This window comes from Klebsiella sp. BIGb0138, from assembly GCF_004342285.1.
Lineage (GTDB): Bacteria > Pseudomonadota > Gammaproteobacteria > Enterobacterales > Enterobacteriaceae > Klebsiella.
The window spans coordinates 57,672-173,014 of sequence record NZ_SMCV01000006.1 but is presented as its reverse complement, the minus strand read 5'-3'; the positions used below and the strand labels follow the sequence as shown (position 1 = coordinate 173,014).

The 115,343-nt window shown below is 57.0% G+C and carries 97 protein-coding genes and 1 riboswitch (1 of these 98 only partly in view); of the genes, 51 read left to right on the top strand and 46 right to left on the bottom strand.

Going from position 1 to position 115,343, the window contains the following annotated elements; all coding sequences use genetic code 11:
• The 3 genes from pdxA to lptD form a co-directional block, all read right to left on the bottom strand.
• Window positions 1-964: the 5' portion of a 4-hydroxythreonine-4-phosphate dehydrogenase PdxA gene (gene pdxA / locus EDF73_RS15250; RefSeq protein WP_165905724.1), read on the bottom strand. Its footprint begins 26 nt before the window's first position; only the first 964 of its 990 coding nucleotides appear in the window; it begins with the start codon at window positions 962-964; its stop codon lies beyond the left edge, outside the window.
• 125 nt (window positions 965-1,089) lie between these two features.
• Window positions 1,090-2,376, bottom strand: a complete 1,287-nt coding sequence (surA, locus tag EDF73_RS15245; protein ID WP_132729943.1) for a peptidylprolyl isomerase SurA — start codon at window positions 2,374-2,376, stop codon at window positions 1,090-1,092.
• Between the two features lie 54 nt (window positions 2,377-2,430).
• The gene (gene lptD / locus EDF73_RS15240) at window positions 2,431-4,776 is read right to left on the bottom strand and encodes an LPS assembly protein LptD (protein WP_132729942.1); all 2,346 of its coding nucleotides are present in this window, start codon (window positions 4,774-4,776) and stop codon (window positions 2,431-2,433) included.
• A gap of 244 nt (window positions 4,777-5,020) precedes the next feature.
• Between lptD and djlA the strand changes: the two genes are divergently transcribed.
• Complete coding sequence (djlA, locus tag EDF73_RS15235; RefSeq protein WP_132729941.1) at window positions 5,021-5,851, top strand: co-chaperone DjlA; 831 nt, start codon at window positions 5,021-5,023, stop codon at window positions 5,849-5,851.
• Between the two features lie 30 nt (window positions 5,852-5,881).
• Here the strand turns inward: djlA and EDF73_RS15230 are convergent, their stop codons facing one another.
• On the bottom strand, window positions 5,882-6,580 hold the full coding sequence (locus EDF73_RS15230) for a response regulator (RefSeq protein WP_132729940.1): 699 nt from the start codon (window positions 6,578-6,580) through the stop codon (window positions 5,882-5,884).
• Entirely contained in the window at window positions 6,570-8,195 is a 1,626-nt protein-coding gene (locus EDF73_RS15225; protein WP_132729939.1) for a sensor histidine kinase, read from the bottom strand. Before EDF73_RS15225 ends, EDF73_RS15230 begins: the two co-directional genes overlap by 11 nt.
• Before the next feature lie 463 nt (window positions 8,196-8,658).
• Here EDF73_RS15225 and EDF73_RS15220 point away from each other — a divergent pair, with 463 nt between their 5' ends.
• Together EDF73_RS15220 and citX are read left to right on the top strand one after the other, a co-directional pair.
• On the top strand, window positions 8,659-10,023 hold the full coding sequence (locus tag EDF73_RS15220; RefSeq protein ID WP_132729938.1) for a 2-hydroxycarboxylate transporter family protein: 1,365 nt from the start codon (window positions 8,659-8,661) through the stop codon (window positions 10,021-10,023).
• A gap of 170 nt (window positions 10,024-10,193) precedes the next feature.
• On the top strand, window positions 10,194-10,724 hold the full coding sequence (gene citX, locus EDF73_RS15210; protein ID WP_132729937.1) for a citrate lyase holo-[acyl-carrier protein] synthase: 531 nt from the start codon (window positions 10,194-10,196) through the stop codon (window positions 10,722-10,724).
• Between the two features lie 115 nt (window positions 10,725-10,839).
• Here the strand turns inward: citX and rluA are convergent, their stop codons facing one another.
• The 6 genes from rluA to araB form a co-directional block, all read right to left on the bottom strand.
• Window positions 10,840-11,499: a bifunctional tRNA pseudouridine(32) synthase/23S rRNA pseudouridine(746) synthase RluA gene (gene rluA, locus EDF73_RS15205; RefSeq protein ID WP_132729936.1), complete on the bottom strand. Its 660-nt coding sequence runs from the start codon at window positions 11,497-11,499 to the stop codon at window positions 10,840-10,842.
• A 12-nt stretch (window positions 11,500-11,511) separates the two neighbouring features.
• Window positions 11,512-14,418, bottom strand: coding sequence for an RNA polymerase-associated protein RapA (rapA, locus tag EDF73_RS15200; protein WP_132729935.1), 2,907 nt, complete (start codon window positions 14,416-14,418; stop codon window positions 11,512-11,514).
• Window positions 14,419-14,606: 188 nt separating this feature from the next.
• The gene (gene polB / locus EDF73_RS15195) at window positions 14,607-16,964 is read right to left on the bottom strand and encodes a DNA polymerase II (RefSeq protein ID WP_132729934.1); all 2,358 of its coding nucleotides are present in this window, start codon (window positions 16,962-16,964) and stop codon (window positions 14,607-14,609) included.
• 98 nt (window positions 16,965-17,062) lie between these two features.
• A complete protein-coding gene (araD, locus tag EDF73_RS15190; RefSeq protein WP_132729933.1) occupies window positions 17,063-17,758 on the bottom strand; it encodes an L-ribulose-5-phosphate 4-epimerase in 696 nt (231 codons plus the stop codon).
• Between the two features lie 85 nt (window positions 17,759-17,843).
• Window positions 17,844-19,346, bottom strand: coding sequence for an L-arabinose isomerase (araA, locus tag EDF73_RS15185; protein ID WP_132729932.1), 1,503 nt, complete (start codon window positions 19,344-19,346; stop codon window positions 17,844-17,846).
• 10 nt (window positions 19,347-19,356) lie between these two features.
• Entirely contained in the window at window positions 19,357-21,066 is a 1,710-nt protein-coding gene (gene araB / locus EDF73_RS15180) for a ribulokinase (RefSeq protein ID WP_132729931.1), read from the bottom strand.
• 337 nt (window positions 21,067-21,403) lie between these two features.
• Between araB and araC the strand changes: the two genes are divergently transcribed.
• Entirely contained in the window at window positions 21,404-22,249 is an 846-nt protein-coding gene (gene araC / locus EDF73_RS15175) for an arabinose operon transcriptional regulator AraC (RefSeq protein WP_132729930.1), read from the top strand.
• A gap of 128 nt (window positions 22,250-22,377) precedes the next feature.
• Window positions 22,378-23,142 (top strand): DedA family protein, encoded by a 765-nt coding sequence (locus tag EDF73_RS15170; RefSeq protein ID WP_132730088.1) that lies wholly within the window; start codon window positions 22,378-22,380, stop codon window positions 23,140-23,142.
• Here EDF73_RS15170 and thiQ read toward each other — a convergent pair.
• From thiQ to sgrR, 4 genes are all read right to left on the bottom strand, one after another.
• On the bottom strand, window positions 23,129-23,830 hold the full coding sequence (gene thiQ, locus EDF73_RS15165; RefSeq protein ID WP_132729929.1) for a thiamine ABC transporter ATP-binding protein ThiQ: 702 nt from the start codon (window positions 23,828-23,830) through the stop codon (window positions 23,129-23,131). The two genes, EDF73_RS15170 and thiQ, sit on opposite strands and share 14 nt — an antisense overlap.
• Complete coding sequence (thiP, locus tag EDF73_RS15160) at window positions 23,814-25,424, bottom strand: thiamine/thiamine pyrophosphate ABC transporter permease ThiP (protein WP_132729928.1); 1,611 nt, start codon at window positions 25,422-25,424, stop codon at window positions 23,814-23,816. Before thiP ends, thiQ begins: the two co-directional genes overlap by 17 nt.
• Complete coding sequence (gene thiB / locus EDF73_RS15155) at window positions 25,400-26,383, bottom strand: thiamine ABC transporter substrate binding subunit (RefSeq protein WP_165905723.1); 984 nt, start codon at window positions 26,381-26,383, stop codon at window positions 25,400-25,402. Before thiB ends, thiP begins: the two co-directional genes overlap by 25 nt.
• Window positions 26,384-26,415: 32 nt before the next feature.
• Window positions 26,416-26,538: riboswitch (TPP riboswitch) on the bottom strand.
• Window positions 26,539-26,687: 149 nt separating this feature from the next.
• Window positions 26,688-28,343 (bottom strand): HTH-type transcriptional regulator SgrR, encoded by a 1,656-nt coding sequence (gene sgrR, locus EDF73_RS15150; protein ID WP_132729926.1) that lies wholly within the window; start codon window positions 28,341-28,343, stop codon window positions 26,688-26,690.
• Window positions 28,344-28,430: 87 nt separating this feature from the next.
• Here sgrR and sgrT point away from each other — a divergent pair, with 87 nt between their 5' ends.
• Both sgrT and EDF73_RS15140 read left to right on the top strand, forming a co-directional pair.
• Window positions 28,431-28,583, top strand: coding sequence for a glucose uptake inhibitor SgrT (sgrT, locus tag EDF73_RS15145; RefSeq protein ID WP_132729925.1), 153 nt, complete (start codon window positions 28,431-28,433; stop codon window positions 28,581-28,583).
• A 188-nt stretch (window positions 28,584-28,771) separates the two neighbouring features.
• Complete coding sequence (locus tag EDF73_RS15140; RefSeq protein WP_132729924.1) at window positions 28,772-29,956, top strand: sugar efflux transporter; 1,185 nt, start codon at window positions 28,772-28,774, stop codon at window positions 29,954-29,956.
• A 40-nt stretch (window positions 29,957-29,996) separates the two neighbouring features.
• On the opposite strand, the gene aroD is transcribed toward EDF73_RS15140, so the two are convergent.
• From aroD to leuL, 6 genes are all read right to left on the bottom strand, one after another.
• Window positions 29,997-30,752 carry a type I 3-dehydroquinate dehydratase gene (gene aroD, locus EDF73_RS15135; RefSeq protein WP_132729923.1) on the bottom strand — a complete coding sequence of 252 codons (756 nt, stop codon included), beginning with the start codon at window positions 30,750-30,752 and terminating at the stop codon, window positions 29,997-29,999.
• A gap of 111 nt (window positions 30,753-30,863) precedes the next feature.
• A complete protein-coding gene (gene leuD / locus EDF73_RS15130) occupies window positions 30,864-31,469 on the bottom strand; it encodes a 3-isopropylmalate dehydratase small subunit (RefSeq protein WP_132729922.1) in 606 nt (201 codons plus the stop codon).
• Window positions 31,470-31,479: 10 nt separating this feature from the next.
• Window positions 31,480-32,880 (bottom strand): 3-isopropylmalate dehydratase large subunit, encoded by a 1,401-nt coding sequence (leuC, locus tag EDF73_RS15125; protein WP_132729921.1) that lies wholly within the window; start codon window positions 32,878-32,880, stop codon window positions 31,480-31,482.
• Between the two features lie 2 nt (window positions 32,881-32,882).
• Window positions 32,883-33,974: a 3-isopropylmalate dehydrogenase gene (gene leuB, locus EDF73_RS15120; RefSeq protein ID WP_132729920.1), complete on the bottom strand. Its 1,092-nt coding sequence runs from the start codon at window positions 33,972-33,974 to the stop codon at window positions 32,883-32,885.
• A complete protein-coding gene (gene leuA / locus EDF73_RS15115) occupies window positions 33,974-35,545 on the bottom strand; it encodes a 2-isopropylmalate synthase (RefSeq protein ID WP_132729919.1) in 1,572 nt (523 codons plus the stop codon). Before leuA ends, leuB begins: the two co-directional genes overlap by 1 nt.
• Before the next feature lie 96 nt (window positions 35,546-35,641).
• Window positions 35,642-35,728: a leu operon leader peptide gene (leuL, locus tag EDF73_RS15110; RefSeq protein WP_132730087.1), complete on the bottom strand. Its 87-nt coding sequence runs from the start codon at window positions 35,726-35,728 to the stop codon at window positions 35,642-35,644.
• A gap of 606 nt (window positions 35,729-36,334) precedes the next feature.
• Between leuL and leuO the strand changes: the two genes are divergently transcribed.
• From leuO to mutT, 23 genes are all read left to right on the top strand, one after another.
• Complete coding sequence (leuO, locus tag EDF73_RS15105) at window positions 36,335-37,306, top strand: transcriptional regulator LeuO (protein WP_132729918.1); 972 nt, start codon at window positions 36,335-36,337, stop codon at window positions 37,304-37,306.
• Between the two features lie 393 nt (window positions 37,307-37,699).
• Window positions 37,700-39,424, top strand: a complete 1,725-nt coding sequence (gene ilvI, locus EDF73_RS15100) for an acetolactate synthase 3 large subunit (RefSeq protein ID WP_132729917.1) — start codon at window positions 37,700-37,702, stop codon at window positions 39,422-39,424.
• Window positions 39,425-39,426: 2 nt separating this feature from the next.
• Complete coding sequence (gene ilvN / locus EDF73_RS15095) at window positions 39,427-39,918, top strand: acetolactate synthase small subunit (protein WP_132730086.1); 492 nt, start codon at window positions 39,427-39,429, stop codon at window positions 39,916-39,918.
• 180 nt (window positions 39,919-40,098) lie between these two features.
• The gene (cra, locus tag EDF73_RS15090; RefSeq protein WP_132729916.1) at window positions 40,099-41,103 is read left to right on the top strand and encodes a catabolite repressor/activator; all 1,005 of its coding nucleotides are present in this window, start codon (window positions 40,099-40,101) and stop codon (window positions 41,101-41,103) included.
• A 646-nt stretch (window positions 41,104-41,749) separates the two neighbouring features.
• On the top strand, window positions 41,750-42,208 hold the full coding sequence (gene mraZ / locus EDF73_RS15085; RefSeq protein WP_132729915.1) for a division/cell wall cluster transcriptional repressor MraZ: 459 nt from the start codon (window positions 41,750-41,752) through the stop codon (window positions 42,206-42,208).
• A 1-nt stretch (window position 42,209) separates the two neighbouring features.
• Complete coding sequence (gene rsmH / locus EDF73_RS15080) at window positions 42,210-43,151, top strand: 16S rRNA (cytosine(1402)-N(4))-methyltransferase RsmH (RefSeq protein WP_132729914.1); 942 nt, start codon at window positions 42,210-42,212, stop codon at window positions 43,149-43,151.
• Window positions 43,148-43,513, top strand: a complete 366-nt coding sequence (gene ftsL, locus EDF73_RS15075; RefSeq protein ID WP_004857854.1) for a cell division protein FtsL — start codon at window positions 43,148-43,150, stop codon at window positions 43,511-43,513. The genes rsmH and ftsL overlap by 4 nt, the downstream gene beginning before the upstream one ends.
• Before the next feature lie 15 nt (window positions 43,514-43,528).
• Window positions 43,529-45,295 (top strand): peptidoglycan glycosyltransferase FtsI, encoded by a 1,767-nt coding sequence (locus EDF73_RS15070; RefSeq protein WP_132729913.1) that lies wholly within the window; start codon window positions 43,529-43,531, stop codon window positions 45,293-45,295.
• A complete protein-coding gene (gene murE, locus EDF73_RS15065; RefSeq protein ID WP_132729912.1) occupies window positions 45,282-46,769 on the top strand; it encodes a UDP-N-acetylmuramoyl-L-alanyl-D-glutamate--2,6-diaminopimelate ligase in 1,488 nt (495 codons plus the stop codon). Before EDF73_RS15070 ends, murE begins: the two co-directional genes overlap by 14 nt.
• Window positions 46,766-48,124: a UDP-N-acetylmuramoyl-tripeptide--D-alanyl-D-alanine ligase gene (gene murF / locus EDF73_RS15060; protein WP_132729911.1), complete on the top strand. Its 1,359-nt coding sequence runs from the start codon at window positions 46,766-46,768 to the stop codon at window positions 48,122-48,124. Before murE ends, murF begins: the two co-directional genes overlap by 4 nt.
• Entirely contained in the window at window positions 48,118-49,200 is a 1,083-nt protein-coding gene (mraY, locus tag EDF73_RS15055) for a phospho-N-acetylmuramoyl-pentapeptide-transferase (RefSeq protein ID WP_132729910.1), read from the top strand. Before murF ends, mraY begins: the two co-directional genes overlap by 7 nt.
• A gap of 2 nt (window positions 49,201-49,202) precedes the next feature.
• A complete protein-coding gene (gene murD / locus EDF73_RS15050) occupies window positions 49,203-50,519 on the top strand; it encodes a UDP-N-acetylmuramoyl-L-alanine--D-glutamate ligase (RefSeq protein WP_132729909.1) in 1,317 nt (438 codons plus the stop codon).
• The gene (gene ftsW, locus EDF73_RS15045; RefSeq protein WP_132729908.1) at window positions 50,519-51,769 is read left to right on the top strand and encodes a cell division protein FtsW; all 1,251 of its coding nucleotides are present in this window, start codon (window positions 50,519-50,521) and stop codon (window positions 51,767-51,769) included. The genes murD and ftsW overlap by 1 nt, the downstream gene beginning before the upstream one ends.
• Window positions 51,766-52,836: an undecaprenyldiphospho-muramoylpentapeptide beta-N-acetylglucosaminyltransferase gene (gene murG / locus EDF73_RS15040; protein ID WP_132729907.1), complete on the top strand. Its 1,071-nt coding sequence runs from the start codon at window positions 51,766-51,768 to the stop codon at window positions 52,834-52,836. Before ftsW ends, murG begins: the two co-directional genes overlap by 4 nt.
• 47 nt (window positions 52,837-52,883) lie before the next feature.
• Window positions 52,884-54,359, top strand: coding sequence for a UDP-N-acetylmuramate--L-alanine ligase (murC, locus tag EDF73_RS15035; RefSeq protein WP_132729906.1), 1,476 nt, complete (start codon window positions 52,884-52,886; stop codon window positions 54,357-54,359).
• Entirely contained in the window at window positions 54,352-55,272 is a 921-nt protein-coding gene (locus EDF73_RS15030; RefSeq protein ID WP_132729905.1) for a D-alanine--D-alanine ligase, read from the top strand. Before murC ends, EDF73_RS15030 begins: the two co-directional genes overlap by 8 nt.
• A 1-nt stretch (window position 55,273) precedes the next feature.
• On the top strand, window positions 55,274-56,107 hold the full coding sequence (ftsQ, locus tag EDF73_RS15025; RefSeq protein ID WP_132729904.1) for a cell division protein FtsQ: 834 nt from the start codon (window positions 55,274-55,276) through the stop codon (window positions 56,105-56,107).
• Entirely contained in the window at window positions 56,104-57,366 is a 1,263-nt protein-coding gene (gene ftsA / locus EDF73_RS15020) for a cell division protein FtsA (protein ID WP_004857881.1), read from the top strand. Before ftsQ ends, ftsA begins: the two co-directional genes overlap by 4 nt.
• 62 nt (window positions 57,367-57,428) lie before the next feature.
• Complete coding sequence (ftsZ, locus tag EDF73_RS15015) at window positions 57,429-58,580, top strand: cell division protein FtsZ (RefSeq protein ID WP_004857884.1); 1,152 nt, start codon at window positions 57,429-57,431, stop codon at window positions 58,578-58,580.
• A 100-nt stretch (window positions 58,581-58,680) separates the two neighbouring features.
• Complete coding sequence (gene lpxC, locus EDF73_RS15010; protein WP_132729903.1) at window positions 58,681-59,598, top strand: UDP-3-O-acyl-N-acetylglucosamine deacetylase; 918 nt, start codon at window positions 58,681-58,683, stop codon at window positions 59,596-59,598.
• Between the two features lie 250 nt (window positions 59,599-59,848).
• Window positions 59,849-60,343, top strand: coding sequence for a secA translation cis-regulator SecM (secM, locus tag EDF73_RS15005; RefSeq protein ID WP_165905722.1), 495 nt, complete (start codon window positions 59,849-59,851; stop codon window positions 60,341-60,343).
• 59 nt (window positions 60,344-60,402) lie between these two features.
• The gene (gene secA, locus EDF73_RS15000; protein ID WP_132729902.1) at window positions 60,403-63,108 is read left to right on the top strand and encodes a preprotein translocase subunit SecA; all 2,706 of its coding nucleotides are present in this window, start codon (window positions 60,403-60,405) and stop codon (window positions 63,106-63,108) included.
• Window positions 63,109-63,166: 58 nt separating this feature from the next.
• Window positions 63,167-63,562: an 8-oxo-dGTP diphosphatase MutT gene (gene mutT, locus EDF73_RS14995; RefSeq protein ID WP_132729901.1), complete on the top strand. Its 396-nt coding sequence runs from the start codon at window positions 63,167-63,169 to the stop codon at window positions 63,560-63,562.
• An 84-nt stretch (window positions 63,563-63,646) separates the two neighbouring features.
• On the opposite strand, the gene yacG is transcribed toward mutT, so the two are convergent.
• The 3 genes from yacG to coaE are packed head-to-tail and all read right to left on the bottom strand — an operon-like array spanning window position 63,647 to window position 65,214.
• Window positions 63,647-63,841, bottom strand: a complete 195-nt coding sequence (gene yacG, locus EDF73_RS14990) for a DNA gyrase inhibitor YacG (protein ID WP_132729900.1) — start codon at window positions 63,839-63,841, stop codon at window positions 63,647-63,649.
• 9 nt (window positions 63,842-63,850) lie between these two features.
• Window positions 63,851-64,594: a cell division protein ZapD gene (gene zapD, locus EDF73_RS14985; RefSeq protein ID WP_132729899.1), complete on the bottom strand. Its 744-nt coding sequence runs from the start codon at window positions 64,592-64,594 to the stop codon at window positions 63,851-63,853.
• On the bottom strand, window positions 64,594-65,214 hold the full coding sequence (gene coaE / locus EDF73_RS14980) for a dephospho-CoA kinase (protein WP_132729898.1): 621 nt from the start codon (window positions 65,212-65,214) through the stop codon (window positions 64,594-64,596). The genes zapD and coaE overlap by 1 nt, the downstream gene beginning before the upstream one ends.
• A gap of 347 nt (window positions 65,215-65,561) precedes the next feature.
• Here coaE and EDF73_RS14975 point away from each other — a divergent pair, with 347 nt between their 5' ends.
• Entirely contained in the window at window positions 65,562-66,605 is a 1,044-nt protein-coding gene (locus EDF73_RS14975; protein ID WP_132729897.1) for a GMP reductase, read from the top strand.
• 33 nt (window positions 66,606-66,638) lie between these two features.
• Here the strand turns inward: EDF73_RS14975 and hofC are convergent, their stop codons facing one another.
• The 4 genes from hofC to nadC all read right to left on the bottom strand — a co-directional run bounded on the left by hofC (window position 66,639) and on the right by nadC (window position 70,734).
• On the bottom strand, window positions 66,639-67,844 hold the full coding sequence (gene hofC, locus EDF73_RS14970; protein WP_132729896.1) for a protein transport protein HofC: 1,206 nt from the start codon (window positions 67,842-67,844) through the stop codon (window positions 66,639-66,641).
• Complete coding sequence (gene gspE / locus EDF73_RS14965) at window positions 67,834-69,219, bottom strand: type II secretion system protein GspE (RefSeq protein WP_132729895.1); 1,386 nt, start codon at window positions 69,217-69,219, stop codon at window positions 67,834-67,836. Before gspE ends, hofC begins: the two co-directional genes overlap by 11 nt.
• 10 nt (window positions 69,220-69,229) lie before the next feature.
• Window positions 69,230-69,661, bottom strand: a complete 432-nt coding sequence (gene ppdD / locus EDF73_RS14960) for a prepilin peptidase-dependent pilin (RefSeq protein ID WP_132729894.1) — start codon at window positions 69,659-69,661, stop codon at window positions 69,230-69,232.
• A gap of 179 nt (window positions 69,662-69,840) precedes the next feature.
• Window positions 69,841-70,734 carry a carboxylating nicotinate-nucleotide diphosphorylase gene (gene nadC / locus EDF73_RS14955; protein WP_132729893.1) on the bottom strand — a complete coding sequence of 298 codons (894 nt, stop codon included), beginning with the start codon at window positions 70,732-70,734 and terminating at the stop codon, window positions 69,841-69,843.
• Window positions 70,735-70,966: 232 nt separating this feature from the next.
• Here nadC and ampD point away from each other — a divergent pair, with 232 nt between their 5' ends.
• Both ampD and ampE read left to right on the top strand, forming a co-directional pair.
• Window positions 70,967-71,530 carry a 1,6-anhydro-N-acetylmuramyl-L-alanine amidase AmpD gene (gene ampD, locus EDF73_RS14950; RefSeq protein WP_132729892.1) on the top strand — a complete coding sequence of 188 codons (564 nt, stop codon included), beginning with the start codon at window positions 70,967-70,969 and terminating at the stop codon, window positions 71,528-71,530.
• Window positions 71,527-72,381, top strand: coding sequence for a beta-lactamase regulator AmpE (ampE, locus tag EDF73_RS14945; RefSeq protein ID WP_132729891.1), 855 nt, complete (start codon window positions 71,527-71,529; stop codon window positions 72,379-72,381). Before ampD ends, ampE begins: the two co-directional genes overlap by 4 nt.
• Window positions 72,382-72,482: 101 nt before the next feature.
• On the opposite strand, the gene EDF73_RS14940 is transcribed toward ampE, so the two are convergent.
• The 4 genes from EDF73_RS14940 to aroP form a co-directional block, all read right to left on the bottom strand.
• Window positions 72,483-73,850, bottom strand: a complete 1,368-nt coding sequence (locus EDF73_RS14940) for a PTS transporter subunit EIIC (RefSeq protein WP_132729890.1) — start codon at window positions 73,848-73,850, stop codon at window positions 72,483-72,485.
• A 42-nt stretch (window positions 73,851-73,892) separates the two neighbouring features.
• Window positions 73,893-74,963, bottom strand: coding sequence for an SIS domain-containing protein (locus EDF73_RS14935; RefSeq protein ID WP_132729889.1), 1,071 nt, complete (start codon window positions 74,961-74,963; stop codon window positions 73,893-73,895).
• 152 nt (window positions 74,964-75,115) lie between these two features.
• Window positions 75,116-76,156, bottom strand: a complete 1,041-nt coding sequence (locus tag EDF73_RS14930) for a LacI family DNA-binding transcriptional regulator (RefSeq protein WP_132729888.1) — start codon at window positions 76,154-76,156, stop codon at window positions 75,116-75,118.
• A 104-nt stretch (window positions 76,157-76,260) separates the two neighbouring features.
• Entirely contained in the window at window positions 76,261-77,634 is a 1,374-nt protein-coding gene (aroP, locus tag EDF73_RS14925) for an aromatic amino acid transporter AroP (protein WP_165905721.1), read from the bottom strand.
• A gap of 646 nt (window positions 77,635-78,280) precedes the next feature.
• Here aroP and pdhR point away from each other — a divergent pair.
• The 11 genes from pdhR to EDF73_RS14860 all read left to right on the top strand — a co-directional run bounded on the left by pdhR (window position 78,281) and on the right by EDF73_RS14860 (window position 93,913).
• A complete protein-coding gene (gene pdhR, locus EDF73_RS14915; protein ID WP_004857919.1) occupies window positions 78,281-79,060 on the top strand; it encodes a pyruvate dehydrogenase complex transcriptional repressor PdhR in 780 nt (259 codons plus the stop codon).
• A gap of 248 nt (window positions 79,061-79,308) precedes the next feature.
• Window positions 79,309-81,972 carry a pyruvate dehydrogenase (acetyl-transferring), homodimeric type gene (aceE, locus tag EDF73_RS14910; RefSeq protein ID WP_132729886.1) on the top strand — a complete coding sequence of 888 codons (2,664 nt, stop codon included), beginning with the start codon at window positions 79,309-79,311 and terminating at the stop codon, window positions 81,970-81,972.
• Window positions 81,973-81,986: 14 nt separating this feature from the next.
• A complete protein-coding gene (gene aceF, locus EDF73_RS14905; protein WP_132729885.1) occupies window positions 81,987-83,879 on the top strand; it encodes a pyruvate dehydrogenase complex dihydrolipoyllysine-residue acetyltransferase in 1,893 nt (630 codons plus the stop codon).
• Window positions 83,880-84,212: 333 nt separating this feature from the next.
• On the top strand, window positions 84,213-85,637 hold the full coding sequence (lpdA, locus tag EDF73_RS14895; RefSeq protein WP_132730083.1) for a dihydrolipoyl dehydrogenase: 1,425 nt from the start codon (window positions 84,213-84,215) through the stop codon (window positions 85,635-85,637).
• A gap of 164 nt (window positions 85,638-85,801) precedes the next feature.
• Window positions 85,802-86,086, top strand: coding sequence for a hypothetical protein (locus EDF73_RS14890; protein ID WP_132729883.1), 285 nt, complete (start codon window positions 85,802-85,804; stop codon window positions 86,084-86,086).
• A 404-nt stretch (window positions 86,087-86,490) separates the two neighbouring features.
• Window positions 86,491-89,088: a bifunctional aconitate hydratase 2/2-methylisocitrate dehydratase gene (gene acnB, locus EDF73_RS14885; protein ID WP_132729882.1), complete on the top strand. Its 2,598-nt coding sequence runs from the start codon at window positions 86,491-86,493 to the stop codon at window positions 89,086-89,088.
• Between the two features lie 186 nt (window positions 89,089-89,274).
• Window positions 89,275-89,637 (top strand): protein YacL, encoded by a 363-nt coding sequence (gene yacL, locus EDF73_RS14880; protein WP_132729881.1) that lies wholly within the window; start codon window positions 89,275-89,277, stop codon window positions 89,635-89,637.
• A 179-nt stretch (window positions 89,638-89,816) separates the two neighbouring features.
• A complete protein-coding gene (locus EDF73_RS14875) occupies window positions 89,817-90,776 on the top strand; it encodes a 2-keto-3-deoxygluconate permease (protein WP_132729880.1) in 960 nt (319 codons plus the stop codon).
• Window positions 90,776-92,050 (top strand): four-carbon acid sugar kinase family protein, encoded by a 1,275-nt coding sequence (locus EDF73_RS14870; RefSeq protein WP_132729879.1) that lies wholly within the window; start codon window positions 90,776-90,778, stop codon window positions 92,048-92,050. The genes EDF73_RS14875 and EDF73_RS14870 overlap by 1 nt, the downstream gene beginning before the upstream one ends.
• A 16-nt stretch (window positions 92,051-92,066) precedes the next feature.
• Window positions 92,067-93,023 (top strand): D-threonate 4-phosphate dehydrogenase, encoded by a 957-nt coding sequence (locus EDF73_RS14865; RefSeq protein ID WP_243655223.1) that lies wholly within the window; start codon window positions 92,067-92,069, stop codon window positions 93,021-93,023.
• Window positions 93,024-93,154: 131 nt separating this feature from the next.
• A complete protein-coding gene (locus EDF73_RS14860) occupies window positions 93,155-93,913 on the top strand; it encodes a DeoR/GlpR family DNA-binding transcription regulator (RefSeq protein WP_132729878.1) in 759 nt (252 codons plus the stop codon).
• A 45-nt stretch (window positions 93,914-93,958) separates the two neighbouring features.
• Here the strand turns inward: EDF73_RS14860 and speD are convergent, their stop codons facing one another.
• From speD to EDF73_RS14845, 3 genes are all read right to left on the bottom strand, one after another.
• Complete coding sequence (gene speD, locus EDF73_RS14855; RefSeq protein ID WP_132729877.1) at window positions 93,959-94,753, bottom strand: adenosylmethionine decarboxylase; 795 nt, start codon at window positions 94,751-94,753, stop codon at window positions 93,959-93,961.
• Between the two features lie 14 nt (window positions 94,754-94,767).
• Complete coding sequence (gene speE / locus EDF73_RS14850; RefSeq protein ID WP_132729876.1) at window positions 94,768-95,637, bottom strand: polyamine aminopropyltransferase; 870 nt, start codon at window positions 95,635-95,637, stop codon at window positions 94,768-94,770.
• A 211-nt stretch (window positions 95,638-95,848) separates the two neighbouring features.
• Complete coding sequence (locus tag EDF73_RS14845; RefSeq protein ID WP_015585138.1) at window positions 95,849-96,196, bottom strand: YacC family pilotin-like protein; 348 nt, start codon at window positions 96,194-96,196, stop codon at window positions 95,849-95,851.
• Window positions 96,197-96,341: 145 nt separating this feature from the next.
• On the opposite strand from EDF73_RS14845, the gene cueO reads away from it, so the two are divergent.
• On the top strand, window positions 96,342-97,943 hold the full coding sequence (gene cueO, locus EDF73_RS14840; protein WP_132729875.1) for a multicopper oxidase CueO: 1,602 nt from the start codon (window positions 96,342-96,344) through the stop codon (window positions 97,941-97,943).
• Window positions 97,944-98,056: 113 nt separating this feature from the next.
• On the opposite strand, the gene EDF73_RS14835 is transcribed toward cueO, so the two are convergent.
• Complete coding sequence (locus tag EDF73_RS14835; RefSeq protein ID WP_132729874.1) at window positions 98,057-100,447, bottom strand: glucose/quinate/shikimate family membrane-bound PQQ-dependent dehydrogenase; 2,391 nt, start codon at window positions 100,445-100,447, stop codon at window positions 98,057-98,059.
• 203 nt (window positions 100,448-100,650) lie between these two features.
• Here EDF73_RS14835 and hpt point away from each other — a divergent pair, with 203 nt between their 5' ends.
• Window positions 100,651-101,187, top strand: a complete 537-nt coding sequence (hpt, locus tag EDF73_RS14830) for a hypoxanthine phosphoribosyltransferase (RefSeq protein WP_015585135.1) — start codon at window positions 100,651-100,653, stop codon at window positions 101,185-101,187.
• A 59-nt stretch (window positions 101,188-101,246) separates the two neighbouring features.
• On the opposite strand, the gene can is transcribed toward hpt, so the two are convergent.
• On the bottom strand, window positions 101,247-101,909 hold the full coding sequence (gene can / locus EDF73_RS14825) for a carbonate dehydratase (RefSeq protein WP_132729873.1): 663 nt from the start codon (window positions 101,907-101,909) through the stop codon (window positions 101,247-101,249).
• Between the two features lie 105 nt (window positions 101,910-102,014).
• Between can and EDF73_RS14820 the strand changes: the two genes are divergently transcribed.
• The 4 genes from EDF73_RS14820 to EDF73_RS14805 all read left to right on the top strand — a co-directional run bounded on the left by EDF73_RS14820 (window position 102,015) and on the right by EDF73_RS14805 (window position 105,576).
• The gene (locus EDF73_RS14820) at window positions 102,015-102,941 is read left to right on the top strand and encodes an ABC transporter ATP-binding protein (RefSeq protein WP_132729872.1); all 927 of its coding nucleotides are present in this window, start codon (window positions 102,015-102,017) and stop codon (window positions 102,939-102,941) included.
• Window positions 102,938-103,708 carry an ABC transporter permease gene (locus EDF73_RS14815; RefSeq protein ID WP_132729871.1) on the top strand — a complete coding sequence of 257 codons (771 nt, stop codon included), beginning with the start codon at window positions 102,938-102,940 and terminating at the stop codon, window positions 103,706-103,708. The genes EDF73_RS14820 and EDF73_RS14815 overlap by 4 nt, the downstream gene beginning before the upstream one ends.
• A 117-nt stretch (window positions 103,709-103,825) precedes the next feature.
• Window positions 103,826-104,266, top strand: a complete 441-nt coding sequence (locus tag EDF73_RS14810) for a PTS sugar transporter subunit IIA (protein WP_132729870.1) — start codon at window positions 103,826-103,828, stop codon at window positions 104,264-104,266.
• Window positions 104,267-104,328: 62 nt separating this feature from the next.
• Window positions 104,329-105,576 carry a polysaccharide deacetylase family protein gene (locus tag EDF73_RS14805; protein WP_132729869.1) on the top strand — a complete coding sequence of 416 codons (1,248 nt, stop codon included), beginning with the start codon at window positions 104,329-104,331 and terminating at the stop codon, window positions 105,574-105,576.
• Between the two features lie 34 nt (window positions 105,577-105,610).
• Here the strand turns inward: EDF73_RS14805 and panD are convergent, their stop codons facing one another.
• The 9 genes from panD to thpR all read right to left on the bottom strand — a co-directional run bounded on the left by panD (window position 105,611) and on the right by thpR (window position 112,731).
• Window positions 105,611-105,991, bottom strand: a complete 381-nt coding sequence (panD, locus tag EDF73_RS14800; RefSeq protein ID WP_004858002.1) for an aspartate 1-decarboxylase — start codon at window positions 105,989-105,991, stop codon at window positions 105,611-105,613.
• Between the two features lie 223 nt (window positions 105,992-106,214).
• Entirely contained in the window at window positions 106,215-107,069 is an 855-nt protein-coding gene (gene panC / locus EDF73_RS14795; RefSeq protein WP_132729868.1) for a pantoate--beta-alanine ligase, read from the bottom strand.
• 11 nt (window positions 107,070-107,080) lie between these two features.
• On the bottom strand, window positions 107,081-107,872 hold the full coding sequence (panB, locus tag EDF73_RS14790) for a 3-methyl-2-oxobutanoate hydroxymethyltransferase (protein ID WP_132729867.1): 792 nt from the start codon (window positions 107,870-107,872) through the stop codon (window positions 107,081-107,083).
• Between the two features lie 121 nt (window positions 107,873-107,993).
• Window positions 107,994-108,473: a 2-amino-4-hydroxy-6-hydroxymethyldihydropteridine diphosphokinase gene (gene folK, locus EDF73_RS14785; protein ID WP_132729866.1), complete on the bottom strand. Its 480-nt coding sequence runs from the start codon at window positions 108,471-108,473 to the stop codon at window positions 107,994-107,996.
• Complete coding sequence (gene pcnB / locus EDF73_RS14780; protein ID WP_132729865.1) at window positions 108,470-109,864, bottom strand: polynucleotide adenylyltransferase PcnB; 1,395 nt, start codon at window positions 109,862-109,864, stop codon at window positions 108,470-108,472. The genes folK and pcnB overlap by 4 nt, the downstream gene beginning before the upstream one ends.
• Window positions 109,865-109,914: 50 nt before the next feature.
• Window positions 109,915-110,796: a tRNA glutamyl-Q(34) synthetase GluQRS gene (gene gluQRS, locus EDF73_RS14775; protein ID WP_132729864.1), complete on the bottom strand. Its 882-nt coding sequence runs from the start codon at window positions 110,794-110,796 to the stop codon at window positions 109,915-109,917.
• A gap of 62 nt (window positions 110,797-110,858) precedes the next feature.
• Window positions 110,859-111,314 carry an RNA polymerase-binding protein DksA gene (dksA, locus tag EDF73_RS14770; protein WP_004858018.1) on the bottom strand — a complete coding sequence of 152 codons (456 nt, stop codon included), beginning with the start codon at window positions 111,312-111,314 and terminating at the stop codon, window positions 110,859-110,861.
• Window positions 111,315-111,478: 164 nt separating this feature from the next.
• A complete protein-coding gene (sfsA, locus tag EDF73_RS14765; RefSeq protein WP_132729863.1) occupies window positions 111,479-112,195 on the bottom strand; it encodes a DNA/RNA nuclease SfsA in 717 nt (238 codons plus the stop codon).
• Complete coding sequence (thpR, locus tag EDF73_RS14760; RefSeq protein ID WP_132729862.1) at window positions 112,195-112,731, bottom strand: RNA 2',3'-cyclic phosphodiesterase; 537 nt, start codon at window positions 112,729-112,731, stop codon at window positions 112,195-112,197. The genes sfsA and thpR overlap by 1 nt, the downstream gene beginning before the upstream one ends.
• A 72-nt stretch (window positions 112,732-112,803) precedes the next feature.
• On the opposite strand from thpR, the gene hrpB reads away from it, so the two are divergent.
• Window positions 112,804-115,233 (top strand): ATP-dependent helicase HrpB, encoded by a 2,430-nt coding sequence (gene hrpB, locus EDF73_RS14755; RefSeq protein ID WP_132729861.1) that lies wholly within the window; start codon window positions 112,804-112,806, stop codon window positions 115,231-115,233.
• Window positions 115,234-115,343: the final 110 nt, after the last annotated feature.

Below are 115,343 nucleotides of genomic sequence, written 5' to 3'. Positions count from 1 at the left end.
TGGCGAGATTAAGCGCCGTGATAAAACTGCCGACATCCGCTTTTCCCTGGCCCGCCAGTTCAAGCGCGGTACCGTGGTCAACGGAGGTTCGAATAAAAGGTAAACCGAGCGTAATATTCACGCCACGGCCAAAGCCCTGGTATTTTAGCACGGGAAGGCCCTGATCGTGGTACATCGCGAGTACCGCATCGGCATTGTCGAGATATTTGGGCTGAAACAGGGTATCGGCCGGTAGCGGGCCGCTCAGATTGATGCCCTGAGCGCGCATCTCTTCCAGCACCGGAATAATGGTATCGATCTCTTCCGTCCCCATGTGACCCCCTTCGCCCGCATGCGGGTTCAGGCCGCACACCAGCACGTGCGGCCGGGCGATACCGAATTTATGCCGCAGGTCGTGGTCCAGAATGGCGATCACTTCGCGCAGCAAATCGGGGGTGATCGCCTCGCTGATCGCCTTCAGCGGCAGATGGGTGGTCGCCAGCGCGACGCGCAGCTCTTCCGTCGCCAGCATCATCACCACTTTGCTGGCATGGGAGCGCTCTTCGAAGAACTCGGTATGGCCGGTAAAGGCGATGCCGGCGTCATTGATATTGCCTTTATGTACCGGCCCGGTAATCAATGCCGCAAATTCGCCGTGCAGGCAGCCGTCGCAGGCGCGAGCCAGCGTCTCTACCACATAGCTGCCGTTCTCCACGTTCAGGACGCCCGCTTCGACAGGAGCGTTCAGGGCGACGGGGAGAAGCGTCAGGGTGCCGGCGCGCTGTGCGGCGGCGGGGAGAGAAGGATCATAGGGCAGGAGAGATAAAGGAAGACCGAGCCGTTGGGCTCGGTCGGATAACAGGGCGCCGTCAGCGCACACCACCAGCTCTACCGGCCAGTCGCGCTGCGCAAGCTCTACCACGAGGTCGGGGCCAATTCCGGCGGGCTCGCCAGGGGTGATAACAACTCGGTTCATACACTTCATCCTTCAGGACGGGCTTTGTGTTGGCAGAGCCAGCGAGCCCGGCAACCTGGTGGGTTGCGCCCCGGAACCGGCTGGCTTGCCGCCTCAATACACCCTGAATACCGTTGTGTATGAGGCCGTTCTTTTTAGTTGCTCAGAATTTTGACGTAAGCGCTGGCGCGCTGTTCCTGCATCCAGGTCGCCGCTTCTTCAGAGAATTTACGGTTCATCAGCATCCGGTATGCGCGGTCTTTCTGCGCCGCGTCGGTTCTGTCGACCTGACGGCTGTCCAGCAGTTCAATCAGGTGCCAGCCGAAGGAGGAGTGAACCGGAGCGCTGGTCTGGCCTTTGTTCAGGCGCATCAGCGCATCGCGGAAGGCAGGGTCGAAGATATCCGGCGTCGCCCAGCCTAAGTCACCGCCCTGGTTGGCTGAGCCCGGATCTTCGGAGAAATCTTTCGCCGCTTTAGCGAAGGTGGTTTTGCCGCTCTTAATATCTGCCGCGATCTGCTCCAGTTTGGCCCGCGCCTGATCGTCGTTCATGATCGGCGAGGGTTTGAGCAGAATGTGTCGCGCGTGAACTTCGGTCACCGAGATATTCTTGCTGCCGCCGCGCATATCGTTAATTTTCAGGATGTGGAAGCCAACGCCAGAACGAATCGGGCCGACGATATCGCCTTTCTTCGCGGTGCTCAGCGCCTGTGCGAAGATCCCCGGCAGCTCCTGAATGCGGCCCCAGCCCATCTGGCCGCCTTTCAGCGCCTGCTGGTCGGCAGAGTAGGTGATCGCCAGTTTACCGAAGTCAGCGCCGCCGCGCGCCTGTTCAACGATGGAGTTAGCCTGTTCCTGAGCGGCGGCAACTTCGTCGGAGGTCGGGTTTTCCGACAGCGGAATCAGGATGTGGCTCAGGTTCAGTTCGGTGCTGGCATCGTTCTGATCGCCAATCTGTTTGGCCAGAGATTCCACTTCCTGCGGCAGGACGGTGATACGACGACGAACTTCGTTGTTGCGCACTTCCGCAATCAGCATCTCTTTACGGATCTGATTGCGGTAGGTGTTGTAGTTCAGGCCGTCATAGGCCAGACGGCTACGCATCTGATCCAACGTCATGTTGTTCTGTTTGGCGATGTTGGCAATGGCCTGATCGACCTGATCGTCAGTGACTTTCACGCCCATCTTCTGGCCCATCTGCAACACAATCTGGTCCATGATCAGTCTTTCGAGGATCTGATGACGTAGGGTCGCGTCATCCGGCAGCTGTTGACCGGCCTGGCCAGCGTTGAGCTTAACCGATTGCATCAAACCATCGACGTCGCTTTCAAGCACAACGCCATTATTGACGACAGCCGCTACTTTATCGACAACCTGTGGGGCAGCGAAACTGGTATTCGCGATCATGGCGATACCGAGAAGCAGCGTTTTCCAGTTCTTCATACTTTTTCCATTTCAATTAACCGCAAAGGCGGATTACGTTTTAAACCAGCCACATCACAGGGAGTTCTGGTACGGTAAAATGTTCGAACGCAGCATCTGCTGAGTGCCGAGACCGTAGTTGGAGCTCAGGCCACGCAGCTCAATGTTGATGCCAAAGGTGTTATCGTATTTGCTCTCGCCGTTGCCGTTACTATCCCAGCCGTTGATCTTACGTTCGTAGCCGAGGCGAATTGCGTAGCAGCAAGAGTTATACTGGACCCCTAACATCTGGTCGGCGCTCTTTTTGGTATTGGTGTCAAAGTAGTATGCACCCACCACGGACCAGCGATCGACGATCGGCCAGCTGGCGGTCATGCCCACCTGAGAAATACCATTTTTGTACTGCTCAGCGGTAGAATACGACGGCAGCGTGGCCTGAATGTATTCCGGGCTGGCATAACGATAGTTAAGTTGGACTAAGCGGTTTTCATCGCGACGGTATTCCACGGTGCCGTTACCGGTTGCGACGTTATCCAGACGCGTATCGTACTGAATCCCCCCGCGTAAACCCCAGTTATCGGCGATGCGCCAGTAAGTATCGCCAGCCCATACCAGTGAACCCGTTGTGTCGTTGTTCTCCCAGTTGATGTTGTCATCACCGGTCCGGGACTCGGTGAAATAATAGATTTGACCAACGGAAATATTAAAACGTTCAACGGCGGCGGAATCATATACGCGAGAAGTGACGCCGGTGGTGAGCTGGTTCGCTGAAGCAATACGGTCCAGGCCGCTGTAGGTGCGGTCGCGGAACAGGCCGCTGTAGTCAGACTGCAGCAGCGTGGAGTCGTAGGTACCGATATGGCTCTGGTCGCGATACGGGATATACAGATACTGCATGCGCGGTTCCAGCGTCTGGGTGAACCCCTCCTGCATGTCGCGCTCGAAGACCATTTTCCCGTCGACTTTAAACTGCGGCATCACGCGGTTAACGGACTCTTTATAGTCGGCGTTATTGGCGGCGTTGTAGTCATCAAGGTTGCTCTGCTGATAGTGCGTCGCCAGCAGCTTGGCTTCGGTATTAATACTGCCCCAGCCGTTAGACAGCGGCAGGTTGATCGTCGGCTCGAAGTGAACACGCGTGGCTTCCGGCATGTTGCCGTTGGTGTTGACGAAGTGCACCGCCTGACCATAGAGATGGGTATCAAACGGACCGACGTCGTTCTGGTAATAGTTGACATCCAGCTGCGGCTGAGCGGCGTAGGAGTTGCTCGACTCACGGTTGAAGACCTGGAACTGTTTGGTCGACACGGTGGCGTCGAAGTTCTGGTTTACGTAGCCCGCGCTGAATTTCTGCGTGGCGTAGCCGTCGGTGCTGGAGCCGTATTTGGAGCTGAAATCGTTAAAGTAGTCCGGATCGCTGACCTTGGTGTAGTCGGCGTTAAGACGCCATACCTGGTCAATCACCCCAGAGTGGTTCCAGTAGAACAACCAGCGGCGGCTGTTGCTGTCGCTGGAGTGATCGTCCTGGTAGACTTTATCAGACGGCAGGTAGTCAAACTCGAACAGGCCCATACCGGCTTTGGTCAGATAGCGGAATTCGTTTTCCCACATCACGCCGCCGCGCTCGCTCATATAGTGCGGCGTCAGGGTGGCGTCAAAGTTAGGCGCGATATTCCAGTAGTACGGCAGAGAAAACTCAACGCCGTTCTTGGTACTGTATTTGGCGTTCGGAATCAGGAAGCCCGAACGACGTTTATCGCCCACCGGCAGCTGCAGGTAGGGGCTATAGAAAATCGGCACCGAACCCAGCTTGAAGCGGGCGTTCCAGATTTCCGCCACCTGTTCTTCGCGGTCGTGGATGACTTCGCTACCGACCACGCTCCAGGTGTCAGACCCCGGCAGACAGGAGGTAAAGCTGCCGTTTTCCAGAATGGTGTAGCGGTTTTCGCCACGCTGTTTCATCAGGTCGGCGGTACCGCGGCCCTGACGACCGACCATCTGGTAATCGCCCTGCCAGACGTTGGTATCTTTGGTGTTGAGGTTGGCCCAGCCTTTCGGGCCTTTCAGAATGACCTGGTTATCGTCATAGTGAACGTTGCCGAGCGCATCAACCGTGCGCACAGGTTGAGGCTGGCCCGCCGCCTGTTGTTGATGGAGCTGGACCTCGTCCGCCTGCAGACGGCTATTCCCCTGGTTAATATCGACATTACCCGTAAAGACCGCGTTGTCAGGGTAATTGCCCTTCGCATGATCGGCATCGATCGTCACCGGCAGCTCGTTTGTTTGACCTTCAACGAGGGGACGATTATAGCTTGGAACGCCAAGCATACATTGCGTGGCGAGATCGGCGGCGAGGCCTTGTTGGCTATACAAGGCGCTGGCGATCATGGTGGCCAGGAGGCTGGGAATACGTTTTTTCATACGTTGTATTTGTTGTTCCGTCATCTTGTGGCAGCGGCTTGCAAACGGTCAGAGCCTAACGTACTCATCTTCATCGCGCTAGTGTTAATCCTGCCCGTTTGGATCCCGAGCGTTAGGCACCGTGTAGAATGACGAGTATGATAAAGCAAATTATAGGCTATGTCCCACAATTGACCGAAGCGTCAGTGCTTTGTAACGTGCGGTCATATATAGCTTAACTGCCGGCATAAAGATTGGGGAGTCTATGCAGTATTTGGGAAAAATAATTGGGGTTGCGGTAGCGCTGATGATGGGCGCGGGATTTTGGGGCGTGGTGCTGGGTTTATTAGTCGGCCATATATTTGACCGCGCGCGAAGCCGACGGATCAATGTTTTTGCCAACCAGCAGGAGCGGCAGGCGCTGTTTTTTTCCACCACCTTCGAGGTGATGGGGCATTTGACCAAATCGAAAGGTCGCGTAACCGAAGCCGACATCCACGTCGCCAACGCCCTGATGGATCGGATGAATCTGCACGGAGAGTCGCGTACGGCGGCACAGCAGGCGTTTCGTACCGGTAAAGCAGACAATTACCCGCTGCGTGAGAAAATGCGTCAGCTGCGTAGCGTCTGTTTCGGGCGTTTCGATTTGATTCGGATGTTTCTGGAAATTCAGCTGCAGGCGGCCTTCGCCGATGGTGAGCTGCATCCCAATGAACGTGAGGTGCTGTTTGTTATTGCCGATGAGCTGGGCATCTCCCGCGCGCAGTTTGAACAGTTCCTGCGCATGATGCAGGGCGGCGCCCAGTTTGGCGGCGGCGGTTCTCAGCAGGGCGCTTACGGCCAGGGCGGCGGCAATGGCGGCTGGCAGCAGGCGCAGCGCGGTCCGACCCTTGAGGATGCCTGTAATGTGCTGGGCGTGAAGCCCACTGATGATGCCGCGACCGTGAAGCGCGCCTACCGCAAGCTGATGAGCGAGCACCACCCGGATAAGCTGGTGGCGAAAGGTCTGCCGCCGGAGATGATGGAGATGGCCAAGCAGAAAGCGCAGGATATTCAGAAGGCGTGGGAACTGGTTAAAGAACAGCGCGGATTTTAAGCCCGCGGCCTCTCCCTGCCGGGAGAGGCTTCAGGAGGCGCTTTTCACGCGGCGGTACATCCGCCGCGGATGGCCAATTTTACCGTACAGCATATCCACTTCCAGATAACCTATCTCCACGCAGTGCTCCAGGTAGCGGCGGGCGGTGGTTTTACTTAACCCGGCCTCGTTCACCACCTCATCGACGGAAAAGCAGCCGTCTTCCCGGCCGTTGAACAGGTTCTGCACCAGCGCCAGCGTTTTCTCCTCAATCCCTTTGCTGCCGCTATCGGCGCGATAGTTTTTCGCCTGCAGTTGGTAGAGCGAATCGACGTTCTGCTGATCGACAATTTTCCATTCGCGCTGCTGATCGTAAAACTGGACGAACCGCTCCAGCGACTGGCTCAGACGCTTCCACGACACCGGTTTCAGAATGTAATCGAAGGCGCCGTTGCGAATCGCCTGGCTACAGGTTTCCATATCGCTGGCAGCGGTAATGAAAATCACCGAACAGTTGGCTCCCGCCAGCACGGGATCGGTCATCAACGTTACCCCTTTGCCGTCGGGTAAATAGTTGTCGAGCAGCACCAGCTGCGGCGGTTGATGATTTAACATCTGCCGCGCCTGGGAGAGGGAGGCGGCCATCCCCGCCAGCCGCATACGCGGATGTTTCTGAATCAGCTCGGCATGCAGCCGCGCCAGTTCGCTTTCATCTTCGATGATCAACACATCGACCAGATCATGATGCATAGTTCGCCTCGTGTTGGGGATGGACGGGGCCGTCAGCGGGGATAAACAGCGTAAAGATCGCCCCGTGCGGCGAGTTGTCGGCGACCTCAATGGTGCCGCCTGCCTGCGTCACATAATGTTCAATAAGATACAGGCCAATGCCGTGATCGCCACGGGTTTTGGTGGTGATGCCGCGTTCAAAAATATGGTCGCGGATGTCCGGGTGGATACCGACGCCGCGGTCGGCGACTTCAATCATCAGCTCCCGGGCGTTGAGCTGAATCAGCACCTCGACCGGTTCGTGCGGCAGCTCGGCGCGCTGGGTGGCCTCAATCGCGTTATCCAGCAGATTGCCAATAATCGAAATCAGCTCTGACTCCATTAAGGAAGGCAGCGGGCGATCGATATGGCAGGCGGGGTCGAAACTGAGTACGACCCCTTTTTCCCGGGCGCGGGCGGCTTTGCCCAGCAGCAGGCCGCAGAGTGTCGGCGAGCGGAAACGCGAGGAGATAAAGTCCAGCAGCTCCTGCGCATGTTCCGACTGCGCCTGAATGTAGCGAATCGCTTCGTCATAGTGGCCCATGTGCAGCAGGCCGGAGAGCGTCGTCATGCGGTTCAACTGCTCATGACGCATGATGCGCAGGTTATCGACATAGCGTTTGACCTGGCTGAGCTGGGCGCTGAGGGAGTTGATTTCATCCCGGTCTCGGAAGGTGATCACCCAGCCCTGCAGCGAATCCTCCAGCATAATGCGCACCCGGCTGGCGAGCACCGTCAGCTGATTGAAGCGGCACAGTTCATCGTGGGTGTCGTTTTCCAGCATTTCCTCGCTGGCGAAAAACGGTTGGGGGGCAATGACGCTATCGATGGATTGGCCGCGTAGCAGACGCGTGGGCTGACTCAGCCCCAGCAGGCCGCGCGCCGCATGGTTGATCACCTCGATGTGCCGGTGGCGATCGATGACGATCACGCCTTCATAGATGGATTCCATTACCGCCTTCTGCTGGCGTACCAGCAGGCCGATTTCACGCGGTTCGAGGGAAAAGATCTGTTTCTTGATGCTGCGGGTAAAATACCAGGAGAAGATAAATAGCGCGATCAGCAGCAGCACGGCGGCGACGAAGATGTTGATGACCTTTTCCAGGGTGATGCTGTCGAGATAGCTGGTCAGGTAGCCCACCGAGACGATCCCCACGACCTGGCCGGTATCATTGAATATCGGCGCTTTGCTGCGCAGGGAGACTCCCAGCCCGCCTTTGCGGATGGTGGTGATGGATTTGCCGTCCAGCACCGCCTGATTATCGCCGCCGACCAGCTGAGTGCCGACCCATTCCGGGTGAACGGAGTGAAACAGGTGCACGCCCCGGGCGTCGCCAATCACGATAAAGCTCGCGTCGCTATGGGCGGCGATCTTTTGCATAAAGGGGTTGAGCGTCTGCGGATCGTCCTCGAGGACCTGCTGGCGTAAATTCGGCATCAGCGCGATCTCTTCAGCCTGTATTTTCGCGCGGGTGCTCATTTCCTGATACAGCTGATGGCTGGCATCAATATAATAATAAACCCCCAGTAAGGCGAACAAGACCGAGAAAAAGGCGACCAGCGAAATAAATAGCTTAAATTGAAAGGAAACCTTCATAAGTCGTATACAGCGTCTCTACGATACCGGCACTGTCACATTTTCCCGGTGCAGGCAGGGGTTATGCGGGAAACTTGCGCGGGCTGACGCAAGCGATAAACCACAAGAATCATCTACTGGCGATGATTTATCAAGATCGGGCGGGGCGGCGAAGGCCTCGACGCGGTGGACGATCTATCGGGCGTCGGCAGGCGAGTGAATCCTCTGAAACCCGCGCGGGTCAACGGCTGCACGAAACGAAAGCCGCCTGCGCGGCGGCGGCCGGAATGATGATGGCGATAAAAACCATAAAAACCACGCTAATAAATCAGAGGGATATCACGCCCGTTAATAAAAACCATAAAAACCATAGTGACCATTAAAACTTCATTTCTAATCTGTCGGTCCTCACATTAAGTCTGTTTAAGGCCCCCTAACCTGAAAATGAATTCAGAAGGTGAATAATAACTAAAGGGCCAAACCTATGAGCACGACAGACAATGCATTCTCTGCGACCCACGATCCCATCGACACCCCGAAAGCGACGCTGAAACAACGCTGGTGGCACGTGATGGATAATCTGAAAGTCGGGATTATCCCGCTGCCTCTGTTTTTGCTGGCTGGCGGATTAATTGCCCTCGATTGCCTGGGCGGAAAACTGCCGAGCGATATCGTGGTGATGGTCGCGACGCTGGCATTTTTCGGTTTTGCCTGCGGTGAGTTTGGCAAGCGCCTGCCGATCCTCGGTAAACTGGGCGCGGCGGCGATCTGCGCCACCTTTATTCCCTCCGCGCTGGTGCATTACGGCCTGCTGCCGGATGTGGTGGTAGAGTCCACCACCAAATTCTACAAGTCGACCAATATTCTCTATCTCTACATCTGCTGCATTATCGTCGGCAGCATCATGAGTATGAACCGTACCACGCTGATTCAGGGCTTCCTGCGTATCTTCTTCCCGATGGTATGCGGTGAAATCGTCGGCATGCTGGTGGGCGTTGGCGTCGGTACGGCGCTGGGGCTGGATCCGTTCCAGGTGTTCTTCTTTATCGTTCTGCCGATCATGGCCGGCGGCGTAGGGGAGGGGGCGATTCCGCTGTCAATCGGCTATGCCGCGCTGATGCATATGGATCAGGGAGTGGCGTTAGGCCGCGTGCTGCCGATGGTGATGCTGGGCAGCCTGACGGCGATTGTCATCTCCGGCGGCCTGAATCAGCTGGGCAAGCGCTTCCCGCACCTGACCGGCGAAGGTCAACTGATGCCGAATCGCAGCAATGAAACGCATCACGAAACCAGCAGCGACGTCTCCGCCGGCAAGACCGACGTGACCACTCTGGCCTCGGGGGCTCTGCTGGCGGTGCTGCTGTATATGCTGGGGATGCTGGGACAGAAGATGATGGGTTTACCTGCGCCGGTGGGGATGCTGTTTCTGGCGGTGCTGCTGAAACTGGCGAACGGCGTCTCTCCGCGCCTGCAGGAAGGTTCGCAGATGGTATACAAGTTCTTCCGTACCGCGGTGACCTACCCGATTCTGTTTGCCGTGGGCGTGGCGATCACCCCGTGGCAGGAGCTGGTGAACGCTTTTACCCTGACCAATTTGCTGGTGATTATCAGCACCGTCTCCGCGCTGGTGGCGACCGGGTTTTTTGTCGGCAAAAAGATCGGCATGCACCCGATTGATGTGGCGATTGTCTCCTGCTGTCAGAGCGGCCAGGGCGGGACCGGCGATGTGGCGATTCTGACTTCCGGCAACCGCATGAACCTGATGCCGTTCGCCCAAATCGCCACCCGCATCGGCGGCGCGATTAATGTTTCATTGGGGCTGCTGTTCCTCAGTCACTTCCTGGCATGATTTAGCTCTGTGCTAACAGGAAAATCTGCGATTTTCCTCCACAGGACGAAGAAAATTTCTCTGTCCTGTGTCCTAAATTCTGTCCATTTAGCGCTACAATCAGCGCCGTGAACCGCTATCGCGACGGGGGCTTTGCCGCCGTTATTTTATCAAGTGAAGGAGAGGAATGAATGTCCGTGGATACCCCCGCCCCTGCGGGCGTCAGCGAGGAAGCTCTGCTGGCGGCGAAAGAGCAGCGCGCAGCCCGTCAGGCCGACTGGCTTAGTCATTATCAGCAACCGGTGATTTCACTCACCCTGGTGACGCCGGGCGCGGAAAAAGACAGCATTCGCTATCGCAATATGATGGGCGTCGCGCTGCAGGCCTGCGATCAGCTGCTGTGGAAGCATCGCTGGAAAACGCGCGATCGCCAGGTGCTGTGGCTGCCCACCGGGCCGGAGGCGTTGTGGTGCGTTGAGCACTCCGCCAGTGAAATAAAAGCGCTATGCACGGAGCTGGAGCAGACTCATCCGCTGGGGCGTTTGTGGCATATCGAGGTGATTTGTCCGCAGCAGGGGCTGCAAACGCAGGGGGAGAACGCGCGGCGTTGCCTGCTGTGCGACGAGCCGGCACCGGCGTGTGAGAGCCAGCATCGCCACGATGCCGAGCAGGCTGTCGCGCGCGTCGAGCAGATGATTGATGCGTGGTTTGCCCGCGATTAACCGCCGGTATTAAGAACCAGTAGTCCGGATAAGCCGCTGACGGCGCTGTCCGGGGGAACGCCCCCGGCGCGCCAGCTTACCGGGGTGACAGAGAGTCCCCCGGGTTAACGCGCTATCAGAAATCGACGGGCGCGCGGAAGGTCATGGCATTGCCGAAAGCCGGGTGGGTGATGGTCAGGGTTTCGGCATGTAGCAGCAGCCGTGGCGCCATCGCCAGCGCTTCCGGCGTGGCGTAAAAGCGGTCGCCAAGAATCGGGTGACCCAGCGCCAGCATATGCACCCGCAGCTGGTGCGACCGTCCGGTAATCGGCTTCAGGCGTACGCGCGCGCTGTTATCGTCCGCATATTCCACTACTTCATACCCGGTCTGCGCCGCTTTACCCGTTTCGTAGCACACCTTCTGCTTTGGCCGGTTCGGCCAGTCGCAGATCAGCGGCAAATCCACCAGCCCTTCCGCAGGCTGCGGATGCCCCCACACGCGGGCGACGTACTGCTTCTTCGGCTCACGTTCGCGAAACTGACGCTTCAGCTCGCGCTCCGCCGCTTTGGTCAGCGCCACCACAATCACGCCGCTGGTGGCCATGTCGAGGCGGTGCACCGACTCGGCCTGCGGGAAGTCGCGCTGTACGCGCGTCATCACGCTGTCTTTATGCTCCTCCAGTCGCCCCGGCACGGACAACAAGCCGCTCGGCTTGTTGACCACCATAATGTGCTCATCCTGATAGAGGATAACCAGCCAGGGATCCTGTGGCGGATTGTAGTTTTCCATCGCCATATTCGCGTTCCGTTACTGGTGGGTGACCACGATTAAGCGCAGCGCGTCAAGACGCCAGCCCGCCTGCGCCAGCGCGTCCATCACCTGCTGACGGTTGCTCTCAATCGCAGCAAGTTCATCGTCGCGGATGTTCGGGTTAACCGCTTTCAGCGCTTCCAGACGGGACAGCTCCGCCGACAGCTTGTCGTTGGCTTCATCGCGGGCCGCGTCGATCAGCGCCTGCGCGGCTTTAGCGACCTGGGCTTCGCCGAGCTGCAGGATGGCATGAACGTCCTGCTGCACCGCGTTGACCAGCTTGCTGCCGGTATGACGGTTGACGGCGCTCAGCTGGCGGTTGAAGTTCTCAAATTCCACCTGGCCGGCGAGGTTATTGCCGTTTTTATCCAGCAGCATGCGCACCGGCGTGGCGGGCAGGAAGCGGTTAAGCTGCAGCTGCTTCGGCGCCTGAGCCTCCACGACGTAAATCAGTTCCAGCAGCAGCGTGCCGACCGGCAGCGCCTTGTTCTTCAGCAGGGAGATGGTGCTGCTGCCGGTATCGCCGGAGAGGATCAGATCCAGGCCGTTGATAATCAGCGGGTGCTCCCAGGTGACGAACTGCGCATCTTCGCGGGACAGCGCGACATCGCGCTCAAAGGTGATGGTGCAGCCGTCTTCCGGCAGGCCCGGGAAATCCGGTACCAGCATATGGTCGGATGGCGTCAGCACGATCAGGTTTTCGCCGCGATCGTCCTGGTTGATGCCGACAATATCGAACAGATTCATGGCGAAGGCGATCAGGCTGGTATCGTCATCCTGCTCTTCAATGCTTTCGGCTAACGCCTGGGCCTGCTCGCCGCCGTTGGAGTGGATTTCCAGCAGCCGGTCGCGCCCCTGTTCCAGCTGCGCCTTCAGCGCATCGTGCTGCTGGCGGCAGGATTTGATTAGCTCATCGAAGCCATCGGTGGTTTCCGGCGCGGCAAGATAGTTAATCAGTTCGTTATGCACGCTATCGTAAACGGTGCGCCCGGTCGGACAGGTGTGCTCAAACGCATCCAGCCCTTCGTGATACCAGCGAACCAGTACGGATTGCGCGGTTCTTTCCAGATACGGCACGTGGATCTGGATATCGTGCGCCTGGCCGATACGGTCGAGACGGCCGATACGCTGCTCCAGCAGATCCGGGTTGAACGGCAGGTCAAACATCACCAGGTTGCTGGCAAACTGGAAGTTGCGACCTTCGGAACCAATTTCAGAACACAGCAGCACCTGCGCGCCGGTATCTTCTTCGGCAAACCATGCGGCGGCGCGGTCGCGTTCGATGATCGACATACCTTCATGGAATACCGCCGCGCGGATGCCTTCGCGCTCGCGCAGTACCTGCTCCAGCTGAAGCGCGGTGGCGGCTTTCGCACAGATCACCAGCACCTTCTGCGAGCGGTGGCTGGTCAGGTAGCCCATCAACCACTCCACGCGCGGGTCGAAGTTCCACCAGGTACCGCTATCGCCTTCAAATTCCTGATAAATCTGCTCCGGATAGAGCATGTCGCGCGCGCGCTCTTCCGCGGTTTTACGCGCGCCCATAATACCGGAGACTTTAATCGCCGTCTGGTACTGGGTTGGCAGCGGCAGACGAATGGTATGCAGCTCGCGTTTCGGGAAGCCTTTGACGCCGTTGCGGGTATTACGGAACAGAACGCGGCTGGTGCCGTGGCGGTCCATCAGCATGGAGACCAGCTCCTGGCGGGCGGCCTGCGCGTCGTCGCGGTCGCTGTTAGCGGCCTGCAGCAGCGGCTCGATATCCTGCTCGCCGATCAGATCGCCCAGGGTGTTGAGTTCGGCGTCGCTCAGCTTGTTGCCTGCCAGCAGCAGGGCGACGGCATCGGCCACCGGACGGTAGTTTTGTTGCTCTTCGACGAACAGCTCAAAGTCGTGGAACCGGTTAGGATCCAGCAGGCGCAGGCGGGCGAAGTGGCTTTCCATACCCAGCTGTTCCGGCGTGGCGGTCAACAGCAGAACGCCCGGCACGCGCTCGGCCAGCTGTTCAATGGCCTGGTATTCGCGGCTCGGCGCCTCTTCGCTCCACACCAGGTGATGCGCTTCATCGACGATCATCAGGTCCCATTCGGCATCGCACAGGTGCTCAAGACGCTGCTTGCTGCGGCGTACGAAATCCAGCGAGCAGATCACCAGCTGCTCGGTTTCGAACGGGTTATAGGCGTCGTGCTGGGCTTCGGCATAGCGCTCGTCGTCGAACAGGGAGAAACGCAGGTTGAAGCGGCGCAGCATTTCGACCAGCCACTGGTGTTGCAGGGTTTCCGGCACGATGATCAGCACGCGCTCGGCGGCGCCGGCGAGCAGCTGTTGATGGAGGATCATCCCGGCTTCAATTGTTTTACCGAGGCCGACCTCATCCGCCAGCAGGACGCGCGGCGCGTGGCGACGGCCGACGTCATGGGCGATGTGCAGCTGATGCGGGATCAGGCTGGTACGCTGCCCGCGCAGGCCGCTCCACGGCATGCGGTACTGTTCGCTCTGATATTTACGCGCGCGATAGCGCAGCGCAAAGCGGTCCATACGGTCAATCTGCCCGGCAAACAGGCGGTCCTGCGGTTTGCTGAACACCAGTTTGCTGTCGAGCAGCACTTCGCGCAGCGTGACGTTGGTTTCTTCGGTGTCGAGACGGGTACCGGTGTAGGCCAGCAGGCCGTTTTCTTCATTAACTTCGTCAACCTGGAGCTGCCAGCCTTCGTGGCTGGTGATGGTATCACCCGGGTTAAACATCACGCGGGTGATAGGTGAATCGTTACGCGCGTACAGACGGTTTTCGCCGATGGCGGGGAAAAGCAGGGTCACCATGCGCGCATCCAGCGCGACTACCGTCCCTAATCCCAGTTCGCTCTCTGTGTCGCTAATCCAGCGTTGACCAAGTGTAAAAGGCATATATGTTCAGCTCTTGAGTTCTTAAATTGCAGGCAATAGTTGATCATCTCCGGAATGGTCGGAGAGAGATCAAGATTGGGTCCAGGAATGGAAAGGGCGCTATATTACTGGATGGCAGGTCGTTCGTCACGTCCTCGTCACCCTTCAATTTGCAGATGTGTTGGCTGGAAATTGAAATTGCGAGGAAATCAAAATAGCCCCAGTTGCCCTGTCACTATTGTAGCAAAATCATCGTCGACAAAGGGAAGTATTCCTTCCGCCACCGGCTGTAATTGTTTTGACAAATAGTGCTCATAATCCAGCGGCGATAGTTGATAATCCACCGGTTCCGGTCCGCTGGTGGTCCAGACGTACTTGATGCTGCCGCGCTGCTGGTACTGCTGCGGCCGGCCCAGCCTGACGTTTTGCTCGTCCGCCAGTCTGGCCGCGCGGACGTGCGGCGGCACGTTGCGTTGATACTCCGCCAGCGGACGGCGCAGGCGCTTACGATAGATCAGCCGGTCGTCGAGTTCCCCGCTCATCAGCTTATCAATGGTCTCCAGGATGTAGTCGCGGTATGGCTGGTGACGGAAAATGCGCAGATATAACTCCTGCTGAAACTGCTGCGCCAGCGGCGTCCAGTCGGTTCGTACCGTTTCCAGCCCTTTAAACACCATCCGCTGCGCGTCACCCTCCTGAATCATCCCGGCATAGCGTTTTTTGCTGCCGGTATCGGCGCCGCGAATGGTCGGCATCAAAAAACGGCTGAAATGGGTTTCAAACTCCAGCTCCAGGGTGCTGGTAAGCCGATCTTTGCGCAGTTCTCTGGCCCACCAGTCGTTGACGAACGCTACCAGCGAGCGCCCGATTTGTGCCGCTTCCTCTTCATCATGGGGGCGTTTGAGCCAGACAAAGGTGGAGTCGGTATCGCCATAAATCACCTCATAGCCCTGCGACTCAATCAGCGCTTTGGTCTGGCGCATAATGGCATGCCCGCGCATGGTGATCGAGGAGGCCAGGCGAGGATCGAAAAAACGGCAGGCGCTGGTGCCGAGTACGCCATAGAAGGCGTTCATGATGATCTTCAGCGCCTGTGAAAGCGGTTTATTTTTTTGCTGTTTCGCCTCGTCGCGGCCGTGCCAGATTTGGCCGACAATTCCCGGCAGACAGTGATTGCGGCGCGAAAAGCGAGCGCCGAGAAACCCCTCGGTGCTATGTTCGTTGTCCGGCTGCGCCATCCCTTCGATAAGCCCCACCGGGTCGATCAAAAAGGTGCGGATAATGGAGGGGTAGAGGCTTTTGTAATCCAGCACCAGCACCGAATCATAGAGGCCGGGACGCGAATCCATCACATAGCCGCCGGGGCTGGCCTGCGGCGGGACCTCGCCGAGATTGGGAGCGACGTAGCCCAGCCGGTGCATGCGCGGAAAATAGAGATGGCTGAAAGCGGCGACGGATCCGCCGTGGCGGTCTACCGGCAGGCCGTTCACCGTGGCGCGCTCCAGCAGAAACGGCATGATCTCCGTTTTATGGAAGATGCGGGTCACCAGCTCGCAGTCCTGCAGATTGTAGGTCGCCAGCGCGGGCTTATCTTCGTGGAAGCGGCGGTCGATTTCGTCCATCCGATCCCACGGGTTATCAATGGCTTTCCCTTCGCCGAGCAGTTCGCGGGCCACCGCTTCAAGGGAAAAAGAGGAGAAATTCCAGAAGGCGGACTTCAGCGCTTCGATGCCGTCAACGATCGGGCGGCCGTTGGCCTGGGCGAAGAAGACGCCGTTTTTAAACCCGTGCTCGCGCCACTCCAGCTCGCTGTTGCCGCGGCCGAGGAGTAGCGGAATGCGGTAGCGCTCGGCATGCTTTTGCAGGACGCGCAAATCGAACTGGATGACGTTCCAGCCAATCAGCACGTCCGGATCGTGCTCGGCAAACCAGGCGTTGAGTTTTTCCAGCAGCTGCGGGCGGCTGGAGACGTACTCCAGCTGGAAATCGACGGCGGGAGAGATCGCCGGTTCCGGCCCGAGCATGTAGACCACCCGTTGCCCGCAGCCTTCCAGCCCGATGCAGTACAGCTCGCCGTGGCGGCTGGTTTCAATATCCAGCGAAACCCACTTCAGCGGCGGCCGATAGCGCGGATTGGGCTTCATGCGGGCGTTGACCAGCTGCGATCCGCGCGCGTCACCTTCGACCCAAACCGGAGCGGTAATAAAGCGCTCCATCAGGTAGCGTTCCGGCGGGCGGATATCGGCTTCATAAACGGTGATGCCGTTTTCACGCAGCTTCTTTTCCAGACGCATCAGCTGACGATGAGCGCGGCAATAGAGGCCAAAAACCGGCTGACGGTGAAAGTCTTTTAAGCTGAGCGGGGCAAGCCGTTGGCCGTTTTCGTCCTGCAGCAGACGTTCTACCTGGGCGCGCTGCGCCTCGGGAATAAACGCCACCGACTCCTGCGGCGGGAGGGTGATCTGAAGCGGGCCGTCGTCTGTCGCCAGCCAGAAGGACAGCTCGGTGCCCTGCGGGGTATCCCGCCAGTGACGGGTCAGTAAGAAACCTTCTCGTGGCTGGGTCACGCCGTGTTCTCATAAAATAAACCAGGCCTGATTATAGCCTGGTTCAACTGATAATGCTGGGGTTTTATACAGGTGTGACGCGACCGGGGAGACGAGGCTTACTGGCCGTAATAGGCTTTGGCTCCGTGCTTGCGCAGGTAATGTTTATCCAGCAGCGTTTGCTGCATCTCCGGGAGCTGCGGCACCAGCTGGCGGCAGAAGATGCCCATATAGGCGATCTCTTCCAGCACGATGGCGTTATGCAGCGCATCTTCGGCGTTTTTCCCCCAGGCGAACGGGCCATGCGAATGGACCAGCACGCCGGGCATCTGCGCCGCATCGATCCCCTGGTCGCGGAACGTCTCGACGATGACGCGCCCGGTTTCCCACTCATACTCACCGTTGATTTCTTCATCGGTCATCAGACGGGTGCAGGGCACCGGACCATAAAAATAGTCGGCATGGGTGGTGCCGGTCGCCGGAATGGATTGCCCGGCCTGCGCCCAGATGGTGGCGTGGCGCGAATGGGTATGGACAATACCGCCCAGGCTCGGAAATGCCTGATACAACAAACGGTGGGTGGGCGTATCTGACGAGGGTTTCTTTGTCCCTTCAACCACTTCGCCGGTTTGCAGGCTCACCACCACCATATCGTCGGCGCGCATCGCGCGATAATCGACGCCGGAGGGTTTAATCACCAGCACCCCCCGCTCGCGGTCGACGGCGCTGACGTTGCCCCAGGTTAAGGTCACCAGATTGTGTTCTGGCAACGCTAAGTTGGCTTCCAGCACCTGACGTTTTAGCTCTTCTAACATTGTGTGCTCCGAATAGCAGCAGAGTTCGAACTTCCCTCGTTCAGCTCACCCGATGGCGCGGCGAACGGAACGAGGAGCGGCGCGCTTAACGTCTGGCAGCGTAATAGACTTCGTTCCAGCGCAGGGCGTCCTTGAAGGACGGCAGACGGGTTTCGTTGTCGATCACGCTCAGCTCGATATCCTGCAGCTCGGCAAACTGGCGCATATCGTCGAGCGTCAGCGCGTGGCTGAAGACCGTATGGTGCGCGCCGCCGGCGATGATCCAGGCTTCAGACGCGGTGCGCAGATCCGGCTGCGCTTTCCACAGGGCGTTGGCCACCGGCAGCTTCGGCAGATCGTGCGGCGTCGCGACCGTTTCCACGGTGTTAACCAGCAGGCGGAAACGATCGCCAAGATCGATCAGGCTGGCGACGAGCGCCGGGCCGCTTTGGGTGTTAAAGATCAGGCGCGCCGGATCGGCTTTACCGCCGATGCCCAGAGGCTGGACGTCGAGGAGCGGTTTGTCGGCGGTGGCGATCGTCGGGCACACTTCCAGCATGTGCGAGCCCAGCACCAGATCGTTGCCGTTGTCGAAGTGGTAGGTGTAATCCTCCATAAAGGAGGTGCCGCCCTGCAGACCGGTTGACATCACCTTCATAATGCGCAGCAGAGCGGCGGTTTTCCAGTCGCCTTCACCGGCAAAGCCGTAGCCCTGCTGCATCAGACGCTGTACGGCGAGACCCGGGAGCTGTTGCAGGCCGTGTAAATCTTCAAAAGTGGTGGTGAAGGCGTGGAATCCCCCCTGTTCGAGGAAGCGTTTCATTCCCAGCTCAATCCGCGCGGCATCGAGCACGTTCTGGCGCTTGTCACCGTGAACCTGCGCCGCCGGGGTCAGACGGTAGCTGCTTTCATACTCATCAACCAGCGCGCTGATATCGCCGTCGCTGATGCTGTTGACCACCTGCACAAGGTCGCCGACCGCCCAGGTATTCACCGAGAAGCCGAATTTAATCTGCGCGGCGACTTTATCGCCATCGGTCACCGCCACTTCACGCATGTTGTCGCCGAAGCGGCAGACTTTCAGATGGCGGGTATCCTGTTTAGATACCGCCTGGCGCATCCATGAACCGATCCGCTGATGAGCCTGTCGATCCTGCCAGTGGCCGGTCACCACGCTGTGCTGCTGGCGCATACGCGCGCCGATGAAGCCGAACTCGCGGCCGCCGTGCGCGGTCTGGTTCAGGTTCATAAAGTCCATATCGATGCTGTCCCACGGCAGCGAGGCGTTGTACTGGGTGTGAAACTGCAGCAGCGGCTTGTTGAGGAGCGTCAGGCCATTAATCCACATTTTGGCCGGGGAGAAGGTATGCAGCCATACCACCAGGCCTGCGCATTTATCGTCATAGTTTGCATCGCGGCAGACGTGGGTTATCTCGTCCGGGGTGGTAGCCAGCGGTTTTAATACCAGTTTGCACGGCAGTTTGGCTTCCGCATTCAGGCTGTTCACCACATGTTCGGCATGTTTTGTCACCTGACGCAGCGCTTCCGCACCGTACAGATGCTGGCTGCCAATCACGAACCATACTTCGTAGTTATCAAAAATCGTCATTTGGGTGTCCTTAATGGGTGAGTGCTGCCTGAGCGTGCGGGGTCTTTTCCGCCGGCGCAGCCGAAGGGAGATACAGCTGCCCGGCGCTGACCGACCACTGCTGGTAGCGCTGATAAAGTTGTTCAAAGCGTTGGGCCTGAGCCGGTCGCGGCTGCAGAGTGCTTTCGACCTGGCTTGCCATGTTGTGCTGAGCCGTCGGGATATCCTGATACACGCCGGCGGCGACGGCGGCGAAGATCGCCGCGCCGAGCGCGCAGCATTGATCGGAAGCGACAATTTGCAGCGGTCGGTTCAGGACATCGCAGCAGGCCTGCATGATGACCGGGTTTTTGCGCGCGATTCCGCCCAGCGCCATCACGTTGTTGACCGGGATACCCTGTTCGGTGAAGCACTCCATAATCGCGCGCGCGCCGAAGGCGGTGGCCGCGACCAGGCCGCCAAATAATGCCGGCGCATCGGTGGCGAGGTTCAGGTCGGTGATGACCCCTTTCAGACGCTGGTTGGCGTTTGGCGTGCGGCGGCCGTTGAACCAGTCCAGCACCACCGGCAAATGTTCAAGCGATGGGTTGGCCGCCCAGGCCTCGGTGAGCGAAGGCAGCAGCTGTTTCTGCTGAGCGCTAATCTGCGCTTTCAGTTCCGGATGCTGTCGGGCCAGCTGTTCCAGCGGCCAGCCGAGAATACGGCCAAACCAGGCGTAGATATCGCCAAAGGCGGACTGCCCGGCTTCCATACCGATAAAGTCCGGGACCACGCTGCCGTCGACCTGGCCACAGATCCCTTTCACCGTGCGATCGCCCACGCTTTGTTTGTCGGCGATCAGGATGTCGCAGGTGGAGGTGCCGATCACTTTGACCAGCGCGTTGGGCTGTGCGCCGGCCCCCACCGCGCCCATATGGCAATCGAACGCGCCGCCGGAGAGGATGGCGGTTTCCGGCAGCCCCAGGCGCCGGGCCCATTCGGCGCAGAGGGTGCCGACCGGCACATCGGCAGTCCAGGTCTCGCTGAACAGCGGCCAGACAAGATGCTGATTGAGCAGCGGATCGAGTTCATCAAAGAAGCTGGCCGGCGGCAGTCCGCCCCAGCTCTTGTGCCACAGGGATTTATGCCCGGCGCTACAGCGGCCGCGGCGAATATCCTGTGGGCGGGTCGTTCCGCAGAGCAGGGCGGGGATCCAGTCGCACAGTTCAACCCACGATGCCGCCGCCTGCGCAACGGCGCTGTCCTGGCGCGTGACGTGGAGGATTTTGGCCCAGAACCATTCGCTGGAGTAGATGCCGCCGATATAGCGGGAGTAGTCTTCTTTACCCGGCTGGTGGCACAGGCGGGTGATGGCTTCCGCCTCTTCAACCGATGTGTGGTCCTTCCAGAGGACGAACATGGCGTTCGGGTTAGCGGCGAACTCGTCGCGCAGCGCCAGTACGTTGCCGTCGGCATCGATCGGCGCTGGCGTGGAACCGGTGCTGTCGACGCCGATGCCGACCACGCTGGCGCGCTGTTCGGCGCTCAATAACGCCAGCACGCTGTTCAGCGCCGCTTCCATCGATTCAATATAATCGCGCGGATGGTGGCGGAACTGGTTATTCGCGCTATCGCAAAACAGCCCTTGCTGCCAGCGCGGATACCACTCTACGCTGGTGGCAAGCTCTTCGCCGGTGGCGCATGCCACCGCCAGTGCGCGTACCGAATCACTACCAAAATCGAGGCCAATCGCAATCGCCATGCTGTTACTCCATGCTGAAAATCATTCATGGTGAAACAGTAGATATCCCCGGCGAAAACCGTCAGGCCGTATTCGCTAATCTTATGGACTATTTGGCTATGCCATCGCAAAGTGTGACGCTGTGCAAATATTCAATGTGGACTTTCCTGTCGTCGTTATAGACACTTTTGTTGTACAGCCAAATGGCTTTCATGGTGCGATATCGTCGGTTTTTACCGCGATGAGGCGGGTTTTAAGCTAAATTTCAACCGCCATCCCAGTACGGGGCGTCGCGTTGACGGTACAATACTGAATATGGACAATTGGTTTCCATAATATCTCCGGGAGCGCTGAGCTTATGGCTGAAATACAAAACGATCCGTTGTTGCCAGGTTACTCTTTTAATGCCCATCTGGTGACGGGGCTGACGCCGATTGATGCCGATGGCTATCTCGATTTCTTTATTGACCGTCCGCTCGGCATGAAAGGTTATATTCTGAACCTGACGGTACGCGGTGAAGGGGTGATTAATAACCACGATGAGCAGTTTATCTGCCGCCCGGGCGATATTTTGCTGTTTCCGCCGGGAGAAGTTCACCACTACGGCCGTCATCCCGATGCCCGGGAGTGGTATCACCAGTGGGTCTACTTCCGTCCGCGGGCGTACTGGCATGAATGGCTGAACTGGCCGACGATCTTCGCCCAGACCGGTTTTTTCCGTCCGGATGAGCAGTGGCAGGAGCGTTTTTGCGCGCTGTTTGGCCAGATCGTCGAGGCTGGTCAGGGAGCCGGACGTTATTCGGAACTGCTGGCGATAAACCTGCTGGAGCAGCTGCTGCTGCGACGTATGGAAGCGATCAATGAATCTCTGCATCCGCCGCTGGATAATCGCGTGCGCGATGCCTGCCAGTATATTAGCGATCACCTGGCCGACAGCCATTTCGATATCGCCAGCGTGGCCCAGCACGTCTGTCTGTCGCCGTCGCGTTTATCGCATCTGTTCCGCCAGCAGCTGGGGATCAGCGTGCTGGGATGGCGGGAAGATCAGCGGATCAGCCAGGCCAAACTGCTGCTCAGCACCACGCGTATGCCCATTGCCACGGTAGGGCGCAACGTAGGTTTCGAAGATCAGCTCTATTTTTCACGGGTGTTTAAAAAATGCACCGGCGCCAGTCCGAGTGAATTCCGCGCCGGGTGTGAATAAAACGTAAATAAAGTGAAATGACGCGCCGAATAATAGTCACAACCGGTAAACTATTCAGACAATTGATGGCTTGACGAAGGCGCGACGGCTCTGGAGAATCCGTGCTTCGTTTTGATACCGGGCACATTATGCAAGCATTGCTGGAACATTTTATCACCCAGTCCACGGTTTATTCGCTGATCGCCGTGATGCTGGTCGCTTTCCTTGAGTCGTTGGCGCTGGTGGGGCTGATATTGCCGGGGACGGTGATGATGGCGGGGCTGGGCGCGCTGATCGGCAGCGGAGAGGTTAACTTCTGGCAGGCGTGGCTGGCGGGAATTGTCGGCTGTTTATTCGGTGACTGGATCTCATTCTGGCTCGGCTGGCGGTTTAAAAAGCCGCTGCACCGCTGGTCTTTCATGAAGAAAAATAAAGCGCTGCTGGATAAAACGGAGCATGCGCTGCATCAACATAGCATGATCACCATTCTGATCGGGCGTTTCGTCGGCCCGACGCGGCCGCTGGTGCCGATGGTCGCCGGCATGCTCGATCTCCCGGTCGCGAAATTCATTCTGCCTAACGTTATCGGCTGCCTGCTGTGGCCGCCGCTGTATTTTATGCCGGGGATTCTGGCCGGCGCGGCGATCGATATTCCTGCCGATGAAAACAGCGCCAGCTTTAAGTGGCTGCTGCTGCTGGCCGCGCTGCTGGTGTGGCTGGCGGGCTGGCTGTGCTGGCGCCTGTGGCGCAGTGCGAAAACGCAGGATCGGCTGACGCGGATCCTGCCGCGCGCGCGCCTGCTGTGGCTGGCTCCTGGTATGGTGGTACTGGCCGGCGTCGCGTTAACCGCGGCGCTGCGTCATCCGCTGATGCCGGTGTATCTCGATATTTTGCACAAGGTTATCGCGCGCTAATGCCCAGCAGGTGAGAGGCGCTGCTGTTACCGCTTAACAGCGCGTCGGTCGCGCCGTCCCAGGCTATCCGCCCGTCGGCCACCACCAGCGAGCGTGGGGCGATGCGGGCGGCATCTTCCACGCTATGCGACACCATCAGCAGGGTTAAATGCTGGCGCTGGCACACTTCGGCAACCAGCGTCAGCATCTCCTGACGCAGCGCCGGATCGAGCGCCGAGAAGGGTTCATCCAGCAGCAGGACCGGCTGTTCCCGCACCAGACAGCGCGCCAGCGCCGCGCGCTGCCGCTGGCCGCCGGAGAGTTCGCCCGGCAGCCTGTCGAGTAAATCCCCAATCCCCATTTGCCCGGCAATCGTCTGCAGGCTGGCGTGTTGCGTCGCGTTCAGCCTGAGGCCCGGATGCATGCCGAGGCCGATATTCTGGCGGATGGTGAGGTGGTTAAAGAGGTTGTTTTCCTGAAACAGCATCGACACCGGACGACGGGCCGGCGGGGTATCGGTATGCGGCTGGCCGTCAATCACAATGCTGCCGCTGACCGGCGGTAAAAAGCCGGCGATCAGATTCAGCAGCGTGCTCTTCCCCGCGCCGCTGGGGCCGAGGACGGCGAGGCGTTCACCCTGCGCGACGGAAAGCGTGAAACGCATCGGCAGATGCTGGTAAAGCCAGGTCACATCATTCAGTTTTAACATTACGCCCCGGGAGTTTCTCAATCACCGTAAAGAGTAAAAAGCACAGCAAGAGCAGCAGCAGGGCGGTCACGGCGCCGTCCTGGCTGCGATAGGCGCCAATTTGCTGATACAGATAGAACGGCAGCGTGCGGAACGCTTCATTGCCAAACAGCGCAACGGCGCCAAAATCCCCGATCGACAGCACGCAGGCAAAGGCCAGCGCCTGGGCCAGCGGTCGCTTTAACGCGCGTAGCTCAACGACCCTCAGGCGGGTAACACCGTTCATGCCGAGAGAGTGGCACAGCATGCCGTAGCGGGCGGCGATATCGCGCATGGGGTTTTCCAGCACCTTCAGCGCGTAGGGGATAGCCATCAGGGCGTTGGTGAAGATGACAATGCCGTCGGCGGATTCCGGCAGCCCGACGCTGTTATTGAGCAGTAAGAAGAAGCCGGTCGCCAGCACGATACCCGGCATCGCGAGGATCAGCATTCCGCTGAGCTCCAGCGCCTGGCCGGCCAGCGGCCGGCTGCGGAGACGCAGTTCGCGACTGCTCCATAGCAGCATCATGGTCAGGATGATGCTCAGCAGACCGGCGGCTAGCGCGATGCGCAGAGAGGTCCAGAACGCCTGCCACAGCGCGGGCTGGGCCAGCACGTTGAACAGATTGTTATTCAGACCGTCAACCACCACCGCCAGCAGCGGCGGCAGTAGCAACAGCAGGGCGATAACGATCAGCGCCACGTCGGCAAGACGGCTGTGCAGGCGGTCATCAGGATCGCGCCAGCCGTGAACCTGCGTCACCCCGATGGCAACCGCCTTGCTCAGCCGTTGGGCGAGCAGGACCAGCCCGAGGCAGCAGATCATCTGGATCAGCGCCAGCATCGCCGCGCGGGCCGGGTCATAATCAAAATTCAGCGCCTGATAGATCGCCAGTTCAATAGTGGTAGCCCGCGGGCCGCCGCCGAGCGACAGCACGGTGGCAAAGCTGGCGAAACAGAGCATAAAAATCAGCGCCGCCACGGGGGGAATCTGCCGTCGTAGCCACGGCCATTCCACCAGGCGAAAAAAGTGATAGCCGCGCATGCCCAGCTGGGCGGCTATCTGCCGCTGTTCACCGGGAATATTCTCCAGCGCCTGCAGCAGCAGGCGGGTTGCCATCGGCATGTTGAAGAAAACGTGGGCCAGCAAAATGCCCTGTAAGCCATAGGGGGAGAAATCCCACTGCCAGCCGACGGCGTGAAACAGCGTCGCCAGCCAGCCCTGATGGCCATAGACGCTAAGAATACCAAACACGGCCACCAGCACCGGGAGGATCAGCGTCATCGCGCACAGGCGCAGCAGCAGGGTGCGTCCCGGAAAGCGGCGGCGGTACAGCGCGCGGGCGAGAAAGATAGCCGGTACGACGGAGAGAAGCGCCGAGAGAAACGCCTGCCAGAAGGAGAAACGCACCACGTGCCACAGATAGCTATCGCGGAACACCGAATGCCATGCCGCCTCCGGCGAGCTGCTCCAGAGCGCCAGAAACGCGGCCAGCGCGACGGCGACCAGCACCGTGGCGGCCGTCAGGCCCGGCACCAGCCAGCCGATGCTTAGCGGCTGACGGCGCGTTGCCATGCGCTGATCCAGGTCTGACGTTCTGCGGCGACCTGCTGCGGGGTAAACTCGAGGGTGGTTTGCGGTTTCACCAGCGTGTCAAAACCCGCCGGCAGCGCAACCTGGGTCACCGGATACATCCAGTTGCCGGTCGGGATCGCGTTCTGGAAACCAGGGGAAACCATAAACCGGAGGAATTTTTCCGCCAGCTCAGGCTGTTTGCTGGCGGCGGTGCGCGCCGCGACTTCAACCTGCAGATAGTGGCCTTCGGCAAAATCGGCGGCCGCGTAGTGGTCTTTCTTCTCTTCAATCAGATGGTAGGCCGGCGAGGTGGTATAGCTGAGGACCAGATCGCTTTCCCCTTTCAGGAACAGACCGTAGGCCTCACTCCAGCCTTTCGTGACGGTGACGGTTTTCGCCGCCAGTTTCTGCCAGGCCTCCGGCGCCTTATCGCCATATACTTTCTGCATCCACAGCAGCAGCCCCAGCCCCGGCGTACTGGTGCGCGGATCTTCGTAGATCACGCGCCATTTTTGTTCGCTTTCGACCAGCTCTTTCAGGCTTTTCGGCGGATTTTTTAGCTTGTTTTTATCGTAGACGAAGGCGAAGTAGCCGTAGTCGTACGGCACAAAGGTATCGTTATTCCAGCCGCCCGGCACCGTGACCGCGGTGGTCGGGATATGACTTTTGGCGAACAATTTGCTCTGCGCCGCCGCTTCCAGCAGATTGTTATCCAGCCCGAGCACCACATCGGCTTTGCTGTTTTTGCCTTCCATCCGCAGACGGTTAAGCAACGACACGCCGTCTTCCAGCGCCACGAACTTCAGTTCGCAGCCGCAGTCGGCTTCAAAGGCTTTTTTGACCACCGGACCCGGGCCCCATTCGGCTGAGAAAGAGTCATAGGTGTAGACGGTAAGCACCGGTTTGGCAAAAACGGGGGCGGCGACCAGCGCCAGCAGCGGAAGTAATTTTTTCAACACTTTGCACCTCATAAAAAAGGGGTGGCAAAGGATTTTGAGTGGGCCTCAAATCCCTTCGCCGGCGTTATCCGGATCAGGTTCGACGGGTATTTTCTCAGCCTGTACGCTTCATCAGATGAGTCTGCGCACGTTTATCAGCACCCCGTTGAGAACGGCGTTAGTGTAATGATTTTGTGAGTGGACGGAAAGCGCTTAAACGCCTGGCTCATCAGGACTATTTGATGGTTATGTTGCGCCGGGGCCGCGCGCAAAACCCTCACGCGCCCGCCGCTGGCAGCAACAATGGCGCCTGCGGAGAAAAACGCTACGGCTCCGGCGGCGCAAACCATGCGGATTTGAAATCAAACCAGCCGAGGGTATTCATTCTCACGCCGCGCATACTGCGCTGCCCCTGGATCATCAGCCAGTGGTGGATCAGCGGGACGATGGTTTGACTGGCCAGCAGCTGCTGGCTCCAGGTGGCCGGGTTTAACTCGCCCGCATGCCAGCGGCTGGCGTCCTTCTCCCAGTCGATGGGGATACAATGCCGGATCAGAGGGACTTCATACAGCCAGGCGAAAAGAGAAAAATCAATCGGCAGGGTAAAGTTGGCGCTGTTCAACCAGACGTCGCTGACGACATCGCCGCGGTGCCACTCTTCATACTCCAGCTCCTGAATCACCAGCTTCACCTCGTGCTCCGCCAGCAGCGTCGCCATGATCCCGCCCATGACGCGGTGCTCGACGTGGTCCTGGTAATAGGTCAGGGTGACGGATTCCAGACCCGGCGGTTTTTCACAGACGTGGCTGCGGGCGTGGTGCCAGCGGGGCAGCAGGCCATAGGCCGGAAACCAGTTGCCCTGGTAGTGTTCGCCCGCGTGGTAAAGCAGGTTCGCAGGCTGGAACAGATAGCTCAGCCACTGGCGCACCGCGGCGTTGCCGCCAAGCGGGCTGCGCGCATCAAACAGCAGGTAATAGCACCCTTCCTCAAGACGGCTCTCTATCGCTTTCTCACTGTGCGTTGTCCCCTGCAGGGTTAAGCCGCCGTTGGGTTCGTCGCTAATCTCCGGGAGCACCCAGACGTTAACCTCATCGATTAACGCCCGGTAGCCGAAATAGTCGTCGAAGGCGTGGATCTTCAGCTGATTTTGATTGTTGCGCACCACCGCATAAGGGCCGGTGCCTACCGGCATGCTGGCGAAGTTTGCCATCGACTGCCATTCACGCGGCAGCACCACCGCCGAAACCTGCCCCAACAGCCACGGTAGCCAGCGATCGGGTTGGGTAAGATGAATATCCAGCGTCCAGGCCGTGGGCGAGACAATACGCGCGATGTGTGAGTAGAGCGGCAGGGTATTGCTGCGTTGCAAAGAGGCGATGACATCCTCCATCTCCAGCTCTCTGCCGTGGTGAAAATGAATGCCGGGGCGCAGAAAAAAGCGCCAGTGGGTCGGTGAAAGCTGCTGCCAATGGTGGGCAATATCGGCTTCCAGTTCCCCGTTTTCCTCATTTACCCGCGTCAGGGCGCTGAAGATCTGCCTGGCGATATGGTTTTCCGAGCGGCGCAGCGCGCTGCCGGGCAACAGATTTTTCATTGGCCGGTAGTAGAGCACGCGCAGAATATGCCGCCCCTGACGGAAGCTGCGGCCAAGGTGCGAGACCAGCATCTGACGTACCGCGGCTTTATCGCCGACCAGCTGCACCAGCTGATCGATACGATCCTGCTCAAGCAGATCCTCCGCCCTCTGCTGCTGCAACGCCAGCCCGGTATAAAGGAAAGCCAGCTTTGAACGCTTGCCGCGTCCGGCTTCCGCCTTCCAGGTTAACCAGCCGCGTTCTTCCATCATGTTCAGCAGCGTGCGCATATGTCGGCGCGAGCAGCACAGCATCTCCGCCAGCTCGTTGAGGGTCGTCTCCTGCGATTGACCGTCGCAGCATTGCCATAAGCGGATGAACTGTTGTTGCAGACGAGCGGAAGACATAAAAGGGGAACTCCTGATGAAAACTCAGCAATTTATTAATCCCTATATTAGGCCAATAATAGATTCCGATGAAGCGAGGAGGTGAATATGATGAGGTCAACCGCGAAACAGTTTTACCAACGCTACTTTTCTGCGACGCAGGACGCGTCATGGCTGGCCCGCCTGATGGCAGGGAGACAGCAGGAAATACTCGGCGAACTGATGCAGTGGGGAGTTACGTCACCGACCTCTGATCATTGACTTGCCTACATCATGTGTGACTGAGTATTGGTGTGTACTTATCATCTTTCAAACCCAGGCCAGTTGGCTGAGCCAGAACGTTCCGGTCGCCTGCCTGTCACTTGAAATAGATAGAGTATAAAATCACCCGCCAGCAGATTGCTTCTGCTGGCTTTTTTCGTTTTCTTCGCGTGCTTTAAGGACATGACATGCTGTGGTTAATGACGATGGGACGCCGGCTTAACGGCATCTACGCGGCTTTTATGCTGGTTGCTTTTATGATGGGCATAGCGGGCGCGCTGCAGGCACCTACCCTCAGCTTATTCCTCAGCCGCGAGGTCGGCGCACAGCCTTTCTGGGTGGGGTTGTTTTATACCGTTAACGCGATCGCCGGGATCCTCGTGAGTCTGGCGCTGGCGAAACGGTCCGATAGTCAGGGCGATCGCCGTCGGCTGATCATGTTCTGCTGCCTGATGGCGGTAGGCAATGCGCTGCTGTTTGCCTTTAATCGTCACTACTTAACCTTGATCACCTGCGGCGTGATGCTGGCGTCGATAGCCAATGCCGCGATGCCGCAGCTGTTCGCCCTGGCGCGGGAATATGCCGATAGTTCGGCGCGGGAAGTGGTGATGTTCAGCTCGATCATGCGTGCTCAGCTGTCGCTGGCGTGGGTGATCGGTCCGCCGCTGGCCTTTATGCTGGCGCTGAATTATGGCTTTACCACTATGTTCACGATTGCCGCCGGGATTTTCGTCATTAGCCTGGTGCTGATCGCGTTCAAGCTACCGTCGGTTGCCCGGGTGGAACAACCTTCAGAAACGGCGGGGGCGCTAGCCCAGGCCGGCGGCTGGCAGGATAAAAACGTCCGCATGCTGTTTATCGCCTCGACGCTGATGTGGACCTGCAACACCATGTATATCATCGATATGCCGTTGTGGATCAGCAGCGATCTTGGCCTGCCGGACAGCCTTGCCGGGATCTTAATGGGCACCGCGGCCGGTCTGGAAATTCCGGCGATGATCCTGGCGGGTTATTACGTGAAGCGCTGGGGCAAGCGTAAAATGATGGTCGCGGCGGTCGCGGCCGGGGTGCTGTTTTATCTCGGCCTGATAGTGTTTCACGACCGTACCGCGCTGCTGGCGCTGCAGCTGTTCAATGCGATTTTCATCGGCATTGTCGCCGGGATCGGCATGCTGTGGTTCCAGGATCTGATGCCTGGCCGGGCTGGCGCGGCGACCACGCTGTTTACCAACAGTATTTCCACCGGCGTGATTCTGGCCGGGGTGCTGCAGGGCGCGCTGTCGCAAAGCTACGGTCACGCCAGCGTCTACTGGGTGATTGCGGCGATTTCGCTGGTGACCCTGTTCCTGACCAGTAAAGTTAAGGATATTTAGCTTGTTGTCCCGCACCACGACGTGCCGTGCGGGATGCGATTCAGGACAGGATATCCATCATTTCGCGCAGCTGGCGTACGGCAATTTGCCCGGGTGCCGATGCCTGCCCCACGCTGCCGAAGGTCATGGCTGAACCAAATATGCGGCCGGTAACCCGGCTGACGCCGCCCAGTTTTCCCATTGACATGGTGATTAACGGGCGCGTGGCGTAGCGCTCTTTCATCACCAGCGTGGCTGAGAGTAAGGTCAACACATCCTGCGGCGACTGAGGCATTACCGCTATTTTGGGTAAGTCGGCGCCCAGATCCTGCATGCGACGCAGCCGGGAAACGATCTCATCCTGCGCCGGCGTCTGGTGGAAGTCATGATTGCTCATAATCACTTTCACTCCGGCAAAGTGAGCCGTGTTGACCAGCGTCCGGATCGACCTTTCATCATTGAACAGTTCAATATCAATCACGTCGACCAGCCCGCTGGCGACCGCCTGACGGTTAAGCGCAAAGTATGCTTCGTCAGTGAGTTCAGTTTCTCCACCCTCTTTTTGGCTGCGAAAGGTGAACAGCAGCGGAGTGCCGACAAGCAGCGGGTGTATCTCCGCCAGCGCCTGCAGGACCTGCTGCGGCTCATGGACCGCGGTAAAGTGGTCGACACGCCATTCGATAATATCGGCGCCGACTGCAGCCAATGTAGCGGCATGGGTTTTCAGTTCATCAAGCGTTTTACCGATCAGCGGTACGCAAATCAGCGTTGTCCCTTCCTGGAAGGTGATGTTTTTAACCGTTACAGCGTTTGTCATGGCGGTGCTCGCGCGAGTGGAGGGGAACGACTTCCGGCTGTCGCCGCAGCATCAGAAGGCATAAAAAAATGCCCGGTCACATGGGACCGGGCAGGGGAGACAGCGGCGATATTAGTTCATAAAGGCCGGCAGCTTGTTCTCGTAGGCCGAAATCGCCTCTTCGTGCTGCAGGGTCAGGCCGATGCTATCGAGGCCATTGAGCATGCAGTGGCGGCGGAAGGCGTCAATGTTAAAGCGATAGGTTTTGTCGCCCGCTTTCACCACTTCCGCTTCCAGATCCACCTCGAACCTGATGCCCGGATTGGCCTGAACCAGCTTAAACATCTCATCGACCTGCTCATCGCTCAGGGTCACCGGCAGCAGCTGGTTGTTAAAGCTGTTACCGTAGAAGATATCGGCAAAGCTGGGGGCGATGACCACTTTAAAGCCATAATCGGTCAATGCCCACGGCGCATGTTCCCGCGAGGAGCCGCAGCCGAAGTTTTCGCGCGCCAGCAGGATCGAGGCGCCTTTAAACTCCGGGAAGTTGAGGACGAATTCCGGGTTGGGCTGCTGCCCCTGGTCGTCGAGAAAACGCCAGTCATTGAACAGATGCGCGCCAAAACCGGTGCGCGTGACTTTCTGCAGGAACTGCTTGGGAATGATCGCATCGGTGTCGACGTTTGCGGCATCCAGCGGAACCACCAGACCCGTATGTTGGGTAAATTTCTCTGCCATGATGGTCTCCTTATTTGATGTCGCGGATGTCGGCAAAATGGCCGGTAACGGCTGCCGCTGCGGCCATTGCCGGGCTGACTAAGTGGGTACGTCCGCCGCGGCCCTGACGGCCTTCAAAGTTACGGTTGCTGGTGGATGCGCAGCGCTCGCCCGGGTTCAGGCGGTCATTATTCATCGCCAGACACATGGAGCAACCCGGCAGGCGCCATTCAAAACCGGCTTCGATAAAGATCTTATCCAGGCCTTCGGCTTCCGCCTGGGCTTTCACCGGCCCTGAGCCAGGTACCACTAACGCCTGTACGCCAGGCGCCACTTTACGCCCTTTGGCGATTTCCGCTGCCGCGCGTAAATCTTCAATACGCGAGTTGGTGCAGGAGCCGATAAAGACTTTATCGATAGCCACGTCGGTTAACGGGATCCCCGGTTTCAGGCCCATATAGGCCAACGCTTTTTCCGCGCTGGCGCGTTCAACCGGATCGGCGAAAGAGGCCGGGTCGGGAATCATTTCGGTGACGGAGATAACCTGCCCTGGATTGGTGCCCCAGGTAACCTGCGGGGCAATCTCTTCTGCCTGCAGGGTGACCACGGTGTCAAAAGTGGCATCGGCGTCGGTTTTCAGGGTTTTCCAGTATGCAACGGCCTCGTCGAAGTTCTGGCCCTTCGGTGCGTGCAGACGCCCCTTCACATAGTTGAAGGTGGTTTCATCCGGTGCGACCAGGCCCGCTTTGGCGCCCATCTCAATCGCCATATTACACAGGGTCATACGGCCTTCCATGCTCAGATCGCGGATGGCTTCGCCGCAGAATTCCACCACGTGGCCGGTACCGCCGGCGCTGCCGGTTTTGCCGATAATCGCCAGAACGATATCTTTCGCGGTGATACCCGGCGCCGCTTTACCTTTAACTTCAATCTTCATGGTTTTGGCGCGACCCTGCTTCAGGGTCTGGGTCGCCAGAACGTGTTCTACTTCGGAGGTCCCGATACCGAAGGCCAGCGCGCCAAATGCGCCGTGAGTGGCGGTATGGGAATCGCCGCAGACGATGGTCATCCCCGGCAGGGTGACGCCCTGTTCCGGCCCCATCACGTGGACGATACCCTGGTACGGGTGGTTCAGGTCATACAGCTCCACGCCGAACTCTTTACAGTTCTTAATCAACTCCTGCATCTGGATACGCGCCATCTCGCCAGACGCGTTGATGTCTTTCGTCTGGGTGGAAACGTTATGATCCATAGTGGCGAAGGTTTTACCCGGCTGGCGAACCTGACGGTTGTGCGCGCGCAGGCCGTCAAATGCCTGCGGCGAGGTCACCTCGTGTACCAGATGACGGTCGATGTACAGCAAAGGGGTTTCATTTTGCGCTGCATAAACGACGTGAGCATCAAACAATTTTTCGTATAACGTCTTCGCCATGATTACACCCCTTCAGCGATATAGCGGGCAATGATGTCGCCCATTTCATCGGTACTGACCGCCGCCGCGCCGCGAGCCAAATCGCCGGTACGTACGCCTTCTTCTAATGCACGGTTGATGGCGTTTTCAATCGCCGTTGCCGCCGTATCGGCATCCAGGCTATAGCGCAACAGCAGCGCCAGAGAGAGGATTTGCGCGATCGGGTTGGCGATATTTTTGCCTGCGATGTCCGGGGCGGAGCCGCCGGCGGGTTCATACAGACCAAAGCCTTGTTCATTGAGGCTGGCTGACGGCAGCATCCCCATGGAACCGGTGATCATAGCGCACTCGTCAGACAGGATGTCGCCGAACAGGTTGGAGCACAGCAGCACATCGAACTGGGACGGATCTTTAATCAGCTGCATGGTGGCGTTGTCGATGTACATATGCGCCAGCTCAACGTCCGGATACTCTTTGGCGATTTCGCTGACGATTTCGCGCCACAGGATAGAAGATTGCAGAACGTTGGCTTTATCGATAGACGTGACTTTACGGCGACGCTTGCGGGCCGATTCAAAGGCGATGCGAGCGATGCGTTCGATTTCGAAGCGGTGATAAACCTCGGTATCAAACGCTTTCTCATGCTGGCCGCTGCCTTCACGGCCCTTTGGCTGGCCGAAATAGATGCCGCCGGTCAGTTCACGGACGCACAGAATGTCGAAGCCGTTCGCGGCGATATCCGCGCGCAGCGGGCAAAACTCTTCCAGCCCCTGGTACAGCTTCGCCGGACGCAGGTTGCTGAATAATTTGAAGTGTTTACGCAGCGGCAGCAAGGCGCCGCGCTCCGGCTGCCCGGCAGGGGGCAGGTGTTCCCATTTCGGGCCGCCGACGGAGCCGAACAGAATCGCGTCGGCCTGCTCGCAGCCGTCCACGGTCGCCTGCGGCAGCGGGGTGCCCTGGCGGTCGATGGCGATACCGCCAACATCATACTGGCTGGTGGTAATGCGCATATTAAAACGGTTACGGACAGCTTCCAGTACTTTCATCGCCTGGTTCATGACTTCCGGGCCAATGCCATCACCTGGCAAAACAGCAATATGGTAATTCTTCGACATTACACGGTTTCCTTCTTGTTCTCGTTATTTTGAGCTTTGCGTTGCAACTCTTTTTCCACTTCGGCGGCACGCCAGATGTTGTTGAGGACGTGAACCATCGCCTTCGCGGAGGACTCGACGATATCCGTCGCCAGCCCGACGCCGTGGAAGCGACGACCGTTGTAGTTCACCACGATGTCCACCTGACCCAGCGCATCTTTACCATGACCCTTGGCGCTCAGGCCATATTTCACCAGTTCGATATCATATTCGGTGACGCGGTTGATGGCCTGGTACACCGCATCGACCGGGCCGTTGCCGTTGGCGGCTTCGGATTTCACCTCATCACCGCAGGCCAGTTTGACGGAGGCGGTGGCGATAGCGTTAGAGCCGGACTGGACGCTAAAGTAATCCAGACGGAAATGTTCCGGTTCTTCCTGCTGTTTATTGATGAAAGCCAGCGCTTCGAGGTCGTAGTCGAAGACCTGGCCTTTTTTGTCCGCCAGCTTCAGGAACGCGTCATACAGGTGATCCATGTTGTAATCGCTTTCCTTGTAGCCCATCTCTTCCATGCGGTGTTTCACTGCCGCACGGCCGGAGCGGGAGGTCAGGTTCAGCTGTACCTGATTCAGACCGATGGATTCCGGGGTCATGATTTCGTAGTTTTCGCGATTCTTCAGCACGCCGTCCTGATGGATACCGGAGGAGTGGGCGAAGGCGCCGGTGCCGACGATGGCTTTGTTAGCCGGGATCGGCATGTTGCAAATCTGGCTGACCGTCTGGCTGGTACGCCAGATTTCATTGTGATTAATGGCGGTGTGGACATTCATAATGTCTTTGCGCACTTTGATCGCCATAATCACTTCTTCCAGCGAACAGTTGCCTGCGCGCTCACCGATGCCGTTCATAGCGCCTTCGACCTGACGCGCGCCAGCGTGTACCGCGGCGATGGCGTTGCCGACGGCCAAACCTAAGTCGTCATGGGTATGAACGGAGATGATGGCTTTGTCGATATTAGGGACGCGATCGTACAGGCCGGTAATGATGTTGGAGAATTCGAACGGCATGGTGTAGCCGACGGTGTCCGGGATATTAATGGTGGTGGCGCCGGCGTTGATGGCGGCTTCTACCACGCGCGCCAGGTCGGCAATCGGCGTGCGGCCGGCGTCTTCGCAGGAGAACTCGACGTCGTCGGTATAGTTGCGTGCGCGTTTAATCATGTAGATCGACCGCTCAATCACCTCATCCAGGGTGCTACGCAGCTTGGTGGCGATGTGCATCGGCGACGTGGCGATAAAGGTGTGAATACGGAACGCTTCGGCGACTTTTAATGATTCGGCCGCGACATCAATGTCTTTCTCGACGCAGCGGGCCAGACCGCAGACGCGGCTGTTTTTGATGGTGCGCGCGATAGTTTGTACAGATTCAAAGTCGCCCGGAGAAGAAACAGGAAAACCGACTTCCATCACGTCAACGCCCATACGCTCAAGGGCCAGGGCAATCTGCAGTTTCTCTTTGACGCTCAGGCTGGCCTGTAACGCTTGTTCCCCGTCACGTAAGGTCGTATCGAAAATAATGACTTGCTGGCTCATGGTTTAGATCCTTAATCGGTGTCCTGGGCGCCTTGCTGACGAGCATAAAAAAACCCGCGCAACGGCGCGGGTTTTATAGTCTTGCTGGAAGATGACTTAACGCTGAACGTCGCCCAACAGCCTACCGCGCATAATGGATGCGTTTAGTAGTAGTAGGCTGGTGAAACGAGTGCTGCGAATCATTGCGTCAAACTCCAGATGAAATCGATATGCTTTTAGAGTTACTGGATACGCGTTTTGATGTCAACCCCTGGGCAAGAAAAAACGCTTTTTACTTCAGAATGGAATTAGCGCATTGTGCTGAGGAATAGCCTTATTCGCCGAGGATAATTTTTTAAATCGCCCCACTTTGGGGCGGCAGTTAAACCTGCTGGCGTCATGGCTTTTCCGACAACGCAAAGTGCTGCCGGACATTGCCGGGAATTATCTGAATAAATGTCATGAATTTATCAGTCTTATGAATGTATTGATTTAAGTATCGTGGAATTATCAATGATAATGAGCGGTAAATTCTGGAAAGTGCTAATGCAACGCCTTGAATAAGGCTTAAATTAAAGTGGGGGTAGGTAATAGCGTTTTTTTCCTGCCAATTACGCGTTCCTTTAACGTTATCAGCTCATCAATGGACGTGAAGGTCTTTAGGATTTTTTCTAATAAATTAACGAGCGCGGCGTGACTTATAATTTTGATATATTCCTAAAATGCGTTTTTGCCCTTTTGCAAATGAAATATGTGTGGTAAATGATATTTCCTGTACTGATTGCCGCACTTTTAGAAAGGGAATTTAGCGTGATGGTGGAGTTAGATATGATAATTGAAACCTCTGAGCCTGAATCCACCCTCGAAGAAAGGGGAATGACGAAACCTCAGCTTCGAACGGTCGATCTTAATCTGCTTACCGTTTTTGATGCGGTGATGCAGGAACAAAATATTACTCGCGCGGCTCATTCCCTTGGTATGTCTCAGCCAGCGGTGAGCAATGCCGTATCACGACTGAAGGTGATGTTTAACGATGAACTGTTCGTTCGCTATGGCCGGGGGATTCAGCCGACGGCCCGCGCCTTCCAGCTGTTCGGCGCGGTGCGTCAGGCGCTGCAGCTGGTGCAGAATGAACTACCCGGCTCCGGCTTTGAGCCCATAAGCAGCGAACGGGTTTTCAATCTGTGCGTGTGCAGCCCCCTGGATCACTCTCTGACATCGGTTATTTTCAACCGGGTTAATGACATTGCGCCGAATATACAGTTAATTTTTAAAACATCGCTGAATCAAAACACCGAGCATCAATTACGTTACCAGGAAATTGAATTTGTTATTGGTTATGAAGAGTTCCGGCGGCCTGAGTTTGCCTGTATTCCGTTATTTAAAGATGAAATGGTATTAGTCACCAGTGGCAAACACCCGCGTATTTCCGGGGCTGCGGTGGAGGCAGATATTTATCGGGAGGAACATGCGGTTGTAGCCCTCGATCGCTATGCCTCATTTAGTCTACCCTGGTATCACTCCGTCGACCGGCAGGCGCGAATCGCCTATCAGGGTAATGCTATGATTAGCGTATTAAATGTTGTTTCGCAAACGGATATGGTGGCAATCGCCCCGCGCTGGCTGGCAAGCGAATTTGCAGAGAAGCTTGGGCTGCAATTACTACCTTTGCCGCTGAAGGAGAATAACCGCACCTGTTATCTTTCCTGGCATGAGGCCGCCGGTCGCGATAAAGGTCATCAGTGGATGGAAGAATTACTGGTGAGTATCTGCCAGCGCTAAGCGTTCTTTCACACAAACGGGAGCAAAGGTTCCCGCTTTGTGTGATTAACACCGCAGAATACAGAATTTTATTCTGTTTACTGTCTGGCGCTGCGCTGAACGGCAAATGAAAAATGGATGATTTTCTGTCGCCAGACCATTTGTCCGAGTAATTCATCCAACCGTTTCTCATTTATGAAGCTTTTAACCACGTTTCATATCAAATTCTTATCTTTTATTCTTTTGCTAGCCCGCGTGCCGGTGAGGAGGCGAATTGCCTGCCCGTTGGCGAGCAGTTATGGTAGGCATACGCAGTCCATTCACCTCAATACCAGGAGTCGATTCCTGGCATTGTGCGAACGCGCGGAAATTGAATTCTGCTGTCGTTAAAAACAATAAGCCTGGAGGCAAACCATGGAGATGTTGTCAGGAGCCGAGATGGTCGTCCAATCGCTTGTCGATCAGGGCGTCAAGCAAGTGTTCGGTTATCCCGGGGGCGCGGTCCTCGATATCTATGATGCGTTGCATACCCTTGGCGGTATCGATCATATTCTGGTGCGCCATGAGCAGGCGGCGGTGCACATGGCGGACGGTCTTGCTCGCGCGACCGGCGAAGTTGGCGTCGTCCTGGTGACCTCAGGTCCGGGCGCGACCAATGCCATCACCGGGATCGCAACGGCCTACATGGATTCTGTTCCGCTGGTGATCCTCTCCGGACAGGTGGCGACTTCCCTGATTGGTTACGATGCTTTCCAGGAGTGTGATATGGTCGGCATCTCCCGGCCGGTGGTGAAACACAGCTTCTTGGTGAAACAAACGGAAGATATCCCGGGCGTTCTGAAGAAAGCGTTCTGGCTGGCGGCCAGCGGGCGTCCAGGCCCGGTAGTGGTTGATTTACCCAAAGATATTCTCAATCCGGCTAACAAGCTGCCCTACGTCTGGCCAGATACCGTCAGCATGCGTTCCTATAATCCGACGACCAGCGGTCATAAAGGGCAAATCAAACGTGCTCTGCAAACGCTGGTGGCGGCGAAACATCCGGTCGTGTACGTCGGCGGCGGGGCGATTAACGCCCGGTGCGAAGAACAGCTGCGTACCCTGGTGGAAAAACTGAACCTGCCGGTTGCCTCATCGCTGATGGGGCTGGGGGCTTTCCCGGCCACGCATCCGCAGGCGCTCGGTATGCTGGGGATGCACGGCACTTACGAAGCCAATATGACCATGCACCACTCCGACGTCATTTTTGCCGTCGGCGTGCGTTTTGACGATCGCACCACCAACAATCTGGCGAAATACTGCCCGAATGCCACGGTGCTGCATATTGATATCGATCCGACCTCTATTTCGAAAACGGTGCCGGCGGATGTGCCGATCGTCGGCGATGCCCGTCAGGTGCTGGACCAAATGCTCGAACTGCTGGAGCAGGAAGAGGCGCAGCAGCCGCACGATGAGATCCGCGACTGGTGGCAGCGGATCGAGCAGTGGCGCGCGCGCCACTGCCTGCAATACGATATGCAAAGCGGCAAGATCAAACCGCAGGCGGTGATTGAGACGATCTGGCGTCTGACCAACGGCGATGCCTACGTCACCTCCGATGTCGGCCAGCATCAGATGTTTGCCGCGCTGTATTATCCTTTCGATAAACCAAGACGTTGGATTAACTCCGGCGGTCTGGGCACCATGGGGTTTGGTCTGCCTGCCGCCCTCGGCGTGAAGATGGCGCTGCCTGAGGAAACCGTCGTTTGTGTGACCGGCGATGGCAGCATCCAGATGAATATTCAGGAGCTTTCCACCGCGCTGCAGTATGAGCTGCCGGTACTGGTGCTGAACCTCAACAACCGCTATCTCGGGATGGTGAAGCAGTGGCAGGATATGATCTATTCCGGCCGCCATTCACAGTCCTATATGGAGTCGTTGCCGGATTTTGTCCGGGTGGCGGAAGCCTATGGCCACGTGGGGATTCGCATCAGCGAACCGCAGGAGCTGGAGTCGAAGCTGGCCGAAGCGCTGGAGCAGGTGCGTAATCATCGTCTGGTCTTTGTCGATGTGACGGTAGACGGCAGCGAGCATGTGTACCCCATGCAGATCCGCGGCGGCGGCATGGATGAGATGTGGTTGAGCAAAACGGAGAGAACCTGATTATGCGCCGGATATTATCTGTCTTACTGGAAAACGAATCGGGCGCCTTATCGCGCGTCATCGGTCTCTTTGCGCAGCGTGGGTATAACATTGAAAGCCTGACGGTGGCGCCGACCGACGATCCAACGCTCTCGCGCATGACCATTCAGACCGTCGGCGATGAGAAAGCGATCGAACAGATTGAAAAACAGCTGCACAAGCTGGTGGACGTACTGCGGGTCAGCGAGCTCGGACAGAGCTCGCACGTGGAACGTGAAATTATGTTAGTTAAAGTTCAGGCGAGCGGCTTTGGTCGCGAAGAGGTGAAACGCAATACGGAGATTTTCCGTGGGCAGATCATCGATGTCACCCCGTCTATCTACACCGTTCAGCTGGCGGGTACCAGCGATAAGCTGGACGCCTTCCTCGCTTCGCTGCGCGACGTCGCGCGAATTGTCGAAGTGGCGCGCTCCGGCGTGGTGGGACTGTCGCGCGGCGATAAAATCATGCGCTGAGTCCCTGAAAGTGACGTAAAAATAGCCCGACACAATCTGTCGGGTTATTTTTTTGCGAAATCGGTGGGAACTGTAGACAAAAGCGGTTGCTGCGCTAACTATTCTGCGTTTAGATGTTATGTAAATGAATCCATAGCTGAAGAAAGGTTATGTTCTGTACTTATTACCCAAGGGGCAATTGTGAAACTGGATGAAATCGCCCGGCTGGCCGGTGTCTCGCGAACCACCGCTAGCTATGTGATTAATGGTAAAGCGAAGCAGTACCGCGTTAGCGACAAAACGGTTGAAAAAGTGATGGCTGTCGTTCGTGAGCACAACTATCACCCAAATGCGGTCGCTGCTGGCTTGCGTGCAGGACGCACGCGTTCTATTGGCCTGGTCATTCCCGATCTGGAAAATACCAGCTATACCCGTATTGCTAACTACCTGGAACGCCAGGCGCGCCAGCGCGGCTATCAGCTGCTGATCGCCTGTTCGGAAGATCAGCCTGATAACGAGATGCGCTGTATTGAGCATCTCCTGCAGCGTCAGGTCGATGCCATTATCGTCTCAACGTCATTACCACCTGAGCATCCGTTCTATCAGCGCTGGGCCAACGATCCTTTTCCGATTGTCGCCCTTGACCGTGCGCTCGATCGCGAGCATTTCACCAGCGTAGTCGGTGCCGATCAGGATGATGCGGAAATGCTGGCTGCTGAGCTGCGCAAATTCCCCGGCGAAAGCGTGCTCTATCTGGGCGCGTTGCCGGAGCTGTCGGTGAGCTTCCTGCGTGAACAGGGGTTCCGTAGCGCGTGGAGTGACGATCCGCGTGAGGTGCAGTATCTGTATGCCAACAGCTTTGAACGCGAAGCGGCGGCGCAGTTGTTTGAGAAGTGGCTGGAAACACATCCGATGCCGCAGGCGCTGTTCACCACCTCATTCCCGCTGTTGCAGGGGGTCATGGATGTGACGCTGCGTCGGGAAGGGAAACTGCCGTCCGAACTGGCGATTGCGACCTTCGGCGACAACGAACTGCTGGATTTCCTGCAGTGCCCGGTACTGGCCGTGGCCCAGCGCCATCGCGACGTTGCTGAACGCGTGCTGGAGATTGTGCTGGCCAGCCTTGACGAACCGCGTAAGCCAAAGCCGGGTTTAAGCCGTATCCGGCGTAATCTGTATCGCCGCGGTAGTCTGAACCGTCGCTGATCGCCAGGATTATTCGTATCGGGACGCCCGGATAATTTGTATCTGGCTCGCCAGACGAAGAATCGTCTGGCGATAATCCGTACAAATTATCATGAAAATGCCAAATTGAATCGCTTTCAGACAAATCCCTAAACTTCTTTACGCATTATTTTGTTTTATTCCGCAGGGCGTGTTCTGTAGTCTCCCCCGGCTATAAAAGAAGATAAATTGGCTTTTATTTGTATTATTTTGTTACATTCATTAAGTTAATCGCTGAATTAACAATCATTTTACGGCTAATCCGCCGCTCATCTCCCCGTACCCCGCAGCAAGAGTGCCTCTCCGACGACAAGAGACACTGTTAACGGACATCATAATCGCCTAAAATGCCGCTCGCGTCGCAAACTGACACTTTATATTTTCCCACCGAAGATATTTTGTTGCTTTTAACTGTTACGAATTTGTTGGTTGTTTTCTTACACGTATTCATAGCGTTAATTTGCCTCGTTTGGTGATGATTATTTCATCAGGCCTAATATCGGCTGCAAATAATGGGTTTTTGAGCTTCGTTGGTATTCGTGCTGGCTTGACAAGCTTTTCCTCCGCTCCGTAAACTCCTTCTGGTGGGAATTTGTGGGTTAAAGTGGCGAAAAGGGGTGAGGCTGGCATGTTCCGTGGGGCAACGTTAGTCAATCTCGACAGCAAAGGCCGTCTGGCCGTGCCGACGCGATACCGCGACGGGCTGATCGAAGACGCTTCCGGTCAACTGGTTTGTACCATTGACATTCATCACCCGTGCCTGCTGCTTTACCCCTTGCCTGAATGGGAAATCATCGAGCAAAAATTGTCGCGTTTATCGAGCATGAATCCCGTTGAGCGGCGTGTACAGCGTCTGCTTTTGGGTCATGCCAGCGAATGTCAGATGGATAATGCCGGGCGTCTGTTGATTGCGCCGGTGTTACGGCAACATGCCGGGCTGACAAAAGAAGTGATGCTGGTCGGGCAGTTCAATAAGTTTGAGCTGTGGGATGAAACGACCTGGTATCAACGGGTCAAGGAAGATATCGACGCTGAGCAGTCCGCTACCGACGAGCTATCGGAGCGTCTGCAGGATTTGTCTCTATAACATGATGGAAAATTTTAAACACACTACGGTACTTCTGGATGAAGCCGTCAACGGCCTGAATATCCGTCCGGATGGTATCTACATTGATGGGACCTTTGGTCGCGGCGGACACTCGCGTCTGATCCTCTCCCAGCTGGGAGCGGAAGGCCGCCTGCTGGCTATCGATCGCGATCCGCAGGCTATCGCCGTGGCGAAGACCATTGATGACCCACGCTTTTCCATCATACATGGACCTTTCTCTGCGCTTGCAGATTATGTTAGTGAGCGCCAACTGACGGGCAAGATCGACGGGATTCTTCTCGATCTTGGCGTCTCTTCACCGCAGCTTGATGACGCTGAACGCGGCTTCTCGTTTATGCGCGATGGCCCGCTGGATATGCGGATGGATCCTACCCGCGGTCAGTCTGCCGCCGAGTGGCTCCAGACTGCCGAGGAGGCCGATATCGCCTGGGTGATTAAAACCTTTGGCGAAGAGCGTTTCGGTAAGCGTATCGCGCGCGCCATCGTTGAGCGCAACCGTATTGCACCCATGACCCGCACGAAAGAGCTGGCGGAAGTGGTGACGGCGGCGACCCCGGTGAAGGACAAGTTCAAACATCCCGCGACCCGTACCTTCCAGGCGGTGCGCATTTGGGTGAACAGTGAACTGGAGGAGATAGAGCAGGCGCTAAAAAGCTCGCTCAGCGTGCTGGCCCCGGGCGGGCGGCTTTCGATCATCAGTTTCCACTCGCTGGAAGACCGTATTGTGAAGCGCTTTATGCGTGAGCAAAGCCGCGGTCCGCAGGTTCCGGCTGGGTTACCGATGACGGAAGAGCAGCTCAAAAAACTGGGCGGCCGTGAGTTGCGGGCACTAGGCAAGTTGATGCCGGGCGAAGAAGAGGTGGCAGAGAATCCACGGGCCCGTAGTTCAGTTCTGCGTATTGCAGAGAGGACGAACGCATGATCGGCAGAGTGACAGAAGCCTTAAGCAAAGTTAAAGGATCGTTAGGAAGCAACGAGCGTCATGCCTTGCCTGGCGTTATCGGGGACGATCTTCTGCGGTTTGGGAAGCTGCCACTCTGTCTGTTCATTTGCATCATCATAACGGCGATTACCGTAGTGACGACGGCGCACCATACCCGTCTGTTAACCGCGCAGCGTGAACAACTGGTTCTGGAACGTGACGCGCTGGATATTGAATGGCGAAACCTGATCCTCGAAGAGAACGCGCTCGGCGATCATAGTCGGGTTGAGCGGATCGCGACCGAGAAGTTGCAGATGCAACACGTCGATCCATCACAAGAAAATATCGTTGTACAAAAATAAGGATTATTGCGACGCATGAAAGCAGCGCCGAAAACGCTAAAACCAAAACGTCAGGAAGAACAGGCCAACTTTATCAGTTGGCGTTTTGCGTTGCTGTGCGGCTGTATTCTGCTGGCTCTGGCTTTCCTGTTGGGCCGCGTGGCCTGGCTGCAGGTGATCAGCCCGGACATGCTGGTGCGTCAGGGTGATATGCGATCTCTGCGCGTGCAGGAGGTTTCGACCGCCCGCGGGATGATTACCGACCGCTCAGGCCGTCCGCTGGCGGTGAGCGTGCCGGTGAAGGCGATTTGGGCTGACCCGAAAGAGCTGCATGATGCCGGCGGCGTCACCCTCGATAATCGCTGGAAGGCGTTGGCCGATGCGTTAAACATGCCGCTGGATCAGCTGGCATCGCGCATCAATACCAACCCGAGAATGCGCTTTATCTATCTGGCCCGTCAGGTCAACCCTGATATGGCAGATTACATTAAGAAACTCAAACTGCCGGGGATTCACATGCGCGAAGAGTCGCGCCGCTACTACCCGTCAGGCGAAGTTACCGCTCACCTTATTGGCTTCACCAACGTGGATAGCCAGGGGATTGAAGGCGTTGAGAAGAGCTTTGACAAATGGCTTACCGGCCAGCCAGGCGAGCGTATTGTGCGTAAAGACCGCTATGGCCGCGTCATTGAAGATATCTCTTCCACCGACAGCCAGGCCGCGCATAACCTTGCGCTGAGCATCGATGAGCGCCTGCAGGCGCTGGTTTATCGCGAACTGAACAACGCCGTGGCGTTTAACAAAGCCGAATCGGGAAGTGCGGTACTGGTGGATGTCAGCACCGGCGAAGTACTGGCGATGGCGAACAGCCCGTCCTATAACCCGAATAATTTCTCCGGCACGGCAAAAGACATCATGCGCAACCGCGCCATCACCGACGTGTTCGAACCGGGTTCAACGGTGAAACCGATGGTGGTGATGACGGCGCTGCAGCGCGGCATTGTGAACGAAAATACCGTGCTGAATACCATTCCTTACCGTATTAACGGCCACGAGATCAAAGACGTGGCGCGCTACAGCGAATTGACCCTGACCGGGGTACTACAGAAGTCGAGTAACGTCGGTGTTTCCAAGCTGGCGTTAGCGATGCCGTCCTCAGCGTTAGTAGATACTTACTCACGTTTTGGACTGGGAAAAGCGACCAATTTGGGGTTGGTCGGAGAACGCAGTGGCTTATACCCTCAAAAACAACGGTGGTCTGACATAGAGAGGGCCACCTTTTCTTTCGGCTATGGGCTAATGGTAACGCCGTTACAGTTAGCGCGAGTCTACGCAACGATCGGCAGCTATGGCATCTATCGTCCGCTGTCGATTACCAAAGTTGATCCGCCGGTTCCCGGGGAGCGCGTCTTCCCGGAACCTCTCGTTCGCACCGTTGTGCATATGATGGAAAGCGTGGCGCTGCCCGGCGGCGGCGGGGTGAAGGCGGCGATTAAAGGCTACCGCATCGCGATTAAGACCGGTACGGCGAAAAAAGTAGGGCCGGATGGTCGCTACATCAACAAATACATTGCTTACACCGCAGGCGTTGCGCCCGCCAGCCACCCGCGTTTCGCGCTGGTGGTGGTGATCAACGACCCGCAGGCGGGTAAATACTACGGCGGCGCCGTTTCCGCGCCGGTCTTCGGTGCCATCATGGGCGGCGTGCTGCGTACCATGAACATTGAGCCGGATGCGTTGGCAACGGGCGAAAAAAGTGAATTTGTGATTAATCAAGGCGAGGGAACAGGTGGCAGATCGTAATTTGCGCGACCTTCTCGCTCCGTGGGTGCCAAATGCGCCGGAGCGAATTCTGCGAGAGATGACGCTGGACAGCCGGGTGGCTGCTTCCGGCGATCTCTTTGTCGCGGTATCAGGTCATCAGGCGGACGGGCGTCGTTATATCCCGCAGGCGATAGCGCAAGGTGTTGCTGCCATTATTGCTGAGGCCAAAGACGAGGCTACAGATGGCGAAATCCGTGAAATGCACGGCGTGCCGGTGATTTATCTGAGCCAGCTCAACGAGCGCCTGTCTGCGCTGGCCGGGCGTTTTTACCATCAGCCGTCGCAACAGCTGCGCCTGGTCGGCGTAACCGGAACCAACGGCAAAACCACCACCACTCAACTGCTGGCGCAATGGGCCAAACTGCTGGGCGAAACCAGCGCGGTGATGGGGACCGTCGGTAACGGTCTGCTGGAGAAAGTGATTCCGACGGAAAACACCACCGGCTCTGCGGTCGATGTGCAGCACGTGCTTTCCGGCCTCGCAGGGCAGGGGGCAACGTTCGCGGCGATGGAGGTCTCTTCTCACGGGCTGGTTCAGCATCGCGTGGCGTCGCTGCAGTTTGCCGCATCGGTCTTTACCAACTTAAGCCGCGATCATCTCGATTATCACGGTGATATGGAACATTACGAAGCGGCGAAATGGCTGCTTTATTCCACGCATCATTGCGGTCAGGCTATCGTCAACGCCGATGATGAAGTGGGCCGCCGCTGGCTGGCGAAGCTGCCGGACGCGGTTGCCGTCTCGATGGCAGATCATATCAATCCGAACTGCCACGGTCGCTGGCTGAAGGCGACGGCCGTGAACTATCACGACAGCGGCGCGACGATCCACTTTGAATCCAGCTGGGGCAAGGGCGAAATTGAAAGCCGCCTGATGGGCGCGTTTAACGTCAGCAACCTGCTGCTGGCGCTGGCGACGCTGCTGGCGTTGGGTTATCCGCTGGCGGAGCTGCTGAAAACCGCTGCGCGTCTGCAGCCGGTTTGTGGCCGTATGGAAGTGTTTAGCGCGCCGGGCAAACCGACGGTGGTGGTGGATTATGCCCATACCCCTGATGCGCTGGAGAAAGCGCTGCAGGCGGCACGTCTGCATTGCAACGGCAAGCTGTGGTGCGTCTTCGGCTGCGGCGGCGACCGCGATAAGGGCAAACGTCCGCTGATGGGCGCCATCGCCGAAGAATTCGCCGATATTGTTGTCGTGACCGATGACAACCCGCGCACCGAAGAGCCCCGCGCGATCATCAACGATATTCTCGCCGGGATGCTGGACGCCGGCCATGCGAAGGTCAAAGAGGGCCGGGCCGAAGCGGTGACGAACGCCGTGATGCAGGCGCAAGAGAACGACGTGGTGCTGGTCGCCGGGAAAGGCCATGAGGATTACCAGATTGTCGGCAATCGTCGCCTTGACTACTCCGATCGCGTCACCGTGGCGCGTCTGCTGGGAGCGGTAGCATGATTCGCTTTACCTTAAGCCAGCTCGCCGGGATTACGCACGGCGAGCTGCACGGTCACGATCTGGCCATTGATGAGGTCACTTCGGATACCCGTAAAATTACGGCGGGCTGCCTGTTCGTGGCGCTGAAAGGCGAGCGCTTTGATGGTCACGATTTTGCTGAACAGGCGCGGCAAGCGGGCGCAGGCGCGCTGCTGGTGAGTCGTAAGCTGGACAGTGATTTACCTCAGGTGCTGGTGAAAGATACCCGCCTGGCCTTCGGCGAGCTGGCGGCATGGGTGCGTCAGCAGGTTCCGGCCCGCGTTGTGGCGTTAACCGGTTCTTCCGGGAAAACCTCGGTCAAAGAGATGACCGCAGCGATTCTCGGTCAGTGCGGCAATACGCTGTATACCGCCGGCAACCTGAATAACGATATCGGCGTGCCGATGACGCTGCTGCGTCTGACTAAAGAGCACCAGTATGCGGTTATCGAGCTTGGGGCGAACCACCAGGGCGAAATTGCCTGGACCGTCAGCCTGACGCGCCCGGAAGCGGCATTGGTCAATAATCTGGCCGCCGCGCACCTCGAAGGTTTTGGGTCGCTGGCGGGCGTGGCGAAAGCAAAGGGTGAAATCTTTACCGGCCTGGCGGAAAACGGCATCGCGATTCTTAACGCTGACAATAACGACTGGCTGAACTGGCAAAACGTGATTGGCGCGCGCAAGGTATGGCGCTTCTCGCCGAACGCGGCTAACAGCGACTTTACGGCCACCAATATTCACGTCACCAGCCACGGTACGGAATTTACGCTGCAAACCCCGCTGGGGAGCGTGGATGTTCTGCTACCGCTGCCGGGGCGGCATAATATCGCCAACGCGCTGGCTGCCGCCTCGCTGGCGATGGCGGTTGGCGCAGGGTTAAACGCGGTAAAAGCCGGTCTGGCGCAGCTGCAAGCGGTGCCTGGGCGTCTGTTCCCGATCGTTCTTGCGGAAAACCAACTGCTGCTTGATGACTCCTATAATGCCAACGTCGGTTCGCTGACCGCCGCGGTACAGGTGCTGTCAGAGATGCCGGGTTATCGCGTGCTGGTGGTCGGCGATATGGCTGAACTGGGTACGGAAAGCGAAGTCTGCCACCGTCAGGTTGGCGAAGCGGCGAAAGCGGCAGGGCTTGATCGGGTACTCAGCACCGGCGTGCTGAGCGCGGAAATCAGCCGCGCCAGCACGGTGGGCGAACACTTCAGCGATAAAGCATCGCTGGTGGCTCGTCTGCGCGAACTGCTGTCAGAACACAGTATTATCACCATTTTAGTGAAGGGTTCACGTAGTGCCGCCATGGAAGAGGTCGTACGCGCATTACAGGAGAATGGAACATGTTAGTATGGCTGGCCGAACATCTGGTCAAATATTATTCCGGCTTTAACGTCTTTTCCTATCTGACGTTTCGCGCCATCGTCAGCCTGCTGACCGCGCTGTTCATCTCGTTGTGGATGGGCCCGCGCATGATCGCCCGTCTGCAAAAACTCTCCTTCGGTCAGGTCGTACGTAGCGACGGCCCGGAATCGCATTTCAGCAAGAAAGGCACCCCAACCATGGGCGGGATCATGATCCTGACCGCGATTGTGGTATCCGTGCTGCTGTGGGCTTACCCGTCGAACCCGTACGTCTGGTGCGTCCTGACGGTGCTGATCGGTTACGGCATTATCGGTTTTGTCGATGACTACCGCAAAGTCGTGCGTAAAGACACCAAGGGCCTGATTGCCCGCTGGAAGTATTTCTGGATGTCGGTGATTGCGCTGGGCGTTGCCTTCGCGCTGTATCTGGCCGGGAAAGATACGCCAGCCACTCAGCTGGTGGTGCCGTTCTTTAAAGACATCATGCCGCAGCTGGGGCTGCTGTACATTCTGCTGGCCTACTTCGTGGTTGTCGGCACCGGCAATGCGGTCAACCTGACCGATGGTCTGGATGGTCTGGCGATTATGCCGACCGTGTTTGTGGCGGCGGGCTTTGCGCTGGTGGCCTGGGCTACGGGTAACATGAACTTTGCCAACTACCTGCACATTCCCTACCTGCGCCACGCCGGCGAACTGGTTATCGTCTGTACGGCTATTGTCGGCGCGGGTCTTGGTTTTCTGTGGTTCAACACCTATCCGGCGCAGGTCTTTATGGGCGATGTCGGCTCACTGGCCCTGGGCGGCGCGCTGGGCATCATTGCCGTGCTGCTGCGCCAGGAGTTCCTGCTGGTGATTATGGGTGGCGTGTTTGTGGTGGAGACGCTGTCGGTCATTCTGCAGGTCGGTTCCTTTAAGCTGCGCGGTCAGCGCATCTTCCGTATGGCGCCGATCCACCACCACTATGAACTGAAAGGCTGGCCGGAACCGCGCGTTATCGTGCGCTTCTGGATTATTTCGCTGATGCTGGTGCTGATTGGCCTGGCGACGCTGAAGGTACGTTAATCATGGCAGATTATCAGGGTAAAAAAGTCGTCATTATTGGCCTGGGGATGACCGGGCTGTCTTGCGTGGACTTTTTCATGGCGCGCGGCGTGACGCCGCGCGTGATGGATACCCGCGTCGCGCCTCCGGGACTGGATAAGCTGCCGGAAGCGGTTGAACGTTACGTTGGCGGTCTGAATGAAGACTGGCTGCTGGCGGCGGATCTGATTGTGGCAAGCCCGGGAATCGCGCTGGCCCATCCTGCCCTGAGCGCGGCGGCGGATGCGGGCGTGGAAATCGTCGGCGACATTGAGCTGTTCTGCCGGGAAGCGCAGGCGCCGGTTATCGCCATCACCGGGTCGAACGGTAAAAGCACCGTGACAACCCTGGTGGGCGAGATGGCGAAAGCGGCGGGGGTGAACGTCGGCGTCGGCGGTAATATCGGCCTGCCTGCCCTGATGCTGCTTGATGCCTCCCGCGAGCTGTATGTTCTGGAGCTCTCCAGCTTCCAGCTGGAAACCACCGCCAGCCTGCGGGCGGTGGCGGCGACGATCCTCAACGTGACCGAGGATCATATGGATCGTTACCCGCTGGGTCTGCAGCAGTATCGTGCGGCCAAACTGCGGGTATATGAAAATGCGAAGACCTGCATCGTGAACGCCGATGACGGGTTGACGATGCCGGTGCGCGGCGCCGATGAGCGCTGCATTAGCTTCGGCGTGGACGTCGGCGACTACCACCTCAACCGTCAGCAGGGAGAAACCTGGCTGCGGGTGAAAGGTGAAAAGGTCCTCAACGTCAAAGAGATGCACATTACCGGGCAGCATAACTACAGCAATGCGCTGGCGGCGCTGGCGCTGGCCGATGCCGCGGGCCTGCCGCGCGCCAGCAGCCTCAAGGCGTTGACCACCTTTACCGGCCTGGCGCACCGCTTCCAGCTGGCGCTGGAGCATAACGGCGTTCGCTGGATCAATGATTCGAAAGCCACCAACGTCGGCAGTACCGAGGCCGCGCTGAACGGGCTGCATCTGGACGGGACGCTGTACCTGCTGTTGGGCGGTGATGGGAAATCCGCAGATTTCACGCCGCTGAAACGTTACCTGGAGGGAGACAATATCCGTCTGTACTGCTTCGGTCGCGATGGCGAGCAGCTGGCTGCGCTGCGCCCGGAAGCGGCGACGCAAACTGAGACGATGGAACAGGCGATGCGGCAGATTGCCCCGCAGCTGAAATCGGGCGATATGGTGCTGTTGTCGCCCGCCTGCGCCAGCCTCGATCAGTTTAAGAGTTTTGAACAACGGGGCGATGTGTTTGTCCGTCTGGCGAAGGAGTTAGGTTGATGCGTTTATCCCTCCCGCGCCTGAAAATGCCTCAGTGGCGACTGCCGGGGATGTTTATCTTCGCCTGGCTGTTTGCCGCGCTGAAAGGCTGGGTGATGGGTTCCCGGCAGAAAGATAGCGATAGTCTGGTCATGTATGACCGGATGCTGCTGTGGCTGACCTTTGGTCTGGCCGCCGTCGGTTTCATTATGGTGACCTCGGCCTCGATGCCGGTGGGCCAGCGGCTGGCCAACGACCCGTTCTTATTCGCCAAGCGTGACGGACTGTACATCCTGCTGGCGCTGGGGCTGGCACTGGTGACGTTACGTCTGCCGATGGAGTTCTGGCAGCGGCACAGCACCGCGATGCTGATTGCCTCTATCGTGATGCTGCTGATCGTTCTGGTCGTCGGTAGTTCGGTAAACGGGGCATCGCGTTGGATTGCGCTGGGTCCTCTGCGTATTCAGCCGGCGGAATTTACCAAGCTGTCGCTGTTCTGCTACATCGCCAACTACCTGGTGCGCAAAGGCGATGAAGTACGTAACAACCTGCGCGGCTTCCTGAAGCCGATGGGCGTGATTTTCGTACTGGCGATCCTGCTGCTGGCGCAGCCGGACCTCGGTACGGTGGTGGTGCTGTTTGTGACCACCCTGGCGATGCTGTTTCTTGGCGGCGCCAGGCTGTGGCAGTTCATCGCCATTATCGGGATGGGGATCTCGGCGGTGGTGCTGCTGATCCTGGCCGAACCGTACCGTATTCGCCGCGTCACCTCCTTCTGGAACCCGTGGGAGGACCCGTTCGGTAGCGGCTATCAGCTGACCCAATCGTTGATGGCGTTCGGCCGCGGCGAAATGTGGGGACAGGGCTTAGGTAACTCGGTTCAGAAACTGGAATATTTACCGGAAGCGCATACCGACTTCATCTTCGCCATTATCGGCGAAGAACTCGGTTATATCGGTGTGGTACTGGCCCTATTAATGGTATTCTTCGTCGCCTTTCGCGCCATGTCGATTGGCCGCAAAGCGTTGGAGATCGACCAGCGCTTCTCCGGCTTCCTGGCCTGCGCTATCGGGATCTGGTTTAGCTTCCAGGCGCTGGTGAACGTCGGGGCGGCGGCAGGCATGCTGCCAACTAAAGGTCTGACGCTGCCGCTGATCAGTTACGGTGGTTCCAGTTTGCTGATTATGTCGACGGCCATCATGTTGCTGTTGCGAATTGATTATGAAACGCGTCTGGAAAAAGCCCAGGCGTTTACACGGGGTGTTCGATGAGCGGTCAGGAAAAGCGGTTAATGGTGATGGCGGGCGGTACCGGTGGACATGTGTTCCCGGGGCTGGCGGTCGCGCACCATTTAATGGACCTGGGCTGGCAGGTTCGCTGGCTCGGTACCGCCGATCGTATGGAAGCGGATTTAGTGCCGAAGCACGGCATTGAAATTGATTTTATCCGCATATCGGGCCTGCGCGGCAAGGGCCTGAAGGCGCTGCTGTTAGCACCGGTGCGGATCTTCAACGCCTGGCGTCAGGCGCGGGAGATCATGAAACGTTTCCAGCCCGACGTCGTACTGGGCATGGGCGGATACGTTTCCGGCCCGGGTGGCCTCGCGGCATGGTCGCTGGGTATCCCGGTGGTGCTGCATGAACAGAATGGTATTGCCGGCCTGACGAACAAATGGCTGGCGAAGATTGCGAAGACCGTATTGCAGGCGTTTCCCGGTGCGTTCCCGCATGCCGACGTGGTGGGCAACCCGGTGCGGACCGACGTCCTGGCGCTGCCGTTGCCGGAACAGCGTCTGGTTGGGCGTCAGGGGCCAACGCGCGTGTTAGTGGTAGGCGGCTCGCAGGGCGCCCGCGTGCTGAACCAGACCATGCCGCAGGTGGCCGGGAAACTGGGCGCGGCGGTCACCATCTGGCACCAAAGCGGTAAAGGTGGCCAGCAGACGGTACAGCAGGCTTACGCGGATGCCGGGCAGCCGCAGCATAAAGTGACCGAATTTATTGATGACATGGCGGCGGCGTATGCCTGGGCCGATGTTGTTGTCTGCCGCTCCGGAGCGCTGACGGTCAGTGAAATCGCCGCAGCAGGTTTACCGGCGCTATTCGTGCCGTTTCAGCACAAGGATCGTCAGCAGTACTGGAATGCACTGCCGCTGGAGAAAGCGGGCGCAGCGAAAATTCTCGAACAACCTCAGTTCACCGTCGATGCCGTGGCGCAGACGCTGGCCGGTTGGGATCGGGAAACGCTGCTGGATATGGCGGAACGAGCGCGTAGAGCCTCGATTCCGGATGCTACCGAGCGGGTAGCAGAAGAAGTGAGCGCTGCAGCACTGGCGCGCTAATCGCGGTGAATCTCACCGCCCGTATAAAGAAGTTGATGGCGTAAAGAATGAATACACAAGATCTGGCGAAACTGCGTTCCATAGTGCCCGAGATGCGTCGCGTCCGGCACATTCACTTTGTTGGCATTGGCGGTGCTGGCATGGGCGGTATTGCCGAAGTTCTGGCTAACGAAGGCTACCAGATTAGCGGCTCCGACCTGGCGCCGAATCCGGTGACGCAACAGCTGTCGAAACTTGGCGCCACGATCTATTTCAACCATCGTCCGGAAAACGTGCGCGATGCGAGCGTGGTGGTGGTTTCCAGCGCGATCTCCGCGGAGAACCCGGAAATTGTCGCGGCGCATGAAGCGCGTATCCCGGTTATTCGCCGTGCGGAGATGCTGGCGGAACTGATGCGTTTTCGTCACGGGATTGCTATTGCCGGTACCCACGGTAAAACCACCACCACCGCGATGGTCTCCAGTATTTATGCGGAAGCGGGTCTGGATCCGACCTTCGTCAACGGCGGGTTGGTGAAAGCGGCAGGCGTTCACGCCCGCCTTGGCCACAGTCGCTACCTGATTGCGGAAGCGGATGAGAGCGATGCATCGTTCCTGCATCTGCAGCCGATGGTCGCTATTGTGACCAATATCGAAGCCGATCATATGGATACCTACCATGGCGACTTTGAAAACTTAAAGCAGACCTTTATTAACTTTCTGCACAACCTGCCGTTCTACGGGCGCGCGGTGATGTGCGTGGATGACCCGGTGATTTGTGAACTGCTGCCGCGCGTGGGCCGCCAGATCACCACCTACGGTTTTCATGATGATGCTGACGTGCGGGTAGAAGATTACCGCCAGGTCGGCGCCCAGGGCCATTTCCGTCTGGTTCGCCAGGACAAAGAGGTGCTTCAGGTGACCCTGAACGCGCCGGGCCGTCATAACGCCCTTAATGCCGCCGCCGCGGTGGCCGTGGCGACGGAAGAAGGCATTGACGATGAAGCCATTCTGCGGGCGCTGGAAAGCTTCCAGGGGACCGGGCGCCGTTTTGATTTTCTTGGCGAATATCCGCTGGAGCAGGTCAATGGAAAAAGCGGCAGCGCGATGCTGATTGATGATTACGGTCATCATCCGACAGAGGTGGATGCCACCATCAAAGCGGCGCGCGCGGGCTGGCCGGATAAAAATCTGGTGATGTTATTTCAGCCGCACCGCTTTACCCGTACGCGCGATCTGTATGACGATTTCGCCAACGTGCTGACTCAGGTCGATGCGCTACTGATGCTGGATGTCTACTCCGCCGGTGAAGCGCCGATTCCAGGGGCCGATAGCCGTTCGCTGTGCCGTACTATCCGCGGCCGCGGTAAGGTTGATCCGATTCTGCTTTCCGACCCCGCTCAGGCGGCGGAGATGCTGGCATCGGTATTGACCGGCAATGATCTGATCCTGGTGCAGGGCGCGGGCAACATCGGAAAGATCGCCCGCCACCTGGCTGAAATCAAACTCGTGCCGCAAAAAACGGAGGAGGAGCGCCATGGCTGATAAAATCGCGGTTCTCTTTGGCGGCACCTCTGCGGAGCGCGAAGTCTCGCTCAATTCGGGGGCCGCTGTGCTCGCTGGCTTACGTGAAGGCGGCGTGGATGCGCACCCGGTCGATCCCCGCGACGTTGATATTACCCAGCTGAAACAGATGGGCTTTCAGAAAGCGTTTATTGCGCTGCACGGCCGCGGTGGGGAAGATGGTACCCTGCAGGGGCTGCTGGAGCTGATTCAACTGCCTTATACCGGCAGCGGCGTGATGGCCTCGGCTATCTCAATGGACAAAGTGCGCAGCAAACTGCTGTGGCAGGGCGCCGGTTTACCCGTCGCCCCGTGGGTCGCGCTGACCCGTGCGCAGTTCAACGCCGGCCTCTCTGCCGAGGCTGAACAGCAGATCGCCGCCCTGGGATTGCCGTTGATTGTGAAGCCGGGTCGCGAAGGTTCCAGCGTCGGTATGTCGAAAGTGAGCGAAAGTTGTGCATTACACAATGCATTGGCGCTGGCTTTTCAGCATGATGATGAAGTTCTGATTGAGAAATGGCTCTGTGGGCCAGAATTCACCGTCGCTATCGTCGGTGAAGAAATTTTACCGTCAATCCGTATCCAGGTGGCTGGAACCTTCTATGATTATGAGGCGAAGTATCTCTCTGATGAGACGCAATATTTCTGCCCAGGTTGTGAGGATCCTGCCCGCGAGTCAGAAATTCAGGCCCTGGTCGTTAAAGCCTGGAATATTCTCGGCTGTAAAGGTTGGGGGCGCATTGACGTGATGCTGGACAGCGATGGCCAGTTTTATCTGCTGGAAGCGAATACTTCCCCTGGCATGACCAGCCATAGCCTGGTGCCGATGGCGGCCCGTCAGGCAGGGATGAGCTTCTCGCAGCTTGTTGTTCGAATTCTGGACCTGGCGGGGTGATATGTCGCAAGCTGCGCTGAATACGCGGAACCACGAAGAAGAGGAGACGTCTTCTTCGCGTCGGAGTAATGGAACTCGTCTGGCCGGGATTTTCTTCCTGCTGGCGGTGCTATGTACCGTGTTGGTCAGCGGGTGGATGGTTCTGGGCTGGATGGAAGATGCACAGCGCTTACCGCTGTCCAGGATGGTGGTCACCGGCGAGCGCCACTACACGCGCAACGATGATATTCGCCAGGCGATTCTGGCGTTGGGTTCGCCGGGGACCTTTATGACCCAGGATGTCAACATCATCCAAAGTCAGATTGAACGTCTGCCGTGGATTAAGCAGGCGAGCGTCAGAAAGCAATGGCCGGACGAATTGAAGATTCATCTGGTTGAATATGTGCCGATTGCGCGTTGGAATGATCAGCATATGGTGGACGTTGAGGGAAATTCCTTCAGCGTGCCGGCAGATCGCACCAGTAAGCAGAATTTACCGATGCTGTACGGCCCGGAAGGCAGTGAGAACGAAGTGTTGCAAGGGTATCGTGACATGGGGCAGGTGCTGGCAAAGGATAAATTCACGTTGAAAGTGGCGGCAATGACCGCGCGTCGCTCCTGGCAGTTGACGCTTAATAACGACATTAAGCTCAACCTTGGCCGAGGCGATACCATGAAACGGCTTCAGCGCTTTATGGAACTCTACCCGGTTCTTCAGCAGCAAGCGCAGACCGACGGCAAACGGATAAGCTACGTTGATTTGCGTTATGACTCGGGGGCGGCAGTGGGCTGGGTACCTGCTCCCGCAGAGGAAACTAATCAACAACAGAATCAGGCACAGGCAGAACAACAATGATCAAGGCGACGGACAGAAAACTGGTAGTTGGACTGGAGATTGGCACCGCGAAGGTTGCCGCTTTAGTAGGGGAAGTTCTGCCCGACGGCGTGGTCAATATCATTGGCGTGGGCAGTTGCCCGTCGCGTGGTATGGATAAAGGCGGGGTTAACGATCTGGAATCCGTGGTGAAATGCGTACAGCGCGCCATTGACCAGGCCGAACTGATGGCGGATTGCCAGATTTCGTCAGTGTATCTGGCGCTTTCAGGTAAACATATTAGCTGTCAAAATGAAATTGGTATGGTGCCGATTTCAGAAGAAGAAGTGACGCTGGACGACGTCGAGAACGTGGTGCATACCGCGAAGTCGGTTCGCGTACGCGATGAACATCGCGTCCTGCACGTGATTCCGCAGGAGTACGCCATCGACTACCAGGAAGGGATTAAAAACCCGGTGGGGCTGTCCGGCGTGCGTATGCAGGCAAAAGTGCACCTGATTACCTGCCATAACGATATGGCGAAAAATATTGTTAAAGCGGTGGAACGTTGCGGTCTGAAAGTGGACCAACTCATTTTCGCCGGTTTAGCCGCCAGTTATTCCGTGTTGACGGAAGATGAACGTGAACTGGGCGTCTGCGTGGTGGACATCGGCGGTGGTACAATGGATATCGCCGTTTATACCGGCGGTGCGCTGCGTCATACCAAAGTGATCCCCTACGCGGGCAACGTGGTGACCAGCGATATCGCTTACGCTTTCGGGACGCCGCCGAGCGATGCCGAAGCGATTAAGGTACGCCACGGTTGCGCGCTGGGTTCCATTGTCGGCAAAGACGAAAACGTCGAAGTGCCGAGCGTCGGCGGGCGTCCGCCGCGCAGCCTGCAGCGCCAGACGCTGGCAGAGGTGATTGAGCCGCGTTATACCGAGCTGCTCAACCTGGTGAATGAAGAGATCCTGCAACTGCAGGAGCAGCTTCGCCAGCAAGGGGTGAAACACCACCTGGCGGCGGGGATTGTTTTAACGGGCGGCGCCGCGCAAATCGAAGGTCTTGCCGCCTGCGCTCAGCGCGTGTTCCATACGCAGGTGCGTATTGGCGCGCCGCTGAATATTACCGGCTTAACGGATTATGCCCAGGAGCCGTATTATTCGACGGCGGTTGGGTTGCTGCACTACGGGAAGGAATCTCATCTCAGTGGTGAAGCTGAAGTGGAAAAACGTGTAACGGCATCAGTTGGCTCGTGGATTAAGCGACTTAATAGCTGGCTGCGAAAAGAGTTTTAATTTTTTAAGAGAACGCAGAAAATTAGCGTTCTCAGGCGACAGGCACAAAACGGAGAGAAACTATGTTTGAACCTATGGAACTGACCAACGACGCGGTGATTAAAGTCATCGGCGTCGGTGGCGGCGGCGGTAATGCCGTTGAACACATGGTGCGCGAGCGCATCGAGGGCGTTGAATTCTTCGCGGTGAACACCGACGCGCAGGCGCTGCGTAAAACGGCTGTTGGCCAGACTATTCAGATCGGTAGCGGTATTACCAAAGGTCTGGGGGCCGGTGCAAACCCGGAAGTGGGTCGCAATGCGGCTGACGAAGACCGTGAAGCGCTGCGTGCTGCTCTTGATGGTGCAGACATGGTGTTTATCGCGGCAGGTATGGGCGGCGGTACCGGTACCGGTGCCGCGCCGGTGGTGGCGGAAGTCGCGAAGGATCTGGGTATCCTGACCGTGGCTGTTGTCACCAAACCGTTTAATTTTGAAGGCAAAAAGCGCATGGCGTTCGCCGAACAGGGGATCACTGAGCTGTCCAAGCATGTGGATTCGCTGATCACCATTCCGAACGACAAGCTGCTGAAAGTTCTGGGTCGTGGCATTTCTCTGCTGGACGCCTTCGGCGCGGCAAACGATGTGCTGAAAGGCGCGGTACAGGGGATCGCCGAACTGATTACCCGTCCGGGTCTGATGAACGTCGACTTTGCGGATGTGCGCACCGTGATGTCCGAAATGGGCTATGCGATGATGGGCTCCGGCGTGGCGAGCGGTGAAGACCGTGCGGAAGAAGCGGCTGAAATGGCGATCTCTTCTCCGCTGCTGGAAGATATCGATCTGTCCGGCGCGCGCGGCGTTCTGGTCAACATCACCGCGGGCTTCGACCTGCGTCTGGATGAGTTCGAAACCGTGGGTAATACTATTCGTGCTTTCGCATCGGATAACGCCACCGTGGTTATCGGTACCTCCCTTGACCCGGATATGAATGATGAACTGCGTGTAACCGTTGTGGCTACCGGTATCGGTATGGACAAACGTCCGGAAATTACCCTGGTGACCAACAAACAGGTTCAGCAGCCGGTGATGGATCGCTACCAGCAACACGGTATGGCTCCATTGACTCAAGAGCAGAAACCGGTCGCGAAAGTGGTGAACGACAATACGCCGCAAACCGCGAAAGAGCCGGATTATCTGGATATCCCAGCCTTCCTGCGTAAGCAAGCTGATTAAGAATCGGCTGGAAGTTGGGCATCTGCGCTCTTTGTGCTAAACTGCCCTCCCGAATGTGTTGTACACTTCGGTTGGATAGGTAACTTGGCGAGATTATACGATGATCAAACAAAGGACTCTTAAACGTATCGTTCAGGCGACTGGCGTCGGTTTGCATACCGGCAAGAAAGTCACCCTGACGCTGCGCCCTGCGCCGGCAAATACCGGGGTCATCTATCGTCGCACCGACTTGAATCCACCGGTTGATTTTCCGGCTGATGCCAAATCTGTGCGTGATACCATGCTCTGTACTTGCCTGGTGAACGAGCATGACGTGCGGATTTCTACAGTCGAGCACCTGAATGCCGCACTGGCTGGCCTGGGCATTGACAACATTGTTATTGAAGTCGATGCGCCGGAAATTCCAATTATGGATGGTAGTGCTGCGCCGTTCGTTTATCTGTTGCTGGACGCTGGTATCGATGAACTGAACTGTGCCAAGAAATTTGTGCGCATCAAAGAGGCCGTTCGCGTCGAAGATGGCGACAAATGGGCTGAGTTTAAGCCGTACAATGGTTTTTCGTTGGACTTTACCATCGACTTTAACCATCCGGCGATTGACGCAAGCAGCCAGCGCTACGCGATGAACTTCTCTGCTGATGCATTTATGCGCCAGATTAGTCGCGCTCGTACTTTTGGTTTTATGCGTGATATCGAATATCTGCAGTCCCGCGGCCTGTGCCTGGGCGGCAGCTTCGATTGTGCCATCGTTGTTGACGATTATCGCGTATTGAACGAAGACGGTCTGCGCTTTGAAGACGAGTTTGTTCGTCACAAAATGCTGGATGCGATTGGTGACCTGTTTATGTGTGGTCACAATATCATCGGTGCATTCACGGCGTTCAAATCCGGTCACGCGTTGAATAACAAACTGCTGCAGGCTGTTCTGGCAAAACAGGAAGCCTGGGAGTACGTGACTTTCGAAGACGAAGCAGAAATGCCGCTGGCATTCCGCGCACCGTCAATGGTTATGGCGTAAGCCTGACCATTCAGTAAAATCGACTGGTAACCTGGTACTCTCTCCGACCAGGGGGCCAGTCTTTTTTCATTTTTGCCTTCCTCCCCCTGTTACGCCTTGATTCTGCAGTGCTGTCCATCGTTCGTTCGCTGTTTTATTGAACGTTTTTGCCCTGCCGGAGCCTTCATTCCTGCTGCCGTAGCGCGCTATTAATGGTAGTATTTGGGCGCAAAATTATTTCCTGGGGTTGCTTCAACTAAAGGTAACGTAAGTGAGTGGATTGCTGACGCGCTGGCGACAGTTTGGCAGACGGTATTTCTGGCCGCATCTCCTGTTGGGGATGGTCGCGGCTAGCCTTGGCCTGCCTGCGCTCAGCAACAGTCATGAAACCCCTTCGCCGGCGAAAGCTACGGCAAGCAACCACCATCCGAGCAAAGTTAATTTCTCCCAGCTGGCGCTGCTGGAAGCCGCCCGTCGCCCCAACTTTACCGTTGATTACTGGCATCAGCATGCTATCCGCACGGTTATACGCCATCTGTCATTCGCGATGGCGCCGCAAGCGCTGCCGGTTGCGGAAGAGTCTTCGCCATTACAGGCGCAACACCTGGCTCTGCTCGATACGCTCAGCGCGCTGCTGACACAGGAAAGCAAACCGCCGGTAAGCGTCCGTCAGGCGTCATACACCCCGTCCCATTCTGCGTTTTGTGTCTCGGCCTGGATTAGCCAGGTGACGGGGATACGTGCAGGGCCTCAACGTCTCAGCTGAACGAAAAACGGATTATTCTTTTTTGTGACTCCGCACAGCGGGGCGTTTGAGATTTTATTATGCTAATCAAATTATTAACTAAAGTTTTCGGTAGTCGTAACGATCGTACTCTGCGCCGCATGCGCAAAACCGTTGGCGTGATCAACGCCATGGAACCGGCGCTGGAAAAGCTCTCCGATGAGGAGCTGAAAGGCAAAACCGCCGAGTTCCGCGCGCGTCTGGAGAAAGGCGAAAGCGTAGAAAGCCTGATCCCGGAAGCCTTTGCGGTGGTTCGTGAGGCGAGTAAACGCGTATTCGGCATGCGCCACTTCGATGTGCAGCTGCTGGGCGGTATGGTGCTCAACGAGCGTTGCATCGCGGAAATGCGTACCGGTGAAGGTAAAACCCTGACCGCCACGCTGCCGGCGTATCTGAACGCGCTGTCGGGTAAAGGCGTTCACGTGGTGACCGTCAACGACTACCTGGCGCAGCGTGATGCGGAAAACAACCGTCCGCTGTTCGAGTTCCTCGGTATGACGGTGGGTATCAACATGTCCGGCCTGCCTGCTCCAGCGAAACGCGAAGCTTACGGTGCGGACATTACCTACGGCACTAACAACGAATACGGTTTCGACTACCTGCGCGACAACATGGCGTTTAGCCCGGAAGAGCGCGTTCAGCGCAAACTGCACTACGCGCTGGTGGATGAGGTCGACTCCATCCTGATCGATGAAGCGCGTACCCCGCTGATCATTTCCGGTCCGGCAGAAGACAGCTCGGAGATGTACAAGCGCGTAAACAAAATTATCCCGCACCTGGTGCGCCAGGATAAAGAAGACTCCGATACCTTTACCGGTGAAGGCCACTTCTCCGTCGATGAGAAGGCGCGTCAGGTTAACCTGACCGAACGCGGCCTGGTGCTGATCGAAGAGCTGCTGGTACAGGAAGGTATTATGGAGGAAGGGGAATCTCTGTATTCACCGTCCAATATTATGCTGATGCACCACGTGACCGCAGCGCTGCGTGCGCACGTGCTGTTCACCCGCGACGTCGACTACATCGTCAAAGACGGCGAAGTCATTATCGTCGATGAGCACACCGGTCGTACCATGCAGGGGCGCCGCTGGTCCGATGGTCTGCATCAGGCCGTGGAAGCGAAGGAAGGCGTGGATATCCAGAACGAGAACCAGACGTTGGCCTCTATCACCTTCCAGAACTACTTCCGTCTGTACGAGAAGCTGGCGGGGATGACGGGTACGGCGGATACCGAAGCCTTCGAATTTAGCTCCATCTACAAGCTGGATACCGTGGTTGTCCCGACCAACCGTCCGATGATCCGTAAGGACATGGCGGATCTGGTCTATATGACCGAAGCGGAAAAAATTCAGGCGATTATCGAAGATATTAAAGAGCGTACCGCCGCAGGCCAGCCGGTTCTGGTGGGTACCATTTCGATCGAAAAATCAGAAGTGGTTTCTCATGAGCTGACGAAAGCCGGCATCAAGCACAACGTTCTGAACGCTAAGTTCCACGCCAGCGAAGCGGATATTGTCGCCCAGGCGGGCTATCCGTCGGCGGTGACCATCGCCACCAACATGGCCGGTCGTGGTACCGATATTATGCTCGGCGGTAGCTGGCAGGCAGAGGTCGCGGCGCTGGAAGATCCGACGCCAGAGCAAATCGAACAGATTAAAGCCGACTGGCAGGTTCGTCATGATGCCGTTCTGGCGGCGGGCGGTCTGCACATTATCGGCACCGAGCGTCATGAATCCCGTCGTATTGATAACCAGCTGCGCGGCCGTTCCGGTCGTCAGGGGGATGCCGGTTCTTCGCGCTTCTACCTGTCGATGGAAGATGCCCTGATGCGTATCTTTGCCTCCGATCGCGTCTCCGGCATGATGCGTAAGCTGGGTATGAAGCCAGGCGAAGCGATTGAGCACCCATGGGTGACCAAAGCGATTGCTAACGCACAGCGCAAAGTGGAAAGCCGCAACTTCGATATTCGTAAGCAGCTGCTGGAATATGACGATGTTGCCAACGATCAGCGCCGGGCGATCTATAGCCAGCGTAACGAGCTGCTGGATGTTTCTGACGTGAGCGAAACCATCAACAGCATCCGTGAAGACGTGTTCAAAGCGACTATCGACGCGCATATTCCGCCGCAGTCGCTGGAAGAAATGTGGGATGTGGAAGGCCTGCAGGAACGTCTGAAAAACGACTTCGATCTTGATCTGCCGCTGAAAGAGTGGCTGGATAAAGAGCCTGAGCTGCATGAAGAGACGCTGCGCGAACGTATTCTGCAGAGCGCGATTGAAACCTACCAGCGTAAGGAAGAGGTGGTCGGTGCCGAAATGATGCGTCATTTCGAGAAGGGCGTGATGCTGCAGACCCTCGATTCTCTGTGGAAAGAGCATCTGGCGGCGATGGACTATCTGCGCCAGGGTATCCATCTGCGCGGTTATGCGCAGAAAGATCCGAAGCAGGAATATAAGCGTGAATCGTTCTCCATGTTTGCCGCGATGCTGGAATCACTGAAGTATGAAGTGATCAGCACCCTGAGCAAGGTTCAGGTGCGGATGCCGGAAGAAGTGGAGGCGATGGAGCAGCAGCGTCGCGAAGAAGCCGAGCGTCTGGCGCAGATGCAGCAGCTTAGCCATCAGGATGACGAGACCGCCGCCGCCGCCGCACTGGCTGAGGAGACGGGCGAGCGCAAGGTCGGCCGGAACGATCCGTGCCCGTGTGGTTCTGGTAAAAAATACAAACAGTGCCATGGTCGTCTGAGTTAAGCTCAGAGAATAAAACTAAAGGCGCAGATATCTGCGCCTTTTTTATGGAATTAACACAATGAAAAAACTACAAATTTCTGTTGGCATTATCCGTAACCCGCAGGGAGAAATCTTTATTACCCAGCGGGCAGCCGACGCTCATATGGCCAATAAACTCGAGTTTCCCGGGGGGAAAATTGAAGCCGGGGAATCCCCGGAGCAGGCGCTGACGCGTGAACTTCAGGAAGAGGTGGGTATTACGGTAGAGTCATCCCGGCTGTTTGATAAGCTGGAGTATCAGTTCCCGGATCGGCATATTACGCTGTGGTTCTGGCTGGTCGAGACGTGGGCTGGCGAACCGTGGGGCAAAGAGGGGCAGCCGGGACGTTGGATTGCCCAGCAGGCGTTGGTGGCCGAGGCGTTTCCGCCGGCAAATGAGCCGGTTATTACGAAGTTAGTCCAGACCGCATTCTGAGCAAAAATTTTCCCGGACGAGGCTATCCGTCATCGCCATCCGGGATTTACCCCGACCGTGCAGCGCCCGGCCGGGCTGGCGCAATTACTGCTGTTCCTCGCTCCAGTCATCGGTATCGGACAAATCTCCGGCGCTAGGAATACGTTTTTCTTCCGCAGCCCACTCTCCGAGATCGATCAGCTGGCAGCGTTTTGAGCAAAATGGCCGAAACGGGCTACGCTCGTTCCAGACCACGGTTTTGCCACAGGTTGGGCAATTGACGATCGTCTCTTCTGACATTTTTGCTCCTTAACAACAAGCCAGTTCAAAATCAAAGCGCTCAGGTACGATCCCAAGCTCGCTGTCCAATGGCAGGAAGCGAATAGCAAACCGGCTCTTATGGCCGGAAATTTGCGGATACAGCTGACTGGCAATATCCAGGCGTAAACGCAGCAGGTCGGCATCTTCGCCATTGTCCTGATAAAAGCCGTTGAGGCTGGTCTGCTTGCGAAAAGGGGCCGAGTTACGAATCAGGTCGAGGATCAGCACCAGGGATTGCGTCAGCGGTGCAAGGCTGGCTAACCATCTTCCGACCTGTTCATCGCGATACACCTGAGGCATATGCAGCCAGACGTGTAACGTTGGTAAATCGAAGCTGCAGCAGCCGCCGGGAATGCTCAGACGCTGACGCACCAGGGCAATCAAGCGGTCTTCGCGCAGGAACTGGCCGATCCGCGGGGCGGACATCAGCGTACTGCCGCATTGCTTCAGCTGCTGGCGTAAGTCCTCAATGCGCTGGCGATCGACGCCGGGAACTTCCGCCCAGGATTGCAGTTTGCGCTGCTGGCGTTCCAGCTCTTTCAGCAGATCCGTTCGCACCTCGCCGCGCTCCAGAACATCTAAAAGATCGCCCGCGTTGCGGAAGAAATGGAGCGCATTGGCATAGGTGTCGATCGTCGGGTGAACGGTCAGCTGCTGCAGCAGAAATTCAATACGCAGCCAGGTACGCATTTTTTCATTGAGTGGATGTTCAAATAGAACAGGGGTGTGCATTACGATTTTTCCTGTGAGGCGGCCTGCGATGCCAGCATAAGATACTTTTCGTGCAGGCGGGCGACGTCCGCTGCGATGGCATCCGGCGGGCCCATGTTTTCAATAACATCATCCGCAACGGCGAGGCGCTGTTCACGCGTCGCCTGGGCGGCAAGAATATGTTCGGCATGTTCACGGCTGACCCGATCGCGAAGCATCGTACGCGCGATCTGAGTTTCTGTGGGAACATCGACGACCAGCACGCGGTCAGCGTTGGCGGCCAGGTGGTTTTCAACCAGCAACGGGACCACCCAGAGGAGATAAGGCGAGCGAGAGGCCTGCATTTGTCTGCGCGTTTCCTGCTGGATGAGCGGATGCAGCAGCGCATTAAGCCAGGCTTTATCCTCAGGATGCGCAAAGATTTTTTCCCGCAACGCGCGGCGGTTCAGCGTGCCGTCATCATTGATCGTCAGCGAACCAAAATGCGCGGCAATGGCCTGCAGGGCGGGAGTGCCGGGTTCGACGACCTGACGGGCGATAATGTCTGCGTCGATAACGTTAACCCCAAGGTGAGAAAATGCATCAGCCACGGTGCTTTTACCACTGCCGATGCCGCCCGTTAACGCTACCGTATACCTCATGCTTTCCGATCCTGAACTGACTATATACACATTACGCTGCAGAGAAGTTCGTTATTCACCCGCGCCCTGGCCTTGTGAGCGATGCCTCATCAAGGCTGTCTCGGGCCAACGAACGGCCCTCACAATATAGACTGGATTGTTTTGTATATATAAATCAAGTAGTTAAAAATAATGCGCTGGACAGTGATTATCGCAAGCGCGCTATTCGCTGTTCACCAGGTAAATTTATACGATTGTAGCGTAAAAAAAGTGAAAATCGCAGTCTTGCGCAGCCCTGATTCGCGCGTATGATAACGTCACCGGAGTTGTGCTCTCACAATAATGCAATTAACCCCAGGAATTCGCACATGCGTATCGAAGAAGATCTGAAGCTTGGTTTTAAAGACGTTCTTATCCGCCCAAAACGCTCTACCCTCAAAAGCCGTTCTGATGTTCAGCTGGAACGTGAATTCACTTTTAAACATTCTGCTCAGTCCTGGTCTGGCGTGCCGATCATCGCTGCCAACATGGATACCGTTGGTACCTTTGGCATGGCGAAGGCGCTGGCCTCATTCGGTATTCTGACCGCGGTTCACAAACACTATAGCGTTGAAGAGTGGCAGGGTTTTGTCCAGTCAGTTTCTGCTGATGTGCTGAAATACGTTATGGTGTCCACCGGGACTTCTGATGTGGATTTCGAAAAAACCAAACAGATCCTCACTCAGAACCCGCAGCTCAACTTCGTCTGTATCGACGTGGCGAATGGTTATTCTGAACACTTTGTCCAGTTTGTCGCCAAAGCGCGCGAAGCTTGGCCGCAGAAAACCATCTGTGCGGGTAACGTCGTCACCGGCGAAATGTGCGAAGAACTGATTCTGTCCGGTGCCGATATTGTGAAAGTGGGCATCGGCCCGGGGTCCGTGTGCACCACCCGCGTGAAGACCGGCGTCGGCTATCCGCAGCTCTCCGCCGTGATCGAATGTGCCGATGCGGCGCACGGCCTGGGCGGGCAGATCGTCAGCGATGGCGGCTGTACCATGCCGGGCGATGTGGCGAAAGCCTTCGGCGGCGGCGCTGATTTCGTCATGCTGGGCGGAATGCTGGCGGGTCATGAAGAGAGCGGTGGTACCGTCGTTGAAGAAAACGGCGAGAAATTCATGCTGTTCTACGGCATGAGTTCTGAATCAGCGATGACGCGTCACGTTGGCGGCGTGGCGCAGTACCGCGCGACGGAAGGTAAAACCGTTAAGCTGCCTCTGCGCGGCCCGGTGGAAAATACCGCCCGTGATATTCTCGGCGGCCTGCGTTCTGCCTGCACCTATGTGGGCGCGTCTCGTCTGAAAGAGCTAACCAAACGCACGACCTTTATTCGCGTACAGGAACAAGAGAACCGCGTGTTCAATAGCCTGTAATGCCCGCTGCCGGCGCCTGTATCGCGCCGGCATTTATCCCCCCATGCCGCTAATGGCGTCACCCAGATGAAAAATGGGTAAATACATCGCCACCACCAGCACACCGACAATCGTCCCGGTAATGAGCAACAGCGCGGGTTCCAGCAGCGTCGCCAGGTTTTCGGCCTGATAATGCGTCTGTTCGCTATGGTGACGGGCGAGATTTTCCAGCATGGTATCCAGCGACCCCGATGCTTCACCGGTACGGATTAGCTGCAGGCATAGCGGCGTAAAACCTCCGCTGCGGGCGAGGGCCTGCCAGATGGGCATCCCGTGGGTAATCTGCGTATACGCGTGATGGATCCGCTGGCGCCACAGCGGGCAGCTCAGCGTTTGCTCTACGCTTTCCAGACCTTGCAAAAAGCTGATGCCGGCGCTCTGGGTGAGGGTGAGAACGGTGAAGATCTGGCTGAGCGACTGCCCGCGCATCAGCTTACCGGCCACCGGCAGGGCGTGAAGCATTTTTTGTCGCTGCAGCAGCCAGTGCGGGCGACGACGGGCAAGACGGTTCAGGAGAGCAGGTAACACCAGCAGCAGAATCAGCGCTGGCCAGCGCTGGCTGAGACTTTCGCTGGCGCCAATAACAAGCCGCGTCAGTAGCGGTAGTGGCGTATTAAATGTTTGATAGATAGCGGAAAATTCAGGAAGAACAAACCACAACATCGCGGTAATGACCAGCAGCGCCATGCTCAAAATGATGAGGGGATAGCGCAGCGCTTTTTTGACTTTCTCCGCCAGCTGCTGCTGTTCCCGCTGCTGGTGAGCGAGCTGCAGGCAGCACAGATCCAGTTTACCGGTGAGCTCACCGGTGCGGATCATCGCCAGATAGAGTGGAGGAAAGGCCTGCGGCCATTTCTCCAGAGCGTCAGAGAGCGAAATGCCCTGTGCCAGCTCCTGAGCCAAAGAGCGCAGCAGGGCCTGCCACTGCGGGGTAGACTGCTGCTGCGCCAGCAGTTCGAGCCCTTCAGCCAGAGGAAGCCCGGCCTGCAGGAGCGCGGCCAGCTGGCGCACAATCTGGCCACTGTAGCGCGGGTGCCAGAGCGCATTTTTGACCGCGCAACGGCGAAGCGTCAGCGGAATAATGCGTTCATGCTGAAGCGTCTGCAAGGCCGCCAGTCGGCTACTTTCCCATAACGTCCCCTGACAGGGGGCGCCCCGGGTATCGACCCCTTGCCAGCGCCAGAGACGGTCAGTTGCCATGAGGGATCCCCAGTACGCGTATCACTTCCTCGAAGTTGGTCAGCCCTTGCCCGACCGCCTGACAGCCGCTTTCAAACAAGGTCATCATCCCGGACTCGCGCGCCAGAGATTCGACTTCCGCGGCGCTAAGGCCGTGGGCAATGGCCAGGCGCAGCGCGCTATTCACCGGCAGCAGTTCAAAGAGCGCCTGGCGGCCATAGTAGCCGTGATAGCACTGCGGGCAGCCCACCGCCTGCCAACGAGGGAGCGGATGTGGCCACAGGTTGTGCGGTACCTCGACGGTATCCCCGGTCTCACGGCGGCAGTGTACGCACAGTTTACGCACCAGGCGCTGAGCGATGACCAGCGACAGCGCGGAAGAGATCATCCAGCTGGCCACGCCCATTTGCTGCAGGCGGACAAGGGTCTCGCTGGTGGAGTTGGTATGCAGCGTCGAGAGCACCAGGTGCCCGGTTTGCGCCGCTTTAATGGCAATTTCTGCGGTTTCCGCATCGCGAATTTCACCGACCATAACGATGTCAGGATCCTGACGTAACAGCGCGCGCAGGACGCTGTGAAACGTGAGCCCGGAGCGGGTGTTAATCTGCGTCTGGTTCATCCCGGCGATAGGGATTTCCAGCGGGTCCTCGACGCTACAGATGTTGACCTGCTCCTGATTTCTGGCCTGCAGCGCGCTATAGAGGGTGACGGTTTTACCGCTGCCGGTGGGGCCGGTGACCAGGAGCAGGCCCTGCGGCTGGCTGAGCGCCGCGCGAAAGGCGGCGAGCTGAGGGGATGACAGCCCCAACGCTTCCAGCTCCAGCGCCTGTTCTACCTGATGCAGTAAACGCAGAACGATTTTTTCCCCGTGACGGCAGGGAAGCGTGGCAATACGAAAAGAGACCGGGCGGCCGCACAGGGTCAGGGTAAACTGACCGTCCTGCGGCAGACGATGCTCGGCGATGTCCAGATTGCCGAGCACCTTAAGGCGCGCGGCGATTGGGGCTGCGAGTTCTGATGGCAGAAGCGGGAGCAGGTGGAGTACGCCATCGACCCGCAGGCGGATCCGCAGGTTATTCTCCTCGGGTTCGATATGAATATCGGATGCCCGTTGACGTAGCGCCTGCTCAAGGACCTGATTAACCCGTTCGATAATACCGGGCGTGGTATCGCCGCCGACAGGGAGTGAGGGGGGAGTGGAAACATGTTGCCGCTTATTCATCTGGTCCTGGCTCCAGCACTCGATATCGATTCGTTTCTGCGTGGCGAAGCGCAGCGCCTCCAGCAGTTCCGGCGCCGGCGCATCGACCACCGCGATCGCGATGGTTTGTTCATCGCTGTTCAGCAGCAGGGCGTGGTAGCGCAGGCAGAGAGGGATTAATTGTTCAGCTTTCATTGCGGCGGTCTCAGTTTACGCGAAAGACGTCTTCGCAGGCCTGTTTGAGCTCGCCGTTGCTGGCGATCCCGCAGACGCGCTGCCAGCCGGTAATGCCGCCTGCGTTATCCCAGACTGGGGTCATGGTAACGCTCAGGCCATTGAGGCTCTCCTGACCATCCAGGGTGACAATACCCTGCGCCACGCTCATCGCGGCGACGTAACGCGTGGTGGTCGGGGAGGGGATGCCGTTGCTGCCGCCATCACAGCTGGTGAGACCGCCGTGTTCGAGAGCGCATAATTCAATGGCCGTGCGGTACGGCACAAAGGTTTGCAGCATGTCGGTGAGGGCCGCTTTGCGCAGGTAGTTCTGGTAGGCCGGAATGCCAATGGCGCTCAGGATGGCAATGATCCCAATGACCACCATCAGTTCGATCAGAGTAAAACCGCGTTGTCTGTCCATAAGTGCTCCTGGTTATTTTTGGGCACTGTGACGGGCTTTCGCTGCGATGGCGACGGAGAAATGAGAAGGCGGGGAACGGGGTTCCAGGCTTTTTGCGATGATTGCAGGCGGAGCGGCGAGAGATATAAGCGGCCTCGCAAAAGGCAACCCCGGTCGGTGACGGAAACCGGGGAAGGTTATCAGCGAAAACGCATGGAAAGATCAAGCGCGCGCACGTGTTTGGTCAGCGCGCCGACGGAGATGTAATCAACGCCGGTTTCGGCAAATTCGCGGATAGTGTTGAAGGTGACATTGCCGGAGACTTCCAGTGCCGCCTGACCGTTGTTCCGCTTCACCGCTTCACGCATCAGGTCGGTGGTGAAGTTGTCGAGCATGATGATATCCGCGCCAGCTTTGAGCGCTTCATCCAGCTCATCAAGCGACTCTACCTCCACTTCCACCGGCACATCCGGGTGCATCCAGAAGGCTTTTTCCACCGCCTGGCGTACCGAGCCCGAGGCAATAATGTGGTTTTCTTTGATCAGGAAGGCATCGGATAGCCCCAGCCGATGGTTTGCGCCGCCGCCGCACAAGACGGCATACTTCAGCGCGGTGCGCAGACCTGGCAGGGTTTTACGTGTATCCAGCAGTTGGGTTTTGGTTCCCGCCAGCAGGTTCACATAGCGACGCACTTCGCTGGCGACGCCGGATAAGGTCTGCACGAAGTTCAGCGCGGTGCGCTCACCGGTCAGCAGCAGGCGGGAGGGACCATCCAGTTCGAACAACGGCTGGTCCGCCTTAATCGTATCGCCATCCTCGACGTGCCAGGTGAGGCTGACATCGTCGCCAGCCAGCTGAATAAACACTTCTTCAACCCAGCGCTTACCGCAAAATACACCGTCCTCGCGAGTAATGATGACCGCATGCGAGCGCGCGTCTTCCGGCAATAATTGCGCGCTAATATCGTTGTTAGCATTGACCTCGCCACCGAGATCTTCGCGCAGTGACTGGGCGACGGCAGCGGTGATATCCTGGTTAATGCGCTCCAGCAGCGCGTCACGGCGGCGGTCGGGATTGTAGCGACGAGGCGACATGATAAAGCTCCAGATAGATAAGATTCAGCAGTGGGAAACATGCTAACCTGAACAGCGTTTCTACACCATATACACTTCGTTGTTCAGGGCATCTCCGCACCGGCTGTTCTTCCGCTTCCGGGGCGTGATTCGCGAGTTGTCCTGCCGCGATCGGAACGATTTGTGTATGATAATCAGCATCCTTTGGGCCATGGGCGGCCCGGGAGCATGAGTTAGCGAAAGGAGACTCCACATGCAGTTGAATGGGGGATGGCTGGTGGATGCGCGTCGGGTTCCTTCGCCGCACCATGATTGCCGCCCGGATGATGAAGCCCCTTCCTTATTGGTGGTGCATAATATTAGTCTGCCGCCGGGTGAATTTGGCGGCCCGTGGATTGATGCCTTGTTCAGCGGCACGCTCGATGCCAATGCTCATCCTTTCTTTGCCGAAATCGCTCATCTGCGCGTTTCGGCGCATTGTCTGATTCGTCGTGATGGCGAAATCGTGCAGTATGTTCCTTTCGATAAGCGCGCATGGCACGCGGGCGTCTCCAGCTATCATGGGCGCGAACGCTGTAATGACTTTTCGATTGGTATTGAGCTGGAAGGGACCGACACTCTGGCTTATACCGATGCGCAGTACCAACAGCTGGCGGCAGTCGCACAGCAGCTGATCGCGCTGTATCCGGCCATCGCTGACAATATCACGGGCCATAGCGATATTGCGCCGGTGCGGAAAACGGATCCCGGTCCGGCTTTTGACTGGGCAAAATTTCGCGGTCTGTTGGCCGCTTCGTCAGATAAGGAGATGCCATGACGTTGTTTACTACGCTGCTGGTACTCATCGCTGAGCGTCTGTTTAAGCTCGGTGAACACTGGCAGCTCGATCACCGGCTGGAAGTGCTGTTTCGTCGGGTGAAGCATTTTTCGCTGCCTGGTACCCTGCTGATGACCGCCGCGGCCATGGCGGTGGTGTTTATCATTCAGCGCGCGCTGCACGGAGTGTTGTTTAATGTCCCCCTGCTGGTTTTCTGGATTTTACTGGGCCTGCTGTGCATCGGCGCGGGCAGGGTGCGCCTGCACTATCATGCTTATCTGCAAGCCGCATCACGTAACGATCGCCATGCCTGCGATGCAATGGCCAGCGAACTGACGCTCATCCACGGCGTGCCGCCGGGCTGTGACACCCGCGAATTCCTCAGCGAGTTGCAAAACGCGCTTCTGTGGATTAACTACCGCTACTACCTGGCGCCGCTGTTCTGGTTTGTGGTCGGTGGGCAGTGGGGGCCGATCACGTTGATTGGCTACTGCGTTCTGCGCGCCTGGCAGACGTGGCTGGCGCGTTACCAGACCCCACGCCATCGCTTACAGTCGGGCATTGATGCCATTCTGCACGTGGTGGACTGGCTGCCGGTACGACTGGTTGGCGTGGTGTATGCGTTAATTGGTCACGGCGAAAGGGCTCTTCCCGCCTGGTTCGCCTCGCTGGGCGATCGCCACTCTTCGCAGTACCAGGTTCTGACCCGACTGGCGCAGTATTCGCTGGCGCGCGAGCCGCACGTGGATAAAGTCGCAACGCCGAAAGCGGCGGTTTCGATGGCCAAGAAAACCTCGCTGGTGGTGGTGGTGATCATGGCGCTGCTGACGATTTACGGGACCTTGATTTAAGCCCTACCCGCCGTGGGCGGGGTTTTATGGCGTATCAGCAGGCGGGATGCCGAAGTCGGGCATCCCGTTTTCCTGCCAGCGAACCCGTGACGGCCTGAAAATCAGCGCTGCCCGGCGGCAGAGACTAAGGTGCGTGTTTTACCGTAAATAATCGTCAGGATCGCCGGGACGCTGAAGGCGACGACGATGGCTATCACCTCGTAGATAGCTTTTGATTCCGGGCCGCTGAACAGACCCAATTCGAATACATTCAGCACCGGCAGGAAGCTGTAGGTTTTTACCCGCAACAGCCCGGTGATCGCTCCCCCCATTGCGGCGCCGATGCAGCCGAAGATAAACAACATCCGGTATTTCAGGTTCACGCCGTACAGAGCCGGTTCGGTTATGCCGAAGAAGGCTGAGATCGATGCTGAGATCGCGAGCTGTTTGTCCTTAAGGCTGCGGGCGATAAAAATAGCGCCGAATGCTGCCCCGAACTGCCCCATGACCGCTGACATAAACATTGCCATTACCGTGTCGTAACCGTTCACCTGCATGTTGATCAGCGCAATCGGGATAATGCCCCAGTGTACGCCAAACACGACGAACAGCTGGCCAATCCCCGCCAGCAGCGCGCCAGAGAGCATTGGACTGAGATTGTAGAGCCATGTGTAGCTGTTGGCGATGCCGATCCCGACATAATCGGCAATGGGGCCAATCACCGTAAACACGACAAAACCGCAGATAATTAGCGACAGGCAGGGGACAAATACCAGCGCCGCGACTTCTGGCACCACTTTTTTGCACCAGCGTTCGACGTAGCTCAGAAACCAGACCGCAAAGATCGCCGGGATTACCGCACCTCCGTAAATCTTCAGCGGAAAGGTGAGGTGAAAGAGCTCCACGCTGTTGGGGGTTGCGGCGTCGGTAAGCGGGAAGATCATCGCGGCAGTCAGCGCCAGTGCGGTGAAACGACTGGTCTTGAATTTATCCGCGGCGGTCACGGCAATAAATATCGGTAACATGACGAATACGCCGCTGGAGAGCGCATTGAAGACCACAAACAGCCAGGATTTTGTCGAGATAAGATCCATCGTTTGTAGTAGAACCACCAGCCCTTTCACCACCCCGACTCCGGCCAGGACGCCAATGTAGGGAGTAAAGATTGCCGACAGTGTCGCCAGCAGACGGTTAAACAAAGAAGTTTTGACGACCTCTGGGGTTGTGGTATCGCTATGAACGGGCATCAGGGTGTTCATAGCGGCGTAAATTTTTTCAACCTTCGGGCCAATGACTATCTGGAACTGGCTGCCGTTGTTGACCAGTTTGACCACCTCGGGGAGCTTGTACAGCTGTTCCTCATCGATCAGGGCCTCATCCTTGAGGTTCAGGCGTAGACGGGTTGCGCAGTGAGTCGCATGTTCAATGTTTTCCCGGCCACCCACGGCGGAGAGGATCTGTTCTGCAATGGTATTAAATTGAGTCGCCATAACGAGGCACCTTATAGAAATAGGTAGGGTACAGGCTGTAGATCAGGCGTAATCGCCTGGTTTGGTTTTGCTTTTTACGGCCACGCCGAAGTCGGTAAAGATACGCTGTGGCAAGTTATTGCCTTTTGCTTCGGCAATATGGTGTGCGAGGATTTGGAACGGGACGATCAGCAGCAGTGGCGCCACGGTTTCCGGAACGTTGATACCCAGCGCCAGGGTATGTGGATCGTCGCTTTCGCCCGGAGTGACGGTATAGACTGAGGCGGTATGCCGCTGTTCGTATTGGCGCAGTAGCAGCAGACGTTCGCGAGCGATGCCCGGTACATCGAGGAAAAACAGACGATGCTGCGAATTAATTTCAAAATATGGTCCATGCATAAACACTTCCATCTCAATTCCCTGTGACGGTACGCGCACGGTCTCGGTGAATTTGGTTGCCATCTCCATGCATACCCCGACCGCCGGACCATAGCCGATACTGGTGAAACGTGGGGACGAGACCAGATCGTCGTGCCAGCGGCGGAAGAAAATTTCGGTCGCCTCGATAATGGTCGGGATTGCACCTACCGCCTCACGCAGCATCTTCAGTTCCCGCTGTTCACAGGCTTCATCAATGGCATCAATGCTCCGGGCATGGCGCAGGCCCATTAGCATCAGCGTCAGGATCGTCGCAACATAACCCTTGGTGACGTAGCCGACACGTTCTTCACCGATATCCAGTAGCACAAGGCGATCGGCAGTTCTGGCGAGTTCGCTTTGCGGTTTGCTGGTTACACCTAGGGTATTGACCGGGAACTGCTGCTTTAGCGCCGCCAGGGCGTGCAGGGTTGAGGTGCTTTCTCCGCTCTGGGAAACGGCGACGACGGTGCGGACTGCCGGGTTGTGTTTTTCAAAATGCTGATAGTGGAATGGTTCGGCGATGCTGACGCGCACGGCGGAGAGACTTTCGATGTAATACTTAGCGCTGACGGCGGCGTTTACGCTGGAGCCGGTCGCCAGAATCAGCCACTCGCTGTCGTCGGCGATGGCCGGAATATTCTGCGGATAGTTATCCAGAATATGCGCAAGCGTGGCCTGCTCTTCGTGGATATAGGTCATCATCGTGGGTTTCATTGGGTCGCTCCGCTATGGGGATATGGGGGAAAAAAAACTGAAAACGTTTTCAGTAAAATATTATGAAATAAAATTAACCGTCAATTTTGTTGATTGTTATCTGTGATGATGATCTTGATTTTTTATCCGGCCGGGTTGCAGCCGGTCGACAATTAGGCGGATTCCGCGGGTAGAAGCAGAGGAGTAATCGGAGTGGATTCAGGCAACCTATCCTGCAACAGCATCATCATTTGATTAATAACCTGTTGACCAAGTTCGTTATTTTTATGATCGACGGTGGTGATACGCGGGATGAAATATTCGCTACCGGGGAAATATTCACAGCTGGCGACGGCAATATCATCAGGAACCGACAGTTTATGATCTTTCAAGGCGCGGATGGCCCCCATCGCCACGCGATCGTTGATCGCCAGCAGCGCCTGGGGTAGGGGGCGGCCGGATTTCAGCAGCTGCTCTACGGCCTGATACCCGTGCTGTGGGTAGAAGTTGGTCTCGACGATCGGCACTGACTTTGCCGGGATTCCCGCTTCCTCCAGAGTCTGCAGAAAGGCGCCGATACGCTGGCCGGTCATATATACGCCGGAGGATCCGCCGATAAATGCGAGGTCGCGATAGCCTTTTTCCAGCAGATAGCGGGCGATCATGATGACACAATTGACCTGATCTCGCTGCAGGCAGGTGTAGTGGTAGCGTGCGAGTTTACGACCAACGACGAGCACCGGCAGTACTGCAATAAGCTTTTGTAAACCTTCAAGATAGCCGTCTGGAATGGTCAGGTAGTCGATATTACCGCCGAGAATAATGACGCCGTCGAGCTGGCTATCGATAATACTGCTGAAGATCTGGTCTTCAGCGACGATTGGCTCCGGGCCACTGCGCTTGTTTGCTGATTGGGTATCAAACAGGACAATTTTGTATCCGGCCTGCAGACAGGACTTTTCAATCTGCTCAACCAGAGTGGCAAAGTAGGGGTTGGTAATATCGGATACCACAATCGCCAGCGTCATACTCTTGCGAGAAATCATGCTGCGTGCCATCAGGTTAGGGCTGAACTGGTGTTCGTCGATCACCTTTTGTACTTTGGCGCGCGTTTTGTCAGACACCCAGCTATTTTTGTTGAGAACCCGCGAAACGGTGGCGATAGAGACGTTAGCCAGCTCGGCAATATCCTTGATAGTGAGGTTTTTTTTCATTGGCCACCCTGGTCCTTTTGTCTACGGTAACGACAGGATGGTACATCACTTTTGGCGGAGGGTGAACGCTCTGTACCCAATGAGGTACAGAGCGTGGAGAAGGACTAATGGACTTTTACCGTGCCGGCGTTTTTCTGTTTAAACAGATAGCCGATACCCAAAACCGCAATCCATACCGGGATCAGGTAAACGGAAATCGCCATGCCTGGGGTCATCAGCATAATCACCAGCACCGCCACCATGAACAGCAGGCAGACCCAGTTACCGACCGGGTAAAACAGCGCCGGGAAGCGAGAGATCACGCCCTGCTGCTGTTTTGCGCGACGGAACTTGATATGCGCCAGGCTAATCATCGCCCAGTTAATCACCAGCGCCGAGACCACCAGCGCCATCAACAGGCCAAACGCCGACTCCGGCGCCAGGTAGTTAATCAGTACGCACAGGGCGGTGACCACCGCAGAGACCAGAATCGTGTTGACCGGTACGCCGCGTTTGTCGACGCTCATCAGCGCTTTCGGCGCGTTGCCCTGTTGAGCCAGGCCAAACAGCATACGGCTGTTGCAATATACGCAGCTGTTGTACACGGAAAGCGCCGCGGTCAGCACCACCACGTTGAGCGCGTTAGCCACGAAGGTATCACCCAGCTCGTGGAAGATCAGAACGAAGGGGCTGGTATCCGCGGTTACGCGCGTCCACGGCAGCAGTGAAAGCAGAACCGCCAGCGAGCCGACATAGAAAATCAGAATGCGGTAGATAACCTGATTGGTGGCTTTGGGAATGCTCTGCTCCGGGTTATCCGCCTCTGCGGCAGTAATCCCCACCAGCTCAAGACCGCCAAACGAGAACATGATGATGGCCATCATCATCACCAGCCCGGTGAAGCCATGCGGGAGAAAGCCGCCCTGATCCCACAGGTTACGAACGGTGGCCTGCGGGCCGCCGTTGCCGCTGAACAGCAGCCAGCCGCCGAAAAGAATCATCGCCACGACGGCGACCACTTTAATAATGGCGAACCAGAACTCCATTTCACCAAACACTTTGACGTTGGTCAGGTTGATGGCGTTGATGGCGATAAAGAACACGGCGGCGGAAACCCAGGTCGGGATCTCTGGCCACCAGAACTGGATATATTTCCCGACGGCGGTCAGCTCGGCCATGGCCACCAGAACGTACAGCACCCAGTAGTTCCAGCCGGAGGCAAAGCCGGCAAAACCCCCCCAGTATTTATAGGCGAAATGACTGAATGACCCTGCCACAGGTTCTTCTACGACCATCTCACCCAGCTGACGCATGATCAGGAAGGCGATAAAACCGGCGATTGCATAGCCCAGAATGATGCCCGGACCCGCGGATTGAATAACGGATGCGCTGCCCAGAAACAGGCCGGTGCCGATCGCACCGCCCAGGGCAATAAGCTGAATATGGCGGTTTTTCAGGCCGCGCTTGAGCCGATCGCCATGCTGTTGACCTTCCATCATGAAACCTCGTGTGTGGTTATTATGTTTATACGCGTCATCCTTCAGGCTGCTGCTTCGTGGTCTGTCCCTGCCAGAGATAGCATAGCTATCAATATTCAAGGGAGCTTTGGTCCGCGCAGTCCTGAGGTATTCAGCTTACATATTGTTGTGTGGGTGTAATTACGAAATTCCGTTTCCGTATTAATTACTTTACGCAAGGCGAAATATAAAATCATCAAAAGGCCTTTCGTCTCATGGAGAATAGTGATAAGCGCCAGCGAATGCACCTGCTTTATGAAGGGGTGATGACGAAGCGAACAAAAAGAAACCATTTGTAAATGGCCCGCGGCTCAGGAGGGAATGGTTGAATTGGTTTTTTATTCACTTGGATAGAATAAAAAACCATGTTTTTCTGAGTTGAATCGGTTCAGATAGCGTAACTTTTCGTTTCATAAAGGTTAACGCTACCTCTTATTGGGTAAATGCATCATTTGTGTGAAGTTACAATTCTGAAATGTTATTTCTGTAAGGTTGTTAAAATGTGCGTGGTTTACTGATTTCAATCAAAACCTGTATGGACAGAAGGTGAATACTTTGTTACTTTACCGATACGAACTGCGAATTGGTAAGACCAATTGACTACGGGCTAATGGCAGAGACAGGGAATATGGCCTACAGCAAAATCCGCCAACCAAAACTATCCGATGTGATAGAGCAGCAGCTTGAGTTTTTAATCCTTGAGGGGACCTTACGCCCCGGTGAAAAACTCCCGCCTGAACGCGAACTGGCCAAACAGTTCGACGTTTCCCGTCCCTCGCTGCGTGAGGCGATTCAACGCCTCGAAGCCAAGGGCCTGTTGCTTCGTCGCCAGGGCGGTGGAACTTTTGTACAAAGCAGCCTGTGGCAGAGCTTCAGCGACCCGCTGGTAGAGCTACTGTCCGATCACCCTGAATCCCAATTTGACCTGCTGGAAACCCGTCACGCGCTGGAAGGCATCGCGGCTTATTACGCGGCGCTACGCAGCAATGATGCCGACCGCGAACGTATTCGCGAGCTGCATCAGGCTATCGAACGGGCTCAGCAGTCCGGCGATCTTGACGCCGAATCCGATGCCGTCGTCCAGTATCAAATTGCCGTCACCGAAGCGGCGCATAATGTCGTGCTGCTCCATCTGCTACGCTGCATGGAGCCGATGCTCGCGCAAAACGTTCGTCAGAACTTTGAATTGTTGTACGCCCGTCGGGAAATGCTCCCACAGGTCAGCAATCATCGTACTCGTATTTTCGAGGCGATAATCGCCGGGGAGCCGGAGCAGGCGCGTGAAGCGTCGCATCGCCACCTGGCGTTCATTGAAGAAATTTTGCTGGATCGTAGCCGTGAGGAAAGTCGTCGAGAACGCTCACTGCGCCGTTTACAGCAACGGAAAGATGAGAACTCCGGTTCTTAAGCGCCATTTTTTAGAGCGCGGCAACTAAACGCAGAACCTGTCTTATTGCGCTTTTAGTTTCAGCAGCCCTAAATAATTCGGCTTGTATCGCGGCGGCAAGCGTCGGAATCCCCGGGAGCATAGTTAACTCTGTGACTGGGGGGAGGACGAGAAGCCAACAATGAGACAATCCGAAGTATGACGGGCAAAGAGTGCAATGGGACAGGTTCCAGATTAATCAACGATTAGATAGATAAGGAATAACCCCCATGTCAGAACGTTTACCAAATGACGTGGATCCGATCGAAACTCGCGACTGGCTACAGGCGATCGAATCGGTCATCCGTGAAGAAGGTGTTGAGCGTGCTCAGTATCTGATTGACCAACTCCTTTCTGAAGCCCGCAAAGGCGGGGTACAGGTTGCTGCTGGCACATCTACGGGCAGTTACGTCAACACTATTGCCGTTGAAGATGAACCGGAATACCCGGGTAATCTGGATCTGGAACGCCGAATTCGTTCTGCGATTCGTTGGAACGCCATCATGACCGTTCTGCGCGCATCGAAAAAAGATCTCGAACTGGGCGGCCACATGGCTTCCTTCCAGTCCTCCGCGACCTTCTACGAAGTCTGCTTCAACCACTTCTTCCGCGCCCGCAACGAGCAGGATGGCGGCGATCTGGTTTACTTCCAGGGCCACATCTCCCCGGGCGTATACGCGCGTGCGTTCCTCGAAGGCCGTCTGACTGAAGAGCAGATGAACAACTTCCGTCAGGAAGTTCACGGTAAGGGGCTGTCTTCTTATCCGCACCCGAAACTGATGCCGGAATTCTGGCAGTTCCCGACCGTATCCATGGGTCTGGGCCCGATCGGTGCTATCTATCAGGCTAAATTCCTCAAGTATCTGGAACACCGCGGTCTGAAAGACACCTCGAAACAAACCGTTTACGCCTTCCTGGGCGACGGCGAGATGGACGAGCCGGAATCTAAAGGCGCGATCACCATCGCTACCCGTGAAAAACTGGATAACCTGGTCTTCGTCATCAACTGCAACCTGCAGCGTCTGGACGGCCCGGTCACCGGTAACGGCAAAATCATTAACGAACTGGAAGGCATCTTCGCCGGTGCCGGCTGGAACGTTATCAAGGTTATCTGGGGCGGTCGTTGGGATGAGCTGCTGCGTAAAGACACCAGCGGCAAGCTGATTCAGCTGATGAACGAAACCGTTGACGGCGACTACCAGACCTTTAAATCAAAAGACGGCGCCTACGTTCGCGAGCACTTCTTCGGTAAATATCCGGAAACCGCCGCGCTGGTTGCTGACTGGACTGACGAGCAGATCTGGGCCCTGAACCGCGGCGGCCACGATCCGAAGAAAGTCTATGCTGCACTGAAAAAAGCGCAGGAAACCAAAGGCAAAGCGACCGTCATCCTGGCGCATACCATTAAAGGGTATGGCATGGGCGACACCGCTGAAGGTAAAAACATCGCTCACCAGGTGAAGAAAATGAACATGGACGGCGTACGCTACGTCCGCGATCGTTTCAGCGTCCCGGTAGCCGATGCCGATATCGAAAAACTGCCGTACGTGACCTTCCCGGAAGGTTCCGAAGAGCACACCTATCTGCACGCTCAGCGTCAGAAACTGCACGGCTATCTGCCGACCCGTCAGCCTAACTTCACCGAGAAGCTGGAGCTGCCGACCCTCGAAGATTTCGGCCCGCTGCTGGAAGAGCAGAACAAAGAAATCTCTACCACCATTGCCTTCGTTCGTGCTCTGAACGTGATGCTGAAGAACAAATCGATTAAAGACCGTCTGGTGCCGATCATCGCCGATGAAGCGCGTACTTTCGGTATGGAAGGTCTGTTCCGTCAAATCGGTATCTACAGCCCGAACGGTCAGCAGTACACCCCGCAGGACCGTGAGCAGGTTGCTTACTATAAAGAAGACGAGAAAGGTCAGATCCTGCAGGAAGGTATCAACGAACTGGGCGCAGGCGCATCCTGGCTGGCGGCGGCAACGTCTTACAGCACCAACAACCTGCCGATGATCCCGTTCTACATCTACTACTCGATGTTCGGTTTCCAGCGTATCGGCGACCTGTGCTGGCAGGCTGGCGATCAGCAGGCTCGCGGCTTCCTGGTAGGGGGCACTTCCGGTCGTACGACGCTGAACGGCGAAGGTCTGCAGCACGAAGATGGCCACAGCCATATTCAGTCTCTGACTATCCCGAACTGTATCTCTTACGATCCGTCTTATGCGTACGAAGTTGCGGTCATCATGCATGATGGTCTGGAGCGTATGTACGGTGAGAAACAAGAGAACGTTTACTACTACATCACCACGCTGAATGAAAACTACCACATGCCGGCGATGCCAGCAGGCGCCGAGGAAGGTATCCGTAAAGGTATCTACAAACTCGAAACCATCGAAGGTAGCAAAGGTAAAGTTCAGCTGCTGGGCTCCGGTTCGATCCTGCGTCACGTCCGTGAAGCAGCCGGGATCCTGGCGAAAGACTACGGCGTAGGTTCTGACGTCTACAGCGTGACCTCGTTCACTGAACTGGCGCGTGATGGCCAGGACTGCGAGCGTTGGAACATGCTGCACCCGCTGGAAACCCCGCGTGTACCGTACATCGCTCAGGTGATGAACGACGCGCCGGCCGTTGCATCTACCGACTATATGAAACTGTTCGCCGAGCAGGTCCGTACCTATGTACCGGCTGATGACTACCGCGTACTGGGTACTGACGGTTTCGGTCGTTCCGACAGCCGTGAGAACCTGCGTCACCACTTCGAAGTTGATGCTTCCTATGTGGTTGTAGCGGCGCTGGGCGAACTGGCTAAACGTGGTGAAATCGATAAGAAAGTGGTTGCCGATGCAATCATCAAATTCAACATCGATGCAGAAAAAGTTAACCCGCGTCTGGCGTAAGAGGTAAAAGAATAATGGCTATCGAAATCAACGTACCGGATATCGGGGCAGATGAAGTTGAAATCACCGAAATCCTGGTCAAAGTTGGCGACAAAGTTGAAGCTGAACAGTCGCTGATCACCGTAGAAGGCGACAAAGCCTCTATGGAAGTCCCGTCTCCGCAGGCAGGCGTGGTCAAAGAGATCAAAGTCTCTGTCGGCGACAAAACCGAGACCGGTAAACTGATCATGATTTTCGATTCCGCCGACGGTGCAGCAGACGCTGCACCTGCGAAGGAAGAGAAGCAAGAAGCGGCACCGGCACCGGCAGCAGCACCTGCTGCGGCAGCGGCAAAAGAGGTTCATGTACCGGATATCGGCGGTGACGAAGTTGAAGTCACTGAGATCATGGTCAAAGTGGGCGACACCGTTGCGGCTGAACAGTCGCTGATCACCGTAGAAGGCGACAAAGCTTCTATGGAAGTCCCGGCGCCGTTCGCGGGCACCGTGAAAGAAATCAAAATCAACACCGGCGACAAAGTGTCCACCGGCTCGCTGATCATGGTCTTCGAAGTGGCTGGCGCCGCTGCTCCGGCAGCACCTGCGCAGGCTGCTGCACCGGCTGCCGCGGCACCTGCTGCAACCGGCGTGAAAGACGTTAATGTACCGGACATCGGCGGCGACGAAGTTGAAGTCACTGAAGTGATGGTCAAAGTCGGCGATAAAGTTGCCGCTGAGCAGTCGCTGATCACCGTAGAAGGCGACAAAGCCTCTATGGAAGTTCCGGCGCCGTTCGCGGGCACCGTGAAAGAAATCAAAATCAGCACCGGCGACAAAGTGTCCACCGGCTCGCTGATTATGGTCTTCGAAGTGGAAGGCGCTGCGCCTGCCGCGGCTCCGGCTGCTGCTGCTCCGGCACCTGCTGCTAGCGCACCGGCTCCGGCGACAAAAACGGCAGCACCGGCGGCGAAAGCCGAAGGCAAATCTGAGTTCGCTGAAAACGACGCTTATGTTCACGCGACTCCGCTGATTCGCCGTCTGGCGCGCGAGTTCGGCGTTAACCTGGCGAAAGTGAAAGGTTCTGGCCGTAAAGGTCGTATCCTGCGCGAAGACGTTCAGGCGTATGTGAAAGACGCGGTTAAACGTGCTGAGTCTGCACCTGCCGCCGCGACCGGCGGCGGTCTGCCGGGCATGCTGCCATGGCCGAAAGTGGACTTCAGCAAGTTTGGCGAAGTGGAAGAAGTCGAGCTGGGTCGCATCCAGAAAATCTCTGGTGCTAACCTGAGCCGTAACTGGGTGATGATCCCGCACGTTACGCACTTCGACAAAACCGACATCACCGATCTGGAAGCCTTCCGCAAGCAGCAGAACGCTGAAGCTGAGAAGCGTAAACTGGACGTGAAATTCACGCCGGTTGTCTTCATCATGAAAGCCGTGGCCGCTGCGCTTGAGCAGATGCCGCGCTTCAACAGCTCGCTGTCTGAAGATGCGCAGCGTCTGACGCTGAAGAAATACATCAACATCGGTGTCGCGGTTGACACGCCGAATGGTCTGGTTGTTCCGGTATTTAAAGACGTGAACAAGAAGAGCATTACCGAGCTGTCTCGTGAACTGACGGTGATCTCGAAGAAAGCGCGTGACGGTAAGCTGACTGCGGGCGAAATGCAGGGCGGTTGCTTCACCATCTCCAGCATCGGCGGCCTGGGGACAACCCACTTCGCGCCGATTGTTAACGCGCCGGAAGTGGCTATCCTCGGTGTGTCCAAATCCGCGATGGAGCCGGTGTGGAATGGTAAAGAGTTTGTGCCGCGTCTGATGATGCCAATCTCTCTGTCCTTCGACCACCGTGTGATCGATGGTGCTGATGGTGCGCGCTTTATCACCATCATCAACAACATGCTGAGCGACATTCGCCGCCTGGTGATGTAAGCGAAAAGCCGGCCTGACGGCCGGCTTTTTTCTGCTAATCCCGTCTTCGTTTCGGGGTTACCAGCAACAAAGGACAAAATCGTTTGCCGTTTGTTGTTTCAAAATTGTTAACAATTTTGTAAAATGCAGGCGGATAGAACGTCCCGGTGGACATGGGCGTAATTTACACAAAATAATTCGAGTTGCGTCAAGGCGGCAAGGGAGTGAATCCCTGGAGCGTACAAGCAGTACGTAACCCGGGGTGAGCGAGCGCAGCCAACGCAGAGGCGGCTTGAAGGATGAAGTGTATAACAATAGCGTCAGACCCGCCGGATACAAACTACAGAGGTCATGATGAGTACTGAAATTAAAACTCAGGTCGTGGTACTTGGGGCAGGTCCTGCAGGTTATTCTGCTGCCTTCCGTTGCGCTGATTTAGGTCTGGAAACCGTCATCGTAGAACGTTACAACACCCTCGGCGGTGTTTGCCTGAACGTCGGTTGTATCCCTTCTAAAGCACTGCTGCACGTTGCTAAAGTTATCGAAGAAGCGAAAGCGCTGGCCGAGCACGGCATCGTTTTCGGTGAGCCGAAAACTGACATTGACAAGATCCGCACCTGGAAAGAAAAAGTCATCACTCAGCTGACCGGTGGTCTGGCTGGCATGGCCAAAGGTCGTAAAGTGAAGGTGGTTAACGGTCTGGGTAAATTCACCGGCGCTAACACCCTGGAAGTGGAAGGCGAAAACGGTAAAACCGTGATCAACTTCGACAATGCGATCATCGCGGCGGGCTCCCGTCCGATTCAACTGCCGTTCATCCCGCACGAAGATCCGCGCGTATGGGACTCCACCGATGCGCTGGAACTGAAATCCGTACCGAAGCGTATGCTGGTGATGGGTGGCGGTATTATCGGTCTGGAAATGGGTACCGTATACCATGCGCTGGGTTCAGAGATTGACGTGGTTGAAATGTTCGACCAGGTTATCCCGGCAGCCGATAAAGACGTGGTTAAAGTCTTCACCAAACGCATCAGCAAGAAATTCAACCTGATGCTGGAAACCAAAGTGACTGCCGTTGAAGCGAAAGAAGACGGTATCTATGTTTCCATGGAAGGCAAAAAAGCGCCGGCTGAAGCGCAGCGTTATGACGCGGTGCTGGTGGCTATCGGTCGCGTACCGAACGGTAAAAACCTCGATGCGGGCAAAGCTGGCGTTGAAGTCGACGAGCGTGGCTTTATCCGCGTTGACAAGCAGCTGCGTACCAACGTTCCGCACATCTTCGCTATCGGCGATATCGTTGGTCAGCCGATGCTGGCGCACAAAGGTGTGCATGAAGGTCACGTTGCCGCAGAAGTTATCTCCGGTCTGAAACACTACTTCGACCCGAAAGTGATCCCGTCAATCGCCTACACTGAGCCAGAAGTTGCCTGGGTTGGCCTGACCGAGAAAGAAGCGAAAGAGAAAGGCATCAGCTACGAAACTGCCACCTTCCCGTGGGCAGCATCTGGCCGTGCTATCGCTTCCGATTGCGCAGACGGTATGACCAAACTGATCTTCGACAAAGAGACCCACCGTGTTATCGGCGGCGCGATTGTCGGCACCAACGGCGGCGAGCTGCTGGGTGAAATCGGTCTGGCTATCGAAATGGGCTGCGACGCAGAAGACATCGCCCTGACCATCCACGCGCACCCGACTCTGCATGAGTCCGTTGGCCTGGCGGCAGAAGTCTTCGAAGGTAGCATCACCGACCTGCCAAACCCGAAAGCGAAGAAAAAGTAAGTTTTTCTTTCCGGCAATAGGGACAAGCGGCTCTGAGAGCCGCTTTTTTTATGCCTGATGTTTAGAACTGTGTCTGCGTTAATAACCTGCTACATGTTATAGATACTTTGACAATAATTGCCTTGTAAACTTATAGCTGGTTAATTATTAGGTGGGGGTGGGTTATGAAACGCTTTTTAACAACGACTCTGTTAGCCGCAACGCTGGTATCCGGTATGGCCTACGCTGCGGATCCTTCCATTCCGTGGGCCGCTAACAGCGGTGGAACGGAGAATACGCATATTGCCGCCATGGGTCAGAACCTGAATACGCAGCATCAGCAAATCAGCAAAACCACGGAAGGCGTATGGGCGGCGAACTCAGGCAGCATCCATGACGATGAAGCCGCATTGAGCAGCAGTAAGCCCGCCTTCAGCGGCTATCCGCAATTGATGCCGCATCAGGGCTAAAATATCGTCAGAATCTCGGGATGCCCGGCGCAGGATGCTGCGCCGGGCATTTTTTATGCCTCACTTCCCTGAGGGGAGCAGCCATCGCATCGTGGAGGCTGGATATCACAGGCAATCACCTCTCTGCGGTAGCATAAACCGCCCTGTTTTGCCGGCATTTTGGACAGTTGCCGCCGGCAGAGTGAAATTTATATAGCGGGAAATGTGCGGAAAGGCTGTAAAATCCTGCCCTTAACGATTCAGCTAAATTTTAATGTTGCTTTTTTGTAAACAGATTAACACCTCGCCAAAATCCTGCTATGCTGCCGACGCGGTATCGGGCATTTACCCTACAAACTGCTGTCTCACAGGAGCGTGAAGAGAATCGCCTGCCGCATTTTACAATGAGAGCGAGGAGAACCGTCGTGCTAGAAGAATACCGTAAGCACGTAGCTGAGCGTGCAGCCGTTGGGATTGTTGCCAAACCCTTAGATGCAACCCAAATGGCCGCGCTGGTAGAACTGCTGAAAAACCCGCCTGCGGGTGAAGAAGAATTCCTGTTAGACCTGTTAATTAACCGTGTACCGCCGGGCGTCGACGAAGCCGCCTATGTTAAAGCCGGATTCCTTGCCGCTATCGCCAAAGGTGAAGCGACCTCCCCACTGGTAACCCCTGAAAAAGCCGTTGAACTGCTGGGCACCATGCAGGGCGGTTACAACATTCACCCGCTGATTGATGCGCTGGACGATGCCAGACTGGCACCGATTGCGGCGAAGGCGCTCTCCCATACGCTGCTGATGTTCGATAACTTCTACGACGTCGAAGAGAAGGCGAAAGCGGGGAATGAATACGCGAAGCAGGTGATGCAATCCTGGGCGGAAGCCGAGTGGTTCCTGAGCCGTCCGCAGCTGGCGGAAAAAATTACCGTCACCGTTTTCAAAGTCACCGGTGAAACCAACACCGATGATCTCTCTCCGGCACCCGATGCCTGGTCCCGCCCGGATATTCCGCTGCACGCCCTGGCGATGCTGAAAAACGCCCGTGAAGGTATTGAGCCGGATCAGCCGGGTTCAGTTGGCCCGATCAAGCAAATCGAAGCGCTGCAGGCAAAAGGTTTCCCGCTGGCCTACGTCGGTGACGTGGTCGGTACCGGTTCTTCGCGTAAATCCGCGACCAACTCGGTGCTGTGGTTTATGGGCGACGATATCCCGAACGTGCCGAATAAGCGCGGCGGCGGTCTGGTGCTGGGCGGCAAAATCGCGCCGATCTTCTTTAACACCATGGAAGATGCGGGCGCGCTGCCGATCGAAGTTGACGTCAGCAACCTGAACATGGGCGACGTTATCGATGTTTACCCGTTCAAAGGCGAAGTGCGTAACCACGAAACCAATGAACTGCTGGCGACCTTCGAGCTGAAAACCGACGTGCTGATCGACGAAGTGCGCGCCGGTGGCCGTATTCCGCTGATTATCGGCCGTGGCCTGACTACCCGTGCGCGTGATGCGCTGGGCCTGCCGCACAGCGACGTTTTCCGCCACGCGAAAGATGTGGTCGAAAGCGGCCGCGGCTACTCGCTGGCACAGAAAATGGTGGGTCGCGCCTGCGGCGTCGCCGGCGTCCGTCCGGGCGCTTACTGCGAGCCGAAAATGACCTCCGTTGGTTCCCAGGACACCACCGGTCCGATGACCCGTGATGAACTGAAAGACCTGGCGTGCCTCGGCTTCTCCGCCGATCTGGTGATGCAGTCTTTCTGCCACACGGCGGCCTATCCGAAGCCGGTTGACGTCACCACCCACCACACGCTGCCTGACTTCATTATGAACCGCGGCGGCGTTTCGCTGCGTCCGGGCGATGGCGTTATCCACTCGTGGCTGAACCGTATGCTGCTACCGGACACCGTGGGCACCGGCGGCGACTCCCACACCCGTTTCCCGATTGGTATCTCCTTCCCGGCGGGCTCAGGTCTGGTGGCGTTTGCCGCCGCGACCGGCGTGATGCCGCTGGATATGCCGGAATCGGTACTGGTTCGCTTTAAAGGTCAGATGCAGCCGGGGATCACCCTGCGCGATCTGGTCCATGCGATCCCGCTGTATGCGATTAAGCAGGGCCTGCTGACCGTCGAGAAGAAAGGTAAGAAAAACATCTTCTCCGGGCGTATTCTCGAAATTGAAGGCCTGCCGGATCTGAAAGTTGAGCAGGCGTTTGAGTTGACCGATGCTTCCGCAGAGCGTTCCGCCGCCGGCTGTACCATCAAGCTGAATCAGGAGCCGATCGTCGAGTATCTGAACTCCAACATCGTCCTGCTGAAGTGGATGATCGCAGAAGGCTACGGCGATCGTCGTACCCTGGAGCGTCGTATTCAGGGGATGGAGAAATGGCTGGCGGATCCGCAGCTGCTGGAAGCCGATGCTGATGCCGAATATGCCGCAGTGATCGACATCGATCTGGCGGAGATCAAAGAGCCGATCCTCTGCGCGCCGAACGATCCGGACGACGCGCGTCTGCTGTCCGACGTGCAGGGCGAGAAAATCGATGAAGTCTTTATCGGTTCTTGCATGACCAACATCGGTCACTTCCGCGCGGCGGGTAAACTGCTGGATAGCCACAAAGGCCAGCTGCCGACCCGTCTGTGGGTGGCTCCGCCAACCCGTATGGACGCGGCGCAGCTGACCGAAGAAGGTTACTACAGCGTGTTTGGTAAGAGCGGCGCGCGTATCGAAATCCCTGGCTGTTCCCTGTGTATGGGTAACCAGGCGCGCGTGGCCGACGGTGCGACGGTGGTATCCACTTCAACCCGTAACTTCCCGAACCGTTTAGGTACTGGCGCGAACGTCTATCTGGCTTCGGCTGAGCTGGCGGCGGTCGCTTCGCTGATCGGCAAACTGCCGACGCCGGAGGAGTATCAGACCTTCGTAGCCCAGGTCGACAAGACCGCGGCGGACACCTATCGTTACCTGAACTTCAACCAGCTGGATCAGTACACTGAGAAAGCTGACGGGGTTATCTTCCAGACGGCGGTGTAAGGTAAAACGTCGGCGCGGCTGACGGATTGCCGGTAAACTTCCTCCATGCCCGGTGAACATTGCATCACCGGGCATTTTTATTTCCGTTCCTTCACCCACTGCGCTTTTTTTCTGCCCTGGTACTGCGATAATTACCCTATGGGTACAATGTAGCGGTGACGCATTGCCCTTGCAGAGGAAGAGACTATGGATTACGAATTTCTGCGCGATATTACCGGAGTGGTAAAGGTGCGGATGTCAATGGGCCACGAGGTGGTGGGGCACTGGTTTAATGAAGAAGTGAAAGAGAACCTGACCCTGCTGGATGAAGTGGAACAGGCTGCGCGTACCGTGAAAGGCAGCGAGCGTTCCTGGCAGCGTGCCGGGCATGAATACACATTATGGCTGGATGGTGAAGAGGTGATGATCCGCGCCAATCAGCTGGATTTTTCCGGCGATGAGATCGAAGAGGGTATGAGCTACTACGACGAAGAAAGCCTCTCTCTGTGCGGCGTCGAGGATTTTTTACAGGTCGTGGCCGCCTACCGCCGTTTCATACAAAACAACTAATCCCCCTCGGCAGCGCTCTTTTTGCGCTGCCGTATCACCTTAATTGATTACATCTAATCAATTCACGCCTTAACTTATCCGATTTGTTGAGACCAGGAACTGCGATCTGACGCTTATTTTTTCTTTATTTGATTTAATATAATCAACTATGATTAAATTAAATCAATGTAGAGGGCGATATGAAAATTAAAGCGACAATCGAAAAAATCCCGGGAGGGATGATGGTCGTCCCACTCGTGCTAGGGGCCGTGCTCAATACGTTCGCCCCAGAGGCGTTGCAGGTTGGCGGTTTTACCACGGCATTATTTAAGAACGGTGCGGCGCCACTTATCGGGGCGTTTTTACTGTGTATGGGGGCTGGCATCCATATCAAAGCGGCGCCTAAATCCCTGTTGATTGGCGGCGGTATTACCCTCACTAAATTTGTTGTGGCGGTAGCACTTGGATTTACGGTCGAGAAACTTTTTGGCGTCGATGGCCTATGGGGGCTCTCCTCTGTCGCCATTATTGCCGCGATGAGTAACACCAACGGCGGCCTGTATGCCGCGCTGGCCGGCGAGTTCGGCAGTGAAAACGAAGTAGGGGCCACGCCGCTGATGTCGCTGAGCGACGGCCCCATACTGACGATGATCGCTCTGGGGGCCGCTGGTATGGCCAATATTCCGCTGATGTCGATAGTTGTGGTGCTGATTCCCATGCTTATCGGCATGCTGCTTGGCAATCTGGATATGCAGATGCGTGAATTCCTCACTAAAGGCGGCCCGTTGTTGATCCCATTCTTTGCTTTTGCGTTGGGAGCCGGGATCGATTTATCCATGCTATTGAAAGGCGGGCTTGCCGGGATTCTGCTGGGGGTGCTGACCACGCTGGTGGGCGGTTTTTTCAATATCAAAGTCGATCGCTTACTCGGTGGTACCGGCATTGCCGGCGCAGCGGCTTCCAGCACCGCAGGCAACGCTGTCGCAACGCCGATGGCCATTGCACAGGCGGATCCCGGACTTGGCGCGATCGTCGCGGTGGCAACGCCGCTGGTCGCCACCTCGGTAATTGTGACGGCCCTCTTAACGCCAGCGCTGACTTCATGGGTGGCTAAACGCAATCAGCAGCAGGCGAAGATCGCCCTCGGGGAGAAACCATAATGAAGATGATTGTCATCGCAGATGATTTTACTGGAGCAAATGATACCGGGGTCCAGCTGGCCAAGAAGGGCGCGCGTACCGAGGTCATGCTTGATGAGCAGCAAAAGGCGTCGCGTAAGGCCGATGTGCTGGTGATCAATACCGAAAGCAGGGCGCTGACGCCGACTCAGGCGGCCGACAAAGTGAGAGCGGTTGTCGCGCCCTGGTTTCATGGACAGGATAATCCGCCGCTGGCGTACAAAAAGATAGATTCCACTTTCCGCGGTAACGTCGGCGCGGAAGTAGAAGCAGCAATGAAGGCTTGTGGGGCAAAGCTGGCCATCGTCGCGGCAGCGATTCCTGCGGCGGGCCGGGTGACGATAAACGGACAGTGCCTTGTGCACGGCGTACCGCTCGTCGAAACAGAATTTGCCAGCGATCCAAAAACGCCGATTGTCTCTTCTCATATAAAAACTCTTCTTGAGTTGCAGACGGTCTGTCCCGTTTATGAGCTGAATCTGGCGGCGGTTCGTGGCGGCGAGTCCGGCGCCGAACTCCAGCGTTTAAGCGAGCGTGGCGGCGGCATTGTGGTTGTCGATGCAGAAAATGATGGTGATTTAGCTCTGCTGGCGCAGGCGGTGGTCAGGCTCAATGTCCGCTACTTACTTGTTGGCGCCGCCGGTTTTGCCAACGCGCTGCCGGTAAGCTGCTACCTCAGCGTTCGGCAGCGGCTGCCGGTTCTGGTGGTCGCCGGCTCGATGAGTGAAGCGACCCGGCAGCAAATTGTTTTTGCAGCGAAAGAGAGGGCGCTGGGGATTGTGGATATTGATGTAGAGGCGCTGTTGCAGACGGACAGCGATAAAACTCAGCAAAAAATAGTCCAGCAGTCCACGGTCATTTTGCATGACCGCCAGCATTGCGTGCTGAGGACCAGTCGCGACGCAGATGCCCGAGGGATGATCGAGACGCTGTGCGAGCGCTACCAGCTTTCACGTCAACAGCTAGGCGACAAAATTAGCACTGCGCTTGGTGACATCACGCTCGCTATCATCAACCGGGCACAAATCGGCGGGCTGTTTCTTACTGGCGGAGATATTGCTATTGCCGTGGCGAGAGCGCTGGGCGCGGAAGGTTACCGCATCAATAGCGAGGTTGCGCCCTGCGTACCCTGTGGAACCCTGGTAAACAGCGAAATTGACGATCTGCCGGTGATCACGAAAGCCGGGGGATTTGGTGGCGAAGCCACGCTTCGGGATGCACTTTATTTCATTGAGGATATGTACAGTGACAAATAACGTAATTGCCGTCACGATGGGCGACCCGGCAGGTATTGGGCCAGAAATCATTATCAAATCTCTGGCTGAAGGTGAACTTTCAGGCACACCGGCAGTTGTAGTGGGATGTTTACAGACGCTACAGCGGCTACAGGCATCCGGAATCACGCCGCTCGTAGAATTACGACCCATTAAGCAGGTTTCTCAGGCGCACTTCGCGCCAGGGATCGTGAACGTCATTGACGAGCCCCTGAAAGAGCCTGCCATGCTCATTCCGGGGAAGGTGCAGGCTCAGGCGGGGGATTTGGCTTACCGCTGCGTTAAACGTGCCACTGAAATGGCGCTGGCGGGAGAGGTGTCGGCCATCGCTACCGCGCCGCTGAATAAAGAGGCTCTTCATCTGGCGGGGCATATGTATCCGGGCCATACGGAGCTACTGGCCAGGCTGACGGATAGCCGCGATTACGCGATGGTACTGTATACCGACAAGCTAAAGGTGATACATGTTTCGACGCATATTGCGCTGCGTAAATTTCTCGATACGTTGAACGGCGATCGTATCAAAACGGTGATCTCGCTAGCCGATACTTTCCTGCGGCGCGTCGGTTTTAGCGCCCCACGTATTGCGGTCGCTGGAGTCAATCCCCACGCCGGTGAAAACGGTCTTTTTGGCGATGAAGAGATTAATATCGTCGGCCCGGCGATTGCGCAGATGCAACAGCAGGGAATCGCCGTGTATGGTCCTTGCCCGCCGGATACCGTCTTTCTGCAGGCGTGGGAGGGGCAGTACGACATGGTGGTGGCGATGTATCATGATCAGGGGCATATTCCATTGAAGCTTCTTGGCTTTTATGATGGCGTCAATATTACCGCCGGGCTGCCGTTTATCCGTACCTCAGCCGATCACGGCACCGCGTTTGATATTGCCTGGACAGGTAAAGCCAAGTCTGAGAGCATGGCAATCTCTATCCAGTTAGCCAGCCAGCTTGCTTAATTTACAGGGCGTTATCCGGATTCATTCAGGTTGCACAAGGCGGCAATCCGGCGGTGCCTGAGGCGGTTACCCGCGCTGGTTAAGCGCTGGCGTGGGTTATTCAGGCTTGCAACGTGAAAGATGAAAGGTATATGAAGTCACAAAATCGATTAGACCAGATTCTGGACTATCTGAAAGGCCATAATCTGGTCACCGTTGAACAACTTGTTAGCGCTATTGATGCCTCGCCGGCGACCATACGGCGCGACCTGATTAAGCTGGATGAGCAGGGCGTCATTAATCGCAGCCACGGCGGTGTGGCGCTTAACCGCTTTATCCCGGCTCAGCCGACGACGAATGAAAAGCAACTACTGCATCTCCAGGAAAAGCGCGCTATTGCCCGACTCGCTCTGTCAATGATTAAAGCCGGTGATTCTGTGGTGCTGGATGCCGGGACGACGATGCTGGAGCTGGCGCGTAACCTGACTTCGCTGCCGCTGCGAGTGATTACATCCGATTTACGCATCGCCCTGTTTCTCTCTGAATTTAAACAGATAGAAGTAACCATCATCGGGGGGCGTATCGATGACAGCAGCCAGTCGTGCATTGGCGATCACGGTCGTAAGCTGCTGCGCGGTATTTACCCGGATATCGCGTTTATTAGCTGCAATTCGTGGAGCCTGGAAAAGGGAATTACCACGCCAACCGAAGAGAAGGCTGGGTTAAAGCTGGATCTGGCGATGAATGCATGCCGCCGGGTGCTGTTAGCGGACAGCAGCAAGTATGGCGCCTGGTCGCTGTTTTGTGTTACTCCGCTTGCCAGTTTGACCGATATCATCACCGATCGGGGTCTCGCGCCCCAGGTGCAGGAGCAGCTCGGCAAACTGCCTTGCCAGCTGCACCAGGCATAACGTTCAGCTGTATCAGAGCCGCTGTCGCGGCTCTGATTGTGTTTCTTAGATATGGGGGATGTTGCGGGCGTAGTAAATCTCGCGCATCTCTTTCCAGAGCAGGTCGGTAATGACCTTCCGCTCTTCTTCGGTTAACTCTTCCGGTCGGGTGTGGAACATGTAGTGCTTAAGGTCGAACTCTTTAAGCAACATCTTGGTATGGAAGATATTTTCCTGATAGACGTTCACATCCACCATGTCATACAGCGCCTTGATGTCATCGGACATGAAGTTCTGTATTGAATTAATTTCATGGTCGATAAAATGCTTCATCCCGTTGATATCGCGGGTGAAACCACGGACGCGATAGTCAATGGTCACAATATCGGATTCCAGCTGGTGGATGAGGTAGTTCAGCGCCTTCAGCGGTGAAATCACTCCACAGGTGGAGACTTCAATATCGGCGCGGAAGGTACACAGCCCGCCCTCGGGGTGGCTTTCCGGGTAGGTATGGACGCAGATATGGCTTTTATCGAGATGGGCGACCACGGCTTCCGGCAGCGGCCCAGGGTGTTCGGTCTGGTCGATAAGCTGCGGGTCAATGGGTTCTTCGCTGACCAGAATGGTGACGCTGGCGCCCTGCGGCTCATAATCCTGGCGGGCGATGTTCAGAATGTTGGCGCCGATAATTGAGCAGGTTTCCGACAAAATCTCGGTCAGACGGTTGGCGTTATAGAGTTCGTCGATATAGGCGATGTAACCATCGCGCTCCTCTGCGGTTTTGGCATAGCAGATATCGTAAATACAAAAACTCAGGCTTTTGGTCAGGTTGTTAAAGCCATGCAGCTTCAATTTTTTCAATTTAGGTCACCCCCTTACTTAAGGTCACTGGCGGACAGCGCGTCCTGCAGATACTGCGGTAGGGCGAAGGCCGCCGTGTGAATGGCCGGATTGTAATAACGGCACTTCAGGTTCGCTTTGTGAAAACGCGCCTGGATAATCTCATTGGACAAATGGCGCAACGCGTCGTTATCGCTGGCCCATGCGAAGGTCATAATCCCGCCATAATAGGTGGGGATCGCCGCCTGGTAGAAGCTGACGTCGCTGAAATAGTGGCTGAGCTTACGGTGGCTATCGATGGCCTCATTCTGCTGCAGGAAGCAGACGCCGTTCTGAGCAACGAAGATTCCGCCTGGGTTCAGGCAGCGTTTACAGCCGGCATAAAAGGCAGACGTGAACAGACTCTCTCCGGGGCCGATGGGATCGGTACAGTCGGAGATGATCACGTCAAACGTTTGCGTCGTCTGGTTAACAAAATTGACGCCATCGTCAATGACCAGGGTAAAACGCGGATCGTCATAGGCGCCCGCATTATGGTTGGGCAGATACTGACGGCAGAACGAGACCACGCCGGCGTCGATTTCGACCATCGTGATAGTTTCGACGCTGCTGTGACGGGAGACTTCACGCAGCATGGCGCCGTCACCACCGCCGATGATCAGCACATGTTTCGCCTCACCGTGGGCCATCAGCGGAACGTGGGTCATCATTTCATGATAGATAAATTCATCGCGCTCGGTGGTTTGTACCACTCCGTCCAGCGCCATGACACGGCCAAAGGCGGCGTTCTCAAAAATGATCAAATCCTGGTGATCGGTCTTCTCGTGATACAGCACATTATCCACTGCCAGATACTGACCAAAATGGTCGTGCAGGGTTTCATGCCACAGATTGCTATCGGCCACAGGCGGATTCCTCCTTTGTTAACATCCGTTACACGCGTAAAAAACGAGCGCAACATCATAGCCAACTATAGATGATGATGCACGGCGGATATTTCAGTCGTTCGTGCAGGGAGAGCCGGATACCGGGAATCGAGCCACGCCGGGGGCTGAAGTATGACCAACCGCCGGCGACGGGCGGCGGGGATGTCATGGCAACGGATTGAAAGACGCGCTATTTAACGTAGGCGAGCAGACTGAGTGAATCGCGGGCCAGGGCCTTACACTTTTTAGTGGTCGGGATTTTGATGCCGCTGAGATCGCGGTAGCTGTCTTCACCGAGCGCTTTCATATTGAAGCTGTCGTAGTTGCTCAGGTCCCACTGGTTCTGTTGCGCAAAGAACACCAGCGCGCGGCGAATTTGGGTATTGGGTAGGTTCTGGTAACCGCAGTCGTTTTTCAGAAAGACAAATACCGCCGTTAAATCAGCCATATCTTCCGCTTCGGACTCGCTTAACGCATAGCTATTGGCGGATAGAGCAAGCAGGCTGCCGAGCACTATTGTTCTGAAAAGCGTCTTCATTTTTTTTACCATTGAATCACGGACGCTCAACGTTAGCATACTTCTTTACACTACGCAGAGCTTTATTCTTACTCTTCTGCTTGACCTTCCGCCAGGGGGAAGGTTTAAGCTCAAATGTTCACCCGCAGACGAAAAGGATGTGAAAATGCAACGTCGTGAATTCATCAAGTTAACCGCTGCGGCCAGCGTATTTAGCGCTCTGCCGTTGTGGAGCCGTTCGGCTTTTGCCGCCAGTCGTCCGGCACTGCCGGTGCCCGATCTTCTCACCGCCGACGCGCGTAATCGCATCACCTTAACCATCCAGGCCGGGAAGACCCAGTTTGGTCCCCACCAGGCCACCACCTGGGGTTATAACGGAAGTCTGCTGGGCCCCGCCCTGAAGCTCAAAAAAGGGGAGGCGGTGACCGTGGATATCCATAACCGTCTGAGCGAAGAGACCACCGTACACTGGCATGGGTTGGAGGTGCCGGGTGAGGTCGACGGCGGGCCGCAGGGGATCATTGCGCCAGGCGCTTCCCGCAGCGTGAACTTTACCCCCAGCCAGCGGGCCGCCACCTGCTGGTTTCACCCGCATCAACACGGCAAAACCGGTCGTCAGGTGGCCATGGGGCTGGCGGGCCTGGTGCTGATTTCTGACGAGCGGAGCGAACAGCTGCTGCTGCCGAAACAGTGGGGAATCGATGATATACCGGTGATTGTGCAGGATAAGCGTTTCACCGCCGGCGGAGAGATCGACTACCAGCTCGACATCATGAGCGCCGCCGTCGGCTGGTTTGGCGATACGCTGCTGGCGAACGGCGCGCTCTATCCGGAACATGCCGCCCCGCGCGGCTGGCTGCGTTTGCGTTTACTTAACGGCTGCAACGCCCGTTCGCTGAATTTTTCCACCAGTGACAACCGACCGATGTACGTGGTGGCCAGCGACGGCGGCCTGCTTGCCGAACCGGTGAAGGTGAGTGAACTGCCGATGTTAATGGGCGAACGCTTTGAAGTGCTGATCGATACCAGCGACGGCAAAGCTTTCGACCTGATCACCCTGCCGGTGAGCCAGATGGGGATGGCGATTGCGCCGTTTGACCAACCCCAGCCGGTATTACGCATTCAGCCGTTGACCATTCAGGCCTCCGGCAAGCTGCTGGATACCCTGGTCGAGATACCGGCGCTGCCGTCTCTGGACGGGCTGACCCAGCGCACGCTTCAGCTCTCTATGGACCCGATGCTCGATATGATGGGAATGCAGGCTCTGATGCAGAAATACGGTGACCAGGCGATGTCCGGCATGGACCATGGCAGGATGATGAGCGATGGCAAGATGGGCGATATGGGGCAGATGAATCATGGCGAGATGAGTCATATGGATCACGGCGCGATGGGGCAGATGAACCACGGCGCCGCGGGTTTCGATTTCCATAACGCCAACCGGATCAATGGCAAAGCCTTTGATATGAATCTGCCGATGTTCGCTGCGGCAAGAGGGCAATACGAGCGTTGGGTCATCTCCGGCAAAGGCGACATGATGCTACACCCGTTCCATATTCACGGCACCCAGTTCCGCATTCTGTCGGAAAATGGCGCAGCGCCTGCCGCGCATCGTAGCGGATGGAAGGATACCGTGCGGGTCGATGGCGGGGTCAGTGAAGTACTGGTGAAGTTCGAGCATGAGGCAGCGAAAGAGTATGCCTACATGGCGCACTGCCACCTGCTGGAACATGAGGACACCGGGATGATGCTCGGCTTTACGGTTTAATCTGATGCGGCGCAGGAAGGAGACTACGGCGCTTATTTTATTTCGCCTTCCGCAAAAGAAAAGGCCCGGTTCTCACCGGGCCTTTTGTTGTGACTGTCGTTTTACTGCACCGCTTATTTGGCTTCGTCAGGCAGGGCGTAAGCGACAATATAGTCGCCCATTTTGGTGCCAAACGAACCGTGACCGCCGGCGGCGATGACAACATACTGTTTGCCATTCACTTCATAGGTCATCGGCGTTGCCTGGCCGCCCGCTGGCAGGCGGGCCTGCCACAGTTTTTCACCGTTGCTCATATTGTAAGCGCGCAGGTAGTTATCGGCGGTGGCGCCAATGAACAGCACGTTACCCGCGGTGGAGATCGGGCCACCCAGCATCGGCATACCAAGGTTAAACGGCAGCTGGACAGGCATCGGGAACGGCAGGCTATCCTGCGGCGTACCGATACGTTTTTTCCACACGACTTCGTTGGTTTTCAGATCCAGCGCGGAGATGTAACCCCAGGCAGGCTGTTTGCACGGCAGACCAAACGGCGACAGGAAGGCGTTGAGGGTCACGCCGAACGGTACGCCATACTGCGGCTGGATGCCGGATTCGGTACCGGAACCTTTCGCATCTTTCGGCGGTTCCATCGGGTTGCCCGGGCCGCGCGGGATCAGTTTGGAGACAAACGGCAGCGCCATCGGGTTGGCAATCGCCACCTGACGGTTCGGGTCGACGGAAATACCGCCCCACTCAAACATCCCCAGGTTACCCGGGAAGACCAGGGTGCCCTGTTCTGACGGCGGAGTGAAGATGCCTTCATAACGCAGCTGATGGAAGATCACGCGGCACACCAGCTGATCGAACATCGTGGCGCCCCACATATCGGCGCCGGTCAGATCTTTCTTCGGACGGAAGCTCAGGTCGGAGAACGGCTGAGTTTTGGCGACGTAATCGCCTTTCGCTGCGCCCTGCGGAACCGGTTTTTCCGGCGCCGGAACCACCAGCTCGCCGTTACGACGATCGAGGACGAAGATATTCCCGGTTTTCGCCGGCGCGTAGATGACCGGCACGGTTTTACCGTTGACCTCGATATCCGCCAGCGTCGGCTGAGACGGCATATCCATGTCCCACAGATCGTGGTGAACGGTCTGATAGCTCCATGCCAGTTTACCGGTGGTGGCGTTCAGCGCCACGATCGAGCTGGCGTAGCGTTCCTGTTCCGGCGTGCGGTTGCCGCCCCAGATATCCGGAGTGGTCACGCCCATCGGCAGGTACACCAGGTCCAGCTTCGCATCATAGGCCGCCGGCGCCCAGGAGTTAGGCGAGTTCAGCGTGAAGTGATGTTCATCGCCCGGAATGGCGTTAGGATCTTTCGCGCCCGGATCGAACACCCACAGCAGTTTACCGGTGTTGACATCGAAGCCACGAATGACGCCTGACGGCTCGCGGGTAGAGAAGTTATCGGTGACCGCACCGGCGATGATAATGGTGGTGTCGGTAATAATCGGCGGCGATGTCGGTTCATACATCCCCGGCGTGGTAACCGGCATGTTGGTCTGCAGATTGAGAATACCTTTGTTGGCAAAGGATTCGCACAGCTGACCGTTGTCGGCGTTAATGGCGAACAGGCGACCATCGTTGACCGGCAGAATAATCCGGCGCGGGCAGTTGGCGACAACGTCAGCCGGCGCGTTATCCGCTTTCGCTTCGTGATAAGAGACGCCACGGCAGGTCACGTGCTGGAAGGACGGATCCGCATTCAGCTGCGGATCAAAGTGCCATTTCTCTTTCCCGGTGGCCGCATCAAGCGCGAACAGACGCTGGTGAGCGGTACACAGGTACAGCATGTTGCCGACTTTAATCGGCGTCACTTCGTTGGTGATTTCACCCGGATCGTTCGGCTGCTTCAGGTCGCCGGTACGGAATACCCACGCTTCCTTCAGGTTTTTCACGTTATCGGCGTTGATTTGCTTTAGCGGCGAGTAACGTTGTCCTTCCTGGTTACGGCCGTATGCCGGCCAGTCGCCATCGGCTACGGCAGAAATCGGTGCCGCCGGCGTCGCATCGGCGCTCAGGGTGCCGTTGACTTCCTGCGGATCGTTAAAGCCAGCCCAGGTCAGGATACCGCCGCTGATCAGCAGCGCCACAACCAGCCCGGCTACCGCGCCGCCCGATGGGATCGGCAGGCGTCGCCAGACAAAGGGCAGGATCAGCCAGATGCCGAAGAACACCAGGATATCGCTACGCGGGGTCAGCGCCCAGAAGTCAAAGCCGACTTCCCAGACGCCCCAGATCATGGTGGCGAGCAGCAGTGCGGCGTAGAGCCACAGCGCTGAACGTTTGCCGCGCCACAACATCACGGTGACGCCCAGCATCACCAGGCCTGCGATAGGGTAGTACCAGGAGCCGCCAATCGCGACCAGCCATACCCCGCCAATGAGAAGATACAGGCCGCAGAACGCCGCAAAGAGAGCTGTCAGCGTCACGAGAAGCCGTGATTGTTGAGATTTTGTTTCTGCCATAGAAAGACACTCGGTTGTTTGTTAATTTTTGAAATGCAATTAATTATAGGATTTAACAAGTGTGATCGGAATCACAAAATGGGCTTTATTATTCCCTGCATCGTATATTTCTTTTTACTGGTATACTGGTTAGCTTGCTGGTCAACGTCGGTGCGATGGCAGAGACGTTGATGATTTATATTAAGAATCAAGTGGTTAGTTTAATGAAACATACTGTAGAAGTGATGATCCCGGAAGCCGAGATCAAAGCGCGTATCGCCGAACTGGGTCGTCAAATCAACGAATGCTACAAAGACAGCGGCAGCGAGATGGTGCTGGTCGGGCTGCTGCGCGGCTCATTTATGTTTATGGCCGATCTGTGCCGTGAAGTCCAGGTGCCGCATGAAGTCGATTTTATGACCGCCTCCAGCTACGGCAGCGGCATGTCGACCACCCGCGATGTTAAAATCCTCAAAGACCTGGACGAAGACATCCGCGGTAAAGATGTATTGATTGTGGAAGACATTATCGATTCCGGCAACACGCTGTCGAAAGTGCGCGAGATCCTCAGCCTGCGTGAACCCAAATCACTGGCTATCTGTACGCTGCTGGATAAGCCGAGCCGCCGTGAAGTGAACGTGCCGGTGGAATTTGTCGGCTTTGCGATCCCGGATGAGTTCGTGGTGGGCTACGGTATTGACTACGCTCAGCGCTATCGCCATTTGCCATACGTCGGCAAAGTGGTTCTGCTGGACGAGTAAGGTTGACCTGGCCCCGGAGCAGGCGTCATCTCTGCTGCGGGGCACAGAATGCAGGTGGGTTACTTATGGTTGACGTGCTTGCTCTTGAGGTTGGAAATTCCCTGGCGGTAGCGCTGCTCCAGGGTTTCGCGGCTGACGGCGGTCACATCGAGATCGCGTAACAGACCGTCGTGAATACCATAGGCCCAACCGTGGATCGTCACTTTCTGACCACGCTTCCACGCCGACTGCATAATAGTCGAGTGCCCCAGGTTATAGACCTGCTCCATCACATTCAGCTCACATAAGGTATCAAGCCGACGCTCTTCGGGCATTTCGCCCAGCAGCGAGCTGTGTTTGAACCAGATGTCGCGAATATGCAGCAGCCAGTTGTCGATAAGCCCCAGCTCGGTGTTCTCCACCGCGGCCTGCACGCCGCCGCAGCCATAGTGGCCGCAGATGATGATATGCTCAACTTCCAGCACATCAACGGCATACTGCACCACGGACAGGCAGTTGAGGTCGGTATGGATCACCAGGTTTGCGACGTTGCGATGGACAAACAGTTCGCCGGGCTCAAGGCCGGTTAACCGTTCAGCGGGAACACGGCTGTCAGAACATCCAATCCAGAGAAAGCGGGGTTTCTGCGCTTGTGACAATGTTGCGAAAAAGCCGGGGTCTTCTTCCACCAGCATTTTTGACCATAGTGCATTGTTGCTGATGAGTGTATCTATATCATTCATGGAAGTTCACGGCCTATAACCAGGTAAGTGCGTTGGGCTAATATAGGGTAACCTCACTTTTTTTAAAACAACCCATCGCGTGTCAGACACGAGAAGAGATATTTAATGACCATTGCTCTTGAACTAAAAAAGCTCACCAAGACCTACCCCGGCGGGGTTCAGGCGCTGCGGGGGATCGATCTGCAGGTGCAGGCGGGGGACTTTTATGCGTTGCTTGGCCCGAATGGCGCGGGGAAATCTACCACCATCGGTATTATCAGCTCGCTGGTGAATAAAACCTCCGGCGAGGTCAACGTCTTTGGCTATGACCTGCAAAAGGACGTGGTGAACGCCAAGCGCCAGCTCGGTCTGGTGCCGCAGGAGTTCAACTTTAACCCGTTTGAAACCGTTCAGCAGATCGTCGTTCACCAGGCCGGCTACTACGGCGTGGAGCATAAAGAAGCGCTCCTGCGCAGCGAAAAGTACTTAAAACAGCTCGACCTGTGGGAAAAGCGCAACGAGCGCGCGCGGATGCTCTCCGGCGGGATGAAGCGCCGTCTGATGATTGCCCGGGCGCTGATGCATGAACCAAAACTGCTGATTCTCGATGAGCCGACCGCGGGCGTTGATATCGAGCTTCGCCGCTCAATGTGGGGGTTTCTCAAGGATCTGAACGATAAAGGCACCACCATCATTCTGACCACCCACTATCTGGAAGAGGCGGAAATGCTGTGCCGCAACATCGGGATTATTCAGCGCGGGGAGCTGGTGGAAAACACCTCGATGAAAGCGCTGCTCTCCAAGCTGAAATCAGAAACCTTTATCCTCGATCTGGCGCCGAAAAGCCCGCTGCCGACGCTGGAGGGCTACCAGTATCGTCTGGTGGATACCTCCACGCTGGAAGTGGAAGTGCTGCGCGAGCAGGGGATTAACAGCGTCTTCGCGCAGCTGAGCGCCCAGGGCGTTCAGGTTTTAAGTATGCGTAACAAAGCCAACCGTCTGGAAGAGCTGTTTGTCACGCTGGTGCATGACAAGAAAGGAGAATCAGCATGATGCAGCTTTACTGGGTCGCGCTGAAAAGCATCTGGACCAAAGAAATTCATCGCTTTATGCGCATCTGGATCCAGACGCTGGTACCGCCGGTGATCACCATGACCCTCTACTTTGTCATTTTTGGCAATTTGATCGGCTCGCGGATCGGGGAAATGCATGGCTTTACCTATATGCAGTTTATCGTGCCGGGTTTGATTATGATGGCGGTGATTACCAACGCCTATGCCAACGTGGCCTCCTCTTTCTTCAGCGCGAAATTCCAGCGCAACATTGAAGAGCTGCTGGTCGCCCCGGTGCCGACCCATGTCGTCATCGCCGGCTATGTCGGCGGCGGGGTGGCGCGTGGGCTGTGCGTGGGGATTCTGGTCACCGCGATCTCGCTGTTCTTCGTCCCGTTCCAGGTACACTCCTGGCTGTTCGTCGGGCTGACGCTGGTGCTGACCGCCGTGCTCTTTTCGCTGGCGGGCCTGCTGAACGCGGTATTTGCCAAAACCTTTGACGATATCAGCCTGATCCCGACCTTCGTGCTGACGCCGCTGACCTACCTCGGCGGGGTATTTTACTCCCTGACTCTGCTGCCGCCGTTCTGGCAGGCGCTGTCGCACCTGAACCCGATCGTCTACATGATCAGCGGCTTCCGCTACGGTTTCCTCGGTATCAATGATGTTCCGCTGATCACGACTTTCGGCGTGCTGGTGGTGTTTATCGTCGCCTTCTACATTTTGTGCTGGTACCTGATCCAGCGTGGCCGCGGTCTGCGCAGCTAAGCAGGCGATGGCGCTTCGCGGGCGGTTGACGCGAAGCGCTATCCGCTAATCTTGACTGCCATCACCCCTCTGCGATATCCCCTTTGTTACAGTATCCTCCTGCTAAGGAGGCTGGCGATGTTAGGTTGGGTGATTACCTGTCATGACGAAACGGCGCAGGAGCTGCTGGATAGTCTGGAAAAAAAGTTTGGTCCGCTGGAACAATGCCGGGCGGTTAATTACTGGCGCAATATGAGCAGTAACATGCTGAGCCGGATGATGTGCGACGCCCTGCACGCCGCGGACAGCGGCGACGGCGTCATTTTTCTGACGGATAAAACCGGCGCGGCGCCGTATCGCGTGGCGGCGCTGATGAGCCATAAGCATACCCACTGCGAAGTGATCTCCGGGATCAGCTATGGCTTGCTGGAGCAGATGTATCTGCTGCGCCACACCCTGAGCAGCGCCGCGTTCCGCGAAACGATCGTCAGCGCCGGCGGCCCGGTGGTCAGCAGCCTCTGGCACCAGCAGCAAAAAAATCCGCCTTTCCGCCTGCGGCATGACGCGTTTGGCAATTAAGCATTGGTATTGATGCCGCTTTTGTTACAATGGCGGCTGTTTTCCCTACCGGTCCGACGTGCATGTTTGCCCGAATTGTTGCTCTGTTCCTGCTGCTGACGTCAGTCGGCGTCTCCGCCAGCCTGTTAAGCCAGCAGGGTCTTCCCGCCCGCTATATGCAGACTACCGAAGATGCGGTGATTTGGGCGCAGGTGGGAAATGAGGTGATGAGCGTCGGTAACGTGCGGGCCGGGCAAATTATCGCCGTGGTGCCGACGCCCGCGGATTATTATGAATTCAGCTTCGGTTTCGGCACCGGCTTTATCGACAAGGGGCATCTTGAACCGGTCCAGGGCAAGCAGCGGGTTGAGGACAACCTTGGCGATTTGCATAAGCCGCTGAGTAACCAGAATTTGCTCACCTGGAAAGATACGCCGGTCTATGATGCGCCATCCGCCGGGAGTGCGCCATTTGGCACGCTGGCGAATAATTTACGTTATCCGATTATCAGCAAGCTGAAAGACCGTCTCAACCAGACCTGGTTTCAAATTCGCATCGGTAACCGTCTGGCGTGGATCAGCAGCCTTGACGCCCAGGAAGACCACGGTATCCCGGTGCTGACCTACCACCATATTCTGCGTGACGAAGAGAACACCCGCTTTCGCCATACCTCCACCACGACTTCGGTACGCGCCTTCAGCAACCAAATGACCTGGCTGCGCGATCGGGGTTACACCACGCTGAATATGTACCAGCTGGAAGGTTACCTGCGCAATAAAATCAACCTGCCGGCCCGCTCGGTGGTGATTACCTTCGACGATGGCCTGAAGTCGGTCAACCGCTACGCCTGGCCGCTACTCAAGCAGTATGGCTTTCACGCCACGGCGTTTATTATCTCGTCGCGTATCAAGCGCCATCCGCAGAAGTGGGACCCGAAATCGCTGCAGTTTATGAGCATTTCCGAGTTAAAGCAGATTCAGGAGGTCTTTGACGTCCAGTCCCATACGCACTTTCTGCATCGGGTCGACGGCATGCGTCATCCGATTCTGTTGAGCCGCAGTTACCATAATATCCTGTTTGATTTTGAGCATTCGCGCCGCGCGCTGTCGCAGTTCAATCCGCACGTGCTCTATCTCTCCTATCCTTTTGGCGGTTACAACGCGACGGCGGTTAAAGCGGCGAACGACGCTGGTTTTCATATGGCGGTGACCACGGTGAGAGGCAAGGTGAAACCGGGGGATAATCCGTTTTTACTGAAAAGGCTCTATATTCTGCGGACGGATTCGCTGGAGACAATGTCGCGGCTGATCAGCAACCAGCCACAGGGATAAACGGTGCCCCGACTGAGCGGCGCACCGTCAGCTATCAGGCGACCTGGACCGGAATGGCTTTTGCCTGGCGCTTCATTTCGTTATCGCCTTCAAAATAGGCAACTTTTGGCTGCCAGCGGCGCGCTTCTTCATCAGGCATGGTGACGAAGCTGGCGATAATCAGAATGTCGCCGACGCTCGCGCAGTGCGCGGCCGCGCCGTTCACCGAAATGATGCGGGAACCGCGCTCTGCGGCAATGGCATAGGTGGAGAAGCGGTTACCGTTGGTCACGTTCCAGATGTGAATGGCCTCATTTTCCAGAATGCCGGACGCATCGAGGAAATCCTGGTCAATGGCGCAGGAGCCTTCATAGTGCAGGTCGGCCTGCGTGACTTTAACGCGGTGGAGTTTGCCCTGCAGCATATTACGAATCATGATGTCTACCTTTATTCCCGCCGTACTCCAGGCTGCACGTCTGTTGACGGCTGAGAGAACCGGCTCATCCCTGCGCCTCGCCCTGAGGGACGGTGGTGATTCTCCAGCTTACCGTCTTCCGGCAACCCGGTCTGGCCCGGGTATATACCTTAACGATACGAAGCGGACGTGGTATCCGCTTTGCGTAAATGCCTGGCAATAGTGCCAGATTTTTAACCTTTGTCTACCGGCTCAGCTCGACGATTTGGTTATCGATCAAACGCGCCTGGCCCAGCCATGCCGCCATCAGAATTACCGCCCGTTGACTGCTTTCCGTGAGTTCCAGCAGCGTATCGGCATCACGGATCTGGATATCATCCGCGCGGAAGCCTTTCTCATTCAGCTCCTGCCCGGCGAGGGTAATGATCTCCTCCAGGTTACGTTCACCTGCGCTCAGCTTCGCGGCCGCGGCGCTCAGTACCTTGTGCAGGCCTGGCGCGATTTTACGCTGGTCCGCGGTGAGGTAGCCGTTGCGTGAGCTGAGGGCTAAACCGTCTTTGGCGCGGATAATCGGCACGCCGACGATCTCGATGTCATAGCCCATGTCGGCGACCATCTTGCGGATCAGCGCCAGCTGCTGGAAATCCTTCTCGCCAAAGCAGGCGACGTCCGGCTGGACCAGGTTAAACAGCTTGCTGACGATGGTCGACACGCCGCGGAAGTGGCCCGGGCGGCTGGCGCCTTCCAGCATGGTCGACAGGCCCGGCACCTCGACATAGGTCTGGCCTTCGGTACCGTGCGGATAGATTTCAGCCGACGCCGGGGCGAAAACAAAGTCCACCTTACGTTTGTTCAGCTTTTCGCAATCATCCTGCAGCGTACGCGGATAGCGTGACAGATCGTCGGGGCGGTCAAACTGCATCGGGTTGACGAAAATAGTGACCACCACGACATCTGCGCTGGCTTTGGCTTCGTCCACCAGCTTCATATGACCGTCGTGCAGGTTGCCCATGGTGGGCACCAGCGCGATACGCTTGCCTTCCTGACGTAAGCGACGGATATGCTGGCGCAGCAGCGGCAGGGATTCAATAATCAGCACAACAAGACTCCTTAATGGAAACTGTGTTCTTCGCCCGGATAAACGCCGGACTCGACGTCGGCAATATACTGCCGCACTGCGGCGCGCATGTCGCCCGCTTCAGCAAGGAAATTTTTGGCAAATTTAGGGATATGGCCGCCGGTGATCCCGAACGCGTCATGCATCACGAGGATCTGACCATCCGTGACGTTGCCCGCGCCGATGCCGATTACCGGAATGGTTAACGCCTCGGTGATACGTTGAGCCAGCGCCACCGGAACGCACTCCAGTACCAGCAGCTGTGCGCCCGCCGCTTCTAACGCCAGCGCGTCTTCAAACAGCGCCTGCGCCGCGTCGCCGCGCCCCTGAACTTTGTAACCACCGAAAATATTCACCGACTGCGGCGTTAAGCCGAGGTGACCACAAACCGGTACCGCACGCTCTGCCAGCATTTTCACCGTATCCGCAAGCCAGGCGCCGCCTTCGATTTTGACCATGTTGGCGCCGGCGCGCATCACTACGGCGGCATTGGCAAAGGTCTGCTCCGGCGTGGCGTAAGCCATAAACGGCAGGTCGGCGAGCAGCAGACAGTTAGGCGCCCCGCGACGTACCGCCTGGGTGTGATAGGCGATATCGTCTACGGTCACCGGGAGGGTCGAGTCGTGCCCCTGTACCGTCATCCCCAGCGAGTCGCCTACCAGCATCACGTTGATGCCTTCATCGGCAAACAGCTTCGCAAAGCTGAAGTCATAGGCGGTGATCGTGGCGAAGCGCTTCTTCTCCTGTTTGCATTTCTGCAGCACAGCGATAGTAGTCGGTTTCATAACGTTTCCTGATGATGAAAGTCATATTAACCGGCATTCTAACAGCAGCATTCAGAGGGGCAATGGTTTTAGGCAACCGATTAGCGCGATCGCCGTAAAGGGTAAAAAAGGTGAGGGGAGACTACCAGATAGCCGGCCGGTCGGCGGCGAGATTTGTCAGCACCGTGCGTAATGCGATGCCGTCAGGGAAGTGCAGCTCAGGGGCGATCTCAAACAGCGGCCACAGCATAAAACCGCGGTTTTTCATATCATAATGGGGGACCGTCAGGCGTGCGGTGTGAATGACGGCGTCGCCAAATAACATGATATCGAGGTCCAGCGTACGGGGGCCCCAGCGTTCGGCTTTGCGTTCGCGGCCCTGCTGCAGCTCGATGCGCTGGGTATGATCCAGCAGGGCTTCCGCCTGCAGATGGGTGTCCAGCGCGACGGCGGCGTTGAGGTAATCAGGTTGATCCTGCGGCCCCAGCGGCGGGGTGCGATAAAACGAGGAGACGGCGACGATCCGGCTCTCCGGGATCTCCGCCAGCGCCGCAACGGCAGCATTCACCTGATCGAGAGGCGAGGCCAGATTGCTGCCGATAGCGATATAGACGCGGGTCATGCGCTGCCCTGGCGCGGTGCGCGCTTACGCGGACGACGATGGCGACGGCGCGGCGCCGGTTCTTCATCCAGCCCGTTAAGCATCTCTTTTTGATCTGGCGGCGCGGCAACCTGGAACTCGCCCCACCATTTGGTCAGACGCTGCAGCTCGCCATTTTTTTCGGCGCCGGCGCGCAGTTCAAGCAGATCGTAGGCGGCGCGGAATTTCGGGTGCTCCATCAGCTTCCAGGCACGTTTGCCCTGGCGACGGGACATGCGCAGCTGCAGCTGCCAGATATCGCGCACCAGGGTGGTGATGCGTTTCGGAATCGCCAGCGTACGGCAGGCTTCATCCAGGACGTCATTCATCGCCAGCGCGAAGGCGTCGTTGTACGCCAGGCCGCTCTCCTGAGTGATTTTCTGCGCCATTTCCAGCAGTGGGTACCAGAACATCACCGCGAACAGGAACGCCGGGTTAACGCGCATGTCGTTATGGATGCGGTTATCGGTATTCTTCAGCACCTGGCTAATGATGTGCTCCATCGGGCTATCGCCGCGCTCGGTAAAGTAGCGGGTGATGGTCGGGAACAGCGGCTGGAACAGGTTATATTCACGCAGCAGCATGTAGGTGTCATACCCGTTGCCCGCCTGCAGCAGCTTCAGCACTTCTTCGAACAGGCGCGCCGGCGGCACGTCGTGGAGCAGCGCCGCGAGACGTGGAATCGGCTCGGCGGATTCCGTACTGATGTTCATATTGAGCTTGGCGGCGAAGCGCACCGCGCGCAGCATGCGTACCGGATCTTCGCGATAGCGGGTTTCCGGATCGCCAATCAGACGGATAACGCCGTCCTGCAGATCTTTCATGCCGCCGACGTAGTCGCGTACGGTAAAGTCGGCCACGCTGTAATACAGGCTGTTGATGGTGAAGTCACGGCGCTGGGCATCTTCTTCGATCGAACCGAAGATGTTGTCGCGCAGCAGCATACCGTTCTGGCCGCGCTGCGAGGTTACACGATCGGTGGTGTGCCCCTCGTGGTGACCGCGAAAGGTGGCGACTTCGATAATTTCCGGCCCGAACATCACGTGCGCCAGGCGGAAACGACGGCCCACCAGCCGGCAGTTGCGGAACAGTTTTCGTACCTGGTCCGGCGTCGCGCTGGTGGTGACGTCAAAATCTTTGGGCTTTTTGCCAAGCAGCAGGTCACGTACGCCACCGCCGACGAGATAGGCTTCATAGCCCGCCTTGTTCAGTCGATAGAGCACCTTGAGGGCATTATCACTGATATCTTTGCGGGAAATTGCATGCTGTTCACGCGGGATAACCGTCATATGCGTTTGTTCAACGGCGGCTTCTGCCTCGCGCTCCTCACGGCTTAGCACCTTACGGCAAAAATTAGCGACTCGGGTAAAAATGTTGCACCTCGTAGTGTCAGACGGACTTCAGGACAAAAAATAGCGGCTAATCATAGCTCAGCGAGAGTCATTTGAGAATGCTGGATTTTTTCCGGTTTCCAGTTCGCTACCGCATTGCTGAGTAAATCTGCAATACTCAGCGCGCGCCATTCCTGCTCAATATCCTGATTCAGAAACATTAACGCCCGCATAATTTCGGGCCGCGGATCGCCTTCCGGCAGCGCCGGGGCGTGGTTTTGTTTGGAGAGTTTATTCCCCTGGGCATTGAGCGCCAACGGCAGATGGACGTAGTCCGGGGCCTGCCAGCCGAAATGGTGATACAGCGAAATCTGCCGCACCGTGGGCTCGATAAGATCGGCACCGCGCACGATTTCAGTCACCCCTTGAAAGTAATCGTCCACCACCACCGCAAGATTATAGGCGAACAGGCCGTCGCGACGATGGATGATGAAATCTTCACGCGCCAGCGGTTCATCGGCGACGAGCGTGCCGCGCAGCTGGTCATAAAATGCGAGTACCGGCCGCGTCTGGCGTAAGCGCAGGGCCGCGTTGTCCGCAGGCAGCTGCAAATCGCGGCAGTGGCCATCATAAACTCCGCCGACGGCATGAATACGCGCCCGGGTGCAGGTGCAGTAATAGCAAAGCCCCTGCTGATGGAGCCAGGCAAGCCGCTCGCGGTAGGCTTCATGACGCTGCGACTGCCACAGTACTTCGCCGTCCCAGTGCAGACCGTAGTGTTCTAACTGGCGCAGAATGGTGCTGGCGGCGCCGGGGACCTCACGCGGCGGATCGATATCTTCAATACGTACGCGCCAGATACCGTTGCGCGCACGGGCCTGCAGGTAGCTGCCGAGCGCGGCAATCAGAGAGCCGAAGTGGAGTTCGCCGGAAGGTGAGGGGGCAAAGCGGCCGATATAGTGTGAGTCATTCATGAGTGACGAATAAAACATGGAGGCGGGAGAAACTCCCGCCGGAGATACGATAGCGAAGCGGATTAGCCTGCCATCTGTTTTTCGCGAATTTCCGCCAGCGTTTTGCAGTCGATGCACAGGTCAGCGGTCGGACGCGCTTCCAGACGGCGAATGCCAATCTCAACGCCACAGGATTCGCAGAAGCCGAAATCTTCGTCTTCGACTTTCTTCAGCGTCTTCTCGATCTTTTTGATCAGTTTACGTTCGCGGTCGCGGTTACGCAGTTCCAGGCTGAACTCTTCTTCCTGAGCGGCACGGTCTACCGGATCCGGGAAGTTAGCTGCTTCATCCTGCATATGCGATACGGTGCGATCCACTTCATCCCTGAGTTGATTACGCCATGCCTCAAGAATACGCTTGAAGTGCGCCAGCTGGGCTTCGTTCATATACTCTTCGCCCGGCTTCTCTTGATACGGCTCCACCCCAGCGATGGCGAGAATACTCAGGGACGATGTTTTACGGTTTTGCCCTTCTTGCATGTTGCTTCTCCTTAACACGCACTATCGATCCCCATGTTGGGGGAAAAATCAGGCCGCTATAAATAGCAGATGCTTTTCCGGATAGCAATTATCTAAACGTTACACTTGACAACCCTGTGAAGAAAAGCGTATTTGCGCTCGCGACCCGGACATAATTTAGCCGTTTATTTACCGGGGGTTAACACCACGGTAATCGGCTTATTCAGAGTCATCATTTCGGTAGAAAGTTCCGCTTTGTACGCGAGAATTTCTACCCCCCTGGCTTGCGCCTCGATCAACAACTGTGCGTATCTGGCATCAATATGATGCGCGGGTGAGAAACGATCGATCGCCGAATGGAGCACGGCGAACAGAATGACGGCCCGGTCGCCTGCCGCCGCGACGCTCATCAGCTCCCGCAGGTGCTTCTGACCGCGTTCGGTAACGGCATCGGGGAAATAACCGCTGTTACTTTCCGCCAACGTAACCGATTTCACTTCAATATAGCAGTTTTGTCGATCTTCTGCCTGTAACATAATATCGATACGGCTGTTCTCATCACCATATTTCACCTCACTTTTCAGCGTGTTATAGCCAGAAAGTTCGGGGATATTCCCGGCCAGAACCGCTTCTTTCGCCAGAGTATTGGCGCGTAAAGTATTAACACAGATTATCGCCCCCTGCTGGGTTTCAGTTAATTCCCAGGTGTGAGCGTATTTGCGTTTGGCATTATCCGAGGTGGAATACCAGACCGTATCGCCGGGGGCGGCGCAGCCGGTCATCGCCCCGGTATTTGGGCAATGCAGGGTGAGTTCCCGGCCATCGGGGGTCACCACGTCCGCCAGAAACCGTTTGTAACGTTTAATTAAAAGGGCGGGCTGTAACGGAGGATTGAACTGCATCAGCTTTCCTTGTTGAAGGGATAACGTTCCAGAGCGGTATAGCGGGTGCGTCCGCGGGCAAAACTGGACTCATAAAGTACAAACTCATTGACGGCAAACCGCCACTGAAATCCCGGCGGCGGAATGGGCACCGCGTGGCGGGCGTCGCGCAGCAGAGTAATATGCGGATGGAACGGCTGCGGGCTCTGATAGCAGCCGCTACGGGCCGCCTGGGCGCGCAGCATGTTAGCCAGCTGCAGCAGGCCGCGCGGCGGCTGCCGCGTGCCGAGCCACACTACCCGCGAACGCAGCCACTGCCCGGCATCGTCAAGGGTCAGCGTGAAGCCGGGCTGCTGGATCCGCCCGGCGAGGGCCGTCAGCGCGCGCTGCTTCTCCGCGCTGACCTCGCCGAGAAACGCCAGCGTCAGGTGCAGGTTATCGGCGGCCACCGGCCGTCCGGCATCATCCGGGAAGTGCGCGGCACGCCAGTGGACGATTTGCCGTTGCGCTTCTGCGGGCAGTTCAAGGGCGAAAAACAGCCTTTTCGGCTCGGGCATGATAGAGACTCGGTAATGAATTATCAGGATGCTACAATGCTTGCCCTCAAATGTTAACCTCCGGAGCCTTTCGTGTCGTCATTGCCGGTTGCTGCCGTCCTCCCTGAACTTCTCTCTGCCCTGCAGCAGGCGCCGCAGGTGTTGCTTACTGCGCCGACCGGCGCCGGTAAATCGACCTGGCTACCGCTGCAGATCCTTGCCTCCGGTCATATCGACGGGCGGATTATCCTGCTGGAGCCGCGACGGCTGGCGGCGCGTAACGTGGCGCAGCGGCTGGCGGAGCTGCTGGATGAGAAGCCGGGCGGTACCGTCGGCTACCGGATGCGCGCCGAAACCTGCGTCGGGCCGGACACGCGGCTGGAGGTCGTCACCGAAGGGATCCTGACGCGGATGATCCAGCGCGATCCCGAGCTAAGCGGCGTCGGACTGGTGATCCTCGATGAATTCCACGAGCGTAGCCTACAGGCGGATCTGGCGCTGGCGCTGCTGCTCGATGTCCAGCAGGGGCTGCGTGAGGATCTGAAGCTGCTGATTATGTCGGCGACGCTGGACAACGATCGCCTGCAGCAGTTGCTGCCGCAGGCGCCGACGATCGTCTCCGCCGGGCGGGCGTTCCCGGTGGAAAAACGTTTTCAGGCGCTGGCGGCCCATCAGCGTTTTGATGAAGCGGTGGCGATTGCCGCCGCGGAGCTGCTGCGTCAGGAGCGCGGTTCGCTGTTGCTGTTCCTCCCCGGAGTGGGGGAGATTCAGCGGGTACAGGCGCAGCTGGCCGAACGGGTCGCGGAAGATGTGGTGCTCTGCCCGCTGTACGGAGCGCTGTCGCTGAGCGAACAACGTAAAGCGATTCTCCCAGCTGCTGAAGGCAAGCGCAAAGTGGTGCTGGCGACCAACATCGCCGAGACCAGCTTAACCATCGAGGGCATTCGGCTGGTGGTCGATAGCGCTCAGGAGCGGGTGGCCCGCTTCGACGCCCGCACCGGCTTAACCCGGCTGATCTCCCAGCGCATTAGCCAGGCCTCAATGACCCAGCGCGCCGGCCGCGCCGGGCGTCTGGAGCCGGGGATCTGCCTGCACTTGATCGCTAAAGAACAGGCGGAGCGCGCGGCGGTGCAGAGCGATGCGGAAATTCTGCACAGCGATCTGTCGGCGCTGCTGCTGGAGCTTTTACAGTGGGGTTGCCCCGATCCGGCGCAGCTGAGCTGGCTGGATCTGCCCCCGGCGGTAAATCTGGCGGCGGCGCGTCGCTTACTGACCGCTCTGTCGGCGCTGGAGGGGGACAGGCTATCGGCGCACGGGCGCAAAATGGCGACCCTGGGTAACGATCCGCGTCTGGCATCGATGCTGGCGGCGGCGACGGATCCTGACGATGCGGCTACCGCGGCGAAGCTGGCGGCGATCCTTGAAGAACCTCCGCGCGGCGGCGGCAGCGATCTCGGCACGGCGTTTGCGCGCCAGCAGCCAAACTGGCAGCAGCGGGCGCAGCAGCTGGTCAAACGGCTGGCCAGCCGCGGCGGCCAGCCTGACGCACGACGTCTGGCCGTGCTGCTGGCCCCGGCGTTTGCCGACCGGATTGCCCGCCGCCGGGGTCAGGAAGGGCGCTATCAGCTCGCCAACGGCATGGGGGCGATGCTCGACGCCGACGATGCGCTGGGGCGTCACGAATGGCTGATTGCGCCTCTCCTCCTGCAGGGCAGCGCATCGCCGGATGCACGTATTTTACTCGCGCTGCCGCTGGATACTGGCGAGCTGATCGCGCACTGCCCCGGGCTGGTCCGGCGGTCTGATACCATCGAGTGGGATGAGGCGCAGGGTACGCTGAAGGCCTGGCGACGGACCTGTATCGGCCAGCTGGTGCTGAAAACTCAGCCGCTGGCGAAACCATCGGAAGAGGAGCTGCATCAGGCGATGCTCAACGGCATTCGCGATCAAGGGCTGGGCGTGCTCAACTGGACGCCGGAGGCCGAGCAGCTGCGTCTGCGCCTGCACTGCGCCGCGCAGTGGCTGGCGGAGGAGGCGTGGCCCGCCGTGGATGATGCCTCGCTGCTGGCATCGCTCGAAGCGTGGCTGCTGCCGCAAATGAGCGGGGTTCATTCGCTGCGCGCGCTGAAAGCGCTGGACGTTCGTCAGGCATTATCCAACTGGCTGCCGTGGGCGCTGCGCCAGAAGCTGGAAAGCGAACTGCCGACGCACTATACCGTGCCGACCGGGAGCCGGATTGCGATTCGCTATCATCAAGAAAATCCGCCCGCGCTGGCGGTGCGTATGCAGGAGATGTTTGGCGAAGCCGCCACCCCAACGATAGCCCAGGGGCGGGTCGCGCTGGTGCTGGAGCTGCTGTCGCCCGCCCAGCGCCCGCTGCAAATCACCCGTGACCTTAGCGCTTTCTGGCAGGGGGCCTATCGTGAAGTGCAAAAAGAGATGAAGGGGCGTTACCCCAGGCACGTCTGGCCGGACGATCCGGCTAACGCCGCGCCGACCCGGCGCACCAAAAAATACTCGTAGGCCGTCGCGACCCCGGATTGCGGCGCCTTATCCGGGCGACCAGCTTCGCCGGATGGGCGATTGTCGCAGGCGTAGCATCGCGCAAGCCGGGGTTACAGAGCCTGGTTCCA

Coding starts and splice junctions, on each gene's coding strand:
- surA (WP_132729943.1), bottom strand. CDS start 2,376: ATGAAGAACTGGAAAACGCTGCTTCTCGGTATCGCCATGATCGCGAAT.
- lptD (WP_132729942.1), bottom strand. CDS start 4,776: ATGAAAAAACGTATTCCCAGCCTCCTGGCCACCATGATCGCCAGCGCC.
- djlA (WP_132729941.1), top strand. CDS start 5,021: ATGCAGTATTTGGGAAAAATAATTGGGGTTGCGGTAGCGCTGATGATG.
- EDF73_RS15230 (WP_132729940.1), bottom strand. CDS start 6,580: ATGCATCATGATCTGGTCGATGTGTTGATCATCGAAGATGAAAGCGAA.
- EDF73_RS15225 (WP_132729939.1), bottom strand. CDS start 8,195: ATGAAGGTTTCCTTTCAATTTAAGCTATTTATTTCGCTGGTCGCCTTT.
- EDF73_RS15220 (WP_132729938.1), top strand. CDS start 8,659: ATGAGCACGACAGACAATGCATTCTCTGCGACCCACGATCCCATCGAC.
- citX (WP_132729937.1), top strand. CDS start 10,194: ATGTCCGTGGATACCCCCGCCCCTGCGGGCGTCAGCGAGGAAGCTCTG.
- rluA (WP_132729936.1), bottom strand. CDS start 11,499: ATGGCGATGGAAAACTACAATCCGCCACAGGATCCCTGGCTGGTTATC.
- rapA (WP_132729935.1), bottom strand. CDS start 14,418: ATGCCTTTTACACTTGGTCAACGCTGGATTAGCGACACAGAGAGCGAA.
- araD (WP_132729933.1), bottom strand. CDS start 17,758: ATGTTAGAAGAGCTAAAACGTCAGGTGCTGGAAGCCAACTTAGCGTTG.
- araA (WP_132729932.1), bottom strand. CDS start 19,346: ATGACGATTTTTGATAACTACGAAGTATGGTTCGTGATTGGCAGCCAG.
- araB (WP_132729931.1), bottom strand. CDS start 21,066: ATGGCGATTGCGATTGGCCTCGATTTTGGTAGTGATTCGGTACGCGCA.
- araC (WP_132729930.1), top strand. CDS start 21,404: ATGGCTGAAATACAAAACGATCCGTTGTTGCCAGGTTACTCTTTTAAT.
- EDF73_RS15170 (WP_132730088.1), top strand. CDS start 22,378: ATGCAAGCATTGCTGGAACATTTTATCACCCAGTCCACGGTTTATTCG.
- thiQ (WP_132729929.1), bottom strand. CDS start 23,830: ATGTTAAAACTGAATGATGTGACCTGGCTTTACCAGCATCTGCCGATG.
- thiP (WP_132729928.1), bottom strand. CDS start 25,424: ATGGCAACGCGCCGTCAGCCGCTAAGCATCGGCTGGCTGGTGCCGGGC.
- sgrR (WP_132729926.1), bottom strand. CDS start 28,343: ATGTCTTCCGCTCGTCTGCAACAACAGTTCATCCGCTTATGGCAATGC.
- sgrT (WP_132729925.1), top strand. CDS start 28,431: ATGATGAGGTCAACCGCGAAACAGTTTTACCAACGCTACTTTTCTGCG.
- EDF73_RS15140 (WP_132729924.1), top strand. CDS start 28,772: ATGCTGTGGTTAATGACGATGGGACGCCGGCTTAACGGCATCTACGCG.
- aroD (WP_132729923.1), bottom strand. CDS start 30,752: ATGACAAACGCTGTAACGGTTAAAAACATCACCTTCCAGGAAGGGACA.
- leuD (WP_132729922.1), bottom strand. CDS start 31,469: ATGGCAGAGAAATTTACCCAACATACGGGTCTGGTGGTTCCGCTGGAT.
- leuC (WP_132729921.1), bottom strand. CDS start 32,880: ATGGCGAAGACGTTATACGAAAAATTGTTTGATGCTCACGTCGTTTAT.
- leuB (WP_132729920.1), bottom strand. CDS start 33,974: ATGTCGAAGAATTACCATATTGCTGTTTTGCCAGGTGATGGCATTGGC.
- leuA (WP_132729919.1), bottom strand. CDS start 35,545: ATGAGCCAGCAAGTCATTATTTTCGATACGACCTTACGTGACGGGGAA.
- leuL (WP_132730087.1), bottom strand. CDS start 35,728: ATGATTCGCAGCACTCGTTTCACCAGCCTACTACTACTAAACGCATCC.
- ilvI (WP_132729917.1), top strand. CDS start 37,700: ATGGAGATGTTGTCAGGAGCCGAGATGGTCGTCCAATCGCTTGTCGAT.
- ilvN (WP_132730086.1), top strand. CDS start 39,427: ATGCGCCGGATATTATCTGTCTTACTGGAAAACGAATCGGGCGCCTTA.
- mraZ (WP_132729915.1), top strand. CDS start 41,750: ATGTTCCGTGGGGCAACGTTAGTCAATCTCGACAGCAAAGGCCGTCTG.
- rsmH (WP_132729914.1), top strand. CDS start 42,210: ATGATGGAAAATTTTAAACACACTACGGTACTTCTGGATGAAGCCGTC.
- ftsL (WP_004857854.1), top strand. CDS start 43,148: ATGATCGGCAGAGTGACAGAAGCCTTAAGCAAAGTTAAAGGATCGTTA.
- EDF73_RS15070 (WP_132729913.1), top strand. CDS start 43,529: ATGAAAGCAGCGCCGAAAACGCTAAAACCAAAACGTCAGGAAGAACAG.
- murF (WP_132729911.1), top strand. CDS start 46,766: ATGATTCGCTTTACCTTAAGCCAGCTCGCCGGGATTACGCACGGCGAG.
- mraY (WP_132729910.1), top strand. CDS start 48,118: ATGTTAGTATGGCTGGCCGAACATCTGGTCAAATATTATTCCGGCTTT.
- murD (WP_132729909.1), top strand. CDS start 49,203: ATGGCAGATTATCAGGGTAAAAAAGTCGTCATTATTGGCCTGGGGATG.
- ftsW (WP_132729908.1), top strand. CDS start 50,519: ATGCGTTTATCCCTCCCGCGCCTGAAAATGCCTCAGTGGCGACTGCCG.
- murG (WP_132729907.1), top strand. CDS start 51,766: ATGAGCGGTCAGGAAAAGCGGTTAATGGTGATGGCGGGCGGTACCGGT.
- murC (WP_132729906.1), top strand. CDS start 52,884: ATGAATACACAAGATCTGGCGAAACTGCGTTCCATAGTGCCCGAGATG.
- EDF73_RS15030 (WP_132729905.1), top strand. CDS start 54,352: ATGGCTGATAAAATCGCGGTTCTCTTTGGCGGCACCTCTGCGGAGCGC.
- ftsQ (WP_132729904.1), top strand. CDS start 55,274: ATGTCGCAAGCTGCGCTGAATACGCGGAACCACGAAGAAGAGGAGACG.
- ftsA (WP_004857881.1), top strand. CDS start 56,104: ATGATCAAGGCGACGGACAGAAAACTGGTAGTTGGACTGGAGATTGGC.
- ftsZ (WP_004857884.1), top strand. CDS start 57,429: ATGTTTGAACCTATGGAACTGACCAACGACGCGGTGATTAAAGTCATC.
- lpxC (WP_132729903.1), top strand. CDS start 58,681: ATGATCAAACAAAGGACTCTTAAACGTATCGTTCAGGCGACTGGCGTC.
- secA (WP_132729902.1), top strand. CDS start 60,403: ATGCTAATCAAATTATTAACTAAAGTTTTCGGTAGTCGTAACGATCGT.
- mutT (WP_132729901.1), top strand. CDS start 63,167: ATGAAAAAACTACAAATTTCTGTTGGCATTATCCGTAACCCGCAGGGA.
- yacG (WP_132729900.1), bottom strand. CDS start 63,841: ATGTCAGAAGAGACGATCGTCAATTGCCCAACCTGTGGCAAAACCGTG.
- zapD (WP_132729899.1), bottom strand. CDS start 64,594: ATGCACACCCCTGTTCTATTTGAACATCCACTCAATGAAAAAATGCGT.
- coaE (WP_132729898.1), bottom strand. CDS start 65,214: ATGAGGTATACGGTAGCGTTAACGGGCGGCATCGGCAGTGGTAAAAGC.
- EDF73_RS14975 (WP_132729897.1), top strand. CDS start 65,562: ATGCGTATCGAAGAAGATCTGAAGCTTGGTTTTAAAGACGTTCTTATC.
- hofC (WP_132729896.1), bottom strand. CDS start 67,844: ATGGCAACTGACCGTCTCTGGCGCTGGCAAGGGGTCGATACCCGGGGC.
- gspE (WP_132729895.1), bottom strand. CDS start 69,219: ATGAAAGCTGAACAATTAATCCCTCTCTGCCTGCGCTACCACGCCCTG.
- ppdD (WP_132729894.1), bottom strand. CDS start 69,661: ATGGACAGACAACGCGGTTTTACTCTGATCGAACTGATGGTGGTCATT.
- nadC (WP_132729893.1), bottom strand. CDS start 70,734: ATGTCGCCTCGTCGCTACAATCCCGACCGCCGCCGTGACGCGCTGCTG.
- ampD (WP_132729892.1), top strand. CDS start 70,967: ATGCAGTTGAATGGGGGATGGCTGGTGGATGCGCGTCGGGTTCCTTCG.
- ampE (WP_132729891.1), top strand. CDS start 71,527: ATGACGTTGTTTACTACGCTGCTGGTACTCATCGCTGAGCGTCTGTTT.
- EDF73_RS14940 (WP_132729890.1), bottom strand. CDS start 73,850: ATGGCGACTCAATTTAATACCATTGCAGAACAGATCCTCTCCGCCGTG.
- EDF73_RS14935 (WP_132729889.1), bottom strand. CDS start 74,963: ATGAAACCCACGATGATGACCTATATCCACGAAGAGCAGGCCACGCTT.
- EDF73_RS14930 (WP_132729888.1), bottom strand. CDS start 76,156: ATGAAAAAAAACCTCACTATCAAGGATATTGCCGAGCTGGCTAACGTC.
- aroP (WP_165905721.1), bottom strand. CDS start 77,634: ATGATGGAAGGTCAACAGCATGGCGATCGGCTCAAGCGCGGCCTGAAA.
- pdhR (WP_004857919.1), top strand. CDS start 78,281: ATGGCCTACAGCAAAATCCGCCAACCAAAACTATCCGATGTGATAGAG.
- aceE (WP_132729886.1), top strand. CDS start 79,309: ATGTCAGAACGTTTACCAAATGACGTGGATCCGATCGAAACTCGCGAC.
- aceF (WP_132729885.1), top strand. CDS start 81,987: ATGGCTATCGAAATCAACGTACCGGATATCGGGGCAGATGAAGTTGAA.
- lpdA (WP_132730083.1), top strand. CDS start 84,213: ATGAGTACTGAAATTAAAACTCAGGTCGTGGTACTTGGGGCAGGTCCT.
- EDF73_RS14890 (WP_132729883.1), top strand. CDS start 85,802: ATGAAACGCTTTTTAACAACGACTCTGTTAGCCGCAACGCTGGTATCC.
- yacL (WP_132729881.1), top strand. CDS start 89,275: ATGGATTACGAATTTCTGCGCGATATTACCGGAGTGGTAAAGGTGCGG.
- EDF73_RS14875 (WP_132729880.1), top strand. CDS start 89,817: ATGAAAATTAAAGCGACAATCGAAAAAATCCCGGGAGGGATGATGGTC.
- EDF73_RS14870 (WP_132729879.1), top strand. CDS start 90,776: ATGAAGATGATTGTCATCGCAGATGATTTTACTGGAGCAAATGATACC.
- EDF73_RS14865 (WP_243655223.1), top strand. CDS start 92,067: ATGGGCGACCCGGCAGGTATTGGGCCAGAAATCATTATCAAATCTCTG.
- EDF73_RS14860 (WP_132729878.1), top strand. CDS start 93,155: ATGAAGTCACAAAATCGATTAGACCAGATTCTGGACTATCTGAAAGGC.
- EDF73_RS14845 (WP_015585138.1), bottom strand. CDS start 96,196: ATGAAGACGCTTTTCAGAACAATAGTGCTCGGCAGCCTGCTTGCTCTA.
- cueO (WP_132729875.1), top strand. CDS start 96,342: ATGCAACGTCGTGAATTCATCAAGTTAACCGCTGCGGCCAGCGTATTT.
- EDF73_RS14835 (WP_132729874.1), bottom strand. CDS start 100,447: ATGGCAGAAACAAAATCTCAACAATCACGGCTTCTCGTGACGCTGACA.
- hpt (WP_015585135.1), top strand. CDS start 100,651: ATGAAACATACTGTAGAAGTGATGATCCCGGAAGCCGAGATCAAAGCG.
- can (WP_132729873.1), bottom strand. CDS start 101,909: ATGAATGATATAGATACACTCATCAGCAACAATGCACTATGGTCAAAA.
- EDF73_RS14820 (WP_132729872.1), top strand. CDS start 102,015: ATGACCATTGCTCTTGAACTAAAAAAGCTCACCAAGACCTACCCCGGC.
- EDF73_RS14815 (WP_132729871.1), top strand. CDS start 102,938: ATGATGCAGCTTTACTGGGTCGCGCTGAAAAGCATCTGGACCAAAGAA.
- EDF73_RS14810 (WP_132729870.1), top strand. CDS start 103,826: ATGTTAGGTTGGGTGATTACCTGTCATGACGAAACGGCGCAGGAGCTG.
- EDF73_RS14805 (WP_132729869.1), top strand. CDS start 104,329: ATGTTTGCCCGAATTGTTGCTCTGTTCCTGCTGCTGACGTCAGTCGGC.
- panD (WP_004858002.1), bottom strand. CDS start 105,991: ATGATTCGTAATATGCTGCAGGGCAAACTCCACCGCGTTAAAGTCACG.
- panB (WP_132729867.1), bottom strand. CDS start 107,872: ATGAAACCGACTACTATCGCTGTGCTGCAGAAATGCAAACAGGAGAAG.
- folK (WP_132729866.1), bottom strand. CDS start 108,473: ATGACCCGCGTCTATATCGCTATCGGCAGCAATCTGGCCTCGCCTCTC.
- gluQRS (WP_132729864.1), bottom strand. CDS start 110,796: ATGAATGACTCACACTATATCGGCCGCTTTGCCCCCTCACCTTCCGGC.
- dksA (WP_004858018.1), bottom strand. CDS start 111,314: ATGCAAGAAGGGCAAAACCGTAAAACATCGTCCCTGAGTATTCTCGCC.
- sfsA (WP_132729863.1), bottom strand. CDS start 112,195: ATGCAGTTCAATCCTCCGTTACAGCCCGCCCTTTTAATTAAACGTTAC.
- thpR (WP_132729862.1), bottom strand. CDS start 112,731: ATGCCCGAGCCGAAAAGGCTGTTTTTCGCCCTTGAACTGCCCGCAGAA.